Origin of the sequence: Acinetobacter sp. WU_MDCI_Abxd143 (genome assembly GCF_025514195.1) — a bacterium.
GTDB lineage: Bacteria > Pseudomonadota > Gammaproteobacteria > Pseudomonadales > Moraxellaceae > Acinetobacter > Acinetobacter pittii_H.
The window spans coordinates 1-89,235 of the sequence record NZ_JAHPTH010000012.1; the positions used below are offsets into that span (position 1 = coordinate 1).

At 39.7% G+C, this 89,235-nt stretch carries 85 protein-coding genes, 4 tRNA genes, 1 pseudogene and 1 riboswitch; of the genes and pseudogenes, 34 read left to right on the forward strand and 56 right to left on the reverse strand.

Annotation, left to right across the window (positions count from 1 at the left end):
- From KTI79_RS16160 to KTI79_RS16250, 19 genes are all read right to left on the reverse strand, one after another.
- A partial coding sequence (locus KTI79_RS16160; RefSeq protein WP_072292276.1) for a GTP-binding protein occupies positions 1–89 on the reverse strand: 89 nt, incomplete at its 3' end.
- Positions 90–236: 147 nt separating this feature from the next.
- Positions 237–311 (reverse strand) — tRNA-Thr (locus tag KTI79_RS16165).
- Positions 312–324: 13 nt separating this feature from the next.
- Positions 325–400: transfer RNA gene (locus KTI79_RS16170), tRNA-Gly, on the reverse strand.
- 37 nt (positions 401–437) lie between these two features.
- Positions 438–521, reverse strand: a tRNA-Tyr gene (locus KTI79_RS16175).
- Between the two features lie 54 nt (positions 522–575).
- Positions 576–651 (reverse strand) — tRNA-Thr (locus KTI79_RS16180).
- 98 nt (positions 652–749) lie between these two features.
- The gene (gene trpE / locus KTI79_RS16185) at positions 750–2,243 is read right to left on the reverse strand and encodes an anthranilate synthase component I (RefSeq protein ID WP_032055585.1); all 1,494 of its coding nucleotides are present in this window, start codon (positions 2,241–2,243) and stop codon (positions 750–752) included.
- Positions 2,244–2,352: 109 nt separating this feature from the next.
- The gene (locus KTI79_RS16190; protein ID WP_032055587.1) at positions 2,353–3,021 is read right to left on the reverse strand and encodes a phosphoglycolate phosphatase; all 669 of its coding nucleotides are present in this window, start codon (positions 3,019–3,021) and stop codon (positions 2,353–2,355) included.
- Between the two features lie 65 nt (positions 3,022–3,086).
- On the reverse strand, positions 3,087–3,713 hold the full coding sequence (locus KTI79_RS16195) for an FHA domain-containing protein (protein ID WP_032055588.1): 627 nt from the start codon (positions 3,711–3,713) through the stop codon (positions 3,087–3,089).
- 40 nt (positions 3,714–3,753) lie between these two features.
- A complete protein-coding gene (gspD, locus tag KTI79_RS16200; RefSeq protein WP_032055589.1) occupies positions 3,754–6,030 on the reverse strand; it encodes a type II secretion system secretin GspD in 2,277 nt (758 codons plus the stop codon).
- Positions 6,031–6,071: 41 nt separating this feature from the next.
- Positions 6,072–6,908, reverse strand: a complete 837-nt coding sequence (locus KTI79_RS16205; RefSeq protein WP_086375833.1) for a type II secretion system protein N — start codon at positions 6,906–6,908, stop codon at positions 6,072–6,074.
- Positions 6,908–7,651: a type II secretion system protein N gene (gene gspN / locus KTI79_RS16210; protein WP_032055592.1), complete on the reverse strand. Its 744-nt coding sequence runs from the start codon at positions 7,649–7,651 to the stop codon at positions 6,908–6,910. Before gspN ends, KTI79_RS16205 begins: the two co-directional genes overlap by 1 nt.
- Before the next feature lie 332 nt (positions 7,652–7,983).
- Positions 7,984–8,310, reverse strand: coding sequence for an H-NS family nucleoid-associated regulatory protein (locus KTI79_RS16215; RefSeq protein WP_000801427.1), 327 nt, complete (start codon positions 8,308–8,310; stop codon positions 7,984–7,986).
- A 194-nt stretch (positions 8,311–8,504) separates the two neighbouring features.
- Positions 8,505–8,945: an acyl-CoA thioesterase gene (locus KTI79_RS16220; RefSeq protein WP_032055594.1), complete on the reverse strand. Its 441-nt coding sequence runs from the start codon at positions 8,943–8,945 to the stop codon at positions 8,505–8,507.
- Between the two features lie 7 nt (positions 8,946–8,952).
- Positions 8,953–10,146 carry a membrane protein gene (locus KTI79_RS16225; protein WP_032055595.1) on the reverse strand — a complete coding sequence of 398 codons (1,194 nt, stop codon included), beginning with the start codon at positions 10,144–10,146 and terminating at the stop codon, positions 8,953–8,955.
- Positions 10,147–10,155: 9 nt separating this feature from the next.
- Entirely contained in the window at positions 10,156–10,998 is an 843-nt protein-coding gene (locus KTI79_RS16230; protein ID WP_032055597.1) for a hypothetical protein, read from the reverse strand.
- Positions 10,999–11,006: 8 nt separating this feature from the next.
- Positions 11,007–11,774, reverse strand: a complete 768-nt coding sequence (locus tag KTI79_RS16235) for a uroporphyrinogen-III synthase (protein ID WP_032055599.1) — start codon at positions 11,772–11,774, stop codon at positions 11,007–11,009.
- A gap of 3 nt (positions 11,775–11,777) precedes the next feature.
- Positions 11,778–12,695 (reverse strand): hydroxymethylbilane synthase, encoded by a 918-nt coding sequence (gene hemC, locus KTI79_RS16240; protein ID WP_032055600.1) that lies wholly within the window; start codon positions 12,693–12,695, stop codon positions 11,778–11,780.
- 100 nt (positions 12,696–12,795) lie between these two features.
- Positions 12,796–13,536 carry a LytR/AlgR family response regulator transcription factor gene (locus KTI79_RS16245; RefSeq protein ID WP_032055602.1) on the reverse strand — a complete coding sequence of 247 codons (741 nt, stop codon included), beginning with the start codon at positions 13,534–13,536 and terminating at the stop codon, positions 12,796–12,798.
- Positions 13,537–13,596: 60 nt separating this feature from the next.
- Entirely contained in the window at positions 13,597–14,736 is a 1,140-nt protein-coding gene (locus KTI79_RS16250; protein WP_032055605.1) for a sensor histidine kinase, read from the reverse strand.
- Between KTI79_RS16250 and argH the strand changes: the two genes are divergently transcribed.
- The gene (argH, locus tag KTI79_RS16255) at positions 14,727–16,160 is read left to right on the forward strand and encodes an argininosuccinate lyase (protein WP_032055606.1); all 1,434 of its coding nucleotides are present in this window, start codon (positions 14,727–14,729) and stop codon (positions 16,158–16,160) included. The two genes, KTI79_RS16250 and argH, sit on opposite strands and share 10 nt — an antisense overlap.
- A 9-nt stretch (positions 16,161–16,169) precedes the next feature.
- Positions 16,170–16,439 carry an oxidative damage protection protein gene (locus KTI79_RS16260; protein ID WP_000089995.1) on the forward strand — a complete coding sequence of 90 codons (270 nt, stop codon included), beginning with the start codon at positions 16,170–16,172 and terminating at the stop codon, positions 16,437–16,439.
- Positions 16,440–16,743: 304 nt separating this feature from the next.
- Here the strand turns inward: KTI79_RS16260 and phoU are convergent, their stop codons facing one another.
- From phoU to KTI79_RS16285, 4 genes are all read right to left on the reverse strand, one after another.
- On the reverse strand, positions 16,744–17,466 hold the full coding sequence (gene phoU, locus KTI79_RS16265; RefSeq protein WP_003654470.1) for a phosphate signaling complex protein PhoU: 723 nt from the start codon (positions 17,464–17,466) through the stop codon (positions 16,744–16,746).
- A gap of 105 nt (positions 17,467–17,571) precedes the next feature.
- The gene (locus KTI79_RS16270) at positions 17,572–18,903 is read right to left on the reverse strand and encodes a TolC family outer membrane protein (protein WP_086375834.1); all 1,332 of its coding nucleotides are present in this window, start codon (positions 18,901–18,903) and stop codon (positions 17,572–17,574) included.
- Between the two features lie 95 nt (positions 18,904–18,998).
- Positions 18,999–19,904: a DMT family transporter gene (locus tag KTI79_RS16280; protein ID WP_032055610.1), complete on the reverse strand. Its 906-nt coding sequence runs from the start codon at positions 19,902–19,904 to the stop codon at positions 18,999–19,001.
- Positions 19,897–20,478 carry a TetR/AcrR family transcriptional regulator gene (locus KTI79_RS16285; RefSeq protein ID WP_032055611.1) on the reverse strand — a complete coding sequence of 194 codons (582 nt, stop codon included), beginning with the start codon at positions 20,476–20,478 and terminating at the stop codon, positions 19,897–19,899. Before KTI79_RS16285 ends, KTI79_RS16280 begins: the two co-directional genes overlap by 8 nt.
- Positions 20,479–20,585: 107 nt before the next feature.
- On the opposite strand from KTI79_RS16285, the gene KTI79_RS16290 reads away from it, so the two are divergent.
- The 6 genes from KTI79_RS16290 (at position 20,586) to gluQRS (ending at position 27,053) form a co-directional block, all read left to right on the forward strand.
- Positions 20,586–21,671, forward strand: coding sequence for a hypothetical protein (locus KTI79_RS16290; protein ID WP_032055613.1), 1,086 nt, complete (start codon positions 20,586–20,588; stop codon positions 21,669–21,671).
- A gap of 34 nt (positions 21,672–21,705) precedes the next feature.
- Positions 21,706–21,840, forward strand: a riboswitch (TPP riboswitch).
- A gap of 88 nt (positions 21,841–21,928) precedes the next feature.
- Positions 21,929–23,806, forward strand: a complete 1,878-nt coding sequence (gene thiC, locus KTI79_RS16295; protein ID WP_086375835.1) for a phosphomethylpyrimidine synthase ThiC — start codon at positions 21,929–21,931, stop codon at positions 23,804–23,806.
- A gap of 75 nt (positions 23,807–23,881) precedes the next feature.
- On the forward strand, positions 23,882–24,508 hold the full coding sequence (locus KTI79_RS16300) for an NUDIX domain-containing protein (protein ID WP_032055615.1): 627 nt from the start codon (positions 23,882–23,884) through the stop codon (positions 24,506–24,508).
- Between the two features lie 4 nt (positions 24,509–24,512).
- Entirely contained in the window at positions 24,513–25,325 is an 813-nt protein-coding gene (cpdA, locus tag KTI79_RS16305) for a 3',5'-cyclic-AMP phosphodiesterase (RefSeq protein ID WP_032055616.1), read from the forward strand.
- A 211-nt stretch (positions 25,326–25,536) separates the two neighbouring features.
- Entirely contained in the window at positions 25,537–26,073 is a 537-nt protein-coding gene (gene dksA, locus KTI79_RS16310) for an RNA polymerase-binding protein DksA (protein WP_002121205.1), read from the forward strand.
- A gap of 2 nt (positions 26,074–26,075) precedes the next feature.
- Positions 26,076–27,053: a tRNA glutamyl-Q(34) synthetase GluQRS gene (gene gluQRS, locus KTI79_RS16315; protein ID WP_032055618.1), complete on the forward strand. Its 978-nt coding sequence runs from the start codon at positions 26,076–26,078 to the stop codon at positions 27,051–27,053.
- Positions 27,054–27,103: 50 nt separating this feature from the next.
- On the opposite strand, the gene ftsW is transcribed toward gluQRS, so the two are convergent.
- The 5 genes from ftsW to KTI79_RS16340 all read right to left on the reverse strand — a co-directional run bounded on the left by ftsW (position 27,104) and on the right by KTI79_RS16340 (position 32,217).
- The gene (gene ftsW, locus KTI79_RS16320; RefSeq protein WP_005079447.1) at positions 27,104–28,300 is read right to left on the reverse strand and encodes a putative lipid II flippase FtsW; all 1,197 of its coding nucleotides are present in this window, start codon (positions 28,298–28,300) and stop codon (positions 27,104–27,106) included.
- Between the two features lie 24 nt (positions 28,301–28,324).
- Entirely contained in the window at positions 28,325–29,671 is a 1,347-nt protein-coding gene (gene murD / locus KTI79_RS16325; RefSeq protein WP_032055620.1) for a UDP-N-acetylmuramoyl-L-alanine--D-glutamate ligase, read from the reverse strand.
- A 160-nt stretch (positions 29,672–29,831) separates the two neighbouring features.
- Positions 29,832–30,083 carry a DUF6587 family protein gene (locus KTI79_RS16330; protein WP_032005839.1) on the reverse strand — a complete coding sequence of 84 codons (252 nt, stop codon included), beginning with the start codon at positions 30,081–30,083 and terminating at the stop codon, positions 29,832–29,834.
- A 20-nt stretch (positions 30,084–30,103) separates the two neighbouring features.
- Positions 30,104–31,957, reverse strand: a complete 1,854-nt coding sequence (locus tag KTI79_RS16335; RefSeq protein WP_032055621.1) for a ferrous iron transporter B — start codon at positions 31,955–31,957, stop codon at positions 30,104–30,106.
- Positions 31,954–32,217 (reverse strand): ferrous iron transport protein A, encoded by a 264-nt coding sequence (locus KTI79_RS16340; protein ID WP_001991212.1) that lies wholly within the window; start codon positions 32,215–32,217, stop codon positions 31,954–31,956. The genes KTI79_RS16335 and KTI79_RS16340 overlap by 4 nt, the downstream gene beginning before the upstream one ends.
- A gap of 143 nt (positions 32,218–32,360) precedes the next feature.
- Here KTI79_RS16340 and xerD point away from each other — a divergent pair, with 143 nt between their 5' ends.
- From xerD to thrC, 4 genes are all read left to right on the forward strand, one after another.
- A complete protein-coding gene (xerD, locus tag KTI79_RS16345; RefSeq protein ID WP_032055622.1) occupies positions 32,361–33,281 on the forward strand; it encodes a site-specific tyrosine recombinase XerD in 921 nt (306 codons plus the stop codon).
- A 146-nt stretch (positions 33,282–33,427) separates the two neighbouring features.
- Complete coding sequence (locus tag KTI79_RS16350) at positions 33,428–34,240, forward strand: DsbC family protein (protein ID WP_032055623.1); 813 nt, start codon at positions 33,428–33,430, stop codon at positions 34,238–34,240.
- A 244-nt stretch (positions 34,241–34,484) separates the two neighbouring features.
- Positions 34,485–35,786, forward strand: coding sequence for a homoserine dehydrogenase (locus KTI79_RS16355; RefSeq protein ID WP_016142448.1), 1,302 nt, complete (start codon positions 34,485–34,487; stop codon positions 35,784–35,786).
- A gap of 54 nt (positions 35,787–35,840) precedes the next feature.
- The gene (gene thrC, locus KTI79_RS16360; RefSeq protein WP_002048893.1) at positions 35,841–36,980 is read left to right on the forward strand and encodes a threonine synthase; all 1,140 of its coding nucleotides are present in this window, start codon (positions 35,841–35,843) and stop codon (positions 36,978–36,980) included.
- A gap of 105 nt (positions 36,981–37,085) precedes the next feature.
- Here thrC and pbpG read toward each other — a convergent pair whose 3' ends face one another.
- Positions 37,086–38,132, reverse strand: coding sequence for a D-alanyl-D-alanine endopeptidase PBP7/8 (gene pbpG, locus KTI79_RS16365; protein ID WP_143225009.1), 1,047 nt, complete (start codon positions 38,130–38,132; stop codon positions 37,086–37,088).
- Positions 38,133–38,344: 212 nt separating this feature from the next.
- Here pbpG and KTI79_RS16370 point away from each other — a divergent pair, with 212 nt between their 5' ends.
- The 3 genes from KTI79_RS16370 to KTI79_RS16380 are packed head-to-tail and all read left to right on the forward strand — an operon-like array spanning position 38,345 to position 41,995.
- Positions 38,345–38,980 carry a response regulator gene (locus KTI79_RS16370; protein WP_002121174.1) on the forward strand — a complete coding sequence of 212 codons (636 nt, stop codon included), beginning with the start codon at positions 38,345–38,347 and terminating at the stop codon, positions 38,978–38,980.
- 10 nt (positions 38,981–38,990) lie between these two features.
- Entirely contained in the window at positions 38,991–40,559 is a 1,569-nt protein-coding gene (locus tag KTI79_RS16375) for a sensor histidine kinase (protein WP_032055626.1), read from the forward strand.
- 23 nt (positions 40,560–40,582) lie between these two features.
- Entirely contained in the window at positions 40,583–41,995 is a 1,413-nt protein-coding gene (locus KTI79_RS16380; protein ID WP_032055627.1) for a sigma-54-dependent transcriptional regulator, read from the forward strand.
- A gap of 3 nt (positions 41,996–41,998) precedes the next feature.
- Here KTI79_RS16380 and KTI79_RS16385 read toward each other — a convergent pair whose 3' ends face one another.
- From KTI79_RS16385 to lptF, 4 genes are all read right to left on the reverse strand, one after another.
- Positions 41,999–43,183, reverse strand: a complete 1,185-nt coding sequence (locus KTI79_RS16385) for a S41 family peptidase (protein ID WP_032055628.1) — start codon at positions 43,181–43,183, stop codon at positions 41,999–42,001.
- Positions 43,184–43,198: 15 nt separating this feature from the next.
- The gene (gpmI, locus tag KTI79_RS16390; protein WP_032055629.1) at positions 43,199–44,746 is read right to left on the reverse strand and encodes a 2,3-bisphosphoglycerate-independent phosphoglycerate mutase; all 1,548 of its coding nucleotides are present in this window, start codon (positions 44,744–44,746) and stop codon (positions 43,199–43,201) included.
- A gap of 126 nt (positions 44,747–44,872) precedes the next feature.
- Complete coding sequence (gene lptG, locus KTI79_RS16395; protein WP_002121203.1) at positions 44,873–45,943, reverse strand: LPS export ABC transporter permease LptG; 1,071 nt, start codon at positions 45,941–45,943, stop codon at positions 44,873–44,875.
- On the reverse strand, positions 45,943–47,043 hold the full coding sequence (lptF, locus tag KTI79_RS16400) for an LPS export ABC transporter permease LptF (protein ID WP_002121169.1): 1,101 nt from the start codon (positions 47,041–47,043) through the stop codon (positions 45,943–45,945). The genes lptG and lptF overlap by 1 nt, the downstream gene beginning before the upstream one ends.
- A gap of 143 nt (positions 47,044–47,186) precedes the next feature.
- On the opposite strand from lptF, the gene KTI79_RS16405 reads away from it, so the two are divergent.
- The 4 genes from KTI79_RS16405 (at position 47,187) to KTI79_RS16420 (ending at position 50,061) form a co-directional block, all read left to right on the forward strand.
- Entirely contained in the window at positions 47,187–48,635 is a 1,449-nt protein-coding gene (locus KTI79_RS16405; protein WP_032055630.1) for a leucyl aminopeptidase, read from the forward strand.
- Positions 48,628–49,035 (forward strand): DNA polymerase III subunit chi, encoded by a 408-nt coding sequence (locus KTI79_RS16410; RefSeq protein WP_032055632.1) that lies wholly within the window; start codon positions 48,628–48,630, stop codon positions 49,033–49,035. Before KTI79_RS16405 ends, KTI79_RS16410 begins: the two co-directional genes overlap by 8 nt.
- A gap of 38 nt (positions 49,036–49,073) precedes the next feature.
- A complete protein-coding gene (locus tag KTI79_RS16415) occupies positions 49,074–49,712 on the forward strand; it encodes a hypothetical protein (RefSeq protein ID WP_079284381.1) in 639 nt (212 codons plus the stop codon).
- Positions 49,713–49,842: 130 nt separating this feature from the next.
- On the forward strand, positions 49,843–50,061 hold the full coding sequence (locus KTI79_RS16420) for a hypothetical protein (protein ID WP_032055635.1): 219 nt from the start codon (positions 49,843–49,845) through the stop codon (positions 50,059–50,061).
- A 60-nt stretch (positions 50,062–50,121) separates the two neighbouring features.
- On the opposite strand, the gene KTI79_RS16425 is transcribed toward KTI79_RS16420, so the two are convergent.
- From KTI79_RS16425 to glnK, 6 genes are all read right to left on the reverse strand, one after another.
- Complete coding sequence (locus KTI79_RS16425; RefSeq protein ID WP_005301612.1) at positions 50,122–50,781, reverse strand: riboflavin synthase; 660 nt, start codon at positions 50,779–50,781, stop codon at positions 50,122–50,124.
- A gap of 43 nt (positions 50,782–50,824) precedes the next feature.
- A complete protein-coding gene (locus KTI79_RS16430; RefSeq protein WP_002121221.1) occupies positions 50,825–52,117 on the reverse strand; it encodes a DNA adenine methylase in 1,293 nt (430 codons plus the stop codon).
- On the reverse strand, positions 52,114–53,199 hold the full coding sequence (gene ribD / locus KTI79_RS16435; protein WP_032055636.1) for a bifunctional diaminohydroxyphosphoribosylaminopyrimidine deaminase/5-amino-6-(5-phosphoribosylamino)uracil reductase RibD: 1,086 nt from the start codon (positions 53,197–53,199) through the stop codon (positions 52,114–52,116). The genes KTI79_RS16430 and ribD overlap by 4 nt, the downstream gene beginning before the upstream one ends.
- A 15-nt stretch (positions 53,200–53,214) precedes the next feature.
- Positions 53,215–53,673, reverse strand: a complete 459-nt coding sequence (gene nrdR, locus KTI79_RS16440) for a transcriptional regulator NrdR (protein ID WP_000543541.1) — start codon at positions 53,671–53,673, stop codon at positions 53,215–53,217.
- 164 nt (positions 53,674–53,837) lie between these two features.
- Positions 53,838–55,226 (reverse strand): ammonium transporter, encoded by a 1,389-nt coding sequence (locus KTI79_RS16445; RefSeq protein ID WP_032055637.1) that lies wholly within the window; start codon positions 55,224–55,226, stop codon positions 53,838–53,840.
- A gap of 57 nt (positions 55,227–55,283) precedes the next feature.
- Complete coding sequence (glnK, locus tag KTI79_RS16450; RefSeq protein ID WP_000780326.1) at positions 55,284–55,622, reverse strand: P-II family nitrogen regulator; 339 nt, start codon at positions 55,620–55,622, stop codon at positions 55,284–55,286.
- Between the two features lie 278 nt (positions 55,623–55,900).
- Here glnK and KTI79_RS16455 point away from each other — a divergent pair, with 278 nt between their 5' ends.
- Both KTI79_RS16455 and KTI79_RS16460 read left to right on the forward strand, forming a co-directional pair.
- Entirely contained in the window at positions 55,901–56,128 is a 228-nt protein-coding gene (locus KTI79_RS16455) for an accessory factor UbiK family protein (protein WP_002121136.1), read from the forward strand.
- Between the two features lie 65 nt (positions 56,129–56,193).
- Positions 56,194–57,681, forward strand: coding sequence for a YifB family Mg chelatase-like AAA ATPase (locus KTI79_RS16460; RefSeq protein WP_086375836.1), 1,488 nt, complete (start codon positions 56,194–56,196; stop codon positions 57,679–57,681).
- Positions 57,682–57,695: 14 nt separating this feature from the next.
- On the opposite strand, the gene KTI79_RS16465 is transcribed toward KTI79_RS16460, so the two are convergent.
- On the reverse strand, positions 57,696–59,129 hold the full coding sequence (locus KTI79_RS16465) for a PLP-dependent aminotransferase family protein (RefSeq protein ID WP_086375837.1): 1,434 nt from the start codon (positions 59,127–59,129) through the stop codon (positions 57,696–57,698).
- Between the two features lie 111 nt (positions 59,130–59,240).
- Here KTI79_RS16465 and KTI79_RS16470 point away from each other — a divergent pair, with 111 nt between their 5' ends.
- Together KTI79_RS16470 and KTI79_RS16475 are read left to right on the forward strand one after the other, a co-directional pair.
- Positions 59,241–60,017 carry an aldolase gene (locus KTI79_RS16470; protein ID WP_086265368.1) on the forward strand — a complete coding sequence of 259 codons (777 nt, stop codon included), beginning with the start codon at positions 59,241–59,243 and terminating at the stop codon, positions 60,015–60,017.
- 15 nt (positions 60,018–60,032) lie between these two features.
- The gene (locus KTI79_RS16475) at positions 60,033–60,911 is read left to right on the forward strand and encodes a dihydrodipicolinate synthase family protein (protein ID WP_057085020.1); all 879 of its coding nucleotides are present in this window, start codon (positions 60,033–60,035) and stop codon (positions 60,909–60,911) included.
- Between the two features lie 42 nt (positions 60,912–60,953).
- On the opposite strand, the gene KTI79_RS16480 is transcribed toward KTI79_RS16475, so the two are convergent.
- Entirely contained in the window at positions 60,954–61,766 is an 813-nt protein-coding gene (locus KTI79_RS16480) for a TorF family putative porin (protein WP_057085022.1), read from the reverse strand.
- Between the two features lie 967 nt (positions 61,767–62,733).
- On the opposite strand from KTI79_RS16480, the gene KTI79_RS16485 reads away from it, so the two are divergent.
- The gene (locus KTI79_RS16485; RefSeq protein WP_086265369.1) at positions 62,734–64,020 is read left to right on the forward strand and encodes an OprD family outer membrane porin; all 1,287 of its coding nucleotides are present in this window, start codon (positions 62,734–62,736) and stop codon (positions 64,018–64,020) included.
- Positions 64,021–64,126: 106 nt separating this feature from the next.
- Here KTI79_RS16485 and ppa read toward each other — a convergent pair whose 3' ends face one another.
- Positions 64,127–64,651, reverse strand: a complete 525-nt coding sequence (gene ppa / locus KTI79_RS16490) for an inorganic diphosphatase (protein WP_002121243.1) — start codon at positions 64,649–64,651, stop codon at positions 64,127–64,129.
- A gap of 127 nt (positions 64,652–64,778) precedes the next feature.
- Positions 64,779–65,177: an MAPEG family protein gene (locus KTI79_RS16495; protein ID WP_002121258.1), complete on the reverse strand. Its 399-nt coding sequence runs from the start codon at positions 65,175–65,177 to the stop codon at positions 64,779–64,781.
- 106 nt (positions 65,178–65,283) lie between these two features.
- Between KTI79_RS16495 and KTI79_RS16500 the strand changes: the two genes are divergently transcribed.
- Complete coding sequence (locus tag KTI79_RS16500; protein ID WP_086265370.1) at positions 65,284–65,676, forward strand: hypothetical protein; 393 nt, start codon at positions 65,284–65,286, stop codon at positions 65,674–65,676.
- A 40-nt stretch (positions 65,677–65,716) separates the two neighbouring features.
- On the opposite strand, the gene KTI79_RS16505 is transcribed toward KTI79_RS16500, so the two are convergent.
- The 6 genes from KTI79_RS16505 to KTI79_RS16530 form a co-directional block, all read right to left on the reverse strand.
- Positions 65,717–67,396, reverse strand: a complete 1,680-nt coding sequence (locus KTI79_RS16505; protein ID WP_086265371.1) for a long-chain-fatty-acid--CoA ligase — start codon at positions 67,394–67,396, stop codon at positions 65,717–65,719.
- 297 nt (positions 67,397–67,693) lie between these two features.
- A complete protein-coding gene (parC, locus tag KTI79_RS16510) occupies positions 67,694–69,913 on the reverse strand; it encodes a DNA topoisomerase IV subunit A (protein ID WP_086265372.1) in 2,220 nt (739 codons plus the stop codon).
- 151 nt (positions 69,914–70,064) lie between these two features.
- A complete protein-coding gene (locus KTI79_RS16515; RefSeq protein WP_086265373.1) occupies positions 70,065–71,384 on the reverse strand; it encodes an MFS transporter in 1,320 nt (439 codons plus the stop codon).
- Between the two features lie 81 nt (positions 71,385–71,465).
- Positions 71,466–72,110, reverse strand: coding sequence for a trimeric intracellular cation channel family protein (locus KTI79_RS16520; RefSeq protein ID WP_016144082.1), 645 nt, complete (start codon positions 72,108–72,110; stop codon positions 71,466–71,468).
- Between the two features lie 45 nt (positions 72,111–72,155).
- Positions 72,156–72,623, reverse strand: coding sequence for a YchJ family protein (locus KTI79_RS16525; protein ID WP_086265374.1), 468 nt, complete (start codon positions 72,621–72,623; stop codon positions 72,156–72,158).
- Between the two features lie 71 nt (positions 72,624–72,694).
- Positions 72,695–74,284 (reverse strand): TerC family protein, encoded by a 1,590-nt coding sequence (locus KTI79_RS16530; protein WP_086265375.1) that lies wholly within the window; start codon positions 74,282–74,284, stop codon positions 72,695–72,697.
- 326 nt (positions 74,285–74,610) lie between these two features.
- Between KTI79_RS16530 and KTI79_RS16535 the strand changes: the two genes are divergently transcribed.
- The 4 genes from KTI79_RS16535 (at position 74,611) to dinB (ending at position 78,688) form a co-directional block, all read left to right on the forward strand.
- The gene (locus KTI79_RS16535) at positions 74,611–75,234 is read left to right on the forward strand and encodes a TIGR00730 family Rossman fold protein (RefSeq protein ID WP_032012517.1); all 624 of its coding nucleotides are present in this window, start codon (positions 74,611–74,613) and stop codon (positions 75,232–75,234) included.
- A 170-nt stretch (positions 75,235–75,404) separates the two neighbouring features.
- Positions 75,405–76,796, forward strand: coding sequence for a multidrug transporter subunit MdtD (mdtD, locus tag KTI79_RS16540; RefSeq protein ID WP_086265376.1), 1,392 nt, complete (start codon positions 75,405–75,407; stop codon positions 76,794–76,796).
- Positions 76,797–76,872: 76 nt separating this feature from the next.
- Positions 76,873–77,631 (forward strand): GH25 family lysozyme, encoded by a 759-nt coding sequence (locus KTI79_RS16545; RefSeq protein ID WP_086265377.1) that lies wholly within the window; start codon positions 76,873–76,875, stop codon positions 77,629–77,631.
- 1 nt (position 77,632) lies between these two features.
- Entirely contained in the window at positions 77,633–78,688 is a 1,056-nt protein-coding gene (dinB, locus tag KTI79_RS16550; RefSeq protein WP_086265378.1) for a DNA polymerase IV, read from the forward strand.
- Positions 78,689–78,692: 4 nt separating this feature from the next.
- Here the strand turns inward: dinB and KTI79_RS16555 are convergent.
- Positions 78,693–78,809, reverse strand: a pseudogene (locus KTI79_RS16555) (hypothetical protein).
- A 192-nt stretch (positions 78,810–79,001) separates the two neighbouring features.
- Between KTI79_RS16555 and KTI79_RS16560 the strand changes: the two are divergent.
- On the forward strand, positions 79,002–79,355 hold the full coding sequence (locus tag KTI79_RS16560) for a RidA family protein (RefSeq protein WP_069122028.1): 354 nt from the start codon (positions 79,002–79,004) through the stop codon (positions 79,353–79,355).
- A 153-nt stretch (positions 79,356–79,508) separates the two neighbouring features.
- Here the strand turns inward: KTI79_RS16560 and KTI79_RS16565 are convergent, their stop codons facing one another.
- From KTI79_RS16565 to KTI79_RS16580, 4 genes are all read right to left on the reverse strand, one after another.
- Positions 79,509–80,009, reverse strand: a complete 501-nt coding sequence (locus KTI79_RS16565) for a DUF2726 domain-containing protein (protein WP_086265379.1) — start codon at positions 80,007–80,009, stop codon at positions 79,509–79,511.
- Positions 80,010–80,323: 314 nt separating this feature from the next.
- Positions 80,324–82,702 (reverse strand): YgiQ family radical SAM protein, encoded by a 2,379-nt coding sequence (locus tag KTI79_RS16570; protein ID WP_057077470.1) that lies wholly within the window; start codon positions 82,700–82,702, stop codon positions 80,324–80,326.
- Positions 82,703–82,914: 212 nt separating this feature from the next.
- On the reverse strand, positions 82,915–84,174 hold the full coding sequence (locus tag KTI79_RS16575; protein WP_086265380.1) for an esterase-like activity of phytase family protein: 1,260 nt from the start codon (positions 84,172–84,174) through the stop codon (positions 82,915–82,917).
- A 150-nt stretch (positions 84,175–84,324) separates the two neighbouring features.
- Positions 84,325–84,729, reverse strand: coding sequence for a helix-turn-helix domain-containing protein (locus KTI79_RS16580; RefSeq protein WP_086265381.1), 405 nt, complete (start codon positions 84,727–84,729; stop codon positions 84,325–84,327).
- Between the two features lie 80 nt (positions 84,730–84,809).
- Between KTI79_RS16580 and KTI79_RS16585 the strand changes: the two genes are divergently transcribed.
- The 4 genes from KTI79_RS16585 to KTI79_RS16600 all read left to right on the forward strand — a co-directional run bounded on the left by KTI79_RS16585 (position 84,810) and on the right by KTI79_RS16600 (position 87,008).
- The gene (locus tag KTI79_RS16585; RefSeq protein ID WP_086265382.1) at positions 84,810–85,295 is read left to right on the forward strand and encodes a DUF2938 domain-containing protein; all 486 of its coding nucleotides are present in this window, start codon (positions 84,810–84,812) and stop codon (positions 85,293–85,295) included.
- Between the two features lie 18 nt (positions 85,296–85,313).
- A complete protein-coding gene (locus KTI79_RS16590) occupies positions 85,314–85,880 on the forward strand; it encodes a flavodoxin family protein (RefSeq protein ID WP_086265383.1) in 567 nt (188 codons plus the stop codon).
- Between the two features lie 4 nt (positions 85,881–85,884).
- Positions 85,885–86,124, forward strand: coding sequence for a DUF2798 domain-containing protein (locus KTI79_RS16595; protein ID WP_086265391.1), 240 nt, complete (start codon positions 85,885–85,887; stop codon positions 86,122–86,124).
- 302 nt (positions 86,125–86,426) lie between these two features.
- Positions 86,427–87,008 carry a lytic transglycosylase domain-containing protein gene (locus tag KTI79_RS16600; protein WP_214287907.1) on the forward strand — a complete coding sequence of 194 codons (582 nt, stop codon included), beginning with the start codon at positions 86,427–86,429 and terminating at the stop codon, positions 87,006–87,008.
- A gap of 57 nt (positions 87,009–87,065) precedes the next feature.
- On the opposite strand, the gene cysK is transcribed toward KTI79_RS16600, so the two are convergent.
- Positions 87,066–88,064, reverse strand: coding sequence for a cysteine synthase A (cysK, locus tag KTI79_RS16605; RefSeq protein ID WP_086265385.1), 999 nt, complete (start codon positions 88,062–88,064; stop codon positions 87,066–87,068).
- 200 nt (positions 88,065–88,264) lie between these two features.
- Positions 88,265–88,990, reverse strand: coding sequence for an AAA family ATPase (locus tag KTI79_RS16610; RefSeq protein ID WP_086265386.1), 726 nt, complete (start codon positions 88,988–88,990; stop codon positions 88,265–88,267).
- Positions 88,991–89,235: the final 245 nt, after the last annotated feature.

Consider the following 89,235-nt stretch of genomic DNA (forward strand, 5'->3'; position numbering starts at 1 on the left):
GCAGTTAAAGTTGTTTTACCATGGTCAACGTGACCGATTGTGCCCACGTTTACGTGTGGCTTATTACGTTCAAACTTAGCCTTAGCCATGTTTATAGTCCTCGTTTACGTCGAACACAATTCTGAGCAAAAACCCAGCATCGACATATCGCCAAAAAAATCAAACACCCAATACTTGAAAAGCAGACTAATAAGCCTGCTTTTTAAATCTTTGTAGATAATCTACTAAACTGTATCTGGAGCTCTTATCGAGATTTGAACTCGAGACCTCTCCCTTACCAAGGGAGTGCTCTACCACTGAGCTATAAGAGCGATTATCCTTCGATGGAGCGGGAGACGAGGATCGAACTCGCGACATGCAGCTTGGAAGGCTGCCGCTCTACCAACTGAGCTACTCCCGCACTGTGTTGGTATATATACCACTTCAATCGAAGTTAATGGTGGTGAGAGAAGGATTCGAACCTTCGAAACTTTCGTAGCGGAGTTACAGTCCGCCCCCTTTGACCGCTCGGGAATCTCACCATATCACACTTATTTCAGTGTTGTTCTTTACTTCACAACTACACACCTTTAAGATGGTGCCGGCACACGGATTCGAACTGTGGACCTACTGATTACAAGTCAGTTGCTCTACCAACTGAGCTATGCCGGCTCTTCTTAGTGTTTCGTACGTTTCGTATCGGAACGGTGTGCAGTTTAGCAAAACTTCCAAACGATGCAAGCGGTTTTTTAAAAAAAACCGCTAAAAACTCATAAAATCAATCCGTTTGATGATAATTCAACCGCTTTGATCACTGCGCGAGCTTTTATTTGCGTTTCATTCCATTCAGATTCAGGATTTGAGTCCGCAACCAAGCCCGCTCCAGCCTGCACATACACTTTTTTATCTCGAATAACACAAGTACGGATTGCAATCGACATATCCATTTCACCATGCCACCCTAAATATCCTACAGCCCCACCAAAGACACCTCTTTTTACAGGCTCAACTTCATCAATAATTTCCATTGCACGAATTTTTGGTGCACCCGATAAAGTACCTGCAGGGAAAGTCGCCTTAAATACATCTAGCGCATCGATATCATCGCGAACTTCGCCTTGTACATTTGAAACAATATGCATGACATGCGAATAGCGCTCAATTACCATTTGATCAGTCACTTGAACCTTCCCAATTTTGGAAACTCGCCCAACATCATTTCGACCAAGATCAATCAACATTAAATGCTCTGCGATCTCTTTTTCATCAGAAAGTAAGTCTTTTTCTAAAGCAATATCTTCTTCTTTAGTTTTTCCACGAGGTCTAGTACCTGCAAGCGGACGTACTGTCGCAATACCATTTTCGAGGCGAGAAAGAATTTCTGGTGATGACCCTACAATATGAAATGGCTTTTTATCTGTAATGGTTTGTCCTTGCACCAAAAATAAATAAGGCGAAGGATTTAAATGACGCAAAGCACGATAGACCTGTAGAGCTTCACCATCAAAATCAGAAACCATACGCTGGCCCGGAACAACCTGCATCACATCTCCCGCACGGATGTATTCTTTAACCTTTTCTATGGTCTCAAGGAATTTTTCTTTGCCGGTAATTGATTCAAAATGTGGAGGTGTATGTGGCTTAGCTTGCAAACTTACTGGTGTAGCCAACAATTGCTCTAATTGATCTAACTTTTGTTGAGCATCTTCATAGGCATTTGGCTTGGTAGTGTCAGCATGAACAATTAAGAATAAAGTATCTTTAAGGTTGTCAAACACAATAACCGTCTTTGATAGCATTAACCATAAATCTGGCAATGTAATTGGATCAGCCGCAGGGACATTTTTTAAACGTGGTTCTATGTAGCGAACCGCATCATAGCCCAAATACCCTACTAATCCACCCGTAAAGCTCGGTAAGTTTGGCAACTGTTCAACAGAAGGCACTTTAAACTGCTTCTGGAATTCACGAATATATTGAAATGGATCTTGGCAATCTTGTTGTGTGATTGAGCCATCAGCGTGCTGTATAGATAGAATACCAGCATTACATGAGAACACCGTCGACTCGCCTAAACCAATCATAGAATAGCGGGCCCAATTTTCGCCGCCTTCGACGGACTCAAATAAATAAGCCTGTGTCTGGTCTTTAAAACGAGCAAAAACAGATAAAGGAGTTTCTGTGTCTGCTAAGCGTTGGCGATAGACTGGAATCGTGTTGTAGCCTGAAGCCTTAAGTTGTTCAAATTGCGCTAATGTAGTCATGAATTCTTCTCTAATATGGTTTCGATTTAAAAGGGTGTTTTTCTAGATTCGATTTAGACACGCCATCGAAAAACCATACGCTTATTCATGCTGATCTCCATTTCATTCATTAGATAATTAACTCAGCCAAACTATCAACAACTTGCTGAGGTTGGCAATCATAGATATTTTCTCCATGATTATAGCCATAGCTAACCACAATACAATCAATTCCCGCGCGACGCGCAGCCTCAATATCATTACTTGAATCACCAATCATTAATGATTGTGAAGCAGATATTTTTAGACTTTGCATGCAGTGCAATAATGGCAATGGATGAGGTTTTCTCTCAGGCAAGCTATCCCCACCCAGTACGACTTGGAAATATGGAGAGAGCTCCAAAGCATCAAGTAACCCTTGGGCAAGTTGTACAGGCTTATTGGTAACGCATGCCATTTGTATATTTAAAGTTTTACAATGTTTTAAAAACTCAGTTACCCCAGGGTAAATTTGAGTATTCACACAAAGCTCGGCACTGTAAATATCAACAAATTTCTGCAGTAGAATTTTATGCTGTTCAGCATCTAATTTCCCAAAAATATGAAACAGAACACTTTCACAAAGTTTAGATACTCCCTTACCGACCCATTCTCGTATCTGGGCTTCTGTTATTAAAGGCCAGCCTAATTCTTGCAAGCTTAAATTCATTGATCTATATAAATCAGCAGCAGAATCAACTAGTGTTCCATCCAAATCAAATAAAATTAAATCGCGCTTATTTAGTTGTGCAACAGACATCTTGTTCTTCTCAAAATTAAAAAGGCATGCTTTTAGCATGCCTTGATTGTAAAAGCAGCAAAGGATTATTTAAAGAATAACCATGCTAATACAGCTAAGATTACTAAAATAATAATAGTGATTAAACCAATCGAGGCATTCTTCTGTTGCTCTTTTTCTTCTGCAACACGAGAAACTGGCTCATCAAAAACAATAGGCGTTTGCTGTTGTGCATTGATATCCACACCTTCTGGAATAGGTGCAGGTTTTGGAATAGAAATATTCTGCGGCATACCATCGCGACGAACTTCGACTTCTGCAGCGCGCTCTGCAAGGCTCGGCATTCCTTGATCGCTTAAATCTGGGGATGATGTTGTATGTACAGGCTCGGCTTCAATTTCAGGTAATTCCGTGATTTTCTGTGCAGGCGCTAGTACAGAAAATTTAAAACTAGCGAACTGAACAATATCACCATCATGTAGCTGCTTTTCTTGCTCAATACGAATATCGTTTACAAATGTGCCATTTGATGAATTAAGGTCTTGCACCCATAGCGCTTGATCTTTTAGAAGCAATGCAGCATGGCGACGTGAAATTTCAGCAGCTTGCAACAATACATCGGCATCTTGATGACGCCCTACCAACCTATCACGATCAACATTAATTTCTTGGCCAGTAATTTCACCAGTAATTGCTTGTAGTTTCCAAGTCATGCGTATGTCCTATTCATTTTTTATCAATCATAACATGCTACTACTGTGCTGTGCTTGGGCGCAGTGTCGTTGTTGTTACTGTATTTTTAGTACGATTAACTTCAGGATCAGGTAACTGTAAAGTTTGCTTTTGCACTGCTGGCTCTACGGCTACAGGTGTAGTTATCGTCGAGGTTTTTCCACCCGACGGAACCTGTTGATAGTTTTTTGGCTGAGAGGCAATACTAGGTGGTGTCATCTTTTGATTGTAGACATCATCAACCTGTTCAGGCAGTTTTGCAAAATTACCATTTTTATCCATTGCCAATTGCAAACTATAAAGTTGACTATAGCGCTGCTGAGACAAACGGCGCACATCATTTGCATCGCCTACAATCGTAGGGTGGATAAAAACAAGAAGGTTACGTTTTACATTACTTCTATTATCTGAGCGGAACAATCGCCCAACATACGGGATACTACTTAATCCAGGTATACCTTGTCTTGAAAGTGACGTGTCATCCGACACCAAACCACCAAGCACTACTGTCTGTCCATGCTCAGCCAAAACAGCAGTTTTAATGGCACGTTTACTTGTCACCAAGTCAGCTGCTTGCCCACGACTGTCTTGAACAGCAGAGACTTCTTGTTCTACTTCCAGACGAACTGTACCGCCTTCACCGATATGTGGAATAACTTTTAATGTCACACCAACATCTTTTCGCTCAACAGTTGTATATGGATTGATCCCAGTACTATTGGTAGTAACAGATCCTGTTACAAAGGGAACGTTCTGACCGACAACAATATATGCCTCTTCATTATCCATAGTCACAATAGATGGTGTCGAAAGCAAATTTGATTTGGTATTCGTTTTAAGCGCTTGAATTAATGCACCATAAGCCTTACGGGAATTCTCAAAATTACCCAGCGCCAAAGTTGCCCCATTACCTTTATTAGCACCCCCAGCGATAGCGGATGCAGCCCCAGCTGAACCACCTGATAAATAGCCAGCGGCAATAGAAGATAGACTAGCACCTACATTACTAAAGCTAAGTAAACCAATCCCACTAGATAAGTCACCTAGCGCCCACTGAATGCCAAGTTGATCTGCATCATCTCCTGACACTTCAATAATTGCAGCTTCAATAAGGACTTGCTGACGGCGAACATCGAGCTGCTGAATAGCAGATTCAATTTCACGCATTAATTGAGGGTCTGCCTTAACCACTAACGAGTTTTGCGCATTATCCGCAATAATACTCACACCATTTTGGCTAAAGCTAGAGATACTGTTTTGATTACTATTATTTGAATTACCATTTAAATTAATAGATGGCGTAGAAATTGAGCTACCATTTGAACCAGAGGTATTTGAACTGGAATTCTGGTTATTACCCATCAAATTATTGATCGGATTCGATGTATTAGAAGAACTGTTATTACTATTTGATGAAGAAACAGCTTGCCCCGTCACAAGACCTTGTAAAATCTCAGATAAATTTTTTGCACTTGCATATTTCAAGCGAAAAACTTTTAAACCACCTAATCGATCTGCCGAAGGCACATCCAGCATTTCAATCATATGGCGAATGCGCTTACGCGTTTCAGGATCACCCTTAACTAAAATACGATTGGTACGGTTGTCTGCAATAATACGGATACGTGCACCATTAAAATCTTTAGATGCTCCCGTAGCACTCATTGCCTCCAGTTGAGTAATGATTTCTTCAGCTTGGCTCGATTGGAGGCCTATTGCCTCAATATCATTCTGGCCAGTACCATCTAAATTACGAATAATATTTTCAAGTTGATAAATATTTGCCGCACGGTCCGAAACAATCAGTGCATTAGTCCCTGCAATCGCAGCCATATGTGCAAATTGCGGCATTAATGGACGAAGTGCGGGAATTAAATCATTAGGATTGGTATTTTCAAGCCAAATGACTCGGGTAACAATCTGATCACCACGCAATTTATTTCGCGAATCGTAAGGAATTCCCGAATTTTTAACATTGCTATCCGGAACCAGTTTAATGGTGTTACCCGAAGGAATTGCTACCACTCCATTTACGTTTAAGACTCCAAGAAACAGATCATAAACTTCATTTTTATTGAGGGGTTTATTCGATATTACTGTGACGTTGCCACGCACTCGTGGATCTACTGCAAAGTTTTTACCCGTAATGTCTGCCACTTCATTAATAAAAGCAGTTAAGTCAGCATCACGTAAATTGATCTTCCATGTTTGGGCATAGACGCTGCTGCTCACTGTCGCAATCAATGGGGCTGCTGCAAGTAATGCCCAAAGTGGACGTTGATGATTCAATAAAGCCATAACTTGCGATAATTCCTAACTCTTATGGTGACGTGTTATCACTAAAAATTTTGTTGTATGGTCATCACTTGATCACCACGTTTTATTTCTATTTTCACTTGCCCAGCTCGACGAGCCTGTTCAAGTAACTGCACATCCGTTTGTCCCTGCCCAACCGTTTGACCGTTTAAAGAAACAATCCGATCACCCGGCCTTAAACCTAACTTATTTCGAAGCGCAGTGGGTGTACGTTCTGTAACTTCAAAACCCTCACCAGAGTTACCACTAACACCCATGTCACGTAGATATTGTTCACGGTTGCCTTGCATTTGCTGAATAGCCTGCCCTAATGCCTCTTGAGCCGTATTAACAGGTGCCGATGATTGAGGCGCAGTAGCAGTTGGCTGTGAGGCATCTGGTGTCATAGGCTGATACAAACCATTTGGCAAACCTTTAAACTGGAGTTCACGAGTACTTCCATTACCTTGACGCAATATCACATGATCCCAATAAACTTCTGCCAACTGATAAGAGGTAGAACCTATTGTTTCTCCCACTCGATATCGGTCGGCAATATTGTCTAGCTTAATAACAGCCGAAGAAAAACGGTTCGGATACCCCAGCATCACACCTTGTAATTCTAGGTTGACATTTTCCTGAGCTGCATTGGCTGAAGGTTCATTAAAAAGCGAAAAAGTACTAATGTTAGGAATTTGCGGTTGCTGTGATCCCAACTCGACCCGATCAAACTGCATCATTTGAGGAGGGGCAACTACCCACCAAAATAATGAAGCTAATTTCCAACACAACCATAAAACCAAAAAGGCAAATACAACCACACTTAAACGATCTAATTTTTGCCACTGTAGTTGCTGTAATTTTTCAATCCATACTTTCATTAGTTACCCCCTTGTATTAAGGGTTGACGAGAACTAATGACAAACGTATCTAAACCAGCTTTTCCATCGTAAGATGGGATATTAAGTAATAATCTTTGCGTGAGTTGTACATCAAGCATCATATTGGCATCTAACAAAAGATTCGCCATTTTCTGACTGCGTTGATCGCGTATATCAACTTGCAACTGTCCATTCTGATCCGTTAATTGCCCATTTAAAGAAGGCATATTCATACGGTCTTGACGATCACCGATATTATAAATTAAAGCACCACCACCCCAATGTAATTGACCATCAACTGCTGCGAACCCCTGCTCTTTCTTATAATTAAATTCAATATCTTTCAGTTGAATGCTGTTCGCAGGCCATTGCCAATTCACAATTTGTTTTAATGTTTCAGGTGCAACCTGACCATTCATATTCTTTACAATTACTTTTTTCCCCACACCATAGCCCATTACCCCAGATAACTGGGTATTTCCACTATGGATATCTACATCAGCAGCAAACCTTAATAAAAACAGGTCTAGAGGTCTAGTTTTCCAATGAATCGAGCCTCTTAAATTACCACGCCGCCAATCTGCTTGGCCTTGCCAGATATTTCCACTTACATTGTGTAGAGTTTGATTATTCTTTGAAAATTTAGAAATAAGCCACGTCGCCGGGATCTGTAAAATAATAAAAATTAGAAATGCAATGAGGGCAAAAAACCACCACTTCCATTGCTTAGACTTTTTCTTCATTCAGCCTTACCAACATGCAAATTATCGTCCTTATTTTGAGAGTAGCTCCCTAGTCTGACATTATGCATACTTTTTCAACATCGCCAATTCACTTCATATAAAAAAACCAAGCAATCGGGCTTGGCTTCGGTATTGAGACTATAAGTTGAACGTATGACAAAATCATGAAAACTTAGCGCTCAATGAATTAAATGTATATTTGATCTCAACAATTCATTTAAAGAAGAATTTAAGCACTCATTTTAAAATAATATTTATAGCAAAATTTTGAGATATTTTTATCAATAAAAAAGCCAAGCAAATTTGCTTGGCTTTTTAAATCGGCACTACGATTAGATTAAGAAATCTTCTAGTTTTGCGCCTTTTTCAATTTCAGCAACTAACCAGCGTGGTTGTTTACCGCGACCAGTCCAAGTCTCTTCAGCATTGTTTTTATTGCGGTAACGAGGCTCAACAGATTTACGAGTTGTTTTCTTACGTTTTTGAGCACCAAACTCAAGAAGTTGTTCAACACTGAAACCTACATTTTCAGCAATCTCGATAATTTGATTATAAGCATCTTCGATTGCTTGATCTTTTTTACTTGCAATTAAAGCTTCTGCTTCTTCTTGTAAGCGTTTTAACTCTTCAACAGATAATTCACTGATATCCGGCTTCATTAATAAATACTCCAGTCTTACAGACAATTCAAAATAATACAGACAAAATTTAAAAACATAAAATCAAGACCAATATTATTTATAATCTATTCAATAAGCAATAGTTTGAAAGCCGTGTTCATCAGAATAACTAAAAAAATTACCTTTTAATTACATTATCAATTATAAATGAAATATATTTTATTAATATTTATTTAAGATAAATGTATTAAGTCATGTCCTACTGATTTTTCTAGTTCAATAATTTTTTGTTTTATCTCCTGAGGTATTTCACATTTTCGTTCTGTTAATTTATCCATACATACCAGAACAGCCTCAGCCGTCGCCACGATTTGTTGTTGGGTTTCACTCCACAATATATAAGCCATACGGAATGCGCTATTACGGATCTCTTCCACACGAACTCCTACTTTCAATACATCGGGATAAAAAACAGGTCTTAAATATTTACACTGACTTGAAGCTACAACAGGATATATTTGAGGGGTTAATATATTTATTGCTTCCATATATAAAATACGTGAGCTTTCAATATATCGATAATATTGTACATTATTGACATGACCAAAAGCGTCCATATCTCCCCATGCGACTTTCTGTTCATATATTATCGGGTAGACAGACAGTTCTTTCATTTTTACCTCATATTTTAAACTTTAAAAAATTTGCATCATTTTCAAAGATTAGATTTAACTGTTTGATTAACACTTCATCTTCTTTAAGCGTAGACTTAATACGTAAATAGCTCATTAAAATATTATCTGGATATAATGATAATAATGTTTCAGCTTCTGCTTGACGTCCAGTTGCCATATAGACATGCCATTTTGCAAAGGTTAAAACAGGCAAATTCATATATTGATTTTCAAACTGAATAATTTTTTCTTCAACATCGGCATAGTCTGGAACTTGTTTAAGCAACTGTTGCTGAAACCATAGATAAAATACTTCTGGGTCAAACTGCTCTTTTAACAAGTGTAGTGTTAAAGCCGCATGTTGCATGCTCATATCAGGCATACGTGCTAATAGTTTTAGCCATAACAACTTACTGCTATAAGGTCGAGTTTGAATCTCAGACTCTAAATCTAAATAACGTTGCTGTAAGGCATGTAAGTCATCAATAGAGGCTTGGTCAAATTGCTGAAGAAGTTGTTGCAACCATAAATCACGGTGCTCAGCATCTAATAAGCCATATTTCATGGAACGTAAATATACCCATGGATGTTGCAGCGCCAATTGCCCCCATAAAGCCGTTAATCTTTGCTGGTAAGCAGTTTCTATTTCTTGTAACCACGGTGATAACTGGTGTTGATATAAAAATTCGAGATGAGTTAATGCACGATCAGCTTCATTTTCGGCTAAAAAGATTTCAATTCGCTGTAACTCTGCCAATTCAAATGCCATCGGTGGTGATTGATCAAGAGCAGCCAATGCTTTTGGATAGTCCCCACTTAAAACCAGAAACTTGGCATCGATAATATTTTTTAAAAGCCCTGATTGAGTAAAAACACGCTCAATAAATACACGTTGATCTTCGGCCGCTTCTAACAACCAAACAATACCTAATTGTTCATAAGGATGAAGGTTTTTAAACTGAAAGATGTTTTCACTTTTTCTTTGCTCACGAGATGAATAACGCTTAACCCACAGCCATATAAGTTGAGCAATAAAGCTCATCACCACAAAAGTAAGGGTTAACCCCCAGACATTTGTTTGCAACTGCAATTGTCGCCAGTAAATATAGACATACCCCATTCCATAGCCATAACTAAATAAAGCTAGGGCTGCAAAGAGTATTAAGCTGATGACGAAATAAACCCACAGGAGGTGTTTCATATATCCTCCTTATGAGCCAATTAGCCCAAGTGTAGAGAGTTTAGGAACTGGCACCACAGATAAATGTGCCACTTTAGCAATACGTTTTTTTAACTGCTGACTGGTTGCATCAGGCATTTCATCTAGTTTTTGCATCACAGATTGCAACTCATTTTGATACTCAGTCATTTTTCCTTGATTGAGAGCCTGTTCGGCAATTAACAATCTTAATTGCACTTCTTTAAGCACCACACTGCGATTCATTAAATTAATAGAAGGAGTTTCTACTTTTTCTATACGGAACCATTTTTTCCACCAAGACACTGTCTCGGATTGATCCATTTCAAGTTTAGGTTGAGCTAAGGCTTGTTGAATATTTTTATCAATATTCTGCAATAAGTCGTCGATTAATTGATGACGTTGATTTTGAGCCAAAGTGAATTGTTGAACTGCCTGTTTATCCTGCTCAAGTGATTGATTCAAGCTATGTTGTAATGCAGGGGCAATTTCATAGTGCACAAGCGATTGCTGTAACTGATTTAATTGATCAACTGCATAAATCAACTGCTGCTGGTCAATCGCAAATTGAATTAAATCTAATTTTTGTTTAATTAAAACTGTAGGTGCAATACCTGTCGGTGGAGCATCCGGTTGAACTACTGAATTGGTTTTATTCCCTGTACTTACGGGTTGATTCTGCAACTGTCGCTGTAAAGCAACCAATTGATCATTTAAATTGGCATAGTGCTGTTCGGATTGCAGCAGACTTTGTTTAAGCTCGGGAACAGTACGAGAAATTTGCCACATATCGTAACTGAGCTTAGCCAACCAAGCCATGCCCAGTAAAATGATGATAGAAACAAGTTTTCTCATACGAATCCTTATAATGCCTGAATGTGATGAATCATCCCCGAAGGCGATAAATTTTCAAGTTGAATAATGTGAAAATGAGCCGGTTGCTGATCACGATACTCTTTAACAATTTGAAAAAGACGAGGTCCTAAAACTAGATATACACAATCAGGTTGTACATTATTTTTTGAACAAAGCTCTAACCAATACTTCCAGCTCGCTTCACTGGTAATTAAGACGAGCCATTTATTTAAATTATAATTTGAATTCTGTGTCAGATGTTTGAATGTAGAATATGAAGCTTCTGGGCACTGCCGATGATATAGAACAAAATTTAAAATCTGAATTCCTTGTTGTTGCAAGGTCTCCATCATAAATTGACGTCCACCTTCTCCCCGCCAAAAACCCACACTCCCCGTCTGTTGCATATTGTGCAGAATAGGTAGGTTCAACATCCCTTCAGAAGTTTCAACATCGGGAATATGTGCTTCTATTCCATATTCATTTAAACGATTGGCTGTTGCCTTTCCTACCGTAATCCACTGTATATGTTTTAAATCACTGAGCTTTAGACCGCTTTTTTCTAAATACTTCATGCCCACCTCAACAGCAGTTGGGCTGACCACAACAATAGCTTGAGCTTTACTTAATTGCTGGTAAAGCTGAAGTAAGTGTTCGGAAAAGGGTTTAGCAACGAGCTCTAAAAGAGGTAAAGACTCAACCTGATAACCTTCATTTTGCAAAGCATCTGTTAATTCAGCTGCACGAGAATCAGGTCGAGTATTAATAAACAACATGGTTTAGTAGAGGGCCTTTAATAGCTCGCCCGCACCTTGATCAAGTAAGTTTCGAGCAAGGTTTTCGCCCAATTGATGAGCATTGCTGGCTTCATCTGTCAGTTCAGCACGTAATAATGTTTGTCCATCAGGGCTTCCGACACGCCCTTCAATATGGATTTTTCCATTTTGTAGTGTTGCATAACCTGCAATTGGGACCTGACAACCACCTTCAAGATAGGCATTAAATGCACGTTCAGCACGTACACATACATCTGTCTCTGGGTGTAGAAGTGGCTGAATTAAAGCCAATACATCTTGGTCAGCTGCACGGCACTCTAAACCTAATGCACCTTGTCCCACAGCAGGCAAACTAATATCTGGTGTTAAACAATGACGGATACGTTCTGACAAACCTAAACGCTTCAAACCGGCACTCGCTAAAATAATCGCATCGTATTGACCTTCATCTAGCTTCGCTAAACGTGTACCAACATTTCCACGCAAGTCAATAATTTGCAAATCAGGGCGTTGTTTTAAAATCTGAGATTTACGACGCAAGCTTGATGTGCCCACTTTTGCACCTTGCGGTAAATCAGCAAATTTTTCAAATTGATTTGAAACAAAAGCATCTAATGGATCTTCACGTTCACAAATTACTGCCAAGGTTAAACCTTCAGGCAAAGCCATTGGTACATCTTTCATTGAATGTACAGCTAAGTCTGCACGCCCATCTAAAAGTGCTGCTTCTAACTCTTTAACAAACAGCCCTTTGCCCCCAATTTTTGCTAAAGGCGTATCTAAAATTTTATCGCCCTGCGTGACAAATTTAACCAATTCCACCGTTAAATCAGGATGAAGCTCCTGTAAACGGGCACGAATATGTTCTGCCTGCCAAAGAGCAAGTGGGCTTTGTCGTGTAGCAATTTTCAAGGTTTTCATAAATTCAAGCATGGGCTGGTCAAACAATACACCCTAAACTTAACTTGATCCCTTAAAATTGCAAGTAAAATCTCGCAAGTCCAAGATAACTCTTTTAAATTTAGAGCTGATGAATTCGCTCTCTAAGCGTAGACAAATGTCGACGGCTCACTGAAAGTCTTTCATCAAGACCGCGTAATCTAACCTGATATTGCCCTGAACTAATCAGCTCCAACCCATCTAAATATGCGACTGCAACCAACGCATTTCGATGAATACGAATGAACTGATCTGCGAATTCGGTTTCAAGCTCTTTTAATGTTTCATCTATTAATACACTGCCATTTTTATGTCTCACAGTGACATATTTCTGATCTGCTAAAAAGTAATAGATATTTTCAACAGGAATCAGTTCAACACCACGATAGGTTTTTGCGGCAATTTGATGACGCTGTGTTTTTAAATCTTGTAAAAGCTCAGAATTCGGTAATGCATTGAGCTGTGCTTGAGTAAGTTGGGTTAACTGACTTAAAGCTTGCTCAAGTTCAACTGGATCAATCGGTTTAAGAAGATATGCCTGAGCTTGAGATTTAAAAGCTTCCAATGCATGCTGATCGTAGGCGGTACAAAATACAATCGCAGGTCGAGGATTGAACTGGCTTAACTGTTCTGCACAGACAAGACCATTCATACCTGGCATTTGAATATCAAGTAAAATTACATCCGGTTGATGAAGCCGTGCCTGTTCCAAGGCCTCCTGTCCATGATGAGCCGTTGATACAACTTCATGTCCCATCTTTGAAACTAAACGTGACAATCGTTCCACTGCAAGTGATTCGTCATCACAAATTAGCACCTTCATTCATCCTCCTTGTCACCGTTAACTTGATCCATTTTTTTATGGTTAACTCTGACTGACTTATTATTTTGTTTGATATTGATAGCTCATAATAGTGGTATATAAGGCTTCACCTTTATAAACCTGAAATCTAACGGTGTTCCCATAATATGCTTTCAGGCGTTGTTTTACATTTTCAAGGGCGATTCCATGCCCTTTCCGTGAATTTATTGTATCGTCTGTATATGGGTTGGTAATGACTATACTGACTTGATTTTGCAATATTTCAACCAATACCCCTATGGTTGCTTTACCCATCATTGGTTCTACCCCATGAAAAATACTATTCTCTAACAAAGGCTGTAATGTCAATAAAGGAATAGTGACCTGTTTTAATTGCACAGGTGAAAGCTCAATTTTCCAATCTACTTTTAAACGCTCCCCCAAACGCACCTGCTCAATCATTAAATATTGTTTACTGAGCTCAATTTCTTCATGCAGACTCACCAACTTTAATTCTTGGAAACTCGCTCGAAATAAACGCGATAGGCTAATGAGCATACTTTCTGCTTTATCTGGATCTATCGCAATTAAACTCACCACATTATTTAGACTATTAAATAAAAAGTGAGGGTGAATTCTCGCTTGCATGGCCTGAATACGAGCATTTAATTCTGCATATTGTTGATGCAGCCACTGCTCTCTGACATATAAATAGCGTAAGCAGAAAGCTCCCAATAATATTCCATAGCTTAGATATAGAGGTATATTAGTAAAATAAATGCTCCAGCCCTGTGTTAGATAAGCATGTTTATTAAAAAGACCAAACTGAAAAAAATTACTCATTAAGGTGGTCAAAACAACAATACCTTGTAGCATGACAAAGCCAATAGCTAAGGCAAACTCTTGACGTAAGCTGCTAAAAAAACCTTGAAAGCGTTCAACTAAAGCAAAAAAGGATAAGATTGCCCAGTTAATAAAAACGATATATTGTAAAAGTCTCCCCCCGCTCAAGGCTTGCCAAGACTGCGCTTCAGCCAATGCCAAGCCCAGTGCCAAAACATTACTTGCGATAATTAATTCGAATAAGTGTTGCCAACGCCCATTTTTCGTAAAAAAATAGGAAGAATTTTGATTTCGGTATGCTGTAGGAAACAACTTTGTTTGTTGAGCTTCGGCAAGTGATATACTCTTTTTTATTTTACTGAGCCACCATGACCACATCTTCAAATCCCCCTAATTCAGTAACCCCAGACCAAACCTCAGGTATGTGGGGTGGTCGTTTTTCTGAAGCGACAGACGCTTTTGTAGCCGAATTTACCGCCTCTGTTCAGTTTGACCAACGTTTTTATAAACAAGACATCGCTGGTTCGATTGCGCATGCTACCATGCTTGCGAAAGTTGGCGTACTGACAGAAGCAGAACGCGATGACATTATTGAAGGTTTAAGCACCATTCGCTCAGAAATTGAAGCTGGAAACTTTGAGTGGCGCATCGATCTTGAAGATGTTCACATGAACATTGAATCACGTTTGACTCAACGTATTGGCATTACAGGTAAAAAATTACACACAGGCCGTAGCCGTAACGATCAGGTTGCTACTGATATTCGTCTTTACCTACGCGACGAAATTGATGATATTTTAAAATTATTAGAACGTTTACAAAAAGGCTTGTTAGGCTTGGCTGCCAAAAATGTAAATACGATTATGCCAGGCTTTACACACCTACAAACTGCTCAGCCTGTGACTTTTGGTCATCACTTGTTAGCATGGTTTGAAATGTTAGTGCGTGACACCGAACGTCTTCAAGATTGTCGTAAACGTGTTAACCGTATGCCACTTGGTTCAGCTGCTCTTGCTGGTACAACTTATCCGATAGACCGTGCTTATACAGCAGAACTTTTAGGTTTTGAAGCTGTATCTGAAAACTCTCTTGATGCTGTATCTGACCGTGACTTTGCCATCGAATTTAATGCAGCTGCAGCACTGATCATGATGCATTTATCACGTATGTCAGAGGAGCTCATTCTTTGGACTTCTGCACAGTTCAAATTTGTGAATATTCCTGACCGTTTCTGTACTGGCTCATCAATCATGCCACAGAAGAAAAACCCGGATGTTCCAGAACTTATTCGTGGTAAATCTGGCCGTGTATTTGGTGACTTAATTAGCTTACTTACGCTCATGAAAGGTCAACCATTAGCATATAACAAAGACAACCAAGAAGACAAAGAACCATTATTTGATGCAATCGATACGGTTCGTGGTTCACTGATGGCATTTGCAGATATGATTCCTGCATTGATTCCAAATATTGAAATCATGCGTGAAGCTGCACTTCGTGGATTCTCAACTGCAACCGATCTTGCTGACTACTTAGTGAAAAAAGGTGTTGCTTTCCGGGATGCACATGAAATTGTGGGTAAAGCAGTCGCATTAGGTGTTGCAGAAGAAAAAGATTTATCTGAACTCACACTTGAGCAATTACAACAATTCTCTGACTTAATTACAGCGGATGTGTTTGATAAAGCTTTAACACTTGAAGCTTCTGTAAATGCTCGTGATCATATTGGTGGAACTTCTCCAAAACAGGTTGAAGCTGCAATTGCGCGTGCCCATACACGTTTAGAACAGTTATACGCTTAAGGATAAAACATGAGTCGCCAAGTATTTTGCCGTAAATATCAAAAGGAAATGGAAGGTTTAGACTTCGCTCCTTTCCCAGGTGCTAAAGGCCAAGATTTTTTTGAAAATGTTTCTAAGCAAGCATGGCAAGAATGGTTACAGCATCAAACTACGCTCATTAATGAAAAGCGTTTAAACGTGTTTGAACCAGAAGCTAAAAAGTTTCTGGAAGAACAACGTGAGAAATTCTTCAATAATGATGAAAGCGTAGAAAAAGCTGAAGGCTGGAAACCAGAATAATCGGTTTTTTTAGCTTATTCAGTATTAAAAAGGCGGGTCTATATACATAGATCCGCCTTTTTTTACGTGAAACTTACACAAACATAAAAAGCCTTACATAGAGCGCACAGGACTCTACATGACATCAAAAAGCGAAGAACTTAATATCACTCTATAGCAAGAAGAACACGATCCCTGTCGTGTTTATGCACTTGATTTTCTGTCCTGAACTTCCCCCCAAAGTTCGGGACATTTTTTTATCTATTATTTTTAAAAATAAAAAGGCCTTGTTTGAAACAAGGCCTTTAAATATTTCAGCTCAAGATTACTTTTCGTGGACTTTGGCTTCAATTTCTTCAATTTTGGTATGACGAGCATCAAAGCCTTTTGCCATATAAATCACTTGCTCAGCAATGTTACGCGCATGATCACCAATACGCTCTAATGAACGTAAAACCCACATGACATTAATCACACGAGCAATATGGCGCGGGTCTTCAATCATATAGGTCATTAATGTACGTGTTGCTGATTGATATTCACGGTCAATGTCAGCATCCGCTAAAAGTACACGTAAAGCTTGATCTGCATCTAAACGTGCAAAAGCGTCAAGTGCATCATGAATCATGACACGAACTTGGTTACCAATATGACGTGTTTCCATGTAACCACGCGGTGACCCGCCTTCTTCACACAGGTTTTGTGCAATACGGGCAATTTTTGCAGCTTCATCACCAATACGCTCAAGGTCAGTATTGGCTTTGCTCATGGCAATTACCATACGTAAGTCAATCGCTGCTGGATGACGACGCGCCAAAATTAATGTTAAGCCTTCATCAATATCACGTTCATATTGATTGACTGCATTATCTTTAAATTGAACATCAATCGCTAAATTTGCGTCTGTATCAAGTAAAGCATGAATTGCATTGGCAACCTGTTGTTCGACCAAGCCACCCATGGTCATAAACTTTGTGTTTACATCTTGCAAATCTTCATTAAATTGAGAAGAAATATGATGGCTTAACACCGGATTACTCGGACTCAAGGGAAGCCTCCAACATGATGGCGCGGGAATAAAATGATTGAGCATTAAAACACAGCAATCATTAAGTTTTTATGACAAAATTAAATTTCAGATAAAAGCATTCAATTACTGATAAGTTAACCAGCTATTAAGCTCGACTAGATCTTTTTCACCTAACTGGCCTACCGCAGCTTTTAAACGAAGCACATTCAATAAATAGTCATACTGAGCATTAAGATAATCCTGTTTTGCAGAAAAAGCATTACGCTGCGCCAATAAAACATCAACCATACTTTTTAAGCCTTCGTTATAACTCGCTTTTGAAGCTTGAGAAACTAAAGAAGATGAATCCATTGCGGCCTTTCTTGCTTCAAGTTTGGCTTGATCTGTGTCGACCTGCATAAAGGCACTTTTCACATCGACATTGGCACGGCGAATAGCTGCATCAAGTTGTGCCTGCGCTTTACTGGCTTCTATAGTGGCTTTTTTAATTGATGTTCGGGTCCGTCCACCATTAAATAGATTCCAGTTCATTTCTACCCCGACCTGATCAAATTTTCCGTCAGTAGAAATGAGTGTCTCTGGTGTTTGTTTAGTATAGCCATAGCTTGCTACAGCATCTATTTGAGGATAAAGCGCTGCCTTTTCGACACGGCGCTGGTCCTCACTATATTTTTGCTGTAAGCGGGCTTGCTGAATTTTTAAGTTTTTTTGCTGCGCCAAAGAAAGCCAGTCATTAAGCTCTGCTGGATAAGGCTTTTGAAAATTAAAATCACTTCGCAGTACAGCAAGTTTATCTTGATAAGAACCAATATATTCAGACAGCTGCTCTTGAGCTAAAAGTAATTGAACATTGGTTGAAATACGATTGGCTCTGGCATTTTGATATTGAGCATTGGCTTCACTCACATCACTACGTGCCACCAACCCTTCTTTGAGTTTGGCATTCATCATATTGAGCTGTTCAAGCAAAGCCTTTTCTTCTTGTAAGTATGCAACACTCAATGCCTGCTGACGCAACACATTAAAATAGGCTTCTGCCACATTTAAAACATGATCTTGTTTTTGCAGTCTTAAGGTAATTTCACTTAAGGCAACCGAAGTTTTAACTTGCTTATAACCTTCCCAAGCATCCATTCGAAATAATGGCTGACGTGCAGTGAGAGTGGCTTGTCGAGTCGTTGATGTATTACTTACCAAAGCATCTGACAGGCCTTCTTGATCAACACCCGGAAAGTTTGAACGTTTTACAGTTTGCCGATTACGAGTAATGTTTCCAGACAATGTGACAGTGGGTAATAACGCTCCTGTTGCCAAGCCTAAATTAAGTTGATCTGCTTCAAATTGTTGTTGATTGGCTTGCCACGCTGGGTCATTTTTTTTTGCGCGCTCATAAGCTTCAACCAAATCTAGAGCAAAACTCGAAGATGCAAAACTCCAAAGGCCAACAGCGACCATTAATTTTATTTTCATTGTTCAAATCAACGATAAAACTTGCCTTTAAGACTAAGAAAAATTCAAATCAAACTCAAGCCATTAAAAGTTTTAGTTTTTTAAGCGTTCTTAGTTTTTGACAAGATTAAAATACAAATAAAAATCAAAAACATGCCTATCCAGCCTACCCATGAAACATGCTCGCCAACCAAAACAATCGCAAAAATCGCAGCCACTAAAGGTTCAAATAGAGTTAAGGTTGTCGCTTTGCTGGCATTTACTGTTTTTAGACCAAATCCAAAAAGTAAATAACCCAAAAACATAGGAATCAGCATCATATAGCCAGCCACAAGTAGATTGGTTGAGCTTTGTAGTAACCCTCCACCTGTAATCAACAAAGTAGGCAGTAAAATAACCGCTCCACCGCCCATAATCATACCCATTGCAGCTTTAGCAGCAACACCCCGATCTATTAATCTTTTTGCAGCCCATGAATAAAGCGAATAAGTTGTAGCAGCGACCAGCCCAAGAAAAATACCGAAAAATTTATTCCATTGATTTGTACTCTCTTGAACCGCATGACTTTCGCCCATCGACAACATACTTACACCAAGCACACCGCACACAAAACTTAGAAACCAGATAGCCGATAAAGCTTTGCGATCAAAGAATCGTTCTAAAATTGCTGCGATTAGTGGAGCAGTACCAATTGAAACCACGGTGCCAATCGTAATACCTGCATAATACATTGAAGAATAAAAAGCCAAGGGATAAATACCCACCGCCGCTATGCCTAAAAGCAGTATTGAAATATTTTCCCTTATAAACTGGCTGTTTTCGCGTATTGCTCGTGATGCAACCAAAGCTTGTAAAAGGCCTCCACCGCCCATCGCTACAGCGCCAATAGCAAGTGGGCCAAGTGTCGGTGCAAATGCTGCCGCCGTACCTGTTGTTCCCCACAAAACAGAAGCAACTAAAATTGCAATTGTGCCTCCATAGCTACTATTTTTAATGAGGCTAATCATGTGGACATTCTCTATTTAAAATGTCTTCTGCCATTTGTTTTGCTAATAGAAGTTGACGACTATTTCCTTCTAAGCCTGCTCTTGCCATAGAACCTTCTAAAAGAAAAGAAAGCTGCGTAGACACATAACTAATCCGCTGTGAGTCTGGTATCAATTTTTTTAAATGCTCAGCAACAATAGCTTCTACTTCTTCTTTATGCTGCCTTACCGAACTACGCCCTGCACTATTCGCCGGAAACTCTGCGGCAGCATTCAACAACCCACAACCTCGAAAACCCTTTTCATAGGCAAATTCCGCATGGTCTTGATAGGCATCAAACACAGCTAAAATGGCTTCTTTAGCTGTGTTTGTTTTTTCTAAACGCTTTTGATAGAGGTCAAGCCACTCTTGATGGCGTGCAGTAATGTAAGCATCAACAAGATCTCCTTTTGAAGAAAAATTATTATAAAGCGACATCTTCGCGACATCTGCTTTAGCCGTAACTGAGTTGATTCCTGTTGCAGTAATGCCATCGTTATAAAACAAGGTTGCCGCTGCATCGAGAATTTTCTGTCTTGCTGTTTTATCATTCATAGCTTTTACTTAAGTAGACCGACCTACATAATAATAAAGATTTCTAACAATGATGCAATCTTTTTAAGCGTTATAATTTGAGCAATATTAATTTCTATAAAAGTACAATGATGAAAAAAGTTCTAATAATGAGTATGTGCGGTGCACTACTTTTAGCTGGATGTAATAAAACCTCTCAACAAGATCAGGCTGTATCTAAAGAGCAAAAACCAACTGAACAAAAGGCGTCTCAAAAACAAGACAGCGGTTGCTTACAAATTATGGTAGCCATGCACACGATTAATCAGAACAGTAAAATAGAAGACTTAAATCAAATTAATGAAAAGCTTAAAACCTGTGTTCCTTTGTTAAAAAATGAGGAACAGCTTAAGCTAATTGATGCATCAACAACCATGTATCAACGTTTTATTAAACAAGACTATACTGAAAAAACAGGGAGAGCTTTTGAAGCATTTGGCTATGCCATTTTAGAACATAAACAACAAGACCTTAAAAAGGTGATTCAAAGTCAGAAAAAGCTCTTCGCCCAACTGAGCCCGCGTGATCAATATTTACTTCAGCATGAAGGCCAAGCCTACATTGAACTGCTTTATCAAGGCGAAGGCATGTTTACCTATCGACGTCAGCCAATCTATTTAGTTGATGTTTTTTCTAAAGCCTTACCCGTTGATCAAAAAGAGTTTTTAACGCGTATGGCGAAAGACAATCAAAATATTTTTTATAACGATGGTGCGTTGGCTATTTCATGGAAAGAACTCACTGAACGCGCATTGTTTTGGGAAAAATTTATTCAAAAATATCCAAAGAGCCACTTTATTAATGATGCCAAATTACTCTTTAACGAATATCGCTATTTTATTTTCTTTGGCTTAGACAATACGCCGGTGTCAGATGAATATGCGCCGAACACATGGTTTGATAAAGATGCGCTTCAGCAAATTAGGTTTCTCTCTACACAAAATGAGTCGAGTTTAGCCAAACCTGCTCAACTGTTTCTTAAGTTTATTGCTACGCCTATCGATGAGCGCAATAAGCAATTTAAAATAGATTTAAATGATAAAAATGGTGATAAAAAATCAAATTATCAGATGACTCATGAACAGCTTGAGCAGCTATTAAAATTTGATTCGCCATGGAACACGGAAGTCTATCGTGACTGCCATATGGATGCGGTTTGTATAGATACAAATTGACAATGCCAGCCAGCCTAAAACATGTTAGTCTGTAAATCGCTTGACGGAGCGCGAGTAATAGCTCGCTGAGATTGTGTAAATTCCGTGTTATCGCAACACAAGTTTGATCACAAGTACCGTTGAACCTGATCAGGTTAAGACCTGCGTAGGAATCAAGCCATCTGAAAACTTAAGCCTTAAATTTATCTCATAAAGATAAATCTGCCATCGTTTTTGGTCGTGCTTGATTCGTTGATGTTATTCATAAGGATCATGTGATGAACCAGTTAACGAATCTTTCTTCTGCTGAAATTTCAGCACAACATGAACAAGATGCAAAAGATTTAACTCGCATCTTACCCGCTTCTAAAAAAGTTTATATTGAAGGCTCTCGCCCTGACATTCAGGTTCCAATGCGAGAAATTTCTTTAACCGATACCCCTACCGGTCTTGGCGGTGAACATAATCCTCCTATTATGGTTTATGACACTTCAGGTGTTTATACCGACCCAAATGTTCAAATTGATTTAGACAAAGGTTTACCTTCAGTTCGCCAAAACTGGATTGAAGAGCGTAACGATACTGACGTACTTTCTGGCTTGACCTCAAAATTTGGTCAGGAACGTTTAAAAGACATTCGTACCGCTGATATTCGTTTTGCGCACATTCAAAATCCGCGTCGTGCCAAAGCTGGTAAAAATGTCACTCAAATGCACTATGCCAAGCAAGGTATTATCACACCTGAAATGGAATATATTGCAATTCGTGAAAATCAACGCCAGCGTGAAGGTGTTGATATGCGTCAACATGCTGGTCAGAATTTTGGTGCAAAAAACTTAAAAGAAATTACACCTGAATTTGTTCGCCAAGAAGTTGCTGAAGGTCGTGCGATCATTCCTGCCAATATTAACCACCCAGAACTTGAGCCAATGATTATTGGCCGTAACTTCTTGGTTAAAATTAATGCCAATATTGGTAACTCAGCACTTGGTTCTTCAATTGACGAAGAAGTTGCAAAAATGACGTGGGCAACCCGTTGGGGTGCCGACACCATTATGGACTTGTCGACAGGTAAAAACATCCATGAAACACGTGAATGGATTATTCGTAACTCACCTGTTCCAATCGGCACAGTACCGATTTATCAAGCACTTGAAAAAGTTGATGGCGTTGCAGAGGACCTGACTTGGGAAATCTTCAAAGACACACTGATTGAACAAGCTGAGCAAGGCGTTGACTACTTCACGATTCACGCAGGTGTATTACTTCGCTATGTACCACTTACAGCAAACCGTTTAACAGGTATCGTATCTCGTGGCGGTTCAATCATGGCGCAGTGGTGTCTAGCGCATCATGAAGAAAACTTCTTATACACTCATTTCGATGAAATCTGTGAAATCATGAAAGCTTATGACGTTTCATTTAGCTTAGGTGATGGCTTACGTCCAGGCTGTATTCAAGATGCAAATGACGAAGCACAGTTCAGCGAACTTAAAACTCTAGGTGAGCTGACTCACCGTGCATGGGAACATGATGTTCAGGTCATGATTGAAGGCCCTGGTCACGTACCAATGCACATGATTAAAGAAAACATGGACCTTCAGCTAGAAGTTTGTAAAGAAGCGCCATTCTATACGCTTGGGCCTTTAACAACAGATATCGCTCCGGGTTATGACCACATTACCTCTGCAATTGGCGCAGCCATGATTGGTTGGTACGGCACAGCGATGCTTTGTTATGTGACACCAAAAGAACACTTAGGTTTACCAAACAAAAAAGATGTTAAAGACGGAATTATTACCTACAAGCTTGCAGCACATGCTGCCGATCTTGCGAAAGGACATCCGGGTGCTCAAGTTCGCGATAATGCTTTGTCAAAAGCACGCTTTGAGTTCCGTTGGGATGATCAGTTCAACTTAAGTCTGGACCCTGACACAGCGCGTAGTATGCACGATGAAACCTTACCAAAAGAGGCTCATAAATCTGCTCACTTCTGTTCAATGTGTGGTCCAAAATTCTGTTCAATGAAAATCACTCAGAATGTCCGCGACTATGCCAACAATCTCACCAATAGCGATTCAGAGGTTGAAGAAGGCCTCAAAGCGATGAAAGAGGTTTATCAGGAGCAAGGACAAAAACTGTATCATAAAGTGTAAATATTCAAAAAAAACACTTGCCTAGCCATGATTCTCGGTTAGGATGAAATAAATAGATTTCGTCCTGACCGAATCATGAGTATTGTTGAACGTCCAAGTTATACATCTAAAGATGTCGAAGTAACATCACGTGAATCTCTATTCCGTGGTTTTATTCAAGTTGAAAAAGTCAGCCTTCGACATCGTCTATTTAATCAATCTGAATATACTCATGTATTGCAGCGTGAACTCGTTCATCGGCCTGAAGCAGCTGGTGTACTACTCTACAACGATCAAAAACAACAGTTTGCACTGATTGAACAGTTCCGTGTTGGGGCTTTAGATGATCCTCAATCACCGTGGCAGCTGGAAATAATTGCAGGCGTGTTAGATGGTGATGAATCACCAGAAAGTTGTATTCGACGAGAGAGCCTTGAAGAATCAGGTTGCGAAGTTCAAAATTTAGAGCATCTATTTAGCTTTTACCCGTCAGCTGGTGCTTGCTCAGAATTATTCCATCTCTATGTTGCTGAAACTGAATTACCCACTGAAGGGGGGGTATTTGGCGTAGATGATGAGGGGGAAAATATTCAATTACACTTATTTAATTATAGTGAAATCCAGACTCTACTCGACAGCGGACGTTTAAGAAATGCTCCTGTCATTATGGCATTACAATGGCTGGCCCAACACAGCAAAACGATAATAAACCCGAAGAGGTAGGACGGTGACTTTTCAAGTCTCAACACTTTCACAAAAAGACCATGTCATTATACAAATTACCGATACCCACCTATTGGAGTATCCGCACTTAGAATTTGTGGGTATGAATCCTGAAGAAAGCTTTCATGCCATTATTCAACAGATACTTAATAAACATCCTGAAATTGATGCAATTATCCATACCGGGGATCTAGCTCAGGCACCAACGCCTATTACCTACAACCGTTATATTCAATATATGCGAACGCTTGGTCTCCCCTTTTTTCAGACCTTAGGTAATCATGACAATGTTGATCATTTCCCATTGCACAAAGAGAATCATCAGGAACCTGTAGTTATTTGCTTAGGGAACTGGCGGGTTATTTTATTAAATAGTGCGGTAAAAGGTCATATTGATGGACATCTATCAGCAGAACAGCTAGACAGCTTAACGGCTTTACTTAAAGAGTTTGCAGACAATCCGATTTTGCTGGCTTGTCATCATCACCCTTTTGCCATGAAGTCAAAATGGATTGATCATCACAAGTTACAAAATTCTAATGCCTTGCTTACTACCTTGGCTCCATTTAAAAATGTAAAAGCTTTAGTCTGCGGGCATGTTCATCAAGACTCAATAAACACTTGGCAAGGAGTTGAATTTTTCTCTACACCCTCGACAAGTGTGCAGTTTAAACCCTTTAGCAATGATTTTGCTTTAGATCAAAATGCTCCCGGCTACCGTTACATTCGTCTAAAAAACGATGGTAGTTTTGAAACAGAAGTCTTCCGTCTTGAAAATTTTCAAGGGCATATAAACACTGATATTTCAGGCTATTAGCCCTATTTCTTATATGCTTATATATAATTATGACTGGGGTAAACACGTTTTGAAAATATTTACGGGTCGGAATGACTATCATCTTGCAGGAAAAATCTATATGATGACGACCCGATGGGAAAATCCCATCGATGGTTTTCTATAAAAACACTTGCATATCACCATATTTTTTGCGTATAGATAATACGTGTATGATGAGGAATGCCCTATTATGGCGAATGACAACCACAACCAAGTTTTGGATGAACATACAGAAGTTGTAGTGGAAGGTGACAAAGCTTCTGCAAAACGTGCACGTAAAGTGAAACCTAAAACTTCTGACATAGGCACAACTGCAAGTTTATTTGGTATTGCACCTTATCAACCTAAGAAAAATGAAGAGTACATGTCTGAAGGACAGCTCGAGCATTTCCGACAAATTCTGCAAGCATGGAAAGCTGAATTAATGTCTGAAGTTGATCGTACTTTAAATACGATGCAAGACGAATCAACTGCACTGCCAGATGTAAACGACCGTGCTACCCAAGAAGAAGAATTTGCAATTGAATTACGTACACGTGACCGTGAACGTAAGTTAATTCGTAAAATCGAACAATCTATGGAAGCTATTAAGAATGAAGACTACGGTTTCTGTGAAACTTGTGGTATTGAAATCGGCTTACGTCGTTTAGAAGCACGTCCAACTGCAACTTTATGTATTGATTGCAAAACTTTGGCAGAAATCAAAGAGAAGCAAAATAACGGTTAATTGTGACTGTTGATAATTCTCCAGCCGAGCACAACTCGGCTCTTGCGCAGCAGTTAAATCGCCTGCCAGAAAAGCATAGCTTTTCTCTTGCGCAGCGGCGAGACGATGTTTCGCTGATTCGCTACTCAGGTCGGTTTGCGCCATCGCCAACCGGCCCTTTGCATTTTGGATCACTCATTACTGCTGTTGCCAGCTATTGCGATGCAAAAGCCCATCAAGGCAAATGGCTGGTTCGTGTCGAAGATACAGATATCCCTCGTATTTATCCCGGCAGTGAAGAGCATATTCTCAAATCACTTGAAGCCTTCCAGTTCGAACCCGATGCAGAGATCATCTTTCAAAAAAATCGTTTAGATATTTATAAAAGCGTATTAGACCAACTCAAAAAAGAAGGTCTTATCTATGCATGTCAATGTACCCGCAAAATGCTTGGTTCAAATGCAATCTATGCAGGTACTTGTCGCGATCTCAATCTTGATTTTCAAGGTCAAGCGATTCGGGTAAAAGTTCAAGATCAGCAGATCTGTTTTGATGACCGATTGCAAGGACGTCATTGCTCCAATCTACAACACGATCTTGGAGATTTTGTTCTTAAACGCCGTGATGGAATTATTAACTATCAACTTGCGGTCGTCGTGGATGATTATCTACAAGGTATTACCCATGTCGTTCGAGGCGCAGATTTATTAGATAACACTGAACGTCAGATTTGGCTAGGTCAGCTTCTAAGTTATCCTCAACTAAGCTATATGCACCTACCCCTTGCAATGAATGACCAAGGGCAAAAGCTCTCTAAACAAAATCTAGCTCAAGCACTCGATTTATCAAAAGCACCTGAATTACTTCAAAAAGCGATACTCGCCTTGGGACAACCCAACGTTGATTTAGATCAACCTAGAGCGATGCTCAAACAGGCTGTAGCACAGTGGAATGTTGATTTGATTCCCCATGGGCAAGAGCTCAGCGGAACATATCTATAAATAATAAAAAAGCCCGATTTGATATCGGGCTTTTTTTATGATGTCTAATTTTAGAAGTTTGACTCTTCTCGTTCTGGGTTAACTTCTTGTGTTGATGCATCAATCTTTAAGATTAAGCTAATCATCGCAGCACACATCATTAAAGACGTACCACCATAACTAATGAATGGCAAAGTCAAACCTTTCGTCGGCATTAAGCCCATATTCATGCCCGCATTTACTAAAATCTGGAGCAAGAAAATAATACTAATACCGTAAGCTAGATAGCCTGCACGAAGGTAATGATGTTTCAAGGCACGGTGACCAATTTTGATACAACATGCCAGCATCAAGAAAGACAAGCCAATAACAATAGAAATACCCACAAAGCCAAACTCTTCACCTAGCACTGCCAACATAAAGTCAGTATGCGCTTCAGGTAAATAAGATAGTTTTTGTACACTATGCCCTAAGCCTGTACCAAACCATTCACCACGGCCAAAAGCCATTAATGCATTTGATAACTGATAACCCACACCCAACGGGTCTGCCCATGGGTCAGTAAACGAAATCAAACGCTGGAAACGGTAGGGTTCAAATAAGATCAAAAACACAATACCTGTGACAATCGCACCAAGCATGATTAAGAACTGAGTTGGCGGCGCGCCCGCTAAAAAGAATACCCCAACCATCATCATGACAATAACGACCGTTGCCCCCAAGTCAGGCTCAGCAATAATTAAACCGACCGTGATTGCCATAACCCCACTTAAACGCAATAAGCCTTTCCAATGAGTACGAACCTCTTTGGCACGGCGCACAACGTAGTCTGCGGTAAAGATTGCCATCATGACTTTGGCAACCTCGGTTGGCTGCAAGGTAAAGCCACCGATCTTAATCCAACGTGTAGAACCGTTGACTTCCGAACCTACCACCAAAGCAGCAAGCAACAGAACCATGGTTAATAACCACAGCGGGAAGGTATTTTTAAACCACGTATTCAGTGATATTCGATAGGTCAAATAAGCCACTACACCCGCAGCGACAATCGAAATACCATGACGAATCACATAGTGAAACGGGTTTTCATGCATATATTCAGCATAGGGCATCGAAGCAGATGCAACCATCACTGAACCGATACATAATAATGCAACGACACAGAAAATCAGGACATTACGTGGCGTCACTTCCGCTGGCCATTTAGGCAATATCCGTTCATACCAATGATTGATTTTCTGGATTGTGGTCTGAGCTAAGCCTGCCATACTACATTCCTAATCATGTTTTCTTTAAACCAACGAATTGACACAGGCAACAAACTGCTGACCACGGTCATTATAACTTTTAAACATATCAAAACTTGCACATGCTGGTGATAACAAAACCACATCTTCGGCCTGTGTTTCACGTTGAGACAGCTCTACAGCTTCTTTAAGCGTTGCTGCATGTAAAATTTTGGTTGCACCTTGAATGGCTTGTTCAATCACCGAAGCATCCTCACCAATCAATACCACAACTTTGGCATATTTTTCGATAGAAGAGCGTAATGGACCAAAATCCTGACCTTTACCTTGACCACCTAAGATCAAGGCAACCTTACCTTTTTTCACTTCAATGGCAGCACCTAAACCATCAATTGCTGCAAGCGTAGCGCCAACGTTTGTGCCTTTAGAATCATTGTAATAACGTACATCATGCACAGTCTTTACATATTCACAGCGATGCTCTAAGCCTTTAAATTGTTTTAAGGTTTCAAGCATAGATTCCATAGGCAGGCCTATTGCCTCTCCTAATGCGAGACAAGCTAAAGCATTTGCTACGTTATGCATGCCTTGAATATATAAATCTGAGCTTTTAATTAAACGCTGTAAACCACGCGCAAGCCAAAGCGTGCCATCACCATCTCTTAAAACACCATATTGATTTAAATCTGGTGCATTTAAACCAAAGCTTTGCATTGGTGTGGTATCTGGAACGAGAGGACGACTTAAAGCGTCATCACGGTTAAATACTACTTTTTTAACGCCTTGGAAAATACGGTGTTTTGCTTGATGATAACCCAACATATTGCCGTGACGATCTAAGTGGTCTTCACTCATATTGAGAACCACAGCAACTTCAGCATTTAAGTGAGACGTGGTTTCTAGCTGAAAACTTGATAGCTCAAGTACAATTAATTCAGGTTGATCTTTTAATAAATCTAGAGCTGGGCGTCCAAGATTGCCACCCACAGCAACTTTCTTACCTGCATCTTTAGCCATTAAGCCAATTAAAGTCGTTACTGTACTTTTAGCATTAGAACCAGTGATCGCCACAATAGGCACATCGGTTGCACGGCGTAATAATTGAATATCCCCTACTACCGAAATACCTTGAGCAATAGCTGCCTGAATTTCTGGTAATTGTGGTGCAAGACCTGGGCTTAAAATAATTTCTTCTGCTTGTAATAATAATTCTTGGTCAAGTTGACCGAAACTGGTTTTAACGCCAGCTGGAATCTGATCATGCCCTGGTGGCGTGGGACGAGAGTCTGTTACTGCAACTTGGTAGCCTTGTTCATGCAGGAAATTTACAGCAGAAACGCCTGATATTCCCAAGCCTGCTACAACTTTTAACCCACCACGTTGTATTAACATTTTTGCCCCACAATTTATCAATCGACAGAATGGCAAAAATGTTAGCACTTTGCTGTTTTGAATGCTTTTTCAGTTTGAACTTTATTCATCTTTTTTTGTGTCAGTGCGTAAAAAAGCCATCAATATGATGGCTTTTTAAACGAAACAAGAAATACTAAGTTTATTGCCATTTAATCGGCTTAATTTCTTGAACTGTATTGGTAGGTTTATCTTCGCTTGAACAACCACAACCGCCAGCACAACCAAAGGCCATTTTCGGTTTAAGCCATTTTGCCAAGGTTACCCAACCTTGCTTTTCGCAAAATGCAGAGAGTGAAGAAAAGACTGAATTTGCTGTTTTTGGAAATACTTTCTTAAAAACAACTACAGCACTCCAAATCACTAAAACCGCAATAATCAGATATTGAACCATATACAACCTCCTTTATTGCTTTAGCCCCAGTAGTGGGAAGCAATTTGATAGGTAACAAACGATGCAAAATAAGCTAAACCAAACAGATATGCAGTCATAGCTGCAACATGTTTCCATGAACCTGTTTCGCGACGTACCGTTGCCAGTGTTGCCAAACAATGTGGAGCATAAATGAACCACACTAAAAGTGATAAACCTGTTGCCAAAGACCAACCCGTTCCATCTGCACTAATCAGATGTGACAAACCTTGTGCCACAGCATCATCATCTGTTGCAGACAAGGCATAAACTGTACCTAATGCCGCGACAACCACTTCACGAGCAGCCATAGCTGGGATTAAGGCGATACAGATTTGCCAGTTAAAACCAACTGGAGCAAATAAAGGTTGGATAAGATGTCCGAGCATACCTGCAAAACTATAATCTATGGCAGGTAATGTCGCCCCTTCTGGTGGCTGCGGGAAAGTACACAAGAACCAGAGCAAAATAGAGAGCGCAAAAATGATTCCGCCGACGCGTTTCAAGAAGATCTTTGCACGATCCAATAAACCGATTCCCACACTTTTTAAATCAGGGAAACGATAACTTGGTAGCTCTAGCAATAAAGCATGCTGCGACTTATCTCTTTGAAAGAATTTCATTAAAAATGAAACACACAGCGCACTCACAATACCAGCCATATACAGACCGAAAAGCACTAAACCTTGCAGGTTAAAAATACCCCAGACCATTTTCTCTGGAATGAAGGCAGCAATCAGCAAAGCATAGACAGGTAAACGTGCCGAACAGGTCATTAAAGGCGCAACCATAATGGTCGTAAAACGATCACGAGGGTCACTAATACTACGCGTTGCCATAATTCCTGGTACTGCACAAGCAAAGCTCGAAAGTAAAGGAATAAAGGCACGGCCACTTAAGCCCGCTTGGAACATTAATTTATCAAGCAAGAATGCTGCACGCGGTAAATAGCCTGATTCTTCGAGTACTAAAATAAAGAAGAACAAGATCAAAATTTGTGGCAAGAACACAACTACGCCACCCGCGCCCGCGATAATTCCGTCAACAACCAAACTATGCAGTAGTGGCTGTGTAATCACAGAACCTACTACTTCACCTAGCCAACCGAAGAAGCCTTCAATGCTATCCATGAATGGAGCTGCCCATGCAAAAACTGCTTGGAACACAATAAACATCATAAGGGCAAGGCTAAGTAGGCCTAAAACCGGATGTAAGAAAATGCGATCTAAAAAATCAGTACGCTTGTCTCCCTGATCAACATAATGAACCACATCTTTAAAAATCATATCGATTTTTTGATGATGCGTCCCAGTTAAACCACTGAGTTCAGTCTGTGGCACACTGTATTTTTCTTGATCAAGAGCATGTAATAAATTTTCAATACCCGCATTACGGACAGCAACTGTTTCAACAACGGGTACGCCCAAACGCTGGGATAGCTTTTGAGTATTAATTTGGATGCCACGACGACGCGCTTCATCCATCATATTCAGAACAAGTAAAATCGGACGACCTAACTCGATCATTTCGAGTACGAGGCCTAAATGCAATTTTAAGTTAGTGGCATCAACCACACATAAAAAGGCATCTTGCTGACCTTCTTCGGCAATTTTACCCAAGCAAACGTCACGGGTAATAGCTTCATCAGGACTGGTCGCATTAAGGCTATAGGTCCCTGGTAAATCGAGCACACGTACTGCTCGACCTGAAGGTAACTGAAAATGACCAACCTTACGCTCGACCGTTACACCCGCATAGTTTGCAACTTTTTGTCGAGTGCCAGTTAAATGGTTAAAGAGAGAGGTTTTACCACAGTTTGGGTTTCCCACAAGGGCAATACGTAACGCATCACTCATGCGGGTACTCCTTCTTCTACTTGAATTTCAATTTTTTCCGCTTCTGCTTTACGTAAAGCGAAGCGAGTAAAGCCAATTTGGATCAAGATCGGATCACCACCAAAAACACCCTTGGTAATCACTTCCACTCGTGTGCCCGGTACAAAGCCCAGACTTTCCAAACGAATTGCGACCAAATCTTGCTGCTCGGACTCTACTTCTATCCGATTCACTTTGGTGATGGTCGCCGCTTGCTTCACTTTTAAAGCTGATAAACGCACCGCATCCGATCCTAAACCTTTTTTTCTAGTATACATATAAATGAGAATAATTACCAAATAAGGTTAAATTTCACTTCTTATTCAGTTTAATCGACAAACCTTAAAGTTTCTTTTAGAGTACAGAGGTTTAGAGGATCTAGTGTATGTTGAATAAAAAACCGCGTATTCCAAGCCCTGTTCAAATTCCTGAACATTTAAGCTTTCTACAAGGTTTTCGTGACTATCTCGTTGCTCAGACGGTGAGTCCACATACGCGTAACGCTTATTTATCTGACCTTATTCAATGCAGCGAACTTCATAAAAAATCAGCTCTTCCAGAGTGGACAAGTGATGATATCGCTGATGTTTTGATTGAGTTGACTAAAGCTGGAAAAAGCCCACGCTCAATTGCCCGCTGCTTATCTGCTCTACGCCAGTTTTACAAATTTTTACGTGAACAGAAATTACGAAGTGATAATCCTGTAGCAACCCATCACTCTCCAAAGATTGGTCGAGCCTTACCTAAAGATCTATCAGAGGAAGATGTCGAAGCACTGATTCAGGCTCCTGATATTGATACGGCACTGGGTTTACGTGATCGGGCAATGTTTGAAGTTCTTTACGCATGTGGTTTACGAGTTTCAGAACTGCTGAACTTACGCCTAGAACTCATTAACTTAAAACAAGGCTATTTACGTGTTACAGGTAAAGGTAATAAAGAGCGTTTGGTTCCGTTAGGACAATTCGCCTGTGAATGGGTAGAACGCTACTTGCAGGATGCTCGGCCTCAACTCTACAAAAGCTCGACGGATTATCTTTTTTTGACTCAACACGGCGGAATTATGAGCCGTCAGAACTTCTGGTATGCCATTAAACGGTACGCCTTACAAGCTAATATTCAAGCTGAACTTTCGCCGCACACCTTACGTCACGCCTTTGCAACACACCTGCTCAATCACGGCGCGGACTTGCGCGTAGTACAAATGTTACTGGGTCATAGCGACTTATCAACGACTCAAATTTACACACATGTGGCACAAGTAAGAATGCAACAATTGCATGAAAAACATCACCCTAGAGGTTAAAAAATTTAAAACTTATTATTTGAAATATCCCTAACAATCACTTGATTTCGTTCACAAAGGTTAAGAAAGTTTTAACAATACACGTTAGATTTTTTGTTATGCTTAGCAGCTTCTGACTATAAATACTGATGAAATAAGGGTTATCTATGTCTTTTACCCGATCTCAACTTTTTCTTGCCTGTGCTTTGGCTTCTAGCCTGTTATTCAGTGCTTGTTCTAAAGAAAACAAACCACAAAAAGAAGATGCGCTCACTGCGACCGCACCTGCTACGGGGGAAGCTTCAACCATTATTGAACGCAATGCTAAACAGCGTTTAATTGAAACTTTGCAAAAACAATTTAAGAATGCAAACATCAACGCCAAAATTTTAGATATCAAGCCTACTGAAGTTCCTAACTTATATTGGGTAAACCTCGAAGGAATGACGTCAATTTATACAACCAGCGACGGTAAATACCTTATTCAAGGTGATGTCATCCGTTTAGGTGATAAAGAACTTCATAATATTGGCGATAGCCTCCAAGCATCGGAAAATAAAAAGCACCTAGCGGCTTTAAAAAATGAAGATTTGATTGTCTACCCTGCAAAAGGTAAGGCGAAACATGTGATTTATGTGTTTACCGATGCAAGTTGTCCTTATTGCCATAAACTACATGAGCACATTCCTGAAATTAATGAAAAGGGTATTGAAGTACGCTATATCGCTTGGCCACGCGGTGAACAGTTTATGCCGACCATGGAAGCTGTATGGTGTAGTACAGACCGTAAAGCTGCCTTTAACCAAGCCGTACAAGGTATCAATATTCCACCTGCTCAATGTAAAAACCCTGTTCGTGAACAATATCAACTTGGCTTAAACATGGGTGTAAATGGAACACCAGCTATTTACAATGTTGATGGTGAGTACTTAGGTGGATACCTAACACCAGATGAATTAATTAAACGTCTGGATAAATAACACCCTTTAAGCTGATGAATGATTAATCACCTATCTCTTTTAAAAAGCGCTGCTCTGATTGCAGCGCTTTGTTTTTTCAATAATTAATATTTAAACAACCTCTGTTTAAAGACTGATCTACTCTTCTTTTCCAAACATCGCACTCTAATTCATTGAACAAGCACTAAAAGCGCTAGAGTCTGGCGTTTTTTTTAGCTATGATCTAGCTTCAACTAAATGATTAAATGATGATATGGAGTGTGACGTGAAACCAGTTCGCCTGGCAATACTCGGTTTAGGAACCGTAGGTGGAGGAGCCCTTAAACTACTACAAGAAAATGCCGCTGAAATTAAACGTCGCACCGGTCGAGAAATTCAAATTACCCACGTTGGAACACGCCGCCCTCGTCCAGATCTCGAACTGGAAGGGATTAAACAAAGCGCAGATTTACTTGATATCGTTCGTCAACCCGATGTAGATGTCGTTGTAGAAGTCATGGGTGGTATCCATCCTGCTTATGAAATTATCATGGAAGCGATCAAACACGGCAAACAAGTCGTGACTGCCAATAAAGCTTTACTTGCTGAACATGGCAATGAATTATTTAAAGCAGCAGAAGACAATGCTGTGCAAATTGCTTATGAAGCAGCAGTTGCTGGCGGTATTCCAATTATTAAAGTGATCCGTGAAGGTCTTGCTGCAAACCATATCGAATGGTTGGCTGGCATCATTAATGGTACAGGTAACTTTATTCTGACTGAAATGCGTGAGAAAGGTCGTGCATTTGACGATGTATTAAAAGAAGCTCAAGAACTCGGTTATGCAGAAGCAGACCCAACTTTTGACGTTGAAGGTATTGATGCTGCGCATAAACTTACAATTTTAGCGTCTTGTGCGTTTGGTATTCCTCTTCAGTTTGATAAGGTTTATACCGAAGGTATCAGCAAAATCACTGCGCAAGATGTGAAATATGCCGAAGATCTTGGTTTCCGCATTAAACATCTTGGTATTGCACGTCGTGCTGAAAAAGGTATTGAGTTACGTGTTCACCCAACACTTATTCCAGATGAACAACTTATTGCGAATGTAAACGGCGTTAAAAATGCTGTTTTAGTTCAAGCTAATGCCGTAGGTCCAACACTCTATTACGGCGCGGGTGCAGGCGCAGGTCCTACAGCTTCTGCAGTTGTTGCCGACGTTATTGATATTGTTCGTGACATCTCTTATACCGAAGATGGCGCAGGAACAATTCCTCAGTTGGCTTTTGAAGCATTAACCAATGTGCCAATTTTAAGCCGTGAAGAAATGACCACAGGTTATTACATCCGCTTAAATGCAGAAGACCAAACTGGCGTACTTGCAGATGTTACTACCATCTTAAGTCGCGCTGGAATTAGTATTGATGCGATCATGCAACAATCTCGTTTAAAAGACCTTATTCCAATCGTGATTCTGACCGATCCAATCGTTGAATCAAAAATGGATGATGCTCTTGCACAAATCCAAGCATTACCTGCAATTCGTGGCGAAATCGTAAGAATTCGTTTAGAATCGCTCGATAGTTAATCAGGTTGAGGGAAAGATTCCCTCTCCCGCTTCACCTCTAATTGGAACACCATCATGTCTAATGCCAATCGTTATACTGGTCTTGTAGATCGTTATCGTGACCGTTTGCCAGTTTCGGCAACTACTCGTGCTATCTCTTTGGGTGAAGGCAACACCCCACTCATTAAACTTGAGAATATTCCACGTATTATTGGCAAAGATGTTGAAATTTATGTGAAATATGAGGGTTTAAACCCAACTGGTTCATTTAAAGACCGTGGTATGACCATGGCTGTAACCAAAGCGGTTGAAGAAGGCTCTAAAGCGATTATCTGTGCATCTACTGGTAACACTTCTGCTGCTGCTGCTGCCTATGCTGCACGCGCAGGTATCAAAGCATTTGTTTTGATTCCAGAAGGCAAAATTGCGATGGGTAAAATGGCACAAGCGATGATGTATGGTGCGATCACTATGCAAATTCGTGGTAACTTCGATGATGGTATGCGTCTTGTAAAAGAAGTTGCTGATCAAGCACCTGTAACGATTGTAAACTCAATCAACCCTTACCGATTGCAAGGTCAAAAAACCATTGCTTATGAAATCGTTGAAGCTTTAGGCCGTGCACCTGATTACCACTGCTTACCTGTAGGTAACGCAGGTAATATCACCGCTCACTGGATGGGTTATACCGAAGCTGTAGCAAACCAGCCTGCTGATCAGTTTGAACAAGTGATTTATGATGCTGCTACCGATCAATTCACTGGTCCAAAACCTGAAGGTTTACCAACAATGGTGGGTTATCAAGCTTCTGGTGCAGCTCCATTCTTACGTGGTGCTCCAGTTGAAAGCCCTGAAACTGTTGCAACTGCAATCCGTATTGGTAACCCACAAAGCTGGAACCATGCAAAAGCTGTAGTACGTGACTCTAAAGGTTGGTTTGATGAACTTCAAGACAGCGAAATTTTAGAAGCTCAACGCTTACTTTCTATGTATGAAGGCGTATTTGTTGAGCCTGCATCTGCTGCTTCTATCGGCGGTGCGATCCGTGATATTAAAGCGGGTAAAATTGCCGAAGGTTCTGTCATTGTATGTACAGTAACGGGTAATGGCTTGAAAGATCCTGATACTGCAATCAAACAATGTGCTGATGCAGTGATGTTGTCAATTGATGCAACAATGGACCAAGTAAAAGATTCGATTTTATCTAATATGTAAGATCTGATTTTTCAAAAACGGCTGTTTTAAACAGCCGTTTTTTTATGTCTTTTTTATAGCTATAAAAAAACGCTTCTTAATAGAAGCGTTTTTTGAATATTTAAATTAAATACGTTTTGGCAAATTGCTCAACCAGCCAAGCAAGTTAGTTGCATCATTATTACGTGCCTGTGTACTTGGCTCACCCAGTAATACAATCACTGCCGGACGTGAGTTTACAGTGGTATGCATCACAACACAGCGACCTGCTTCATTAATATAACCAGTTTTAGACAAGTTAATATTCCAACCACCATTACGCACTAGCGCATTAGTATTGTTAGATTTCAACACGCGATAACCCAAATTAAAGTCATAGGTCGGTGTAGTTGAGAATTGACGGATCAAACCATATTGAGAAGCTGTACTTGCCAAAATCCCTAAGTCACGCGCAGAAGATACATTACGCGGATCTAAACCAGTTGACTCATAGTAGTGAGTTGCGTTCATGCCTAAAGCTCGTGCTTTAGCGTTCATTGCAGCTACGAATGCTGGACGACCACCCGGATAAGTACGTGCTAAAGCTGCCGCTGCTGGGTTTTCAGATTTCATTAGAGCAAATAGAAGAACTTCTGCACGGTTCATCTTGTCGCCAACACGGAGTGTTGAACTTGAGTTTTTACCACCTGCACCAGCAAAATCAATTTGCTCAAGTGTAATTTCTTCTGACATGTTTAAACGGGCATCTGCCGTTACAACTGCTGTCATCAATTTAGTAATAGAGGCAATTGGCACAGAAGCGTTGGTATTTTTACTGTAGAGCACTTCACCAGTTTGCGCGTCCATCACAAGTGCAGCTCGAGCGCTTACACTCGGCTGGGCATTGTAACCAGTCGTATCACGGATTGGAGCAATCTTCGGTGCAGATGCTACAATTTTCGGTGCACTACCACCACGCAAAGTTGTGGTTACCGATGTTAAACCTTGCGGAGTAGGTTCATCATCTTCATCATTTAAAAATTGGCTAGCATCAGCTGAAGACCAATTTAAGCTTGCAGTACCACTATTCCCTGAGGACGGGTTATTGACGAGTTCTGCAAAGCTTGTTGAACTCAAACCAAGCAAAATAGACATGCTTAGCACATGCATTAAAGACTTTTTAGAATTTTTCACGGCACAATACTCGACTCAGGGTGATACACATTTGCGCTTACTATAATTATGCCTTACATTTGAGGTATAAGGTATAACGCTTTTACCGACACAATTGTGCACAACTATTCGCTCACTATATAAGAATAGGATTGCTAATTTTGTCATTCCATTGCAAGCTAATTTTGCTTTATGTAACAAAAAACTTGTTTTTTGAAAGAAAGGAGGTCTTCTTGATTACAGTTTTAGTTGTGGATGACCATGAACTTGTACGTACGGGCATTTGCCGTATGTTAGAAGATCATGCCGATGTAGAGGTCATTGGACAAGCCGAATCGGGTGAAGAAGCAATTGCTATTGTTCGTCAGAAACATCCTCAAGTTGTGCTACTTGATGTCAATATGCCTGGCATCGGTGGCGTAGAAACAACACGTCGTTTACTGCAAACAGCACCAGATACAAAAGTGATTGCAGTCAGTGGCTTAGCAGAAGAACCTTACCCTTCTCTTTTGCTTAAAGCAGGAGCTAAAGGTTACATCACCAAAGGTGCTCCAATTACCGAAATGGTTCGGGCTATCAATAAAGTGATGCAAGGTGGCAAATACTTTAGTGCCGATATTGCGGAGCAATTAGCAAGTTCTTATTTATCCGACACACAGCAATCGCCTTTTGACTCTCTCTCTGAACGAGAAATGCAAGTTGCAATGATGGTTGTAAATTGTATTAGCGCTCAAGAAATCGCAGACAAACTTTTTGTAAGTGTTAAAACAGTGAATACTTACCGCTACCGTATTTTTGAAAAGCTAGCCATTGATAGTGACGTTAAACTGACTCATCTCGCGATTCGTTACGGTCTGATCAAGCCTTAATCAGACTTATATGCAATTTCCCGTAAACTCATCCTTGTCCCATACGATATTTCGTTTGGGCACGTGGTATGGTTTATATCGCCTTATTATTGCGGTTAGCCTGAATATTATTTTGGTTTTAACCGATGCTCAAATCGACAATAGTCTACAACAACCCGCTCTATATTCTTACACACTACTCGGCTATTCGCTCTTAAGCCTTCTTCAACTTTTATGTTTTAAGTTTATTGCCAGTCAGGCAACAAGGCAGCTCATTTTATTTTTTGTAGTTGATATTATCTGTCTGAGTTTACTTACATTTTCAGTAGGTGAACCCAATCTTCAACTCAGCTTGCTCTATGTTATTGCCATATTTACTTCGGCCATTTTACTTAGCGCAAGAATGTCGTTGCTCATTACATTACTTGCAGTCATTGCGGTTATTTACCAACGCTTCGTTGGCAGTTTATTTGACTACAATAATTTAAATACGATTGGTAATAGCGCCTTATTGGCATTCTTGTTTTTTGTAGTACACGGAATCGGACAAATTGCGGTCCAGCGCTTTAAATTACTTGAAGCGCTAACGTTCCATCAATCAATAGAACGCTATCAACTACAAAATATTAACCGCTATATTTTGGAACAAATTGAAGAAGGTTATTTAGTTCTAGATGAAAACTACGACATTGTTTTAAGCAATCCAGCCGCCTGCTCTCTTTTAGGAATTCCCCCTCAATTTGCTAGTGAAAAATATCCCTTAGCAAAATGGCATGCTGACTTATTTGAAATTCTTAAGTTTAATAACCTAAAAGAAGGTGATCGATTTATTTTTGAGTCTCGGCTTTCGGCCTACTCTATTAATATTAAAGTGCAGCATCTTTTAGTACCACAACAAGCATTAACACTACTTATCTTACAAGATGCACAGCAGATTAATCAGCAAGCTCAACAACTCAAACTTGCCGCTTTAGGACAACTCTCAGCAAGTATTGCACATGAAATCCGCAATCCTCTTTCAGCCATTGTTCAAGCAAATGAATTACTCAAAGATAGTGATGTGGAGCAGCAAAATACTTTACGCAATATGATTGGAAAGCAAACGAAACGCATTGATAGTATTGTTCAAGACACTTTAGGACTTGCCCGCAGTGAAAGAACGTATCCGATCCAGATTGAACTAAACGACTTCATAAAAACGTTATTAGATGAAGATTTATCTGATGTTAAACATGCGATCGAGCTTAAAAGTTCTGATTTATCCTTAAAGCTATTGTTTGATGAAAAGCAACTCAGACAAGTCCTCATTAACCTTGTTAGGAATGCTCTACGCCACAATGCACCCGACTCTCCCTATGTTCTGATCAATATTCACTCACAAACAAATAAAATTTATATTGATGTGATCGATTACGGTGAAGGTGTTTCAAAACGTGATATATCTCAATTATTTAAACCATTTTTTAGTACCGAAATTAATGGAACTGGTTTAGGATTATATTTGTCTCATAGTTTTTGTGAGGCAAATCATGCAAAGCTCACTTATGTAGAGCAAAAACAAGGGGCATGCTTCCGAATAGCGTGCCCAATAATATATTGATTTTTTATTAGGTTTTTGGGGAAATGGCAGAACAGCAACCACTCGTTTTGCTTGTAGACGATGAAGAAGATTTGTGCCTGTTAATGCAAATGACTCTTGCACGAATGGGGATTAAGACACATCTTGCTTATCGGGTTGAACAGGCCAAACAGCTCTTTACTCAGTTTCATTACGATGCATGTTTAACCGATCTAAACTTACCCGATGGGAGTGGCTTAGAATTGGTTCAACATGTTTCTCAAACTTACCCACACACACCCATTGCAGTCTTAACTGCATACGGCAATATGGATATTGCAATTGCAGCATTAAAAGCGGGAGCTTTTGATTTTGTCAGCAAACCAATTAACCAAATTCATTTAGATCAGCTATTAAAAAAAGCGCTTAACCAGCCAAAACCAGAGCATGAGTTTAGTGAAACAACTCTAGAGAATGACTTATTAATTGGGCGTTCACCACCTATACAAAACTTACGGACAGCTATTAAAAAAATAGCCCGCTCCCAAGCTCCTGTATTTGTTACAGGCGAGTCTGGTACGGGCAAAGAAGTTGTTGCGAATCTGATTCACCGCTTAAGCAACCGCAGTGAAGGACCATTTATTGCAATTAACTGTGGAGCAATCCCAACTGAGCTCATGGAAAGTGAACTTTTCGGGCATAAAAAAGGCAGTTTTACTGGCGCGACTCAAGACAAACAAGGGCTGATTTTATCGGCACACGGCGGCAGTTTATTTTTAGATGAAATTGCCGAATTGCCATTAACTATGCAGGTTAAATTGCTGCGGGCTGTGCAAGAGAAAAAGATTCGCCCAGTAGGTTCAGATCAGGAAATTGATGTTGATTTTCGAGTAATTAGTGCAAGTCACCAAGATTTAGATTTATTAGTCCAACAAGGTAAATTCCGTCAGGACTTATTTTTCCGTATTCATGTTATGGATATTATGTTGCCGCCACTGCGTGACCGTGGTGGAGATATTTTGCTATTAGCCAATCATTTTATTCAAAAGGTTTGTACGGAATGGGGAATTTCAAGCAAGCAATTAACGGCGAGCGCTGAGACTTACTTATTGCAACAAGACTTCCCAGGTAATGTTCGTGAATTAAGAAATATGATTGAACGAGCTATTACTTTAAGTGATGATGAGTCCATTGATTTAACACACTTAGCACCTCCTCTTAGAGGCAGTAGTGTGAGCCCGCAAATCGTAACGAAACAACTAAATCAAACACCGACTGTTCAGACTCACCCAAAATTTCCAATGGAAGGTTTAGAACGTTACTTAGAAAATATCGAAAAAGATATTCTACTAAATGCTCTGAACATGACGCATTGGAATCGAACTTTGGCAGCTAAAAAGCTAGGAATGACATTCCGTTCTTTGCGCTATCGACTCAAAAAGTTTGGCTTAGATACTGAAATGGGAGAGGAAGTATAAAAGTTACTTCCTCTTTAGAAATAAATCTGCAACGCGCTCTAAATATACGTCTTCTTTCATTTCTGCAGGTAATGGATAGGTCTGGTTAGGTTGAATACCCTGCCCTTCAATCATATTGCCATTTGGCGTGTAGTAGTGTGAGACTGTCATTTGTAGAGCTGCTCCACTCGGTAAAGGAAATAGCTTTTGCACTACACCTTTTCCATAACTTTTTTCACCCATCACCCAAGCACGCTGGTGTTCTTTCATGGCCGCAGTAAAAACTTCTGCTGCCGATGCAGAGCGGTGATTAATTAATATACCCAGTTTTATATTCTGAAATTCATTACCGGGCAAAGCCTGAAACTGCTGGTTACCTTCCGAACGGCTTTTGGTTGAAACAATAATTCCGTTATTTAAAAATAAATCTGCTGACTCAACTGCTGCCGATAACAACCCACCCGGATTGTTTCGCAAATCAATTAAAACAGCTTTTAAACGTGGAGAACTGTTTTCTTCAATTAATCTTTTAATTTCATTAGCAGTGTCTTGTTGGAATACTCTAATTTTTAGTACGAGCACCTGATTATGTAGCATTACAGATTCTATATCGGTTTCTATTTTTTTATTACGAACTAAGTTGATATTTCCGTTTAGCTCTTCTGCTTGTACTTGAAGTGTACTTCCAATAGAACCGTAAAGTAGGCCAAGCACCTGATCTTGGTTTAAATTTTTTAAATCTTGATTATCAATTTTGAGAATCGTCTGACCATTTCTCAAACCTAATTTATAGGAATCAGAACCGGTTTTAAGATCACGAATCATCCATTTATGAGCATGTGATTCAGGGCTTAATGCAAAATCAACTGATGCAAGATCACCCTCTGTGTATTGAATCAGTTGGCGATATTCTTCTGCCGATAAATAACGCGAATAACGATCTAACCCACTTACCAATCCTTTTATGGCTTGTTGAAATAAGGCATCGTCAGATTTCACATCAACGTAGTTATCTCGGACGATTCCATAAATTTGCACAAACTGTTGAATCGACTCGATCGGCACCTCTGCATAGCTATGTTCTGGTTCTTCCGAATCCGAATGCAAAGGTGACATTTTTTCTTTTACAACTGGCGCTGCAAAAGCAAATTGGCTGCAACACAGCAACATACTTACAATAAGTTTTTTATATTTAATGTGTTGCAGCATCCAATCACCTTTAACTTATACAGATAGTGTAATCAGATTACGTCCTTGCATTTCGGCAGGAACAGGAATCTTCATTAAATTGAGAATTGTCGGTGCTACGTCTGCAAGCACACCACCTTCTGCAATTGTTGCTTGTGTTGGACCAACATAGATAAACGGTACAAGCTCGGTTGTATGTTGAGTATGCACTTGCCCACTTTCGTAGTCTTGCATTTGTTCAACGTTACCATGGTCAGCAGTAATGAGCATATGGCCTTTTTTCGCCATAACTGCCTCATAGACACGACCTAAACAAGTATCAACCGCTTCAACTGCTTTAACCGCAGCATCAAACACACCTGTATGACCGACCATATCACCATTTGCATAGTTCACAACTAATAAGTCGTATTCACCCGAATTAATCGCTTTAACCAACTCATCAGTGACTTCATAAGCACTCATTTCTGGCTTAAGGTCATATGTCGCAACGTTTGGAGATGGAATTAAAATACGTTTTTCACCCGGATATTCATCTTCACGGCCACCACTAAAGAAGAATGTTACATGCGCATACTTTTCAGTTTCGGCAATACGTAACTGGGTTTTACCTAAAGAAGATAAATACTCACCCAATGAATTTTTAAGGGCTTCTGGCATGTAGGCAACTGGTGCATCAATGCTTGCCTGATAACGCGTTAACATCACAAATTTAGAAAGATTTGGTACAGCTTTGCGTTCAAAACCAGCAAAGTCTTTCTCTACAAATGCGCGAGTAATTTCACGAGCTCGGTCAGCACGGAAATTCATAAATACAACGCTATCACCATCTTGAACTTTAGCAATATCACCAATACGAGTCGCTTTTACAAACTCATCATTTTCATTGGCTGCATAAGCTAATTCCAACCCTTCAACCGCTGTTTGCGCAGTACGAAGTGCTTCACCTTCGGTCAACAAGCGATAAGCTTGCTCAACGCGATCCCAACGGTTGTCACGGTCCATTGCAAAGTAGCGACCAATCATGGTTGCGATACGGCCTTGGCCCGGATATTGAGCAAATAATGCATCTAATTTTTCTAAAGACGGCTGAGCACTACGTGGAGGTGTATCACGACCATCAAGGAACGCGTGTAAGTAAACTTTTGCACCGCGTTTTAATGCAAGCTCACACATCGCCACAATATGATCTTCATGTGAATGGACGCCACCTTCTGAAAGTAGCCCCATAATATGAACAGCACCGCCAGCAGCTTTGGCTTTTTCAACAGCGTCGATCAACACTTCATGTTTGAAAAAGTCACCAGTACGGATATCTTTAGTAATGCGGGTAAAGTCTTGATATAACACACGGCCAGCGCCAAGATTCATATGGCCAACTTCAGAGTTCCCCATTTGCCCATCAGGCAATCCAACATCTTCACCTGAACCAGAAATTAGACTATTCGGATGCTTGGCTTTCATTGCCGCCAAATTTGGTGTTTTTGCTGCAAGAAAAGCATTATCTTCAATCGCTTCACGGTGTCCAACACCATCCATAATGACCAGAACGTGAGGGATCTTGCCAGCAGTTGCATCCGTCATAATCAATTTCTCTTTTGTCTACAATTTCGTCACAATATCTTACCGAATTTTCGGTCAAGACTCTATTTATTCCTATGGCTTTCACCAATATCCGCGATTGATGAAAACCATAAATATCACTTATTTCTAACGAGCGCGGTAAAGCAAATAACTTCCGGCACCAAACATTAGCAAGATAGGTACAAGTACGAACCATGCTGGAGATGGGGAATAAACCAAGCTCGCATAACCCAAGAAATCTTGCAAATAATAGAAACTCAAACCAATAAACAATGCGATCACCAAACGGAAACCCATTGATTGTTGGCGTAACGGTCCAAAAATAAAAGAACACGCCACTAGAACTAATGCAATGAGTGAAAATGGCGAAGCAACTTTTTGCCAGAAAGCTAATTGGTAAGTCTTTGGTACCTGACTATATTCATCCATATAACGCATAAAGCTAATCAGTTGGCTTGGCGATAAATCTTCAGGATCTAAAGTCACCATATGCACATATTTAGGCTGTAATGCTAAAGCAAGTGATTGTTCTTCATGGTCAGTTTTGATGGCATTGCCTGCCGCCAAAATGTCCATTTGTTCAGCTTTTTTCAAAGCCCATTGACCATTTTTAATAAACTGTCCTTGCTGAGCATTAATTAATGATTGCAAGTAATAGTTCTGGTCAAAGTCGACCACTTGAATGTCTCTTAAATTGCCTTGAGAGTTAGCATAGTCGATATAGATAAATCGCTGCCCTTCACGTGACCAATAGCCTTTAACTTCACCTAAAGCAGCTACTGAACGATGGCTTTTAACACTTTGTGCTTTTTCATTCGTGTAAGGGATAACCCATTCACTTAAAGCAAACGACAAAATAATAAGCAGTAAAGCTGAGCGCATAACCCAACCAACAATACGCCATAAGCTAACACCGACTGAACGCATAACAATGAGTTCACTACTCGTTGCCAATGAGCCCAGTCCAATCACAGCACCAATCAAGGCAGAGATAGGTAAAATTTCATAGAGATAGCGAGGAGCTCCCCACAAGACATAGACGAGAGCTTGCCATGCGTTATAGTCTGGTTTGAGCTCACCCAACTCGCCAAGATATGTAAATAAGACCTGAAGAATGGACAAAACAACTGTGGTGCCAAACATCGCAAGCGCAGTGGTTTTCGTCACATATTTGGCGACTATTCGACGTGCTAACATTATAATTTCACTCGCTTGATCTGTTTCTTGATTTTTGGTCCTAACTTCTGCTTACGTGAGAATAAGGCGGCAGCAACGCCATACACAACTAACACGGCAGGATAAGCCCAAATATCGAGTTCTTCTTTACTAATACGAGTCTTGATTGCAATCATTAATACGATCAGACTGGAAAAAATAAAAATCGCCGGAATAAGACGGTAATAACGGCCTTGTCGTGGACTCACCTCAGACAATGCCACTGAGAGCATTAGCGCAATAACAATGGTGAATGGCCCAAATAGACGCCATCCCAACTCACTTCTGATGACTGGATCATTCGTTTTTGAAAAGAGTTTTGTTGTTGATAGTGCTTCTACATCGCCACTCTCAAACTTAACATCTTTGTCATTTTCTAAACGTAGACGATAAGACTGGAACTCTGCTTGTGTATATTTTGGTTGTCCCGGGAATATTTCATAGCGACGACCTTGTACCAGATCAACGACATTGGCGGTGTCATTTGCAACTTCTACACGAGTCGCTTCTTTTGCCAAAATCATAACATCTGGCTTATCTTCTTTAGCAGCGCGCTGATAAAAGAAAATATCCTTCAAATTCTTTCGGTCTTCTGACAATGAACCTGCATAGATCGTATATGGCCCAGAGGAAATAAACTCTCTTGGTCGAACCAAATCGAAACCTGTCCGGACAGCTTGTGTAGTTGTCAGTTTTTCAAACTCACGTAGTCCCCATGGCGTCATCCAGAGCATAAGCACAGACTGAAACACCATATAAACAAGCGTCATTGGAATGAGTAATCGTGCTAATTGATGACGGCTTACACCACTACCATTCAGTACTGCCATTTCATGGTCAACATATAAACGACCAAACACCAACATTAAACCAATGAAAAAACCCAATGGTAAAATGAGTGTTAGAAATTCAGGTAAACGATATCCAATGATGCTAAATAAGATACTGGCATCTAAACGCCCCTGCGCCGCCACACCAAAGTATTTGATCAGACGACCACCCATCATGATTAAGGTCAGTAAAGAAATGACCACCAATGAGGTAGAGACAACTTGCTTGACGAGATAACGCCGAATAATCAAAGTAATACTTCCAAAAGGCTAATCGGGACGTGTGCTAGTTTACCCGAATGTTAAAAATATAAAACCGCACATTGCAACGCTATGCTTGAAAGTGTTTCAATGTTTTAATCCAACATAACTTTCTATAGGCAATCACGGCAGCCATGAAATTTACAACTTATACAACTTTTCCCGAACAGACATCTAATGAATCTTTGTGGGTTTTAGTTGATTCAGAACAGCTACAAAGCAACATCAACACATATCAAATCAATAACCTAGAAAGCGTTCTTACTGCCACCCAATTCAAAGGCAACTTCAATGAAACTCTGCCTTTATTCGGTCAGATTTCAAATCAACCTCATAGCCAATTACTTGGCCTAGGAAAAACAGCCGAACTTCAGGCGGTTAAGCTCGCTAAACTTGCCCAAACCATTATCAAATCGACACAAAATAAATTTAAGCATATCGCGATTGATATTGCTGCGTTACCTGTCGAATACCATTATTTATTCGCTTTAAGCTTAACTCAAGCAGCTTATGGTTATGATGAGTTTAAATCGAAAAAAAATGAATTTGTGTTACAACAGGTTGATTTAATTAGTTCAACGACGAGCCTCGATGAAAAACAACTGGCTTTAGTGCATGCCGTACAGTCTGGTCAGTCGTATGCACGTGACCTTGGCAACCGTCCAGGCAACATTTGCTTCCCTGAATATTTGGCAGAACAAGCATTAGCTTTAGCTGCAGAATTCCCTGACTTACTCAAAGTAACTGTCTTAAATGAACAGCAAATGGCTGATTTAGGTATGTATGCTTTTCTTGCAGTCAGCAAAGGATCTGAACGTCCGGGTCGTATCGTAACACTCGAATACCAAGCTGGAATCGATCAAGCGCCTGTTGTGCTTGTTGGTAAAGGCGTTACTTTTGATACAGGCGGTATTTCTTTAAAACCAGGCCTAGGCATGGATGAAATGAAGTTCGATATGTGCGGTGCAGCCTCTGTATTAGGTACTATTCGTGCGCTATGCGAAGCAAAACTCCCTATTCATGTCGTTGGAGCAATTGCAGCTGCAGAAAATATGCCTTCAGGTAAAGCAACTCGCCCAGGTGATATTGTGACAACCATGAGCGGACAAACTGTTGAAATTTTAAATACCGATGCGGAAGGTCGTTTGGTACTGTGCGACACATTGACCTATATCAAACGTTTCAATCCAGCAGTCGTGGTTGATATCGCAACATTAACTGGTGCATGTGTAGTCGCTTTAGGTAAAGTACTGAGTGGTTTGTTCTCACCAGATGATGCTTTAGCAGCTGAACTCCAGCAAGCAGGTGAGCAATCATTTGACCGTGTATGGCGTATGCCAGTGATTGAGGATTATCAAGAATTACTTGATTCACCATTTGCTGATATTGCAAACATCGGCGGTCCATACGGCGGTGCGATTACGGCAGCATGTTTCCTTGAGCGCTTTACACGTGAGTACCGTTGGGCTCATTTAGATGTAGCAGGAACAGCGTGGTTATCTGGTCCAGCTAAAGGTGCAACAGGTCGTCCAGTACCATTACTCATGCAATTTTTAGCGAATCGTGTAAATACGAATGGCTAAAGTTAGTTTTTATCTGTTTGAAACCAGTGAAGAACGGCAAGTCGATAGTGCTTGCCGTTTATGCCGAAAGATTTTACAGAAGCACCCTAAAATCTGGTGGTATTGCCCAGATGTGCAGCTACAACAGACTCTTGATGAAAGATTATGGGATTTCGACCCTGTCAGTTTTATTACGCATGGGGTTGATCAAGCTGAGGCTGCTGTATGTATTTCGGCTAAACAACCGCTTGAACAAGGCTTATTAGTATTTAATTTTAACAATCATGCACTTGAACAAGTTGATCATTTTAGCCACATTATAGAAATTGTTGAAAATAATGAAACAGCTAAGCAAATTGGTCGAGAAAAATTTAAAATGTATCGCCGTTTGGGTATAGAACCGCGGACCTTTAAATTATAACGCGCTAAAATGTAAATACTGTTGAACAAAGGAGAAGCATGGTGGCATTAAATGTCGGGCAAGATTTTAAAAAAAGATGGTTAAATGCGCCTGAAGCTGTCCGTCATGCCTATCAACAAGATCTGGCACGTATTTGCGACTTATTAGAACCTCAAACTCCGATTCAGCTTTGGGTTTTAAATGATGAAAAAGCTCAGCTAGAATCACAGCAAAAAATTGAAAAAGCTTACGCGGACCTCAAGGCAGAGCTGATTGAGCAAGCACGTATTCGTCGTCAGCTTGCTTTAGAGAAAGCACTTGCTGATAAACGAGCGTTAGAAGCGGCCTATGCTGCCCAATTGCAAGCCGATGAAGTTCGTAAATTTAGTGAGCAGACTGAAGCACTTCAAGCCATCCGCAGTCAGTTAGAACAAGAAGTTGCAGAGCAAACTTCGCGTTATCAGAAAAACCCTGAAACACCGGCAGTCAATTACTCTGCTGGCGTAAAACTTAGTATTACCGATGATCAAATCTTATCTGAGCTTGAAAGTTTACGCATTCGTTTAGAACTTGAAGCTGAAAACTTAATTGAAGAGTCTGTAGCGGCTTTCCGAGCCAAGCTAAATTCGGCAGCTCAAGAAGAAATTGAATACATTTTAAAGAACTCTAAGTTTTCTGATGAAAAAATAGAGAAGTAAAGTTTTTAAAACTTCTACTGTCATAAAACTGACATTTAATTGTCACAGAATAGTCATGCACAATATTCTTTTAGTTCAAATAATTATTAGAATATCGCATGGTTATTTATGAAAATTAATGAGGGTAAAAATGGACATTCCGCATCAGATTTCAATGCAACTTGAGCAGCTTAATCAGGGTGAACAATGGACATTTTCAGCACAAGAACTTTATATGAGTCATAACGACTTTAATTCTTTATCTATCTTACTTACACGAGAGTCTGAAAAAGGTAAGTTCTCAATTACACGTACCCAACATCATAAAGCGTGGGTGGGTACAGATTCGGTCACGCTAACTAAGCATTAATTTTTAAAAATAAAAAAACCGGACATTTGTTCCGGTTTTTTTATTTTGATGATCTGGCTTTTATTTTAAAAAACCATTCTCAGCTAAAAAAGCCATACTAATATTTGACTCGGTTTTTTGCTCAGCTGCTTTATCACCTAGCAATAAACGCTCGATATAACGCGCCAACACATCAACTTCAAGATTGACCTTACTACCTACTTGCCAAGTTCCAATATTGGTACGTTCTGCAGTATGCGGAATCAAATTCAAGCTTAAAATATTTCCACGTAAGTGATTAATCGTTAAGCTGATTCCGTCAACAGTTACTGAACCTTTTTCCGCCAAATATTTAGCAAGTTCTGCTGGTGCTGTAACTTCATAATAGATTGAACGAGCATCTTCACGTACTACAGTAATTTCACCTACGCCATCAACGTGACCACTTACAATGTGCCCGCCAAAGCGCGTTGTCGGTAACATTGCCTTTTCAACATTGACACGTTGCCCAACTTTCCAGTTACCTAAAGTCGTTCGATTTAAACTTTCACGGGAAACATCTGCTGCGTACCAGTTATCGCCCCATTCAATCACTGTGAGACAAATACCATTGGTTGCAATCGAGTCACCCAAATGTACATCAGACATATCCAGATCAGTCTGAATACGTAGACGTACATCACCACCTACACTTTGCAGGCTTTCAACTTTACCTAAACTTTCAATGATGCCTGTAAACATGGCTCAATCTCCAAATCTTTTTACACTGCTTAAATTGCAGCGCTTACCAAAGTGCGAGCTGTGTACTATTACCTGAGGTATCTACACCACCTAGCTCGGCGAAGTGGTAAAGCTGGCCTAATAACTGACGTAATGGTGGTCCTGACTTGGCATGAGTATCCGTAATCACAATAAACTCAAGTACGCGTGCACGTTCAGACTGTCGTTGTTTACTCACTCGATAACGCGGCACATCTTGTGTTAACAAGGTGACTTTGCCCCGCTCCAGATTAGCCATAAGCAAATCTTTCGGTTCGATATTACCATCAGTTGAATAGCTGGTCAGAATATAGCGCGCATTGATCGTTGAGAGTAATTTCTCATATGCATCTTTTGCATGTTTAGAAGAGTTATATGGGCTTGGACGTTCTTTACGCCATGCTCTATCAATACCACTCTTATAACCTTTAGTATCTGGTGATGGTAAATCGACCTGATCCCATAAAGTTAATGCATTTAAAACATGGTAATTACTGCTATATGCATGCTGGTTATATGGTGGATCGAGATAGGCAACATCAACTTCAAAACCACTCATTTGATTTGCTAGATGTTGTGAATCTACACACCACATTTCAGCAGCCGGACGTTTGCGATCACCAATCTCACAAAAACGGCTCGGTGTTAACCAAAGTAATGACTCAATTCGTTCTAGCGCAGTTTGAGTACGTCCGCCCCACCCTTGGTGGAAGCTTTTAAATACGCCACTGGTGTTACTGACAAAACTAGCTGAATAGAGCAATGGCGCAAGCAAAGCACTCATCTCTACATCATTAATTGCACCTTGTGCCTGCCATGTGGCAATCTGCTGACGAATTGCATCAATACGCATACCGTTACGACGTTTAAAGAATAAACGGTCACGGGTTGGGTCGTATACATCATCGTTACGTGGACAAAGGTTATGTGTTACCCAACCTTTAACTTCAGGTAAACGATTTAAATAGTCGATTGCCTTTTGATAGCCACCCAGTTCTTTAAAAGCAGGCGCATCTACACAGGCTAAAATCGCATGATTTAAAGCATGACTATAAGGTTCCCAGTCATTCGCAATCACACGGTAACCATTTTGACGTGCCAAACGAGATACGACGCCACTGCCGGCAAAGAAATCGGCAAAAATCGGTGGATTCTTTTTCTTGCTATTTAGTGTCCCTGTAATTTCAAGGGCTTCTAAAATTAGATGGAGCAATCGGCGCTTGTTACCCAAGTACGGCACAAGCTGATGGAAAAGATATTCGTCTGTCGTACGGGCTGCATGACGACGTTTGTGATAAACCGAAGGCTCTGAATTCATACTTTCTCTTGCGTAGGGATTAACCTTAAGCGTATATCTTGATCAATTTGTGTCACATCAAGAAGTGTAAAACGAAGTTGCTCTGCCATATATTCAAATTCTGCATTGAACATGGCCCTTGCACTTTTCCCCAATAATATCGGGGCAATATAACTGATTAATTCATCCACTAAACCTTCTTGCAAAAAGGCAGTAGACAATGTTGCGCCAGCTTCAACCAGCACATCATAAATTTGATGTTGCTTAGATAGGGTCTGTAACAGCATTTTTAAAGGCTGAATTTCTAATTGTATCACGCCTAAATCAGCAAGTTCTTGACGATACGGCCCCATCACCATCACAGTTTCAGGATTCTCTAAGATCTTAGCGTTAAGTGGCAAACGCCCTTGACGATCTAAAACAACCCGTTTTGGTTGAGCAACTGTCTCAATATCAATATGACCGAGTGAGCGCACATTAAGCTGACAATCATCTGCAATCACGGTTTCAATACCTGTAATCACTGCTCCTGAAATGGCACGCCAATGCTGGACATCCTGACGGGCAGCAGAACCGGTAATCCACTTCGACTCACCTGATGCCATTGCAGTACGCCCATCTAAACTTGAGGCTACTTTTAAACGTACATAAGGCATGCCTGTAGACATGGCCTTCAAAAAGCCTTGATTAAGTTTTGATGCTAAATCTTCACAAATGCCAACTTCTACTTCAATTCCAGCATTTTTCAAAATCTGAACACCCTTCCCCGCCACCAATGGATTAGGATCAGGACAAGCGACCACTACTTTTTTAACTTGGGCTTTTACCAATGCTTCGGCACAAGGAGGGGTTCTGCCATAATGTGCACATGGTTCAAGCGTAACGTAAGCTGTTGCACCTTGTGCATGTTCACCCGCTTCGCGTAAGGCAAAAACCTCTGCGTGTGGCTGACCCGCTTTAGGATGAAAACCTTGTCCAATTAACTGATCATCTTTGACAATCACACAACCAACATTTGGATTAGGCTTGGTCGAATATAGTCCTCGTTTGGCAAGTTCAATGGCTTGCTGCATCCAATACTGATCTTGTTTCAACTCAGACATAAAAATCTCAAATGATTAGTGTTCACGTTGCTGCATTTGCTCTATTTGACGGCGAAATGCTTCAACATCCTGAAAATCTTGATAGACAGAGGCAAATCGGACATAAGCAACATGGTCAAGGGCAAATAAAGATTGCATGACGATTTCGCCAATTGTTCTAGATTTCACATCGCGCTCACCTAAACGGCGAATCTGCAACTGAATATCACTTAAAACTGTTTCGATCTGCTCTTGTGTGACCGGTCGTTTTTGCAAAGCATGCATTAACGAACGACGCAATTTGGCCTCATCGAAAGGTTCATTTTTTCCATTCGATTTGATCACACGGGGCATTACCACTTCATAGCTTTCAAAAGTGGTAAAACGTTCACCGCAACTTACACACTCACGACGTCGACGAATCTGACAGCCTTCGGCGGCTAAACGTGAATCGATGACTTTACTATCTGCGGCGTTGCAAAATGGACAATGCATAGCGGATTTATAGGGTCGATTACTTTGACCTAGTGTAGCAAAATTTCTACACTTACAGAACCAGCATTCTTCAAGACAAAAAAACAGTCCTGAGCAAGATCAAAGCATCGCTTTGATCACAGCGCAAGACTGTTCTTTTAAGACAGCAGATATATTAATGATGATTATTCGATACGTTCGCCATGTTGGCTTAAATCCAGACCCATACGCTCATCATCAGCATTAACACGGATACCAATCACAAGATCAATCACTTTAAGAATAATGAAAGTCGCGATACCACTGTAAACCATGGTTGCCAATACGCCTTCAACTTGTACCCATAATTGGCCAGCGAATGTTGGAGCTAATGCAACGTTGGCTGCTTTAATAATTTCGTCACTGTAGAATACGCCAGTTAAAATCGCACCGACAATACCACCTACCGCATGCAAACCAAACGCATCCAAAGCATCATCGGCTTTAAGTAAGCGTTTAAGTGCTGTAATACCCCAGAAGCACACTACGCCACCAATAAGGCCCATCACTAAAGCACCGCCTACCCCAACAAAACCTGCTGCTGGTGTAATCACAACTAAGCCAGCTACCGCACCAGAAGCACCACCTAATACAGATGCTTTACCACGAATCATACGTTCAACAACTAACCAAGAGAATGCAGCAGCGGCAGCAGCAACTTGAGTCACTAAAATTGCCATACTTGCACGAGCACCAGCACCTAGAGCACTACCACCGTTAAAGCCGAACCAACCCACCCAAAGTAAGCTTGCACCCACTACAGTTAAAGTCAGGTTATGCGGAGCCATAGATTCACGGCCAAGGCCAATACGTTTTCCAAGCATGTAAGCAGCAACTAGACCTGCAACACCTGAGTTGATATGTACAACTGTACCACCAGCAAAATCTAATGCGCCTGCTTTAAATAACCAGCCATCTGCAGCCCACACCCAGTGGGTAATTGGTGCGTAAACAACAAGCACCCAAACTGCAATAAACACCATGAAAGCTGAATACTTCATACGGTCTGCAATAGAACCGCTAAGGATCGCAACTGTAATAATGGCAAAAGTCATTTGGAAAATAACAAAGAGGCTTTCAGGAATTGTTCCACTCAATGCATCAAACGCTACTCCGTTGAGCATTGCTTTAGACAAATCACCAAAAAATGCACCTGTGCCAGAGAACGCGATTGAATACCCAGCAATCACCCACAGCAAACTTACTAAGATTGCAGCTGAAAGGCTGAACATCATTGTACTTAGGACATTTTTTTTACGTACCATACCGCCGTAGAATAATGCTAATCCCGGAATGGTCATTAATAAAACTAATGCAGTTGAAACTAGAATCCAAGAGGTGTCACCCGTATCAAGAGTGGGTGCTGGAGCTGCCAGAGTTTCAGCAACTGGTGCTTCTGCTACGGTTGTAGTAGCTTGTGATGTTGATGCAGCCGCAACTTCCGATGTTGGCGTTGTTACAGCTTCTTCTGCCCAAGAGGCAGTACCACCCAAAAGAGCGCCTGATAGACTGAGCGCCATAAGTATTTTTTTCATTCGTGTCCCCCAACCTCATTTGCGAGTTATTTTCTACTCAGCAAGCTTTGTGCCAATTTAGACAGCATCCGGTCCAGTCTCACCCGTACGAATACGGATTACTTGTTCCAGGTTAGTAACAAAAATCTTACCATCGCCGATTTTTCCAGTGCTCGCTACACGAGTAATTGATTCAATTACCGCGTCAACCATTTCATCACTGATCGCAATCTCGATTTTTACTTTAGGTAAGAAATCAACCACATACTCTGCACCACGGTAGAGTTCTGTATGTCCTTTTTGACGACCAAAACCTTTAACTTCAGTTACGGTAATCCCTTGTACACCAATGTCAGAGAGTGCTTCACGCACATCATCTAATTTAAACGGTTTTACAATTGCAGTTACAAGCTTCATGTTTGTTTCCTTCGGCTTCTTTTCACCAGTAAGGTTTTATGTTCAATTTTCATGCCAATATTTCAAAGGTTGAGGGAAATGAATCTATTGCATGAACTTTCTTTATAACCTATTTAGTGATCAAGATGTAGATGAGCTATTAAAAATAAAATGAATTTTCAGTATTGTTGAGTGCTGTTTTAATGTTCTATTTGCACTAAAAGAATTGAAACCTATATACCGCCTTCAAGCAGTGATAAACTGTAAACTATAAGGTAATACAACGCTTTGGATATTTTATGTTAGAAACATTACTACAGGCCATTTTGGAACAAATTGATGAGCCTAAAAAAGATTTGGAAAAAAATTTACGTGCATTATTAAATGAAGCGGTCGAAAAATTAGACCTTGTTTCCAAACAAGAGATTGACCGTCAAAAGACTGCACTTCAATCGGCTAATCAACGTTTAGAAGAGCTACAAAAACAAGTCAGTTTGTTAGAAGAAACTTTGAAGAATAAAAAATAAGCACCAACGTAGCGCACTTATACTTTACAACGATTAAAAATGAAGCACCATAATGGAACAATAAGATGTCTTTTTCTAAAATTTATACACGGGGACTTTTGGGTTTACATGCACCTCTAATTGAGGTTGAGGTACATGTGAGTCAAGGCTTACCTTCTCTTACCATTGTCGGACTAGCAGAGGCGGCAGTAAGAGAAAGTAAAGACCGCGTTCGCTCAGCCATTATTAATAGTGGATTCCAATTTCCGACTAAACGGCTAACCATTAATCTTGCGCCAGCAGATTTGCCCAAAGATGGTTCACGTCTAGATTTACCAATTGCCGTAGGCATTTTAATTGCGTCTGGTCAGCTCCCAGAAAACTGTGCCGAAGATTTTGAATTAATTGGTGAATTAGCGCTGGATGGTCATGTAAGACCAGTGTCAGGCACGTTAACTTTAGCCATGGCATGCCAACAGGCCAAGCATAAAATGCTTTTACCCCTCGATAATAGTCAGGATATTAACCATTTACCGAATCTTGAATGTTATCCAGTGAGCCACTTAAAAGAAGTTTGTGAACATTTTCTGGGCACAAAATCTCTATCTTCGGTTGAACCTGCAACTGCCTCAAACCAAATGCCTTATAAATTTGATCTGGCAGATGTAAAAGGTCAGTTACGCCCACGTCGTGCACTAGAAATAGCCGCCGCAGGAGGACACTCGCTGCTCTTTAAAGGACCACCAGGCACAGGGAAGACTTTACTCGCTTCAAGGCTCCCTTCAATTTTGCCGCCGCTTTCTAATCAAGAAACGCTTGAAGTTGCGAGTATTTATTCTATTTCCAATACTCCACATACGTTTGGCCAACGGCCATTTCGAGCGCCCCATCATACAGCATCAGCGATTGCACTCGTTGGGGGTGGATCTCATCCTAAACCAGGTGAAATTACCTTATCTCACTTAGGAGTTTTGTTTTTAGATGAACTTCCTGAGTTTGACAGAAAAGTGCTAGAAGTCTTACGCCAGCCACTTGAGTCAAAAGAAATCATTATTTCACGAGCAGCTCGGCAAATTACCTACCCTGCAAACTTTCAGCTCATTGCAGCGATGAACCCCTGCCCATGTGGTTATGCATTTAATCAAGATAGTCGTTGTCAATGTTCACCTGAGAGTATTAAACGTTATCAAAACCGTATATCGGGGCCGTTACTCGACCGTATCGATTTACATATTGATGTACCGCCTTTAAAAGCTCAGGAACTGCAAGATCCAACACCTGCTGAAAACTCCAGTAGTGTTCGACAACGTGTGATTTCTGCTTATGAACAACAAATGCAAAGACAAGATTGTTTAAATCAGGCGCTTTCACCGAAGCAACTTGAGCAATATGCTGTCCTTGATAGTACTTCGCAACGAATGATTGAAATGGCTCAACAACGTTTAAATCTATCGGCTCGCGCTTATCATCGTGTTTTACGAGTAGCGCGAACCATTGCCGATTTGGCCCAAAGTGAGATCATTCAAAGTCCTCATCTTACAGAAGCGCTCTCTTATCGAGGCAATCATTCTTAAAATAAAACAGCGGATTATGAGTCCGCTGTTCTTTTATTAAGAACTCTGTTTAACGTCTCGATTAAAGCAGTGATTTCCTTCTCTGATAAAGCTGCAAAACCCAAGCGAATACAATGACTAGAAGACTCCCCTTGTTTAAACTTTTGCTCTGTATCAATGTTAAGTTCTTTTAATTTTATAAGCTGATCTTGAGTAAATGGTTTTTGAAATTTCACCCATAAGGCCATTCCTCCAGCAGGAGCCTGAATTTGAACTGTATCTGAAAAAATTCGGCTAAATTCAGTTAACGCATGGTCACGGCGTAACTGATAAATCTTTTTCATTTTTCGGATGTGCCGTTTTATTTCACCTCGCTGCATTAAATCTGCTAAGGCAAGTTCCGTAATATTATTGCCTTGGCGATCAATTAATAAAATATCTTCAGTAATGGATTGAATGATTGTCGGGGACGCTACCATATATCCCAATCGGACACCGGGTGCAAAGACCTTAGACAATGAACCTACATGAATGACCAATTCAGAATGAGGCAAACTTGCCAAGGGTGGCATAGGTCGACTGTCATAGTGGAATTCATGATCATAGTCATCTTCAATAATATAAAAGCCCCATTTTTTTGAAAGCTCCAAGAGTTGAAGACGACGGCTCATTGGCATCGTTACAGTTGTAGGATATTGGTGATGCGGAGTTGTATAAATGGCAGCAACTGAGTGCTCTTTTAAAATCCGTTCTAAATCTTCAATGACAATACCTTGTTCATCTAATTTGACAGAAATAACTTGAAAACCATTTGATTGAAATGCTTTAAAAGCAGATGGATAATATAATTCCTCAACAATGATAACGCCCTGCCGATTAGGTAATGCTCGAGAGGCAAGAAAAATTCCCATCTGGCTACCACGTACAATACAAATCTCATCTTCGGCAACATTCATAAAACGTTCCATCGACAACATTTGTTGTAAAGCCTGTCTTAGCTCAACCATACCTCGTGGGTCACCATATCCCATGTACTGGTTTTGCGTAATTTTAATCAGTGCATGTCGATAGGCCCGTGAAAATAGTTCGTAGGGAATAAGCCGTGGATCTGGCACACCATCGTTATGTGGAGGTTGAATCACTTCTTGAATGATTGGTTTATCATTAACTTTTCGTTCAGATACTGGCTCTATTTGAAGCTGTTTTTCCGGCAAAACATCCGCTACAAATGTACCTTTTCGGGGACGAGTCACAAGCCAACCTTGTGCTTCTAATTCTTCGTAAACTGCTTGTACGGTTTTTCGATTAATTTCTAGTTCTTTTGACAAGCTACGAGACCCGGGCAGCATAGTCCCCTGCACTAAACGGCCACTTAAAATTTCCTGACTAATTAGGTTAGTAAGCTTTAGAAAAACCGTTTTTTCTTCTCTTTCATCGATACGAAAATGTACTTGCCAAGGTCTTAGCATATTCGCCCCATCTGGACCATATAACTTATGAAAACTGGATGTATTGATTCATCCAGTTGTTTTCTATTCTGCCTTCACCTACTTAATTTGGTCAACTGGACTGGAGAAGAGATGAAGACTGCTTCTGTAAACAAACAAGACCTCATGCAACACGCACAGCACGACATGCAAAAGTGGATTAGCGACACAGATTTAAGTGATCGTCAAAAGCTTGCACTCACTTGTCGTATTTTATTTGATCATGGTCATGATGCTGGTTTGGCAGGTCAAATTACATGCCGTAGTGAAAATAAAGAAACCTTTATTACCCAACGTTTCGGTTTAGGTTTTGATGAAATTACTGCTTCAAACTTACTTGAAGTGAATCAAGACTTAGAACCAATCAATCAAGAAGGAATGACAAACCCAGCCAATCGTTTTCACACATGGATTTATAAAGAACATCCAGAAGTGAACTGCATTATCCATACGCATCCTACCCATGTTGCTGCTCTCTCCATGCTTCAGATTCCACTCATGATTTCCCAAATGGACGTTTGCGCACTTTACGAAGACTGCTCCTTTATAGGCCACTGGCCGGGAGTTCCTGTGGGCAATGAAGAAGGTATTTTGATTTCTTCTGCTTTGGGTAAAAACCGTGCTGTTTTGTTGTCTCACCATGGACAACTGGTTACAGGAAAAACCATTGAAGAAGCCTGCAACTTGGCGCTTTTAATTGAACGTGCAGCTCAACTGCAACTGCTAGCCATGTCTGCCGGACAAATCCAGCCCATCCCTCATGCTTTAGCAACAGAAGCTCATGACTGGGTTTCTACCGATAAACGCAACAAAGTGAACTTTGCTTACTACGCACGTAAAGCTTTGAAAAAACATTCTGACTGTATTTAAAAAGAGACCTCAATCATGAAACTAAACGGCATTATTGGCTACCCAGTTACCCCTTTTTCTGATGACAACACCATTAACCTTCCTGTTCTAAAGCAGATGCTCGATTTGCTTATTGAAAATGGCTGTGATGCGATTGCACCTTTGGGTAGTACTGGTGAAAGTGCTTATCTTGAATGGGATGAGTGGTGCTTAGTCGCTAAGACTTCAATTGAAAGCATTAATAAACGTGTACCTGTCATTATTGGAATTTCAGAACTCACGACGGATCAAGCCATCAAAAAAGCGCAGATCGCGCAAAGCTATGGTGCAGATGCACTTATGGTGATTCCTGTATCTTATTGGAAGCTAACAAATCAAGAGATTTTTGAATATTATCAATCGATTGCACAAGCGACGACTTTGCCGATTATGATTTATAACAACCCCGCGACCAGTGGTGTTGATATGTCTCCAGAGTTAATTGTGCGTATGTTTAACAACATTGCAAATATTACGATGGTGAAAGAAAGCAGCGGTGATATCCAACGTATGCATAAAATTCAAGAACTCTCAAAAGGTGAACTTCCATTTTATAACGGCTGCAACCCTCTAGCTTTAGAAGCTTTATGTGCTGGAGCAAGTGGTTGGTGTACAGCAGCACCAAATCTGTTAGGTCAACAACCTCAACAACTTATCGAACATGTAAAAAATGGTGAATTAGAACAAGCCCAGAAGTCATTTTATCAGCAGCTTCCTCTACTACGCTTTATTGTCAACGGTGGTTTACCTAAAACGATTAAAGCTGGTTTACAACTAAAAGGTGTTGCTGCGGGTTCACCACGTAAACCACTGTCTAAAGCTGCGGATATTGAGCTTAACCAGTTAAAACAGCTACTTTCTGAAATAGAAAACTAATAAAAAAGCGGGTTTATTTACCCGCTTTTTTATAATTCAAACTTAGAATGTTTTAGTTAAACTAAACACTAAGCCTGTGTCATAAGGTTTCTTACCAGCATCAGTCATACCAGAGGTACTAATGTCTGTACCAACAACATCTAGCTCAGCGACAATACCCAAGATGTTATAATTCACACCAACTTTATAATCGATATAGCTATCATCTTCACCTGGTCCACCTGCAACTACAAGTAAAGAGTCTTTATTTTTTAGCTTGTTATAACCAACTGAAGCAATTCCTGTAAATCCTGTGTCAGCTATTGGTGCTGAATAACCTACGTTAAAATACCAGAACTCATCAGAGTGGCCCCAATAATCATCTGAATAGCTTACGCCCACACTAAGTGCATCACCTTTAAATAAAGAATCAGCAAACGTTAATTTTCCATAAAACTCGGTAAAGTCAAAACCTGTATCACCATTGTATGGGTTAGTAAATTTTGAGTCAGAACCAATATAGCCATAATGAATTACACCCACATCATAAGTTGGTGCAAGCGTATCAGACAATTTTAATGTATTTGTATAACCTAAAGAGATATCGGTTTCAGTTGAAACCCCTGGCGTATTAAAGTCAACGCTTGACCCCCAAAGCGCAACATAGGCACCTGACTTATGTGAAAAAGTAAATCCACCTTGAATAGCTGGGTTATTTGACGATTGGGTAACACCACGGAAACGATAGTCTGTGGTCGCTGCCACACTACCTGTTGCCGTGATTCCATAAAAAGATGGAGCATCTTCAGCCATAGCCATAGTTGACCCTGCTGCAAAGATACCAAGAGTTACTGCCTTAAGTGCAAATTTCATCATTTTGATCTCCCCCACAATGAACGCACGATTTATACGAATTAAACAAATTGTGTTACTTGAGCTTTAGCAATTGCTGTGCCAAGTACAAATTTGTCATAAGTGCTCTTCATTAATTTCCGAGATCAAAACCACTTTATTATGAAATCCTTGTTTATTTTTCATAAAAATATATTTATAAAAAACATGATGATAAAATATATTTTTTATGAAAGAAAAAATACCAAACATACAAAAAACACCTTATCGGAAATTACTAAACGAGGTAAGGAGTATTCATTTGTTGCACATAAATTTTCTATTTAATCTTAGAGTCGAGATATAAAAAGTATGTAAATTTATTAAAGGCAATGCTTGTAATGGTCTCTGAATGAGCATTTTTACTAACTCAATTCCTTTATTTATTTTTGAGTTCAAGCCAATGAACTATTTTGGGTCTTTTTTTAAGCAGGAATATGAATAAAAAGAAGAGTGCACAAAACTTAAGCAACATCTTGCACTAAGTTTGATCAGTCCAGACATATGCTGTTGACCTATTATTCGTGATCTATTTTTGTACATCATACTTTTAAAATAATGTTATATAGTAACATTTTAGATAGATTTTAAAATAAAGAGGTGAAAAAAGTAACGTGAGATAAGATTAAAAAGTAAACATATCCAACAAAAACGAGCAAAAAATGAACACAAGAATCAACTATTTTTTGAAGTTTAAATATAAAATAAATGGTAAAAATCAACTAAAAAATAAATTACTTTTTTTATTTTAAACAATATATTAAGTATAAAAGACTAATGGTAAATTCATTAAACAACCAATAGCACATTAATCAATTTCTGCATAGCATATATAAAATAAAATCAACAAAAATATATCTTTTTTATAGATTACTTATACAATTGATGGAAATCCTAGGCCCTGAACAATAACAAGGCACAGGATTTATTGTTTTTATGAGGTTCTTTAAATATGCTAAAAGCACAAAAACTTACATTAGCAGTTCTCATTTCTGCGGCAATAATTTCCTCAGCTCAGGCAAGCGAGCAAAGTGAGGCAAAAGGATTTGTTGAAGATGCGAACGGTTCTATTCTCTTCCGTACAGGTTACATCAACCGTGACAAAAAACAGGGCGCAAAAGATACTAGCTCATTTGCTCAATCAGCAATTGTAAGTATTGATTCTGGCTTTACCCCTGGTATTGTTGGTTTCGGTGTGGGAGCTGTTGGTGATGGTTCATTTAAGATCGGTGAAAATAAAAATGCCGGTAACCAAATGATCCCATTACATAATGATGGCTCCGCTTATGATCACTGGGCTCGTGGTGGTGGTAGCGTTAAAGCACGTTTCTCGAATACAACAGTACGTTACGGTACTCAAGTACTCGACCTACCTGTTCTTGCAAGTAATACTGGACGTATGGTTCCTGAATATTTTACAGGTACTTTATTAACTAGCCATGAAATCAAGAATCTTGAAGTTGTTGCTGGTAAATTTACTAAAAACCAAATGTCTGATCAAATCAATACCGATGCTGATGTAAATGGTAAGGGTCTTGATCGTGCAATTGTGTGGGGTGCTAAATACAAGTTTGATGATAATTTAAATGCATCTTACTATGGTTTAGACAGCAAGAATAAGCTTGATCGCCATTATGTAAATGTGAACTTTAAACAGCCATTGGCGAATGACAGTTCATTAACATATGATTTCAGTGGTTATCATACTAAGTTTGATGAAGGTGCTTTTACTTATTCTCAAACTACTGATGATCTATCTAATCGTCAAAATAACATTTGGGCTATCTCTACGGCTTATAATACGGGCCCACATAACATCATGGTTGCTTACCAACAAAACAGCGGTAATGTTGGTTATGACTATGGTCAAAATGCTGACGGCTTCCAAAGTATCTATTTGCCAAACTCTTACATGTCTGACTTCATCGGTAATGATGAAAAATCTGCACAAATCCAGTACAGTCTCGATTTTGGTAAATTAGGTGTATTACCTGGTCTAAACTGGACAACTGCATTTGTATATGGTTGGGACATCAAAGTTAAAAATGTAACTGATGATGCTCAAGAACGTGAGTTCTTTAACCAAGTGAAATACACAGTTCAAAGTGGTTTCGCTAAAGATGCAAGCCTCCGTATCCGTAACTCGTATTATCGTGCAAGCGACTCATACCAAGGTGCGTACATTGGCGATACCAATGAATGGCGTTTATTCCTTGATATTCCTGTGAAATTATTCTAATTCACAAATCTATCAAGCATAAAAAAACCTACGTCTGGTAACAGATGTAGGTTTTTTATTAAGCTCAAAATATCAATTGAGACATTCTGAGCTTATAAATTAAAGCTTATTTAGCAGCTTCAATTGCTTTTAATACTTCGGCTTTAGCAACATCAGCACCTTCCCAACCACTGATTTTTACCCACTTACCTGGTTCTAAATCTTTATAGTGACTGAAGAAATGCTCAACTTGGCTAATCAATAACGGAGGAAGATCTGTATATTCCTTCACGTCTTTGTAAAGTGGAGATAATTTTTCGTGTGGAACAGCGATTAATTTCGCATCAATACCACCGTCATCTTCCATGTTTAATTTGCCCACTGGACGGCAACGAATGACTGAACCAGCAGCAACAGGATGTGGAGTTACAACAAGTACGTCTAATGGGTCGCCATCTTCAGACAAAGTATTTGGAACATAACCATAGTTCGCTGGATAGAACATTGCTGTACCCATGAAACGGTCTACAAACAATGCATCAGAATCTTTGTCAATTTCATATTTAATTGGTGCTGCATTTGCAGGAATTTCAATGATGACATAGATGTCATTTGGCGCATCTTTACCTGCTGGGATATTGCTGTAACTCATATCAATACTCTTTCGTTATGAAGTCAGATGTAAAATCCACTCGATTATAGCGTGGATATCATCAAAATGATGCCGATTATACAATGGGCACACGCGAAAGTTGATATGAATGGTGACAGAATGACACTCAAGTCAGTTTAATCGTGACCACAAGTAAGAAGATTGGACACAATATAGATAAGAACCAAACAATCGAGCGCAAAGTTGCCCAATTACTTAAATAGCAAATACCATAAATAACTCTTAAAATAATATATGCCCAACCTAATCTCAAAATAAAATATTCCGGAACAACCATATATTCAGCCATTAAAATAGCAGTTAAGAATAAAGGTAGGCTTTCAAAGCTATTTTGTTGTACGGCATTAGCGCGAGCAGCAAGGCCTGTTGTTTTAGCCAAAAAAGCTCTCGGGTTTTGATTATCGACGGGCTGAAAACCACCTGTAAATTTTGCAATTACGGTAAATGCGTATGGCAGCAAACATGCCACTAAAATAATATAGATAATGCCGCTGATGCCCTGCATAGTGCCATCCATCACTGAAAATACTGTTGATCATGCTATCATAACATTGCGTTTTTACCTGAAATTTTATGCAATCACTTGTCATCACTGATTAATAGGGCCATGTATGCAACAATCTGATCAAAAAGAATTGTTTGAAGTCTTAGAGAAGCAAAAACAAAATCAACTTCAGGTAGACCGTATATTAAAAATCGTACTTCCTATTGTCGCTTTTTTATTGAGTGTGATTTGTGCAAATCTAAATTGGCAATCGACATTGGGCACCTTTATTATTTTAACAATTACTTTTATTGCAGTCGGTATTAAACGACTTCCTTTATGGCATTGGTTAATTGTGATTACTCTATATTGCCTAGCAGATAATTATTTAAGTTATGGTCAGCTCGATTTAACTCATCTGCGTTTGCAATTGGGCACAATGCTAGTTTTTGTTGGGATGGTAGGAATTGGTCGTCCTTACATAGACCGCTGGTTTATGAAGAGCCACAACAAAATGTAAAAACAAAAAAAGCGCCCTAAGGCGCTTTTTTATTAACTTTTTAGGCTGGCTTACGTAAGTCTTTACGTAAAATTTTGCCTACGTTTGATTTAGGTAATTCATCCATAAACTCAACATAACGAGGACGCTTATAACCTGTTAAGTTCTCTTTAGCAAAGCTCAAAATTTCTTCAGTCGTTAAACTTTGATCTTTTTTCACAATAAAGAGTTTAGGAACTTCACCTGATTTTTCATCTGGAACACCAATTGCAGCAACTTCCAATACTTTTGGATGTTTAGCAATAATTTCTTCGATTTCACTTGGATACACGTTAAAACCAGAAACCAAAATCATATCTTTTTTACGATCTACAATTTTGACATATCCACGGCTATCCATAACGCCAATATCGCCTGTACGGAAGAAACCATCTGCTGTCATGACCTTAGCTGTCTCGTCAGGGCGGTTCCAATAACCTTTCATCACTTGAGGACCGCGAATCGAGATTTCACCTTGCTCACCTAAAGCAACTTCATTACCGTCATCATCTAAAATAGCAACTTCTGTCAAAGGCAATGGAATACCAATGGTGCCGCTAAATTCAGTAGAAGCTGGAGGATTTGCAGTTGCGACTGGAGAAGTTTCAGACAAGCCATAACCTTCAATAATGGTTGTACCAGTAATTTTCTTCCAAGCCTCTGCTGTAGAAGGTAAAACTGCCATACCACCGCCCATCGCCATTTTTAAATTGCTATGGTCCAGTTGTTTAAACTCTTCATTATTCACTAAAGCATTAAATAATGTATTTACTGCAGGAAAAAATGATGGCTGATATTTACGTAATTCGTTAATCACGGCAGGTAAATCACGTGGGTTAGGAATCAAGATATTTGCCTGACCTTTATACATACCGTACATCGCGCAAACCATGAACGCAAAAATATGATAAAGCGGTAATGCGCAAACAATGCGGTCACCTTTGGCACCATCATTAGCACCAAATTTACTCTGGAAAATACCGTCACATTGTAAAAGGTTTGCGACCAAATTGCGGTGTGTCAGTTCTGCACCTTTTGAAACCCCTGTAGTACCGCCAGTATATTGAAGTACGGCAGTATCGCTTAAAGTTAAATTCGGGCGCTTATAATTACTTGGGCTTTCTTTATTTAATGCTGCATTAAATTTAACGTACCCAGGAATATTCCAAGCAGGAATTTGCTTACGTACTTTACGTAATACAAAATTTACCAACGTACCTTTAAGCGTACCCAGCATATCCCCTACTGTAGCAACCACAACGTGCTTGACAGGGGTTTTACCTAAAATGCTCTGGTAAACACTAGCAAAGTTTTCGATAATCACGAGCACTTCTGCACCCGAGTCATTTAATTGATGCTCAAGTTCTCGTGCCGTATAAAGTGGGTTTACATTCACTAGAACTAAGCCCGCACGCAAAACAGCTAATGCCACCACAGGATATTGCAATACGTTTGGCATCATTACTGCAACACGAGTCCCTTTTGCTAACCCCAAATTTTGCAAATAGGTCGCGAACTTACGACTTGCAAGTTCTAACTCGTTAAATGACATTGCCTTATCCATGAAGATAAAAGCATCACGAGAACCAAACTTTTGGAAATTATTCTCAAAAATATCAACTAGTGAGGTATTTTCCGCAGGCAATGCTACTGTTTCTGGAATCCCTGTCTTTTGGTATTCTGCAAACCAAATTTTTTCCATAATGCCATTATCTCCGATTCGTAATCCTTAGTAATAACTGTTATTCAATGCCCCAGCTATTCTTTAGCTTCTTGGTGCCAGAACATATTTAAAACTTATTGGCACATTCATGACACTTCGAACAAGATTATGAGACAGAAGTTTTGACAATTTGACCCTGTCAAATTTTTTTATATGGAGTACAAATTACGTACTCCAAATTGCTGTCCTTTTAATCGTTATTCAATACCAACAAGTTCAGTTCATTGCTTGAACATGTTGCCATATATAGCGTATTTATGTTGCCCGACGCTAGCTTTATCTCTGAATCAACAGTTTATTTGCTTTTTGATATCCACGTGGTAAGAGGTGTCCTTTTGAAGCACGTTTACCCATGTATTTTTGTAGATCATCACCTTTTAGTTTTAGATGTTGTTGACCTGCAACCACCTGAATTATTTCATCTAAGTTCAGGGTTGTCATGGATAAAATCTGCTCTTTTGCTTCAAGTTGTATCAACTTATTACCTTTACCCTTATTTAAATTTGGTAGTTCTGCCAAATCAATAATTAAGAGTCGACCTGCTGAGCTGAGCACAGCTAAATGTGTCATGTTTTGGGCAGATACTAACGGCAAAGCTTTTGATTTTTCAGGAACCGACAAGAATGTCTTTCCTGCTTTGGCATTAGTATCTAGCTGTTTGGTTTGAGTTTTGAATCCATAACCTGATGAGCTAGCAGCAATAAGTTCTGAATCTTCATCATCTAAATAGACCTGAATAAACGCGACTCCACTTGCAGGAGCAAGTTTCGAACTTAATGGCTCGCCTAAACCTCTTGCTGATGGCAGACTGCTAATAGGCAAGGCGTAACTACGCCCTGTCTCATCAAGAAAATAAATTCGTTGATTGGTTTTACCCACCGCATGACTTAAATATTGGTCACCAGCACGATAGTTTAAATTCTCTGCATCAACATCTGCACCTTTTGCAGCACGAATCCATCCTGCTTCAGATAAAACCACCGTTACTGCTTCAGCTGGCATTAAATCTTGTTCTTTAATCTGAACAGCTTCAGCACGCGCCACGATTGGAGAACGGCGCTCGTCACCAAACTTTTTCGCATCTTCCTTTAATTCACCAATAATCAGATTTTTTAAAGATTCTGGATTTTCGAGTTGTTCACGAATAATCGCTGCTTTTGCGGAGAGTTCATCCTGCTCTTGACGGATTTCCATCTCTTCAAGTTTTGCTAAATGACGTAACTTGAGTTCTAAAATTGCTTCTGCCTGTATCTCATCAATTTTGAAATGTTCCATCAGTACAGGTTTTGGCTGATCTTCTTCACGAATAATACGAATAACTGTATCAATATCGAGATAAGCAATTAAAAGACCTGCCAAAATATGTAGGCGTTTTTCAATTCGGTTTAAATGATATTCCAAACGGCGAGTAACCGTTTTTTTACGGATTTCAATCCACTCAAGTAAGATACGTCGAATCGACTTAACCTGAGGACGACCATCTTCACCAATCATGTTTAAATTAACACGATAACTCGATTCTAAATCCGTAGTTGCAAATAGGTGGCTCATCACTGCTTCAGCATCAATACGATTAGAACGAAGTACAATCACTAATCGTGTTGGGTTGGCATGATCTGACTCATCACGCACATCCACCACTAGAGGCAGCTTTTTAGCCTGCATTTGATCGGCAATTTGAGTAATTACCTTCGAGCCCGATACTTGATACGGTAATTCCGTAATCACGATTTCATTTTTTTCAATAGTGTAAACCGCTCGCATGCGGTAACTACCACGCCCCGTAGTCTGGATTTTGAGTAATTCTTCTGGCGGAGTAATAATTTCAGCTTTTGTTGGTAAATCCGGCGCTGGAATATATTCAGCTAATTTCTCGTCTGATGTTTGCGGGTTACGAATTAAGGCAATTGTCCCTTTAATCACTTCACGTAAATTATGTGGCGGAATATCGGTCGCCATACCAACCGCAATACCAGTTGTACCATTAAGCAAAATGTTAGGAACTCGTGCCGGCAAGGTAATTGGTTCTTTTAAAGAACCATCAAAGTTATCTTGCCATTCACTCGTACCTTGCCCTAACTCACTTAGCAATAATTCACTGTAGGCAGAAAGTTTTGCCTCGGTATAACGCATCGCTGCAAACGATTTAGGGTCATCTGGTGAACCCCAGTTCCCTTGACCTTCAATTAGAGGATAGCGATAACTAAATGGCTGAGCCATCAATACCATGGCTTCATAACATGCCGAATCACCATGCGGATGGTATTTACCAAGTACGTCACCCACAGTACGAGCCGATTTTTTTGGCTTACCACTGCTTTTTAAGCCCAACTCGCTCATGGCGTAGACAATACGGCGCTGTACAGGCTTTAAGCCATCACTGATATGTGGCAATGCACGATCCATGATGACGTACATGGCATAATTCAGGTAAGCCTGTTCAGTAAATTCGGCTACAGAGCGGTTTTCTGTCGCTTGATGCGCAAGGCTGGTCATAGTCAGCTTATCTTCCAAATCAGTCGTTATTTTAAGTGAGTCTTATGCTAAGTGGGCTATGTTACAGACACAAGAGGGACTCTGTCACCTGAGCGTCAAATTATGTCTCATCTCTCTATATTTTTAGTTACTTGCTATAAAGTTAGGCAAACTAGAGGCCTATCGATTCTAGTCTTTTACCTTGGGTTTCTTCACCTAATATTAAAATTACAGCTGCAACCAAAAGTAAAACAATAGTAAACATCATAAAAACATGGCTAAACCCATTCTTGGAAACCATCATATGAGTGACGACTATCGGTGCCAAAATTCCACCTAAACGCCCCATTGCCGATGCCCAGCCTGAACCAAAAGCCCGAATGTTGGCTGGATATTGCTCTGGTGTATAGGTATATAACACGCCCCACGCACCCAAATTAAAGAATGACATGAGACAGCCCCAAAACATAATGCTATTTACACTATCGGCTTGTCCAAAGAAATATGCAGACAAGGCACAAAAACCGATAAACGCAGCGAGCGTAATTTTTCTACCTAAACGCTCTACAAACCATGCTGCTGCTAAGTAACCCGGTAGCTGAGCCAAAATCATAAGCAACACATATTCAAATGATTTGACAATATCATAGCCCTGTTTCACTAATAAACTTGGTAGCCATGTAAAGATGCCATAGTAGGAATACACAATTCCAAACCAGATCAGCCAAAGCATTAAGCTTCTACGAGCAAATTGACCACTCCAAAGTTGTTTAAAAGAGACTTTTTGTCGCATGGCTACAGGCACGACTTCAATGTGGTGAACAATTTGAACGCCTGCTTGAGCTTCTAATTTTTGAACTAAGACGTGTGCTTCTTCAACACGTCCACGGTTAATCAAGTAAGGTATCGATTCAGGGAGTTTTTTCCAAATTACTAAAATATAAATCAGTGGGAGGCCACCCATAAGAAAGGCAATATGCCAACCAAATTTAGGAATAATAAAATAAGAAATGAGTGCAGCAACTAACCAGCCCAACCCCCAAAAACTTTCGAGTAGTACGATAAAACGGCCACGTACATGTGCAGGTATATATTCACTCACCAATGTCACTGCAACGGGTAACTGTCCACCAAGTCCAAGACCAACAATAAAACGAAAAATTAGTAACCACTTTAAGTCTGGAGCAAAAGCACATAAGGCAGTCGCAATGCTATAGATCGCCATGGTAACAGCAAATATTGTCTTACGGCCAAAGCGGTCTGCTAACGCCCCTGAGCAAACAGCACCAATAGCCATTCCTACAAAACCAATACTCACAATCCAACCGCTTTCGGCTGGTGTTAATGCCCAGTCTTTAACAAGCGTTGTCATGATAAAAGCAATGATACCAGTGTCCATCGCATCAAACATCCAACCTAAACCAACCACCCACAATAGTGTGTAGTGAAATTTGCCAATTGGAAGATTTTGTATACGTGAAACCAGATCCATAGGAAAAACTCTACTGGAAAAATAAGTGAGCAAGACAATATATTTAATTGTTATATCATGCCCACATCGAATTCTGCATGATTAATGTTCGTCGGTTGAAGAAGCCGATTCTGCATCATCATCTTTATAAATAAATTTAGGCATTTCTAAGCCAAAATAAATTGCAATCAGACGTAAGGTAAAACCAAAAACCAAGGTTGAAATGACAGTTAGCTCTAAACTTAATCCTAAATCCTGACAGACCCAGTAACAGATGACTGCCACAAAAGAGATACTCGCATAGAGTTCACGACGAAAAACGAATGGGACATCGTTACATAAAATATCACGTAAAATACCGCCAGATACTCCAGTCAACACCCCAGCTACTGCTGATACGACAAAACCATGTCCCATTTGTAGGGCGATCTGGCAACCAATAATTGTAAAACCAATCAAGCCTAAAGCATCAAGTACTAAAAAGATGTTATGTAGATGACGCATCCATTTGGCAATAATAATCGTGACAAATGCAGCACAGCAGGTCAGAACCAAATATTCTGGATGTTTTACCCAAGTTAAAGGATAGTGACCAAGCAATACATCTCGCACAGAACCACCACCTAAAGCAGTTACACAGGCAATCAGTACGACACCGAACCAGTCCATACTCCGTCGACCAGCAGATAATGCACCTGTCATGGCTTCCGCAGTAATCGCAATAATATAAATAACGGTGAGTAACATCGCCCTTTCCCTCAGGCCAAACAGTGGGCGTATTTTAAGATAAACTTAGAGAAATTGTGCACAGCATTGCTTAAATTTTTTTCCTGAACCACATATACAAGGTTGTTTCATCGTGACCTTCATATCAACCGTTGGGTCGAGGAAAAACCATTTTTGCTGGTGATAAACAAAATGTGAAACCTCATGATGAATTTGGGCTTTTTGTCCATCATGATAATGAGCCTTGAACTCAACCTGTGCATGGGTTTTATCTAATTTTTCGTTGGCGTTAACCACCTCTAAACCCAACCATTGATTTTGTTTGCTCCACTCTGCGATAGCATCTTTATCAAGTGCTGTTTGCTGCCCTAAAGCAGTCGTTTGCACAATATAATCAATTTGCTGTAATGCGAAAGCGCTATAACGTGAACGCATAAGCTGCTCTGCCGTTAGTGCTTTGGCTGTGCCTAAATGCAAAGGCTCACAACACTGTGTATAGCTGCCTTTTCCACATGGACAAGTTTGTTGGGTCATTTAGTGCTTCTCAAATAAAAAATAGCTCAGAGTTGAGCTATTTTATGATGTTTCTAGACTTAAAAGATCATTTAATCTTTTGATTCATCTTGTTCGATAGAAACAATATGAACTTTTTCAATTTTATGACCTTCCATGGTAATCACTTCAAAGCGATAACCATCCGCCTCAACAGCTTCACCATTTTCCGGTAAACGGCCTAAATGGAACAACAAATAGCCAGACAAAGTTGAATACTGTTCACTTTCGTCAACGAGATCACGACCTAATAAAAGTGATACGTGGCGAATGTCAGTCGAACCTTCAAGCATTAATGAACCATCTGCCAAGCTTTCAGCAGCAGCGTCTAACTCATCTTCATCAGGGAATTCACCAGCAATTGCTTCTAAAATATCAATTGGTGTTGCGATACCTTCGATGGAACCATATTCATTTAATACGATCGCCATTTGCAAAGGTGCTTGACGCAATTGCTCCATCACCATAAGCACTTGAGCATTTTCATGCACAATCACAGGTTCACGTAGATGCTTTTGGAAATCAATTACCCCTGTTTCAATAAAGTTGTTTAAAACTTTATGCGTAAGCGCAATACCCTCAATATTATCAAGTTCACCGCGTGCAACGATCAAACGAGAATGTGTCATCGACATTAAACGTTCTTTTAAAACTTCAGGCTCATCGTCTAAGTCAATCCACTCAAGTTCAGGGCGTGGAGTCATAACAGACTTTACAGGGCGCTCTGATAAACCAAGCACACCTTGTACAAGCACACTGTGATAAGCGCCATTTTCTTCGTCAAAAACCTCATCTGCAAAAGCTTGCGTCGCCAATACATCTTCTTTATCAGAAGATTGAGTATCTGAAGAACCACTGTTTTTGCTGCCTAACATACGTAAAACCGCAGAGGCAGTGCGATAACGCAAGTCTGTGGTTGTAACTAGCTTTTCCTGATTGCGACGCATGCTCTGATTGATAACTTCCACCAAAACTGAGAAGCCAATTGCAGCATATAAGTAGCCCTTCGGAATATGGAAACCAAAACCTTCCACGACCAAAGAGAAACCGATCATCATCAAGAAGCCAAGACATAGAATGACAACTGTTGGATGTTTATTGACAAAGTCCATGAGGGGTTTGGATGCCCACAACATGATACCGACCGCAATAACAACCGCAACCATCATCACTGACAGCTCTTTCACCATACCAACAGCTGTAATCACACTGTCTAATGAGAATACGGCATCCAGTACAACAATCTGGACAATAACCATCCAGAACGCTGCATGAACAGGATTATCTTCTTTATGGAGTTGTTTTCCTTCCATTCGTTCATGCAATTCCATGGTGCCTTTAAATAATAAGAACACACCACCGAACAACAAGATCAAATCACGACCAGAAAATGGATGATCAAAAATATGGAAGAGTGGCTCAGTCAGTGTCACGACCCAAGCAATCGAGGCTAAGAGTACAAGACGCATTCCTAACGCGAGCACCAAACCGATTATACGGGCTTTAGCTCGTTGCTCTGGCGGTAATTTCTCAGCCAAAATCGCGATAAAAACGAGGTTATCGATCCCCAATACAATTTCAAGAACGATTAAAGTTGCTAAACCCACCCACGCAGACGGATCAGACATCCATTCAAAGATCATCGATCCTGCTCCTGTGTTGTTTGAATTTTATCTTTATTTGGCAACACAACAGGCGCGCCTTCACAAAGTGAGGAAAATGTTTTTTTAAGACAAGAAATTAAAACGGAGCGACTACAACCACTACCCATATTTGTTCATATGTTGTTAAACGAATTTTTAGTATAGGCAAGATTTAACATAAATTCATCATTTTTATTTGTTCATGATTAGCATTCACCAAACCCATACAAAACATGACTCTTTCTTATAAATCTGCTTATAAAGTTGTCATATCTTTTGCTTAGTGTAGACAAGAAATATGAACGTGATAAGGTGAAAATAAAGCAATGAATAGCGTATTAACAATGGCAGTAAATGATTCACCAATAACAGCTGTAAAAACAAAACAACCTCTTATTGCATTATATTGTGGTTCACGTGCAGGAAATAATCCAATTTACCGAGAAAAAGCAATTGAACTTGCTCATGGAATTGCTGACCAAGGTTTTGGTTTAGTCTACGGCGGTGCCAGTATCGGCTTAATGGGACAAGTCGCAGATAGCGTTCTCGCAAACGGCGGAGAGGCTGTCGGTGTAATCCCTGAATTTATGCTTGATTATGAAGTCGCACATGCAGGTCTAACTGAATTACATGTGGTCGAAACTATGCACGAACGTAAAGCCATGATGGCAGAACGCGCGAGTGCATTCATTGCATTACCAGGTGGTTTAGGGACATTTGAAGAAATATTGGAAATTGCTACTTGGGGCCAACTCAACCAACACCAAAAGCCCATGATTTTATATAACGTAAATGGCTTTTATAATGCATTAATTGCCCAATTGGACCATGCAGTACAAGAAGGTTTCCTCCCCCTTCAGCACCGAGCTAAATTAATTGTCTGTGATGATGTTGACCAAATTTATAACGTCATTAAAAACTTAAAAATGCCAAAAAGATTTGTTGTCTAGTTGTCCACCTACTCTATTTAAAAAGCGGTTCTGCCGCTTTTTTTATTTTAACTATTTTCACCTCTGCCTTCAAAAGAACTTAGATTTAGTAAAGGGGTATTCAACATTGGCTTACTTCTTTTAAATTCAATTTGTTTTACACTAGACCAAAACGTTAATTTTCAAATGTTATGAATGCCACGCCGACACACCAAGCTTTGCAACCTGAATATCGACTACTCGTTCTTTTGGTTTCTATTGGCTTTTTTATGCAGGCCTTGGACACAACCATTGTAAATACTGCTATTCCTGCGATGGCTCATCATCTAAATGAAGATCCTTTACGCATGCATAGTGTAGTGGTGGCCTATGTATTATCGGTTGCTGCCTGCATTCCTCTAAGTGGATGGTTAGCAGACCGCTTTGGTGTTAGAAATATTTTCTTGTCGGCAATCGTAATCTTTACTCTGGCTTCTTTAGGTTGTGGTCTTTCTCAGAGTCTCAATGAGCTGTTATTTTTCCGAGTCATCCAAGGCATAGGCGGCGCCTTACTACTTCCTGTTGGCCGATTATCACTTTTAAAAATTATTCCTCGAACTCAGTTCTTAGCTGCAATGAGCTTAATGAGCCTTGCAGGTTTACTCGGGCCTTTGGCTGGTCCAACTTTGGGCGGATGGTTGGTTGAAGTTGCAACTTGGCACTGGATTTTTCTCATCAATATTCCTATGGGCATACTTGGCATATTAATGACATTGAAAGTCATGCCAAATGTAAAGGAACCCTCAGTCAAAACATTTGATTTGGGTGGCTTCATCTTGTTAGTTGTAGCCATGATCGGATGGTCTTTAGGGATCGAACATCTAGCCTCACCTGAATATTCAAAATGGTTTAGTATTTCGCTATTAGTCGTCGGAATAATCGCAACGCTTTGGTATGCCTATCATTCACATACTCATCAAAATGCATTATTTCGTAGCCGACTCTTTAGAAACAAAATTTATGCGATTGGTATTTTAGGTAATTTCTTTGCTCGCTTTGGTGGTAATGCTTTGCCTTTTGTTTTACCACTCATGCTACAGGTCGCTTTTGGTTTTGAACCCTTTATTGCAGGTTTAATGATGATTCCATTGGTCTTGGGCTCATTATTTTCAAAGCCAATTGTCAGACCTATTATTCAAAAAATTGGCTATCGACGTTTTTTACTCATTAACACAACATTAGTTGGGCTATGTATTGCCTCTTTTGCAATCATGACCGTCGATACTCCAACATGGTTTAGAGCCTTACACTTTTTCTTGTTTGGCACATTAAATTCACTGCAATTTGTTGGCATGAATACATTAACCTTGAAAGACTTGCCTCAACAAGATGCAAGTAGCGGTAATAGTTTCCTATCGATGATCATGATGCTATCAATGAGTATTGGTGTAGCACTAGCAGGTACCCTCATTAATATCTTTACTCAATATTATGGTGCAGACCACGTGACAACAGCGTTTCATGTCACTCTCATTTGTCTCGGTTGTATCAATGTCATTACTGCTTTTATTTTCTGGCAAATTCCAAAGGATGCGTCTGTATAAGCGGTTGCATTTTTAGCATAGTTTCTCGCTCGCGAATCACGCTATGATGTCGACTTCAAATTTTAACGAGTTTTGAATGAGCAAACTGGCTAAAACTTTTTTCACATCACGGCACAATACCCTAATCGGAATTGGCTTAGCTTGTGTTATGGGAGTCTTAGCTTATTTTGGTCTGTTCTATCAACAAAAAGCCGTTGCGCAGGATTATCCGGTGCAAGGGTTCGATGTTTCTCATCATCAAGGTGATGTTAACTGGAAAAAAATATCACCGAAAAAATTCCAATTCGTCTATTTAAAAGCGACCGAAGGTGGTGATTACAAAGATTCAAAATTTCAGGAAAATTGGCTCAAGGCACGTGAACATGGGTTTCATGTAGGTGCTTATCACTTTTATCGTCTATGCCGTGATGGTAAAACGCAAGCTAATAACTTTATTGCGACTGTACCCAACAAAGCCGATGCCCTTCCTCCTGTTATCGATCTAGAATATGACGGTAACTGTATTAATGCGCACACCAAAGAACAATTACTTAAAGAAATAGGCATCATGCATGACCGCTTAAAACAGCACTATGGCAAACAGCCTATCTTTTATATTTCCAAAACTTTTTACCATATTGTATTAATAGGAAGTTTCCCTAATACACCACTTTGGGTCAGAGATTACGAAGGAAAACCTGAGCTGAAAGACAAAAGAAAATGGCTCTTTTGGCAGCATAGTAATCAGGGTAAAATTGAAGGAATCACAAAGTCTGTAGATCTCAATGTTTATGAGGGTTCAGTCAAAGAGTGGCATCAATTTTTACAGCAGCAAGGCATCGTGAAAGCACAATAATATGCGCAAAATCATTCATATCGATATGGATGCCTTTTATGCATCGGTCGAATTGCGAGAGCGTCCTGATCTAAAGCATCTTCCTGTCGTTATATCTTCGCATCATCCGCGCGCTGTAATTGCTGCGGCCTCCTACCCTGCCCGTGAATTTGGTTTGCGTTCTGCTATGTCGATGAGTCAGGCAAGAAAATTATGTCCTCAAGTTGTCATTATTGAACCAAATTTTGAAAAATACCGTACGGTCTCTGCTCAAATTCACTCGATCTTTCAGCAATATACGCTACTTATTGAGCCTTTATCTTTAGATGAAGCTTATATGGATGTCACTGAAAATCTAAAACAGATTGCGAGTGCAACTGAAGTTGCTATGCACATTCGAGAAGATATTTTTAGATTAACTGGGCTTACTGCATCAGCAGGTGTGGCACCAAATAAGTTTTTGGCAAAAATTGCTTCGGATTGGAACAAACCTAATGGCTTATGTGTAATCAAACCTTCGCAAGTTGCTACTTTTATTCAAGACCTTCCACTTAAAAAGATTCCTGGTGTGGGTAAAGTCACTCAGGAAAAATTACAACAGCTTCAGCTACATACCTTAGGTGATTTACAGAAAGTTGAAGAAGCTGTTTTAGTTCATCACTTTGGTAAATATGGACAACAACTCTATCTATATGCTCAGGGCATTGACCATAGACCTGTTCAAGCTGAAAGAGCTCGCCAACAAATTTCGAAAGAGACAACTTTTGACAGTGATTTTACTTTGGCTCAATGCCAGCCCTATTGGCAGGGATTAGCCGAAAAAGTATGGCAAACACTAGAGAGAAAACAGCTCAATGCACGTGGTGTGAATATCAAACTTAAGCTCAAGAATTTTCAAACTTTACAACATAGTAAAAGCTTTAAAAGGCCTATCCAGTCACTACAAGACTTAATTCAAGTTTTATTTTTATTATTAAATGAAATGCAGATTCCCGAACATTTCCAGTTTCGCCTGATTGGTATAGGCGTTTATCAATTACAGACACAAGCGGACGACTTCCAGCTTAACCTTTGGTAATTGACTACTTTTCACCCAAAAGAGCAAACTTTAAACAAAATAGACTCCCTTTTACTGAAACTTTAGAGTAACCTAATCAACGCATATTCATTACCCATGTATTTGCAACATGCCAGAGCAACCTTTACTTTCGGCATATCGTCCTGTGATTGGCGTGACGACCAAATCCGAATATTGCAGGGCTCTTCTGATACATGGCTTAGATATCCCTTCATCACAATAATCTACTGAAATTCTTTTCGACTTGCTTGCACCGACCTAGCAACTCTTCATAAAATCAAAACTATTAAATAAAACCACATTAGAGCATTTTATGACGGTAAAGCGTTTACACGTTACTTCACGCTACTGCGAAGTTGCGACTTCAGGTAATTTGGTACACTTAGCTGGGCAACTCGCAGATGATACAAGCGTAGATGTTACAGGACAGACTCAACAAACTTTAGATAATATTGACCGCCTATTGGCAGAAGCTGGCACAGATAAAACCCATATCCTTTCTGTCATGATTTTTTTAAAAGATATTGAAAAAGATTATGCAGCAATGAATGCGGTTTGGGATGCATGGATTAGCGAAGGGCACCCACCAGCACGTACATGTGTAGAATCAAAACTCTATGCACCAGACGTGCTTGTAGAAATGACGGTTGTTGCGGTCCTTCCATAATTTTCATTGATTTTAATCAATAAAAACTGAGCAATATTGATTAGGATAGTGCTCTGTTTTTTATGTTTTTTAGAAGTTTTAATTTCAGCATTTTATTCAAATCTTCTTTAATGAGTCCTAAAATTAAATTGCTATGACATCTAGGTATAGCGTCTAAGACTTCACAAAAGCGTTTGACATTCTTTCTAGCTGCGGTGTCGCATGTAAAGTTGCCAGCTCTGATTCAGGACTCAATAAATCTCTTCTTAAGTCATGATAATCAGGCACACCGCTATAATGCAACACACGATAGCCAGCCAGTTGTAATAAACGACGTTCATATTGTTGATGCGCTCGGCGTAAACCGTTTTCCCCCAGAACAACGACTACAACCACCTGATAATTTTGATCAAGTACAACAAAATCAGCTGCCATATTTTGATATTTTCGACGTGTATGCGCATATTTTGTAGTTAATAATGCATCAAAGGATACATGTGCCAATACTGTAAATTTGGGCAAAACTGTTTGTAGTCTGGTTAAGGTCATTTGCTCATGACTAGTTAACACTGCACGGCGCTTTAAAGCACTATCATGTTGATGCCTTCGTGACAGACTTTTCACTGCCATAACAACAACCAGAAATAGTAATAAGATCGTGATTAAATAATACATGGGTCTAATCCTTTAAGTTTTTTATAATGATTTTGCTAGATCACACTTTGTTTTAATTGATAACGACACAGCCGTTTTTTAAAAGGTTCACTTAGTAATTTCACTTGTAGTTATCAAGCTTGGCTTAAATTTAGCCACCCTCACATTATTTATAATCATAGAGTCAACAACAATCAAGTGCAGCTCGTCAGATTTTAGCTATTTCTCATTATTCGTTACGTTTTTTGTACTTTAAATCCTAAAAAATCTCATTATACGATTTAAATAGTGTCATAAAAAACAAAACAGGCTCTATTTAAGAGCCTGTTTTATCATTATCCACGTGCTTTTGACTTTGGTTTACTTTTCCCACCAAACGGTCTCTTCTCACCTGTTTCACGAGGAGGCAAACCATTATGTTGCGTTAGAACCTGTCCTTTTTGTGGACGCTTCTGATTCGAATGATTATTCGTTTGCTGGTTATTTCGTTTAACCGAATCACCTGCTGTAGACGAATTTTTCTTACGAGCAGACTTATATTCCCCTTCTGTGCCTTTTGGCTGATAAGTCGGAATTAAATGCTGCTTCGAATTACCAATTAAATCTGCACGCCCCATCTCTTTTAAGGCCTCACGAAGTAATGGCCAGTTGTTTGGATCATGATAACGCAAGAAAGCTTTATGCAGACGACGGCGTTTTTCACCTTTTACAATATCAACTTTTTCAGTATAGCGAGCTACTTTAGCAAGCGGGTTTTTACCCGAATAATACATGGTTGTTGCAGTTGCCATTGGCGACGGATAGAAAGTCTGTACCTGATCGGCACGGAAACCATTCTTTTTCAACCAAATTGCAAGGTGCATCATGTCATAATCTGAAGTACCCGGATGCGCAGCAATAAAGTAAGGAATTAAATATTGCTCTTTTCCTGCTTCTTTACTGAAACGGTCAAACATTTGTTTGAAACGATCATACGTACCAATACCCGGTTTCATCATCTTAGATAACGGGCCTTGTTCGGTATGTTCAGGAGCAATTTTTAAATAACCACCAACATGGTGTTGTACTAACTCTTTTACATATTCTGGGTTGAGTACCGCAAGGTCATAGCGCAGACCAGAACCAATTAGAATCTTCTTCACACCTTTAATAGCGCGCGCTTTACGGTAAAGCTGTACTAAAGGCGCGTGATCGGTATGTAAGTTTTGACAAACACCCGGATAAACACAAGAAGGTTTACGACAGTTTTTCTCAATTTCAGGATCTTTACAGTGCAAACGGTACATGTTTGCTGTTGGGCCACCTAAATCTGAAATAATGCCTGTGAAGTTTGGTGCCGTATCACGGATTTTTTCAATCTCACGTAAGATCGAATCTTCCGAACGGTTTTGAATAATACGACCTTCATGTTCTGTAATCGAACAGAACGTACAGCCGCCAAAACAGCCACGCATAATGTTGACCGAGAATTTGATCATATCAAATGCAGGGAAACGCGCATCACCATAAGTAGGATGTGGCAAACGTGCATAAGGTAAATCAAACACATAGTCCATTTCCTCAGTAGTTAGAGGAATTGGAGGTGGGTTAATCCACACATCACGCTCACCATGGCGTTGCACCAACGCACGGGCATTACCAGGGTTGGTTTCAAGGTGCAAAATACGGTTTGCATGCGCATAAAGCACTTGGTCATTCGCCACTTCTTCAAAAGAAGGTAAGCGAATAACCGCCAACTCTCGTGGTGGTAATTTGTGTTTAATTGCTTTTGATGGTGCTGGCTTTAATTGAACGATTTGAGTGTCATCATCGAGTTTGTCGCCTTCACGCACAATCGGATTCGCAACAATCTCTTTTTGGAAATTTTGATACTGAGCTAAAGAGTTACCCTTTTCTTTTTCAACCTCACAGCCATCAATATCTTCTGTCATGACATATGGGTTAATAATTGGGTCAACACGCCCAACTGTATCTACATCATTACTCGCAACTTCAACAAACTTTGCTTTTGATGCTTTGTTATGTTTATTAATAATAAATGCGGTACCACGAACATCAGTAATCTCGTGGATTTTTTCACCTTTAGCCAAACGATGCATTACATCAATAATGGCACGCTCACCATTACCGTACATGAGCAAATCGGCTTTTGAGTCCATCAAAATCGAGCGACGAACTTTATCTGACCAATAATCGTAGTGCGCAATACGACGTAAACTGCCTTCAATACCACCCAATAACACAGGTACATCAGGGAATGCTTCTCGACAACGTTGGCAATAAACTGTTGCTGCTCGGTCAGGACGTTTATTTGGTTCATTATTTGGAGAATAAGCATCATCCGAACGGATTTTACGATCTGCCGTATAACGGTTAATCATCGAATCCATATTGCCTGCGGTTACCCCCCAAGCAATCGTTGGCTTACCTAAAACGCGGAAGCTTTCAACATTAGTCCAGTCTGGCTGTGCAATAATTCCGACACGGAAACCTTGTGCCTCAAGCACACGTCCAATCACACCTGATACAAACGATGGATGGTCGATATAAGCATCGCCACAAACCAAAATAAAGTCACACGCATCCCAGCCGAGTTGGTCCATTTCTTCTCGTGACATCGGCAAAAATGGCGCTGGTTCAAAACACGACGCCCAATATTTGTCGTAATCAAACAACGCTTTTGGCGCAGTTTGCATGGTGTAGGCAGTAGACATGGCTTGCGAATCTCGGCTAGCAGATGAAGGAGAGACATCTAAAGATGAAAGCCGATCATTTTAACATGAATTTCATTCATTTTCCCTGTTTATAAAACATGCGAAAACAACAATATAGAAATTAATTTGATTAAAGTTTATTCAATATTTTATTCTTGCAATAAATACGGCGGAACAAAATCCGCCGCAGTTTTAATTTTTATTTATAGAGCTTAGAACAAAGCTTTTGGCAAACGAATCTGAATAATCTCGTTATCGTCAGCCAGTTTTGCGTTACGTCCTGTCGAACCAGGGAAGTTATTATCATTGAAAACGGTAAGCGTTGTGCCATTTTCAATAATCACATCTTCAATGGTTTCAAATGGAAAAGCAAAAACCTGTCCCGTACCAATATCCCCTGCTCTAGCTGCGCCATACAGCATATTCGGGTTAGCAATTTTAATTAAATCGACTAAATCTTCACGGCTTACTAGCTGGCCTGACTCATTCAATTTAATACGAATTAATTTTTTATAGCCGCCTAAATTATTCTGCGTTGCATCACGTTCAATAATAATGCCTTCCTTATCATTAAAGAGTTGGAAGTCACCAATATTGGTTGCCTTGCTGTCTAGCTGGAACCAATAATATTTCCCTGTATACGCTTTTTTCTTCACATCAAATTGAGAAATCAATAATTGTCTTTCCGTTTCTCGAATTGACTTAATTGGCTTTTCTATAAGTGGGTAAAGATACTGTCCATCTGGTGAAATTGCCATTCCTTCAAAACCACCACTTTGCTGAACTAGAGGTTCTACAAAATTAATTTGCGCTTTATTAAATTGATTTTGTGGTGAACGTAATTCTTGAGTCGGATTTAACGGATTTGGCAGAGCAATCGGCGCATCTAATAACACGCCATCTGCTGAAAAATGAAGTAAATAAGGTCCAAACTCATCTCCAATCCAGTAGGTCCCGTCACTAGTACGTTGCATTGATTCTGGATCAAAATCAGCACCCGTTAATAAACGCTCAGCTGTATCACCATTCACGATATTAAATGGAATTAATTTATTCGGATCACGCAGTTGGATAAAGCTTTGTACAGTAACTTGGCTCGTGCCTTTAGCTTTAGTTTTGAAATCCGGCTTTATTTTATAAATACGAAGTAAAAAGTCTGCTGAATTATCTTGAGTTCCAAAACCGTTATCGGCCATTGCCATATAACTGCCATCTTCATTTTTTAATGCAGCAGAAAAGCCTTGTACAGGTTGACCTTTAAATGGAGGATAAATTCCATTTGCACCTTTCACATATGCACCAGAGTCTGGACCAGCAGCATAAGTTTCTACAGGTAATTTAGCAAAAGAAATTAAGGTTGGTTCGGTAACGTTTTCAGTAGGTGAAGTTTGTTCTTGGTCGTTATCATCATTACATGCCGCCAATCCTAAACTGGCACAGCATAATAATACCGCTAATGTTTTTTTGCTCATGGTTTTATACAGTTGGTAAAAAATTAAGCAAATTTAATCAAGCTTATATGAAGTTTTTACTTCAAAAAGATGAAATCTTTATGGCGAAAATATGACAAGACCAACTATTTAATACAACCTCAAAAATTAGACCTCTTTGCTAAAAACTGCTTAAAGTTTTGTTGGCTGATATTCTCCAGCAATTGCTGCTTTTAAAAATTTTTGGAAAGTTGGACATTCCATATGATTTTCGGCAGGACATACAGCAGCGTGTTCTAATCCTTGGCTGATAAAATGCAATCGCTTTGCCATTTGCTCTAATTGTTGAGCTTTATCTTTTAATTTTTGCCGGTCAAGCTCAGGCTTACCATCTTGCCCAAACATTGTTGCGATTTCATTTAAGGAAAAACCCGCAGCACGACCTAAAGAGATTAATGCCAATTGATCAATGACCTGCTTGCCATATTGTCGACGTAAGCCTTGCCGCCCTATCGATTTAATTAATCCTTTCTCTTCATAAAAGCGTAGCGTTGCAGTTGTGACTTTTGCCTTTTTAGCAACTTCACCAATATCCATAATAGCCTCTTGACTTCAAGTGAACTTGAACTTGCACAATAAATTTATCACGTTTCATACGTATAAAAGCAAGGTGTAAAATGAATATCTCTACGTTGTTCTTTCAAGCTTTATGTCTTGGTATTGGTGCAACTATATTTATGGATATCTGGCTATTAATATTAAAGATGTTCAAAATTCCGACCTTAAATTTTGCCTTCCTCGGCCGCTGGGTTGGTTGGATATTTCAAGGGAAACTCATCCATCAATCTATTGCAAAAAGCCCTCAAATTAAGGGTGAATATTTATTGGGTTGGATTGCTCACTATAGTGTTGGGATTATCTTTGCATTGAGTTTTCTTTTCATGATTGGTTCAACCTGGCTTAGCCAACCTCAGTTTTATTCAGCACTTCTATTTGGTGTAGTCACCGTCCTCATTCCATTTTTTATTATGCAACCTGCGATGGGTAGTGGCTTTGCTTCATCAAAAACACTTCATCCTTTTTTGAACTGTCTAAAAAGTTTGATAAACCATAGTGTTTTTGGTTGTGGCTTATATCTCACTGCAAAACTATTTCAAATTTAAATAAAGAGGAGACTGCTCATGAAAACTGTTGCCATTATTTACCATAGCCGCCAAGGTCACACCCAATTTATTGCTCAGCAAATTCAAACTGGTATTTTGAGCCATAAAAATATGAAAGCAGATTTACTCAATACTGAAGATATTATCAACAGCCCAGAAATTCTCATCCAATATGACGGCTTAATTTGGGGATCCCCCACTTATTTAGGTGGTGTATCTTCCAAGTTAAAACAACTCATGGACGCAACTGGTCCATTATGGAAAAAACAAAGTTTTAAAGGAAAATTAGCGGCTGGATTTACCGTTTCATCTCTTCCTGCTGGTGATAAACAATCGACGTTAATTTCGATTTTCATCTTTTGTATGCAACACGGCATGTTATGGGTCGGTAATCCAATCATGCCTGAACAGCACCAAGGCATTCCTTATACGCAAGCAGCCAATCGTCTCGGTTCATGGTCAGGCTTAATGGCTCAAGCTGAACCTGGCAGTAATGCAGATGGTTTTGATGAAGGAGATATTAAAACTGCTCAACAATTTGGAGAAAATTTTGCATTGACCTTAAATGCTTATCAAGGAATATAAGGCCATGAAAGCACAGAAACTTTTATTCCTCTTAATTTTATCAGGAATGATGTCTTTTATAGTTTCAGGTATTTCAACTTTCAAGGCTGTAGGGCTAAATCATCACTTTGTTTCATTATGGTTATCGGCTTGGATCATTGCATGGATATTAGCTTTCCCAAGTGTATTGATTTGTGCTCCTATAGCCCAGAAATTAGTCGACATCATATTTAAGAAAGTTGAAAAAAATACGCCTGTAAGTTAAAACGTACAAAACTTGCGGTGATTTGCGGATATTCAGCTTTAGTATTTTTTCATAGTATATAAATCATAGAGAGACAGGATGTCTCATTGAAGAAGAATAAGAACGCAGGAAGCGGTAGTTGACAGGAGTTAGCTACATAAAGCTGAATACGAAGAAACCTCGACAGGATGTCGGGGTTTTTTCATTTTAATTATACAAAATTCTTACTTTTTAGATGTGCTGAGCAACAGAACTTATATTGATCTGATAAGTACGGCTGAATACCATCATTTCATTTAAAATTTGATTATTGGTTTTGTATTTTGCTTACCTCATCTTTAGCTCAAGATCATTTTGAACCATCACAATTACAGCGCTTTAGTCTCAAATTTTTTATTATTGCATTGATGACAATAATAACAGGGTGTACAAGCTTAGGACCTAACAGTGGCTCATTTTCTTGGCGCTCTAATAAGCTCTCATCAGGCTTACAAAAAGCTTATTCTGTTCCAGCGAGCACAGCCAATCGGCTATCTCCAATGATTATTCAAAGTGCTGACCAATATAATGTCCCCCCTCTTTTACTCGCAGCAGTGATCAGGCAAGAGTCTAGTTACAATAGTAACGCTCGCTCTCCTACTGGCGCCGTAGGTTTAACTCAAATTATTCCGAGTTATTGGCAACAAACTTGTGCGGGGAATTTATATGATGAAACCACTAATATTCAATGTGGTGCTTATATTTTGAATCACTATTATCAGTCAGCTGATAGTTGGTTCAAGGCAACAGCTTATTATAATGTGGGACCGACTGGATATGAGCGAAGCTTCTGGACACGACACAAAGCAAAAAAATATGCTCGATCTGTGAAACGTCATCAGAAAACTTTAAAAAGTGCTTTATAAATTAAAATCAAATAAAAAAAAGCCCATCTATTAATGGGCTTTTTTATATAGTTAATTTTATTCGTCAAATAAACCTTCAAATAAAACAGAAGATAAATAACGTTCCCCGCTATCAGGAAGAATAACAACTATTGTTTTATCAGCATTTTCAGGACGCTCTGCAATTTTAGCTGCAGCAGCCAATGCAGCTCCACTTGAGATACCTACCAAAATACCTTCTTGAGTTGCACAGTTTCTTGCCCATTGAATTGCTTCTTCACTACTCACTGGTAAGACTTCATCAACCAAATCTAAATCAAGATTTTTTGGAATAAAATTTGCACCAATCCCCTGAATTTTATGAGGTGCAGGCGTAATACTTTCACCATTTTTGGTTTGAGTAATAATTGGAGACTCAGCAGGTTCAACTGCTACTGAGTACAATGGCTTATTTTGGACCTTTTCAAAATAACGAGAAATACCCGTTATCGTACCTCCAGTACCTACGCCAGCAACTAAAATATCAACCTGCCCACCTGTTGCTTGCCAAATTTCTGGGCCAGTTGTGTCCACATGAATTTGTGGATTGGCTGGGTTTTCGAATTGTTGAGGTAAGAAATAAACATCTGGTTGCTCAGTTGCTAATCGTACCGCTTCATCAACCGCACCTTTCATCCCTTTCGCCGGTTCAGTTAGAACTAAATTAGCACCTAAAGCTTTTAATACTTTTCTACGTTCAAGACTCATGCTGGCTGGCATAGTCAAAGTAATTGGATAACCCTTCGCCGCTGCAACAAAAGCCAATGCAATCCCTGTATTACCACTAGTTGGTTCAACAATATGCATGCCTTCTTTCAACACACCTCTTTTTTCTGCATCTGCAATAAGTGCAGCCCCAATACGGCATTTCACAGAAAAGGCAGGATTACGACTTTCTACTTTCGCTAATACAGTTGCACCAGTTTTAATTAAACGGTTGATACGAACTAAAGGCGTATTACCAATAGCTTCTGCATTATTTGAATAAACTGCGATACCTAAATTATTGGGTATTGGGAATTGCTGATCGGTAGACATGTTATATCCTTATTAGATTTGGAATGATTCTGAATCATTATAGGCTTGTGGAATTAGGAGAAAAGCAGCAAAGATAAAAAATTATAAAAAATAAATATTTTTCAATACCTTAAGTATAAACAATAAAAGTAAATGACCCTTTTAACTCAATGCATCATGACCAAAAAATAATGAGTAAACAAGCATTAATCTTCTACTCCTTATTGCTCACCCAGAATTTGCGCTAATCTCTTTTGGTAATTATTCAAAAAATCCTTTGTTACTCGGAAATGTTCTGTTTCTTCATAGCTCACCTGTTCAATTCCCGATTCCGAAAACTGGTAAATTTTTGCATTTGGGTACGCCAAAAGGATAGGGGAATGTGTTGCAATAATAAATTGGGATTGTGCCCGACATAAACGATCTAAGACTGATAGCGTTGTCATCAGCATGGTTGGCGATAAAGCGGCTTCCGGTTCATCCAAAAGATATAAACCTTGTCCTTTTAACTTCATGGTTAATAGCTTTAAAAATCCCTCCCCATGAGAACGGGTATGTATATCTCCACCGTAACCCGCCAGATAATCTATTTCTTTCATATAAGTTGCCACGTTATAAAAACTTTCGGCCCTTAAAAAATAATAGTCCTGAGGCTTTTTATAGCTTTTTATTGTGCGTAGAGATTGATACAAAACAGAACTGGTGGTAGCCGTATTCAGTTGAACATTGCGTGTCCCGCCTTCTTCCGAAAAGCCTAATGCCAGTGCCAACGCTTCGAGAATAGTGGACTTGCCTGAACCATTTTCCCCAACAAAAAATGTAACATCAGGATGAAATTCAATATTTTCCAAATCATTTACTGCTGGAATAACATAGGGATAACTGGCCCAGTCCAAGCCCTCTGGAGCTTTCAGCTTTATGGCTCTGATATAAGGTTTTTCTTCCATAATACTATTAGAAATCTATTTTCATTCTATAGCATAGTGAATTTTGAGTAGCAATAACATGCTTATACAGTTCTCAACGCCTTAATTTGACGCTTTTCTTATCCATAGAAATTCTACTTTGAAACAGTTAAGCCAAGAATAAGCTCTTAAAACATTTTTCTCACGCATAAAAAACACCCCCATTCATTGGAATGGGGGTGTTTAGAATAATGAGCTGGCGATGACTTACTCTCACATGGGTAACC

Coding starts and splice junctions, on each gene's coding strand:
- trpE (WP_032055585.1), bottom strand. CDS start 2,243: ATGACTACATTAGCGCAATTTGAACAACTTAAGGCTTCAGGCTACAAC.
- KTI79_RS16190 (WP_032055587.1), bottom strand. CDS start 3,021: ATGTCTGTTGCACAACTAAATAAGCGCGATTTAATTTTATTTGATTTG.
- KTI79_RS16195 (WP_032055588.1), bottom strand. CDS start 3,713: ATGACTTGGAAACTACAAGCAATTACTGGTGAAATTACTGGCCAAGAA.
- gspD (WP_032055589.1), bottom strand. CDS start 6,030: ATGGCTTTATTGAATCATCAACGTCCACTTTGGGCATTACTTGCAGCA.
- KTI79_RS16205 (WP_086375833.1), bottom strand. CDS start 6,908: ATGAAAGTATGGATTGAAAAATTACAGCAACTACAGTGGCAAAAATTA.
- gspN (WP_032055592.1), bottom strand. CDS start 7,651: ATGAAGAAAAAGTCTAAGCAATGGAAGTGGTGGTTTTTTGCCCTCATT.
- KTI79_RS16215 (WP_000801427.1), bottom strand. CDS start 8,310: ATGAAGCCGGATATCAGTGAATTATCTGTTGAAGAGTTAAAACGCTTA.
- KTI79_RS16220 (WP_032055594.1), bottom strand. CDS start 8,945: ATGAAAGAACTGTCTGTCTACCCGATAATATATGAACAGAAAGTCGCA.
- KTI79_RS16225 (WP_032055595.1), bottom strand. CDS start 10,146: ATGAAACACCTCCTGTGGGTTTATTTCGTCATCAGCTTAATACTCTTT.
- KTI79_RS16230 (WP_032055597.1), bottom strand. CDS start 10,998: ATGAGAAAACTTGTTTCTATCATCATTTTACTGGGCATGGCTTGGTTG.
- KTI79_RS16235 (WP_032055599.1), bottom strand. CDS start 11,774: ATGTTGTTTATTAATACTCGACCTGATTCTCGTGCAGCTGAATTAACA.
- hemC (WP_032055600.1), bottom strand. CDS start 12,695: ATGAAAACCTTGAAAATTGCTACACGACAAAGCCCACTTGCTCTTTGG.
- KTI79_RS16245 (WP_032055602.1), bottom strand. CDS start 13,536: ATGAAGGTGCTAATTTGTGATGACGAATCACTTGCAGTGGAACGATTG.
- argH (WP_032055606.1), top strand. CDS start 14,727: ATGACCACATCTTCAAATCCCCCTAATTCAGTAACCCCAGACCAAACC.
- KTI79_RS16250 (WP_032055605.1), bottom strand. CDS start 14,736: ATGTGGTCATGGTGGCTCAGTAAAATAAAAAAGAGTATATCACTTGCC.
- KTI79_RS16260 (WP_000089995.1), top strand. CDS start 16,170: ATGAGTCGCCAAGTATTTTGCCGTAAATATCAAAAGGAAATGGAAGGT.
- KTI79_RS16270 (WP_086375834.1), bottom strand. CDS start 18,903: ATGGTCGCTGTTGGCCTTTGGAGTTTTGCATCTTCGAGTTTTGCTCTA.
- KTI79_RS16280 (WP_032055610.1), bottom strand. CDS start 19,904: ATGATTAGCCTCATTAAAAATAGTAGCTATGGAGGCACAATTGCAATT.
- KTI79_RS16285 (WP_032055611.1), bottom strand. CDS start 20,478: ATGAATGATAAAACAGCAAGACAGAAAATTCTCGATGCAGCGGCAACC.
- KTI79_RS16290 (WP_032055613.1), top strand. CDS start 20,586: ATGATGAAAAAAGTTCTAATAATGAGTATGTGCGGTGCACTACTTTTA.
- thiC (WP_086375835.1), top strand. CDS start 21,929: ATGAACCAGTTAACGAATCTTTCTTCTGCTGAAATTTCAGCACAACAT.
- KTI79_RS16300 (WP_032055615.1), top strand. CDS start 23,882: ATGAGTATTGTTGAACGTCCAAGTTATACATCTAAAGATGTCGAAGTA.
- dksA (WP_002121205.1), top strand. CDS start 25,537: ATGGCGAATGACAACCACAACCAAGTTTTGGATGAACATACAGAAGTT.
- ftsW (WP_005079447.1), bottom strand. CDS start 28,300: ATGGCAGGCTTAGCTCAGACCACAATCCAGAAAATCAATCATTGGTAT.
- murD (WP_032055620.1), bottom strand. CDS start 29,671: ATGTTAATACAACGTGGTGGGTTAAAAGTTGTAGCAGGCTTGGGAATA.
- KTI79_RS16330 (WP_032005839.1), bottom strand. CDS start 30,083: ATGGTTCAATATCTGATTATTGCGGTTTTAGTGATTTGGAGTGCTGTA.
- KTI79_RS16335 (WP_032055621.1), bottom strand. CDS start 31,957: ATGAGTGATGCGTTACGTATTGCCCTTGTGGGAAACCCAAACTGTGGT.
- xerD (WP_032055622.1), top strand. CDS start 32,361: ATGTTGAATAAAAAACCGCGTATTCCAAGCCCTGTTCAAATTCCTGAA.
- KTI79_RS16350 (WP_032055623.1), top strand. CDS start 33,428: ATGTCTTTTACCCGATCTCAACTTTTTCTTGCCTGTGCTTTGGCTTCT.
- thrC (WP_002048893.1), top strand. CDS start 35,841: ATGTCTAATGCCAATCGTTATACTGGTCTTGTAGATCGTTATCGTGAC.
- KTI79_RS16375 (WP_032055626.1), top strand. CDS start 38,991: ATGCAATTTCCCGTAAACTCATCCTTGTCCCATACGATATTTCGTTTG.
- KTI79_RS16380 (WP_032055627.1), top strand. CDS start 40,583: ATGGCAGAACAGCAACCACTCGTTTTGCTTGTAGACGATGAAGAAGAT.
- KTI79_RS16385 (WP_032055628.1), bottom strand. CDS start 43,183: ATGCTGCAACACATTAAATATAAAAAACTTATTGTAAGTATGTTGCTG.
- gpmI (WP_032055629.1), bottom strand. CDS start 44,746: ATGACGGATGCAACTGCTGGCAAGATCCCTCACGTTCTGGTCATTATG.
- lptG (WP_002121203.1), bottom strand. CDS start 45,943: ATGTTAGCACGTCGAATAGTCGCCAAATATGTGACGAAAACCACTGCG.
- KTI79_RS16405 (WP_032055630.1), top strand. CDS start 47,187: ATGAAATTTACAACTTATACAACTTTTCCCGAACAGACATCTAATGAA.
- KTI79_RS16410 (WP_032055632.1), top strand. CDS start 48,628: ATGGCTAAAGTTAGTTTTTATCTGTTTGAAACCAGTGAAGAACGGCAA.
- KTI79_RS16415 (WP_079284381.1), top strand. CDS start 49,074: ATGGTGGCATTAAATGTCGGGCAAGATTTTAAAAAAAGATGGTTAAAT.
- KTI79_RS16420 (WP_032055635.1), top strand. CDS start 49,843: ATGGACATTCCGCATCAGATTTCAATGCAACTTGAGCAGCTTAATCAG.
- KTI79_RS16425 (WP_005301612.1), bottom strand. CDS start 50,781: ATGTTTACAGGCATCATTGAAAGTTTAGGTAAAGTTGAAAGCCTGCAA.
- KTI79_RS16430 (WP_002121221.1), bottom strand. CDS start 52,117: ATGAATTCAGAGCCTTCGGTTTATCACAAACGTCGTCATGCAGCCCGT.
- ribD (WP_032055636.1), bottom strand. CDS start 53,199: ATGTCTGAGTTGAAACAAGATCAGTATTGGATGCAGCAAGCCATTGAA.
- nrdR (WP_000543541.1), bottom strand. CDS start 53,673: ATGCATTGTCCATTTTGCAACGCCGCAGATAGTAAAGTCATCGATTCA.
- KTI79_RS16445 (WP_032055637.1), bottom strand. CDS start 55,226: ATGAAAAAAATACTTATGGCGCTCAGTCTATCAGGCGCTCTTTTGGGT.
- glnK (WP_000780326.1), bottom strand. CDS start 55,622: ATGAAGCTTGTAACTGCAATTGTAAAACCGTTTAAATTAGATGATGTG.
- KTI79_RS16455 (WP_002121136.1), top strand. CDS start 55,901: ATGTTAGAAACATTACTACAGGCCATTTTGGAACAAATTGATGAGCCT.
- KTI79_RS16460 (WP_086375836.1), top strand. CDS start 56,194: ATGTCTTTTTCTAAAATTTATACACGGGGACTTTTGGGTTTACATGCA.
- KTI79_RS16465 (WP_086375837.1), bottom strand. CDS start 59,129: ATGCTAAGACCTTGGCAAGTACATTTTCGTATCGATGAAAGAGAAGAA.
- KTI79_RS16470 (WP_086265368.1), top strand. CDS start 59,241: ATGAAGACTGCTTCTGTAAACAAACAAGACCTCATGCAACACGCACAG.
- KTI79_RS16475 (WP_057085020.1), top strand. CDS start 60,033: ATGAAACTAAACGGCATTATTGGCTACCCAGTTACCCCTTTTTCTGAT.
- KTI79_RS16480 (WP_057085022.1), bottom strand. CDS start 61,766: ATGATGAAATTTGCACTTAAGGCAGTAACTCTTGGTATCTTTGCAGCA.
- KTI79_RS16485 (WP_086265369.1), top strand. CDS start 62,734: ATGCTAAAAGCACAAAAACTTACATTAGCAGTTCTCATTTCTGCGGCA.
- ppa (WP_002121243.1), bottom strand. CDS start 64,651: ATGAGTTACAGCAATATCCCAGCAGGTAAAGATGCGCCAAATGACATC.
- KTI79_RS16495 (WP_002121258.1), bottom strand. CDS start 65,177: ATGCAGGGCATCAGCGGCATTATCTATATTATTTTAGTGGCATGTTTG.
- KTI79_RS16500 (WP_086265370.1), top strand. CDS start 65,284: ATGCAACAATCTGATCAAAAAGAATTGTTTGAAGTCTTAGAGAAGCAA.
- KTI79_RS16505 (WP_086265371.1), bottom strand. CDS start 67,396: ATGGAAAAAATTTGGTTTGCAGAATACCAAAAGACAGGGATTCCAGAA.
- parC (WP_086265372.1), bottom strand. CDS start 69,913: ATGACCAGCCTTGCGCATCAAGCGACAGAAAACCGCTCTGTAGCCGAA.
- KTI79_RS16515 (WP_086265373.1), bottom strand. CDS start 71,384: ATGGATCTGGTTTCACGTATACAAAATCTTCCAATTGGCAAATTTCAC.
- KTI79_RS16520 (WP_016144082.1), bottom strand. CDS start 72,110: ATGTTACTCACCGTTATTTATATTATTGCGATTACTGCGGAAGCCATG.
- KTI79_RS16525 (WP_086265374.1), bottom strand. CDS start 72,623: ATGACCCAACAAACTTGTCCATGTGGAAAAGGCAGCTATACACAGTGT.
- KTI79_RS16530 (WP_086265375.1), bottom strand. CDS start 74,284: ATGATCTTTGAATGGATGTCTGATCCGTCTGCGTGGGTGGGTTTAGCA.
- KTI79_RS16535 (WP_032012517.1), top strand. CDS start 74,611: ATGAATAGCGTATTAACAATGGCAGTAAATGATTCACCAATAACAGCT.
- mdtD (WP_086265376.1), top strand. CDS start 75,405: ATGAATGCCACGCCGACACACCAAGCTTTGCAACCTGAATATCGACTA.
- KTI79_RS16545 (WP_086265377.1), top strand. CDS start 76,873: ATGAGCAAACTGGCTAAAACTTTTTTCACATCACGGCACAATACCCTA.
- dinB (WP_086265378.1), top strand. CDS start 77,633: ATGCGCAAAATCATTCATATCGATATGGATGCCTTTTATGCATCGGTC.
- KTI79_RS16560 (WP_069122028.1), top strand. CDS start 79,002: ATGACGGTAAAGCGTTTACACGTTACTTCACGCTACTGCGAAGTTGCG.
- KTI79_RS16565 (WP_086265379.1), bottom strand. CDS start 80,009: ATGTATTATTTAATCACGATCTTATTACTATTTCTGGTTGTTGTTATG.
- KTI79_RS16570 (WP_057077470.1), bottom strand. CDS start 82,702: ATGTCTACTGCCTACACCATGCAAACTGCGCCAAAAGCGTTGTTTGAT.
- KTI79_RS16575 (WP_086265380.1), bottom strand. CDS start 84,174: ATGAGCAAAAAAACATTAGCGGTATTATTATGCTGTGCCAGTTTAGGA.
- KTI79_RS16580 (WP_086265381.1), bottom strand. CDS start 84,729: ATGGATATTGGTGAAGTTGCTAAAAAGGCAAAAGTCACAACTGCAACG.
- KTI79_RS16585 (WP_086265382.1), top strand. CDS start 84,810: ATGAATATCTCTACGTTGTTCTTTCAAGCTTTATGTCTTGGTATTGGT.
- KTI79_RS16590 (WP_086265383.1), top strand. CDS start 85,314: ATGAAAACTGTTGCCATTATTTACCATAGCCGCCAAGGTCACACCCAA.
- KTI79_RS16595 (WP_086265391.1), top strand. CDS start 85,885: ATGAAAGCACAGAAACTTTTATTCCTCTTAATTTTATCAGGAATGATG.
- cysK (WP_086265385.1), bottom strand. CDS start 88,064: ATGTCTACCGATCAGCAATTCCCAATACCCAATAATTTAGGTATCGCA.
- KTI79_RS16610 (WP_086265386.1), bottom strand. CDS start 88,990: ATGGAAGAAAAACCTTATATCAGAGCCATAAAGCTGAAAGCTCCAGAG.